General features: G+C 72.7%; 100 protein-coding genes and 3 pseudogenes (2 of these 103 running past the window's edge). 64 read left to right on the top strand and 39 right to left on the bottom strand.

Going from position 1 to position 115,343, the window contains the following annotated elements:
* Together IF09_RS0107170 and IF09_RS0107165 are read left to right on the top strand one after the other, a co-directional pair.
* Positions 1–100, top strand: partial view of an ABC transporter permease gene (locus tag IF09_RS0107170; protein ID WP_030293070.1) — the final stretch only. Its footprint begins 989 nt before the window's first position; only the last 100 of its 1,089 coding nucleotides appear in the window; its start codon lies off the left edge, out of view; the stop codon is at positions 98–100.
* Positions 97–792, top strand: a complete 696-nt coding sequence (locus IF09_RS0107165; RefSeq protein ID WP_030293068.1) for an ABC transporter ATP-binding protein — start codon at positions 97–99, stop codon at positions 790–792. The genes IF09_RS0107170 and IF09_RS0107165 overlap by 4 nt, the downstream gene beginning before the upstream one ends.
* A gap of 89 nt (positions 793–881) precedes the next feature.
* Here IF09_RS0107165 and IF09_RS0107160 read toward each other — a convergent pair whose 3' ends face one another.
* The gene (locus IF09_RS0107160) at positions 882–1,685 is read right to left on the bottom strand and encodes an IclR family transcriptional regulator (RefSeq protein ID WP_030293066.1); all 804 of its coding nucleotides are present in this window, start codon (positions 1,683–1,685) and stop codon (positions 882–884) included.
* 328 nt (positions 1,686–2,013) lie between these two features.
* Between IF09_RS0107160 and allB the strand changes: the two genes are divergently transcribed.
* Both allB and alc read left to right on the top strand, forming a co-directional pair.
* Positions 2,014–3,354 (top strand): allantoinase AllB, encoded by a 1,341-nt coding sequence (allB, locus tag IF09_RS0107155; protein WP_030293064.1) that lies wholly within the window; start codon positions 2,014–2,016, stop codon positions 3,352–3,354.
* 3 nt (positions 3,355–3,357) lie between these two features.
* Positions 3,358–4,476, top strand: a complete 1,119-nt coding sequence (gene alc / locus IF09_RS0107150; protein WP_030293061.1) for an allantoicase — start codon at positions 3,358–3,360, stop codon at positions 4,474–4,476.
* A gap of 104 nt (positions 4,477–4,580) precedes the next feature.
* On the opposite strand, the gene IF09_RS0107145 is transcribed toward alc, so the two are convergent.
* Complete coding sequence (locus tag IF09_RS0107145; protein ID WP_030293059.1) at positions 4,581–5,321, bottom strand: 3-oxoacyl-ACP reductase family protein; 741 nt, start codon at positions 5,319–5,321, stop codon at positions 4,581–4,583.
* Between the two features lie 193 nt (positions 5,322–5,514).
* Here IF09_RS0107145 and IF09_RS0107140 point away from each other — a divergent pair, with 193 nt between their 5' ends.
* From IF09_RS0107140 to IF09_RS0107130, 3 genes are all read left to right on the top strand, one after another.
* Positions 5,515–6,135, top strand: a complete 621-nt coding sequence (locus IF09_RS0107140; RefSeq protein WP_030293057.1) for a dihydrofolate reductase family protein — start codon at positions 5,515–5,517, stop codon at positions 6,133–6,135.
* A gap of 146 nt (positions 6,136–6,281) precedes the next feature.
* Positions 6,282–7,199, top strand: coding sequence for a DMT family transporter (locus tag IF09_RS0107135; protein ID WP_030293055.1), 918 nt, complete (start codon positions 6,282–6,284; stop codon positions 7,197–7,199).
* Positions 7,200–7,261: 62 nt separating this feature from the next.
* On the top strand, positions 7,262–8,455 hold the full coding sequence (locus tag IF09_RS0107130; protein WP_030293053.1) for a cytochrome P450 family protein: 1,194 nt from the start codon (positions 7,262–7,264) through the stop codon (positions 8,453–8,455).
* Positions 8,456–8,500: 45 nt separating this feature from the next.
* Here the strand turns inward: IF09_RS0107130 and IF09_RS0107125 are convergent, their stop codons facing one another.
* A complete protein-coding gene (locus IF09_RS0107125) occupies positions 8,501–9,505 on the bottom strand; it encodes a Gfo/Idh/MocA family oxidoreductase (RefSeq protein ID WP_030293052.1) in 1,005 nt (334 codons plus the stop codon).
* Between the two features lie 240 nt (positions 9,506–9,745).
* Here IF09_RS0107125 and IF09_RS0107120 point away from each other — a divergent pair, with 240 nt between their 5' ends.
* The 12 genes and pseudogenes from IF09_RS0107120 to IF09_RS0107065 all read left to right on the top strand — a co-directional run bounded on the left by IF09_RS0107120 (position 9,746) and on the right by IF09_RS0107065 (position 19,883).
* Positions 9,746–10,726 (top strand): sugar ABC transporter substrate-binding protein, encoded by a 981-nt coding sequence (locus tag IF09_RS0107120; protein ID WP_030293050.1) that lies wholly within the window; start codon positions 9,746–9,748, stop codon positions 10,724–10,726.
* Positions 10,723–11,754, top strand: a complete 1,032-nt coding sequence (locus tag IF09_RS0107115; protein WP_030293048.1) for an ABC transporter permease — start codon at positions 10,723–10,725, stop codon at positions 11,752–11,754. The genes IF09_RS0107120 and IF09_RS0107115 overlap by 4 nt, the downstream gene beginning before the upstream one ends.
* Complete coding sequence (locus tag IF09_RS0107110; protein ID WP_051832161.1) at positions 11,754–12,629, top strand: ATP-binding cassette domain-containing protein; 876 nt, start codon at positions 11,754–11,756, stop codon at positions 12,627–12,629. The genes IF09_RS0107115 and IF09_RS0107110 overlap by 1 nt, the downstream gene beginning before the upstream one ends.
* 16 nt (positions 12,630–12,645) lie before the next feature.
* A pseudogene (locus IF09_RS0107105) lies at positions 12,646–13,761 on the top strand (ROK family glucokinase); the annotation flags it as partial.
* A 194-nt stretch (positions 13,762–13,955) separates the two neighbouring features.
* Positions 13,956–14,552: a hypothetical protein gene (locus IF09_RS0107100; protein ID WP_030293043.1), complete on the top strand. Its 597-nt coding sequence runs from the start codon at positions 13,956–13,958 to the stop codon at positions 14,550–14,552.
* A gap of 18 nt (positions 14,553–14,570) precedes the next feature.
* A complete protein-coding gene (locus tag IF09_RS0107095) occupies positions 14,571–15,203 on the top strand; it encodes an MBL fold metallo-hydrolase (protein WP_030293041.1) in 633 nt (210 codons plus the stop codon).
* A gap of 30 nt (positions 15,204–15,233) precedes the next feature.
* On the top strand, positions 15,234–16,019 hold the full coding sequence (locus tag IF09_RS0107090; RefSeq protein ID WP_030293038.1) for an exodeoxyribonuclease III: 786 nt from the start codon (positions 15,234–15,236) through the stop codon (positions 16,017–16,019).
* Between the two features lie 59 nt (positions 16,020–16,078).
* A complete protein-coding gene (locus tag IF09_RS0107085) occupies positions 16,079–16,519 on the top strand; it encodes a DUF6278 family protein (protein WP_030293037.1) in 441 nt (146 codons plus the stop codon).
* 140 nt (positions 16,520–16,659) lie between these two features.
* Complete coding sequence (locus IF09_RS0107080) at positions 16,660–17,403, top strand: amino acid ABC transporter ATP-binding protein (protein WP_030293036.1); 744 nt, start codon at positions 16,660–16,662, stop codon at positions 17,401–17,403.
* A gap of 11 nt (positions 17,404–17,414) precedes the next feature.
* Positions 17,415–18,341 carry a glutamate ABC transporter substrate-binding protein gene (locus tag IF09_RS0107075; RefSeq protein WP_030293035.1) on the top strand — a complete coding sequence of 309 codons (927 nt, stop codon included), beginning with the start codon at positions 17,415–17,417 and terminating at the stop codon, positions 18,339–18,341.
* A 16-nt stretch (positions 18,342–18,357) separates the two neighbouring features.
* A complete protein-coding gene (locus tag IF09_RS0107070; RefSeq protein ID WP_030293034.1) occupies positions 18,358–19,002 on the top strand; it encodes an amino acid ABC transporter permease in 645 nt (214 codons plus the stop codon).
* Complete coding sequence (locus IF09_RS0107065; protein WP_030293032.1) at positions 18,999–19,883, top strand: amino acid ABC transporter permease; 885 nt, start codon at positions 18,999–19,001, stop codon at positions 19,881–19,883. Before IF09_RS0107070 ends, IF09_RS0107065 begins: the two co-directional genes overlap by 4 nt.
* 36 nt (positions 19,884–19,919) lie before the next feature.
* Here IF09_RS0107065 and IF09_RS0107060 read toward each other — a convergent pair whose 3' ends face one another.
* Positions 19,920–21,518: a CocE/NonD family hydrolase gene (locus tag IF09_RS0107060; protein ID WP_030293031.1), complete on the bottom strand. Its 1,599-nt coding sequence runs from the start codon at positions 21,516–21,518 to the stop codon at positions 19,920–19,922.
* Between the two features lie 120 nt (positions 21,519–21,638).
* Entirely contained in the window at positions 21,639–22,874 is a 1,236-nt protein-coding gene (locus IF09_RS0107055; protein ID WP_037634227.1) for an Ig-like domain-containing protein, read from the bottom strand.
* Positions 22,875–23,164: 290 nt separating this feature from the next.
* Between IF09_RS0107055 and IF09_RS0107050 the strand changes: the two genes are divergently transcribed.
* The 6 genes from IF09_RS0107050 (at position 23,165) to IF09_RS0107025 (ending at position 29,995) form a co-directional block, all read left to right on the top strand.
* Positions 23,165–24,274: a lipid II:glycine glycyltransferase FemX gene (locus tag IF09_RS0107050; RefSeq protein ID WP_234320903.1), complete on the top strand. Its 1,110-nt coding sequence runs from the start codon at positions 23,165–23,167 to the stop codon at positions 24,272–24,274.
* A complete protein-coding gene (gene murJ, locus IF09_RS0107045; RefSeq protein WP_051832159.1) occupies positions 24,271–25,989 on the top strand; it encodes a murein biosynthesis integral membrane protein MurJ in 1,719 nt (572 codons plus the stop codon). Before IF09_RS0107050 ends, murJ begins: the two co-directional genes overlap by 4 nt.
* A 39-nt stretch (positions 25,990–26,028) precedes the next feature.
* Positions 26,029–26,712 carry a response regulator transcription factor gene (locus IF09_RS0107040; RefSeq protein ID WP_030293023.1) on the top strand — a complete coding sequence of 228 codons (684 nt, stop codon included), beginning with the start codon at positions 26,029–26,031 and terminating at the stop codon, positions 26,710–26,712.
* Positions 26,709–28,151, top strand: coding sequence for a sensor histidine kinase (locus IF09_RS0107035; protein WP_030293021.1), 1,443 nt, complete (start codon positions 26,709–26,711; stop codon positions 28,149–28,151). Before IF09_RS0107040 ends, IF09_RS0107035 begins: the two co-directional genes overlap by 4 nt.
* Entirely contained in the window at positions 28,148–28,657 is a 510-nt protein-coding gene (locus IF09_RS0107030; protein WP_030293019.1) for a hypothetical protein, read from the top strand. Before IF09_RS0107035 ends, IF09_RS0107030 begins: the two co-directional genes overlap by 4 nt.
* A 66-nt stretch (positions 28,658–28,723) precedes the next feature.
* Positions 28,724–29,995, top strand: coding sequence for a cytochrome P450 (locus IF09_RS0107025; RefSeq protein WP_030293017.1), 1,272 nt, complete (start codon positions 28,724–28,726; stop codon positions 29,993–29,995).
* On the opposite strand, the gene IF09_RS0107020 is transcribed toward IF09_RS0107025, so the two are convergent.
* Complete coding sequence (locus tag IF09_RS0107020; RefSeq protein ID WP_030293015.1) at positions 29,955–30,680, bottom strand: hypothetical protein; 726 nt, start codon at positions 30,678–30,680, stop codon at positions 29,955–29,957. The genes IF09_RS0107025 and IF09_RS0107020 overlap by 41 nt on opposite strands.
* A 114-nt stretch (positions 30,681–30,794) precedes the next feature.
* Between IF09_RS0107020 and ggt the strand changes: the two genes are divergently transcribed.
* Positions 30,795–32,609, top strand: a complete 1,815-nt coding sequence (gene ggt / locus IF09_RS0107015; protein WP_030293013.1) for a gamma-glutamyltransferase — start codon at positions 30,795–30,797, stop codon at positions 32,607–32,609.
* A gap of 3 nt (positions 32,610–32,612) precedes the next feature.
* On the opposite strand, the gene map is transcribed toward ggt, so the two are convergent.
* On the bottom strand, positions 32,613–33,380 hold the full coding sequence (map, locus tag IF09_RS0107010) for a type I methionyl aminopeptidase (RefSeq protein WP_030293011.1): 768 nt from the start codon (positions 33,378–33,380) through the stop codon (positions 32,613–32,615).
* 78 nt (positions 33,381–33,458) lie between these two features.
* Here map and IF09_RS0107005 point away from each other — a divergent pair, with 78 nt between their 5' ends.
* The 22 genes from IF09_RS0107005 to IF09_RS0106905 all read left to right on the top strand — a co-directional run bounded on the left by IF09_RS0107005 (position 33,459) and on the right by IF09_RS0106905 (position 59,941).
* Positions 33,459–33,710 carry a helix-turn-helix domain-containing protein gene (locus tag IF09_RS0107005; protein ID WP_030293009.1) on the top strand — a complete coding sequence of 84 codons (252 nt, stop codon included), beginning with the start codon at positions 33,459–33,461 and terminating at the stop codon, positions 33,708–33,710.
* A 126-nt stretch (positions 33,711–33,836) separates the two neighbouring features.
* Positions 33,837–34,010, top strand: a complete 174-nt coding sequence (locus tag IF09_RS45490) for a hypothetical protein (protein ID WP_158709918.1) — start codon at positions 33,837–33,839, stop codon at positions 34,008–34,010.
* 9 nt (positions 34,011–34,019) lie between these two features.
* Positions 34,020–34,400 carry a PPOX class F420-dependent oxidoreductase gene (locus IF09_RS0107000; protein ID WP_030293007.1) on the top strand — a complete coding sequence of 127 codons (381 nt, stop codon included), beginning with the start codon at positions 34,020–34,022 and terminating at the stop codon, positions 34,398–34,400.
* A gap of 45 nt (positions 34,401–34,445) precedes the next feature.
* The gene (locus IF09_RS0106995) at positions 34,446–36,023 is read left to right on the top strand and encodes a hypothetical protein (RefSeq protein ID WP_030293005.1); all 1,578 of its coding nucleotides are present in this window, start codon (positions 34,446–34,448) and stop codon (positions 36,021–36,023) included.
* Positions 36,024–36,174: 151 nt separating this feature from the next.
* Positions 36,175–37,017 carry a nitrilase-related carbon-nitrogen hydrolase gene (locus IF09_RS0106990; protein WP_030293003.1) on the top strand — a complete coding sequence of 281 codons (843 nt, stop codon included), beginning with the start codon at positions 36,175–36,177 and terminating at the stop codon, positions 37,015–37,017.
* A gap of 244 nt (positions 37,018–37,261) precedes the next feature.
* Positions 37,262–38,515, top strand: coding sequence for an aspartate aminotransferase family protein (locus IF09_RS0106985; protein WP_030293001.1), 1,254 nt, complete (start codon positions 37,262–37,264; stop codon positions 38,513–38,515).
* Positions 38,516–38,531: 16 nt separating this feature from the next.
* On the top strand, positions 38,532–39,932 hold the full coding sequence (hydA, locus tag IF09_RS0106980) for a dihydropyrimidinase (protein ID WP_030292999.1): 1,401 nt from the start codon (positions 38,532–38,534) through the stop codon (positions 39,930–39,932).
* 9 nt (positions 39,933–39,941) lie between these two features.
* Positions 39,942–40,943: a TIGR03842 family LLM class F420-dependent oxidoreductase gene (locus tag IF09_RS0106975; protein WP_030292997.1), complete on the top strand. Its 1,002-nt coding sequence runs from the start codon at positions 39,942–39,944 to the stop codon at positions 40,941–40,943.
* A 185-nt stretch (positions 40,944–41,128) separates the two neighbouring features.
* A complete protein-coding gene (locus tag IF09_RS0106970) occupies positions 41,129–41,719 on the top strand; it encodes a bacilysin biosynthesis protein BacA (protein ID WP_199920409.1) in 591 nt (196 codons plus the stop codon).
* Complete coding sequence (locus IF09_RS0106965) at positions 41,716–42,996, top strand: DUF6421 family protein (RefSeq protein ID WP_051832178.1); 1,281 nt, start codon at positions 41,716–41,718, stop codon at positions 42,994–42,996. The genes IF09_RS0106970 and IF09_RS0106965 overlap by 4 nt, the downstream gene beginning before the upstream one ends.
* A gap of 9 nt (positions 42,997–43,005) precedes the next feature.
* Entirely contained in the window at positions 43,006–43,977 is a 972-nt protein-coding gene (locus tag IF09_RS0106960) for a DMT family transporter (protein ID WP_078613099.1), read from the top strand.
* Positions 43,974–45,257 (top strand): ATP-grasp domain-containing protein, encoded by a 1,284-nt coding sequence (locus IF09_RS0106955; RefSeq protein ID WP_030292991.1) that lies wholly within the window; start codon positions 43,974–43,976, stop codon positions 45,255–45,257. Before IF09_RS0106960 ends, IF09_RS0106955 begins: the two co-directional genes overlap by 4 nt.
* A complete protein-coding gene (locus IF09_RS0106950; RefSeq protein ID WP_030292990.1) occupies positions 45,254–46,150 on the top strand; it encodes a branched-chain amino acid aminotransferase in 897 nt (298 codons plus the stop codon). The genes IF09_RS0106955 and IF09_RS0106950 overlap by 4 nt, the downstream gene beginning before the upstream one ends.
* Before the next feature lie 264 nt (positions 46,151–46,414).
* Positions 46,415–47,914, top strand: coding sequence for an NCS1 family nucleobase:cation symporter-1 (locus IF09_RS0106945; RefSeq protein ID WP_030292989.1), 1,500 nt, complete (start codon positions 46,415–46,417; stop codon positions 47,912–47,914).
* Positions 47,915–48,016: 102 nt separating this feature from the next.
* Entirely contained in the window at positions 48,017–48,841 is an 825-nt protein-coding gene (locus tag IF09_RS0106940) for an inositol monophosphatase family protein (protein ID WP_030292987.1), read from the top strand.
* An 88-nt stretch (positions 48,842–48,929) separates the two neighbouring features.
* Positions 48,930–50,348, top strand: a complete 1,419-nt coding sequence (locus IF09_RS0106935; protein ID WP_030292985.1) for a phytoene desaturase family protein — start codon at positions 48,930–48,932, stop codon at positions 50,346–50,348.
* Entirely contained in the window at positions 50,348–50,860 is a 513-nt protein-coding gene (locus IF09_RS0106930; RefSeq protein ID WP_030292984.1) for an O-acetyl-ADP-ribose deacetylase, read from the top strand. The genes IF09_RS0106935 and IF09_RS0106930 overlap by 1 nt, the downstream gene beginning before the upstream one ends.
* Before the next feature lie 146 nt (positions 50,861–51,006).
* On the top strand, positions 51,007–52,191 hold the full coding sequence (locus IF09_RS0106925; protein ID WP_051832157.1) for an acyltransferase family protein: 1,185 nt from the start codon (positions 51,007–51,009) through the stop codon (positions 52,189–52,191).
* A 70-nt stretch (positions 52,192–52,261) separates the two neighbouring features.
* Positions 52,262–54,256, top strand: a complete 1,995-nt coding sequence (gene recQ, locus IF09_RS0106920; RefSeq protein WP_030292981.1) for a DNA helicase RecQ — start codon at positions 52,262–52,264, stop codon at positions 54,254–54,256.
* A 6-nt stretch (positions 54,257–54,262) separates the two neighbouring features.
* Positions 54,263–54,451 carry a BTAD domain-containing putative transcriptional regulator gene (locus IF09_RS44470; protein ID WP_106975000.1) on the top strand — a complete coding sequence of 63 codons (189 nt, stop codon included), beginning with the start codon at positions 54,263–54,265 and terminating at the stop codon, positions 54,449–54,451.
* A gap of 133 nt (positions 54,452–54,584) precedes the next feature.
* Positions 54,585–57,830: a patatin-like phospholipase family protein gene (locus IF09_RS0106910; RefSeq protein ID WP_030292979.1), complete on the top strand. Its 3,246-nt coding sequence runs from the start codon at positions 54,585–54,587 to the stop codon at positions 57,828–57,830.
* Between the two features lie 44 nt (positions 57,831–57,874).
* Complete coding sequence (locus IF09_RS0106905) at positions 57,875–59,941, top strand: SpoIIE family protein phosphatase (protein ID WP_051832156.1); 2,067 nt, start codon at positions 57,875–57,877, stop codon at positions 59,939–59,941.
* 36 nt (positions 59,942–59,977) lie between these two features.
* On the opposite strand, the gene IF09_RS0106900 is transcribed toward IF09_RS0106905, so the two are convergent.
* Positions 59,978–62,776: a SpoIIE family protein phosphatase gene (locus tag IF09_RS0106900; RefSeq protein ID WP_030292975.1), complete on the bottom strand. Its 2,799-nt coding sequence runs from the start codon at positions 62,774–62,776 to the stop codon at positions 59,978–59,980.
* Between the two features lie 18 nt (positions 62,777–62,794).
* The gene (locus IF09_RS0106895) at positions 62,795–63,775 is read right to left on the bottom strand and encodes a GlxA family transcriptional regulator (protein WP_234320901.1); all 981 of its coding nucleotides are present in this window, start codon (positions 63,773–63,775) and stop codon (positions 62,795–62,797) included.
* A gap of 81 nt (positions 63,776–63,856) precedes the next feature.
* Between IF09_RS0106895 and IF09_RS0106890 the strand changes: the two genes are divergently transcribed.
* Positions 63,857–64,468: a cysteine hydrolase family protein gene (locus IF09_RS0106890; RefSeq protein WP_030292972.1), complete on the top strand. Its 612-nt coding sequence runs from the start codon at positions 63,857–63,859 to the stop codon at positions 64,466–64,468.
* On the opposite strand, the gene IF09_RS0106885 is transcribed toward IF09_RS0106890, so the two are convergent.
* Together IF09_RS0106885 and IF09_RS0106875 are read right to left on the bottom strand one after the other, a co-directional pair.
* The gene (locus IF09_RS0106885; RefSeq protein ID WP_324606838.1) at positions 64,423–64,926 is read right to left on the bottom strand and encodes a GNAT family N-acetyltransferase; all 504 of its coding nucleotides are present in this window, start codon (positions 64,924–64,926) and stop codon (positions 64,423–64,425) included. The two genes, IF09_RS0106890 and IF09_RS0106885, sit on opposite strands and share 46 nt — an antisense overlap.
* Before the next feature lie 659 nt (positions 64,927–65,585).
* Positions 65,586–66,734, bottom strand: coding sequence for a glycerate kinase (locus tag IF09_RS0106875; protein ID WP_030292969.1), 1,149 nt, complete (start codon positions 66,732–66,734; stop codon positions 65,586–65,588).
* 143 nt (positions 66,735–66,877) lie between these two features.
* Here IF09_RS0106875 and IF09_RS39950 point away from each other — a divergent pair.
* The 3 genes and pseudogenes from IF09_RS39950 (at position 66,878) to IF09_RS0106860 (ending at position 68,931) form a co-directional block, all read left to right on the top strand.
* Positions 66,878–67,911 (top strand): annotated as a pseudogene (locus tag IF09_RS39950) (BCCT family transporter).
* Between the two features lie 55 nt (positions 67,912–67,966).
* Positions 67,967–68,467 carry an NUDIX domain-containing protein gene (locus IF09_RS0106865; protein ID WP_030292967.1) on the top strand — a complete coding sequence of 167 codons (501 nt, stop codon included), beginning with the start codon at positions 67,967–67,969 and terminating at the stop codon, positions 68,465–68,467.
* Positions 68,468–68,502: 35 nt separating this feature from the next.
* Complete coding sequence (locus tag IF09_RS0106860) at positions 68,503–68,931, top strand: hypothetical protein (RefSeq protein WP_030292965.1); 429 nt, start codon at positions 68,503–68,505, stop codon at positions 68,929–68,931.
* A 16-nt stretch (positions 68,932–68,947) separates the two neighbouring features.
* On the opposite strand, the gene IF09_RS0106855 is transcribed toward IF09_RS0106860, so the two are convergent.
* The 11 genes from IF09_RS0106855 to IF09_RS0106805 all read right to left on the bottom strand — a co-directional run bounded on the left by IF09_RS0106855 (position 68,948) and on the right by IF09_RS0106805 (position 82,225).
* Positions 68,948–69,472, bottom strand: coding sequence for a methylated-DNA--[protein]-cysteine S-methyltransferase (locus tag IF09_RS0106855; RefSeq protein WP_030292964.1), 525 nt, complete (start codon positions 69,470–69,472; stop codon positions 68,948–68,950).
* 15 nt (positions 69,473–69,487) lie between these two features.
* Positions 69,488–70,969, bottom strand: coding sequence for an AlkA N-terminal domain-containing protein (locus tag IF09_RS0106850; RefSeq protein ID WP_030292962.1), 1,482 nt, complete (start codon positions 70,967–70,969; stop codon positions 69,488–69,490).
* Between the two features lie 236 nt (positions 70,970–71,205).
* On the bottom strand, positions 71,206–72,030 hold the full coding sequence (pssA, locus tag IF09_RS0106845) for a CDP-diacylglycerol--serine O-phosphatidyltransferase (RefSeq protein ID WP_030155141.1): 825 nt from the start codon (positions 72,028–72,030) through the stop codon (positions 71,206–71,208).
* Positions 72,031–72,064: 34 nt separating this feature from the next.
* Positions 72,065–72,721, bottom strand: coding sequence for a phosphatidylserine decarboxylase (locus IF09_RS0106840; protein WP_030292960.1), 657 nt, complete (start codon positions 72,719–72,721; stop codon positions 72,065–72,067).
* 186 nt (positions 72,722–72,907) lie between these two features.
* Positions 72,908–74,113, bottom strand: a complete 1,206-nt coding sequence (locus tag IF09_RS0106835) for an acyl-CoA dehydrogenase family protein (RefSeq protein ID WP_030292958.1) — start codon at positions 74,111–74,113, stop codon at positions 72,908–72,910.
* A 2-nt stretch (positions 74,114–74,115) separates the two neighbouring features.
* The gene (locus IF09_RS0106830; protein WP_030155134.1) at positions 74,116–74,628 is read right to left on the bottom strand and encodes a MaoC family dehydratase; all 513 of its coding nucleotides are present in this window, start codon (positions 74,626–74,628) and stop codon (positions 74,116–74,118) included.
* A 5-nt stretch (positions 74,629–74,633) separates the two neighbouring features.
* Positions 74,634–75,608, bottom strand: coding sequence for an HpcH/HpaI aldolase/citrate lyase family protein (locus tag IF09_RS0106825; protein WP_030292956.1), 975 nt, complete (start codon positions 75,606–75,608; stop codon positions 74,634–74,636).
* Positions 75,605–77,656, bottom strand: coding sequence for a protein meaA (locus tag IF09_RS0106820; RefSeq protein ID WP_030292954.1), 2,052 nt, complete (start codon positions 77,654–77,656; stop codon positions 75,605–75,607). The genes IF09_RS0106825 and IF09_RS0106820 overlap by 4 nt, the downstream gene beginning before the upstream one ends.
* 31 nt (positions 77,657–77,687) lie before the next feature.
* Positions 77,688–79,025, bottom strand: coding sequence for a crotonyl-CoA carboxylase/reductase (ccrA, locus tag IF09_RS0106815; RefSeq protein WP_030292953.1), 1,338 nt, complete (start codon positions 79,023–79,025; stop codon positions 77,688–77,690).
* 400 nt (positions 79,026–79,425) lie between these two features.
* Positions 79,426–80,247 carry a TetR family transcriptional regulator gene (locus tag IF09_RS0106810; protein WP_030292951.1) on the bottom strand — a complete coding sequence of 274 codons (822 nt, stop codon included), beginning with the start codon at positions 80,245–80,247 and terminating at the stop codon, positions 79,426–79,428.
* 175 nt (positions 80,248–80,422) lie between these two features.
* A complete protein-coding gene (locus IF09_RS0106805) occupies positions 80,423–82,225 on the bottom strand; it encodes a 3-hydroxyacyl-CoA dehydrogenase family protein (RefSeq protein ID WP_030292950.1) in 1,803 nt (600 codons plus the stop codon).
* A gap of 412 nt (positions 82,226–82,637) precedes the next feature.
* Here IF09_RS0106805 and IF09_RS0106800 point away from each other — a divergent pair, with 412 nt between their 5' ends.
* The gene (locus IF09_RS0106800; protein ID WP_030292948.1) at positions 82,638–83,189 is read left to right on the top strand and encodes a HEAT repeat domain-containing protein; all 552 of its coding nucleotides are present in this window, start codon (positions 82,638–82,640) and stop codon (positions 83,187–83,189) included.
* 21 nt (positions 83,190–83,210) lie between these two features.
* Here IF09_RS0106800 and IF09_RS0106795 read toward each other — a convergent pair whose 3' ends face one another.
* From IF09_RS0106795 to IF09_RS0106770, 6 genes are all read right to left on the bottom strand, one after another.
* Positions 83,211–84,620: an acyltransferase family protein gene (locus tag IF09_RS0106795; RefSeq protein ID WP_051832153.1), complete on the bottom strand. Its 1,410-nt coding sequence runs from the start codon at positions 84,618–84,620 to the stop codon at positions 83,211–83,213.
* A gap of 191 nt (positions 84,621–84,811) precedes the next feature.
* Positions 84,812–86,413 carry an alpha/beta hydrolase gene (locus IF09_RS0106790; protein ID WP_030292944.1) on the bottom strand — a complete coding sequence of 534 codons (1,602 nt, stop codon included), beginning with the start codon at positions 86,411–86,413 and terminating at the stop codon, positions 84,812–84,814.
* 112 nt (positions 86,414–86,525) lie between these two features.
* Positions 86,526–87,566, bottom strand: a complete 1,041-nt coding sequence (locus IF09_RS0106785) for an Rv2578c family radical SAM protein (RefSeq protein ID WP_030292942.1) — start codon at positions 87,564–87,566, stop codon at positions 86,526–86,528.
* A gap of 221 nt (positions 87,567–87,787) precedes the next feature.
* Positions 87,788–89,755, bottom strand: coding sequence for a DUF5107 domain-containing protein (locus IF09_RS0106780; RefSeq protein WP_030292940.1), 1,968 nt, complete (start codon positions 89,753–89,755; stop codon positions 87,788–87,790).
* A gap of 89 nt (positions 89,756–89,844) precedes the next feature.
* A complete protein-coding gene (locus IF09_RS0106775) occupies positions 89,845–90,744 on the bottom strand; it encodes an arginase family protein (protein WP_030292938.1) in 900 nt (299 codons plus the stop codon).
* A gap of 4 nt (positions 90,745–90,748) precedes the next feature.
* Complete coding sequence (locus IF09_RS0106770; protein ID WP_030292937.1) at positions 90,749–91,327, bottom strand: GNAT family N-acetyltransferase; 579 nt, start codon at positions 91,325–91,327, stop codon at positions 90,749–90,751.
* Between the two features lie 26 nt (positions 91,328–91,353).
* Between IF09_RS0106770 and IF09_RS0106765 the strand changes: the two genes are divergently transcribed.
* A complete protein-coding gene (locus IF09_RS0106765; protein ID WP_030292935.1) occupies positions 91,354–92,085 on the top strand; it encodes a hypothetical protein in 732 nt (243 codons plus the stop codon).
* Between the two features lie 33 nt (positions 92,086–92,118).
* Here IF09_RS0106765 and IF09_RS0106760 read toward each other — a convergent pair whose 3' ends face one another.
* The 5 genes from IF09_RS0106760 to IF09_RS0106740 all read right to left on the bottom strand — a co-directional run bounded on the left by IF09_RS0106760 (position 92,119) and on the right by IF09_RS0106740 (position 97,939).
* Positions 92,119–94,113, bottom strand: coding sequence for a prolyl oligopeptidase family serine peptidase (locus tag IF09_RS0106760; protein ID WP_030292933.1), 1,995 nt, complete (start codon positions 94,111–94,113; stop codon positions 92,119–92,121).
* Between the two features lie 13 nt (positions 94,114–94,126).
* Positions 94,127–95,527, bottom strand: a complete 1,401-nt coding sequence (locus IF09_RS0106755; protein ID WP_051832152.1) for a M20/M25/M40 family metallo-hydrolase — start codon at positions 95,525–95,527, stop codon at positions 94,127–94,129.
* 1 nt (position 95,528) lies between these two features.
* Positions 95,529–96,362 (bottom strand): M55 family metallopeptidase, encoded by an 834-nt coding sequence (locus tag IF09_RS0106750; RefSeq protein WP_030292929.1) that lies wholly within the window; start codon positions 96,360–96,362, stop codon positions 95,529–95,531.
* A 227-nt stretch (positions 96,363–96,589) separates the two neighbouring features.
* Complete coding sequence (locus tag IF09_RS0106745; RefSeq protein WP_030292927.1) at positions 96,590–97,033, bottom strand: SRPBCC family protein; 444 nt, start codon at positions 97,031–97,033, stop codon at positions 96,590–96,592.
* Positions 97,034–97,120: 87 nt separating this feature from the next.
* On the bottom strand, positions 97,121–97,939 hold the full coding sequence (locus IF09_RS0106740) for a methyltransferase domain-containing protein (protein WP_030292925.1): 819 nt from the start codon (positions 97,937–97,939) through the stop codon (positions 97,121–97,123).
* A gap of 194 nt (positions 97,940–98,133) precedes the next feature.
* Here IF09_RS0106740 and IF09_RS0106735 point away from each other — a divergent pair, with 194 nt between their 5' ends.
* The 3 genes from IF09_RS0106735 (at position 98,134) to IF09_RS0106725 (ending at position 101,259) form a co-directional block, all read left to right on the top strand.
* On the top strand, positions 98,134–98,706 hold the full coding sequence (locus IF09_RS0106735) for a TIGR03086 family metal-binding protein (protein ID WP_030292923.1): 573 nt from the start codon (positions 98,134–98,136) through the stop codon (positions 98,704–98,706).
* A 154-nt stretch (positions 98,707–98,860) separates the two neighbouring features.
* The gene (locus tag IF09_RS0106730; protein ID WP_030292921.1) at positions 98,861–100,078 is read left to right on the top strand and encodes an aminotransferase class I/II-fold pyridoxal phosphate-dependent enzyme; all 1,218 of its coding nucleotides are present in this window, start codon (positions 98,861–98,863) and stop codon (positions 100,076–100,078) included.
* A gap of 56 nt (positions 100,079–100,134) precedes the next feature.
* Positions 100,135–101,259, top strand: coding sequence for an MBL fold metallo-hydrolase (locus IF09_RS0106725; RefSeq protein ID WP_078613096.1), 1,125 nt, complete (start codon positions 100,135–100,137; stop codon positions 101,257–101,259).
* 117 nt (positions 101,260–101,376) lie between these two features.
* On the opposite strand, the gene IF09_RS0106720 is transcribed toward IF09_RS0106725, so the two are convergent.
* Together IF09_RS0106720 and IF09_RS0106715 are read right to left on the bottom strand one after the other, a co-directional pair.
* Positions 101,377–102,045, bottom strand: a complete 669-nt coding sequence (locus IF09_RS0106720) for a DedA family protein (RefSeq protein ID WP_234320900.1) — start codon at positions 102,043–102,045, stop codon at positions 101,377–101,379.
* Complete coding sequence (locus IF09_RS0106715) at positions 102,042–102,818, bottom strand: MBL fold metallo-hydrolase (protein WP_030292916.1); 777 nt, start codon at positions 102,816–102,818, stop codon at positions 102,042–102,044. The genes IF09_RS0106720 and IF09_RS0106715 overlap by 4 nt, the downstream gene beginning before the upstream one ends.
* Positions 102,819–102,945: 127 nt before the next feature.
* On the opposite strand from IF09_RS0106715, the gene IF09_RS0106710 reads away from it, so the two are divergent.
* The 5 genes and pseudogenes from IF09_RS0106710 to IF09_RS46785 all read left to right on the top strand — a co-directional run.
* Positions 102,946–103,350 carry a hypothetical protein gene (locus IF09_RS0106710; RefSeq protein WP_030292914.1) on the top strand — a complete coding sequence of 135 codons (405 nt, stop codon included), beginning with the start codon at positions 102,946–102,948 and terminating at the stop codon, positions 103,348–103,350.
* Between the two features lie 146 nt (positions 103,351–103,496).
* A complete protein-coding gene (locus IF09_RS0106705) occupies positions 103,497–105,602 on the top strand; it encodes a phage holin family protein (RefSeq protein ID WP_063607320.1) in 2,106 nt (701 codons plus the stop codon).
* A gap of 74 nt (positions 105,603–105,676) precedes the next feature.
* Positions 105,677–107,092: an amino acid permease gene (locus IF09_RS0106700; RefSeq protein ID WP_030292910.1), complete on the top strand. Its 1,416-nt coding sequence runs from the start codon at positions 105,677–105,679 to the stop codon at positions 107,090–107,092.
* 65 nt (positions 107,093–107,157) lie between these two features.
* The gene (locus IF09_RS0106695; protein WP_030292908.1) at positions 107,158–107,598 is read left to right on the top strand and encodes an SRPBCC family protein; all 441 of its coding nucleotides are present in this window, start codon (positions 107,158–107,160) and stop codon (positions 107,596–107,598) included.
* Between the two features lie 169 nt (positions 107,599–107,767).
* Positions 107,768–108,589: pseudogene (locus tag IF09_RS46785) on the top strand (DUF2201 family putative metallopeptidase); the annotation flags it as partial.
* On the opposite strand, the gene IF09_RS0106690 reads toward IF09_RS46785, so the two are convergent.
* Together IF09_RS0106690 and IF09_RS0106685 are read right to left on the bottom strand one after the other, a co-directional pair.
* A complete protein-coding gene (locus IF09_RS0106690) occupies positions 108,586–110,175 on the bottom strand; it encodes an RNA polymerase sigma factor (RefSeq protein WP_030292906.1) in 1,590 nt (529 codons plus the stop codon). The pseudogene IF09_RS46785 and the gene IF09_RS0106690 overlap by 4 nt on opposite strands.
* A 226-nt stretch (positions 110,176–110,401) precedes the next feature.
* The gene (locus tag IF09_RS0106685) at positions 110,402–111,163 is read right to left on the bottom strand and encodes a class I SAM-dependent methyltransferase (protein WP_030292905.1); all 762 of its coding nucleotides are present in this window, start codon (positions 111,161–111,163) and stop codon (positions 110,402–110,404) included.
* 251 nt (positions 111,164–111,414) lie between these two features.
* Here IF09_RS0106685 and IF09_RS0106680 point away from each other — a divergent pair, with 251 nt between their 5' ends.
* Together IF09_RS0106680 and IF09_RS0106675 are read left to right on the top strand one after the other, a co-directional pair.
* Entirely contained in the window at positions 111,415–112,299 is an 885-nt protein-coding gene (locus IF09_RS0106680; protein WP_030292903.1) for a bifunctional 5,10-methylenetetrahydrofolate dehydrogenase/5,10-methenyltetrahydrofolate cyclohydrolase, read from the top strand.
* A 184-nt stretch (positions 112,300–112,483) separates the two neighbouring features.
* Complete coding sequence (locus IF09_RS0106675) at positions 112,484–113,737, top strand: NADH:flavin oxidoreductase/NADH oxidase family protein (protein WP_030292902.1); 1,254 nt, start codon at positions 112,484–112,486, stop codon at positions 113,735–113,737.
* 23 nt (positions 113,738–113,760) lie between these two features.
* Here IF09_RS0106675 and IF09_RS0106670 read toward each other — a convergent pair whose 3' ends face one another.
* Complete coding sequence (locus IF09_RS0106670) at positions 113,761–114,987, bottom strand: MAB_1171c family putative transporter (protein WP_030292901.1); 1,227 nt, start codon at positions 114,985–114,987, stop codon at positions 113,761–113,763.
* Positions 114,984–115,343, bottom strand: partial view of an NAD(P)/FAD-dependent oxidoreductase gene (locus tag IF09_RS47865; RefSeq protein WP_078613095.1) — the final stretch only. It continues 1,128 nt past the right edge of the window; only the last 360 of its 1,488 coding nucleotides appear in the window; the start codon falls outside the window, past its right edge — the gene reads right to left on this strand; the stop codon is at positions 114,984–114,986. Before IF09_RS47865 ends, IF09_RS0106670 begins: the two co-directional genes overlap by 4 nt.

The raw sequence follows: 115,343 nt of genomic DNA, 5'->3' as shown, positions 1-115,343 counted from the left end.
TGCCGCGATCATGATCGTGCTCGGTGCGCTGGGTGCGGCCCTGTCCATCCGGCGGATCACCGCCGTCGACCCCCTGACCGCCCTAGGGAGCGCCCGATGACCCTCCTCGTGCACGACGTCACGCTCACCTACCCGGACGGCGAGAGCCGGCTCACCGCCCTCGACCGGGTCCGGCTGGACGTACCCGCGGGCACGCTGACCGCGGTGATCGGACCCTCCGGTTCCGGCAAGTCCAGTCTGCTGGCGGTCGCGGCCACCCTGGTCACCCCGGACTCCGGGCAGGTGGTGGTGGCCGGCCAGGACACCGCGCGGCTGAGCGCGGCCGGGAAGTCGGCCCTGCGCCGCGAGAAGATCGGCATCGTCTTCCAGCAGCCGAACCTGCTGGCCTCGCTCACCGCCGCCGAGCAGCTGCAGGTGATGGCGCACCTGTCGGGCCGCCCGTCGCGGACGCTGCGCCGCCGTGCGCTGGAACTGCTGGACGCGGTGGGCCTGGCCGACAAGGCCGACAAGCGCCCCCACCAGCTCTCCGGCGGCCAGCGCCAGCGCATCAACATCGCCCGTGCGCTGATGAACGAGCCGGCCGTGCTCCTGGTCGACGAGCCCACGAGCGCCCTGGACCACGAGCGCGGGGCGGCCGTGCTCGACCTGCTGGTCACGCTGACCCGCGAGCGCTCCACCGCGACCGTCCTGGTCACCCACGACCACGCGCACCTGGAGCGGATGGACCGGACGGCAACGATGACGGACGGCCGCCTGAGGGAGTCCGAGTCCGAGACGGTCCCGGCCGCCTGAGCGCGCCGTACGCACGTCAAGGCCCCGGCCCCGCGCATCAGCGGGGGCCGGGGCCTCGGCGTACGTACGGGGCGCTCAGGCGGCCGAACCTACGCGGGGTTCTGGCTCTGCAGGGCCACGGACAGGTCGGCGGCGACGTTCTGCAGGATCGGCACGAACGACTCGGCCACGGCCTCGGTCACGCGGCCGGCCGGACCCGAGATGGAGATCGCGGCGGCGGTCGGCGAGTTCGGCACCGACACGGCCAGGCAGCGGACTCCTATCTCCTGCTCGTTGTCGTCGACCGCGTAGCCCACCTTGCGGACCTGCTCCAGGGCCTCCAGGAAGCCCTCCGGCGTGGTGATGGTCTTCTCGGTCGCGGCCGGCATCCCGGTGCGCGCCAGCAGCGCCCGTACCTCTTCCGCGGGGGTGTACGCGAGCAGCGCCTTGCCCACACCGGTGGAGTGCGGCAGCACGCGGCGGCCGACCTCGGTGAACATGCGCATGGAGTGCTTGGACGGCACCTGGGCGACGTAGACGATCTCGTCCCCGTCGAGCAGGGCCATGTTCGCCGTCTCGCCGGTCTCCTCGACCAGGCGGGCGAGGTACGGCCGGGCCCAGGTCCCCAGCAGGCGCGACGCGGACTCGCCGAGGCGGATCAGCCGGGGCCCGAGGGAGTACCGTCGATTGGGCTGCTGGCGGACGTAGCCGCATGCCACCAGGGTGCGCATGAGGCGGTGGATGGTCGGCAGCGGCAGACCGCTGGCGGTGGAGAGCTCGCTGAGGCCGACCTCGCCCCCGGCATCGGCCATGCGTTCGAGCAGATCGAAGGCGCGCTCAAGGGACTGAACGCCACCGCTGGCGGCGGTGGGCTTCGCGGAAGCGTCGGTGGTGCTGGCGCTGGACGTCGGCACGGCGCGGTCCTTTCGGTGCTGGCAGGCAAGGAAGCAGCCTACCGGTCGGTCGGCGTCGGCCCTAGAGCCGGGTCGAAGCCGTCCCCGCCGGTCAGAGCGGGTTTGTCCCGGTGGCGGACGTCCTCGGGAAGTTACCCGACCACCCCCGGTGGTGATAGCTACATTCTGGATAGTGAAATCTTAATTCCATCCTGTGGAAACATCCAATTGCGACACCGGTCAGTCAGTGCTCTGTCCGGGCGCTCTTGACGGGCTCCGGATCGGCGGCGAGACTCCGTCAACAGAACGTTGAATTTCGCTCTGTGGAAGTAGATGGGGAGGTTCCGGCGTGTCCGACGACGTGGAACTGGTACTGCGCTCGACTCGCGTCATCACCCCCGGGGGGACGCGCGCCGCTTCGGTCGCCGTCGCCGCCGGGAAGATCGTCGCCGTACTGCCGCACGACGCCGAGGTGCCGGCCGGTGCCCGGCTCGAGGACTTCGGCGACGACGTCCTGCTCCCCGGCCTGGTCGACACCCACGTGCACGTGAACGACCCGGGCCGCACCGAGTGGGAGGGCTTCTGGACGGCCACCCGCGCCGCCGCGGCCGGAGGCGTCACCACGATCCTCGACATGCCGCTGAACTCCCTGCCGCCGACCACCACGGTCGACCACCTCCGCGTCAAGCAGGAGGTCGCCCGCACCAAGGCGCACGTGGACGTCGGCTTCTGGGGCGGCGCCCTGCCGGACAACGTCAAGGACCTGCGCCCGCTGCACGACGCCGGCGTCTACGGCTTCAAGTGCTTCCTGTCGCCCTCCGGCGTCGACGAGTTCCCCGAGCTCGACCAGGAGCAGCTGGCCACCTCCCTCGCCGAGATCACGGGCTTCGGCGGCCTGATGATCGTGCACGCCGAGGACCCGCACCACCTCGACTCCGCGCCGGTCGTCCCCGGGCCCAGGTACGCCGACTTCCTCGCCTCCCGCCCGCGCGACGCCGAGAACACCGCGATCGGGAACCTGATCGCCCAGGCGAAGCGGCTGAACGCGCGCGTCCACGTCCTGCACCTGTCGTCCTCCGACGCGCTGCCGCTGATCGCGGCCGCCAAGGCCGAGGGCGTCCGGATCACCGTCGAGTCCTGCCCGCACTACCTCACCCTCACCGCCGAGGAAGTGCCCGACGGCGCCAGCGAGTTCAAGTGCTGCCCGCCCATCCGCGAGGCCGCCAACCAGGACCTCCTGTGGGACGCGCTCGCCGACGGCACCATCGACTGCATCGTCTCCGACCACTCGCCCTCCACGGCGGACCTGAAGACGGAAGACTTCGCCACCGCGTGGGGCGGCATCTCCTCCCTGCAGCTCGGCCTGCCGGCGATCTGGACCGAGGCCCGGCGCCGCGGACGCACCCTCGAGGACGTCGTGCGCTGGATGTCCGCCGCCCCGGCCGCCCTCGCGGGCCTCGCCGGCAAGGGCGCGATCGAGGCCGGCCGCGACGCGGACTTCGCCGTGCTGGCCCCCGAAGAGACCTTCACCGTGGATCCCGCGGAACTGCACCACCGCAACCGGGTCACGGCGTACGCGGGCAAGACCCTGCACGGCGTCGTGAAGTCCACCTGGCTGCGCGGAACGCAGATCGCCGACCACGGCACCCCGACCGAGCCCACGGGCCGACTCCTCGAAAGGCAGAACTGACCAGTGGCGATTGAATCCTTCACCGGTAACGCGAACCCGTACGGAGGCGGCGACCCGTACGCGGACTACCGCACCGCGGACTTCCCGTTCACCCAGTACGCGAACCTCGCCGCCCGTGAGCTGGGCGCCGGTGTCACCTTCGCCAACGACGAGTTCTTCGCGCAGCGCGAGAACCTGCTGATCGCCGAGGCCGCGCACTTCGACCCGGAGCACTTCGGCCACAAGGGCAAGATCATGGACGGCTGGGAGACCCGCCGCCGCCGGGGCGTCTGCGCCACCCAGCCCTGGCCGACGCCCGAGGACCACGACTACGCGCTGGTCCGTCTCGGCGCCCCCGGCGTGATCCGCGGCATCGTCGTCGACACCGCCCACTTCCGCGGCAACATGCCGCAGGCCGTCTCCATCGAGGGCGCCAACTGGGAAGGCGCCCTCGCGCCGACCCCGGAGGAGCTCCTCGGCGACGACGTCAAGTGGACGACCCTGGTCGCGCGCACCCCGGTCGGCGGCCACGCGGCCAACGGCTTCGAGGTCACCGCCGAGCAGCGCTTCACGCACCTGCGCGTCAACCAGCACCCCGACGGCGGCATCGCCCGTCTGCGCGTGTACGGCGAGGTGGTACCGGACCCGGCGTGGCTGGCCACCCTGGGCACCTTCGACGTCGTGGCCCTCGAGAACGGCGGCTCCGTGCAGGACGCCTCCAACCGCTTCTACTCCCCGCCGACCAACACCATCAACCCGGGCCGCTCCCGCAAGATGGACGACGGCTGGGAGACCGCGCGGCGCCGCGACAACGGCAACGACTGGATCCGCTACCGGCTGGTGGCCGACTCCGAGATCCGCGCCGTCGAGATCGACACCGCCTACCTCAAGGGCAACTCGGCCGGCTGGGCCTCGCTGTCCGTCAAGTCCGGCGAGGAGGGCGAGTGGACGGAGTTCCTGCCGCGCACCCGCCTGCAGCCCGACACCAACCACCGCTTCGTGCTGGACACCCCGGCGGTCGGCACCCACGTCCGGATCGACATCTTCCCGGACGGCGGCTTCTCCCGCCTGCGCCTGTACGGCTCGCTGACGGAGGCCGGCGCGGCCGCGCTGACCGCCCGCCACCAGGAGCTGCGCGGCTGACGCCGTCCCCTTGACTGCCCCGGGGGCCGACACCCCCGGGGCCCGCACGGCCCGTCGGGGCGCACCGCGGCCGCGGTGCGCCCCGACGGCGCATCCCCGAGGGCTTACGCCGCGTGGCCGCCGTCCACCGCGAACTCGGCGCCGGTCACATAGGCGGCGTCCGGGCCCGCGAGGAAGGACACCAGACCCGCCACCTCCTGCGCGGTGCCGAAGCGGCCGAGGGCCGTCAGTGCGCTCTGCGCGGCGGCGTGGGGGCCGTCCGCCGGGTTCATGTCGGTGTCCACCGGGCCCGGATGCACGAGGTTCGCGGTGATGCCGCGCCCGCCGAGCTCCCGCGCCAGCGCCCTGTTCAGGCCGGTCAGCGCGGCCTTGCTCATCGCGTACAGGGTGCCGCCCGGGCCGGGGACCCGGGCGGCCATGCAGCTGCCGATGGTGACGATCCGGCCGCCGGAGCCCATGCGTGCGGCCGCGGCCTGGGTGGTCAGGAACACGCCGCGCACGTTGACCGCCAGTACCCGGTCCACATCGGCCAGGGTCAGGGCGTCCAGCGGCCCGAGTACGCCGATGCCGGCGTTGTTGACGAGTGCGTCGATCCGCCCGAGACCCCTTACGGTCTCCTCCACCGCGGCGACCGCCTGCGCCGGGTCGCCCACGTCGGCCCGGACCGCCAGGGCGCGGCGGCCGAGCGCCTCGATCCTGCCCACGACCTCGGCCGCGGCCTCCGCGCCGCTGACGTAGGTCAGCGCGACGTCGGTGCCGTCCTCCGCCAGGCGCAGGGCGGTGGCCGCCCCGATGCCGCGGCTGCCGCCGGTCACCAGTGCCACCACAGCGTCGTTGGTGCCCATGGTCTACTCCCTCGGTCTCACTGTCCGACAAGTCGTTGCGGGTTCAATGAAATAGGGGGAGGGAGGCGGGCGCTGGCGGGAATCGGACCTCGCGTTCGCGCGCGCCGCCCCGATGAGTTCCGGGGCTGGCGGGAGTCTGAACCCGTGCAGGGGAACCCGCACAGAAGACACCGGACGCAAGGAGCGCAGAGCCATGGGCAAGCTGACCCTCACCACCTTCGTGACCCTCGACGGAGTGATGCAGGCACCCGGCGGGCCCGAGGAGGACCCCGGCGGCGGGTTCCAGTACGGCGGCTGGCTGACCCCGTTCTACGACGAGGGCGTGGGCGCGTTCACCACCGAGCTGTTCGACCGGGCAGGAGCCTTCCTGCTCGGGCGCCGGACGTACGAGATCTTCGCCGACTACTGGCCGAAGAGGACCGACCCCACCGACCCGATCGCGAGCCGGCTGAACGGCCTGCCCAAGTACGTGGCCTCGACCACGCTCAAGGAGCCGGCCTGGGCGGGGACCACCGTCATCGACGGGGAGCAGCTCCAGAGCGAGATCGTGCGGATCAAGGACGGGCTGGAGGGGCACCGGGAGCTCCAGGTCCACGGAAGCGGGCAGTTGGCCCAGTGGCTGCTGGTGCGGGACCTCGTGGACGAGCTGAACCTGGAGGTGTACCCCGTATTCCTGGGCGCCGGGCGGCGGCTGTTCCCGACGGGCGGGCTGCCGACGGCCTACGAATTGACCGCCTCGCGCACGACGCCGAACGGCGCCGCCATCCTCACGTACCGCCCGACGGGGCGGGCCACCTTCGCCGCCTTCGACTGATCCCGCCCACGCCGGCCGCGGCCCGGCCGGGGCCCGGTGAAGCCCCGTGAAACCGCTCGACCGCCATGATCGGCTCGGGTACGGTGAGCCGCGCCCGAGGGAGCCGCCGAAGTCTCCACCCGCTTCACGCCGATGGAGAGTCCCTGGTGAGCTCGTCCGCCCTCCTTGCACGCACTGCCGCCCCCCGCCGGGCCTGGCTCGCCGATCTGCCCGTCCTGGCCGTCGCCGTCGTCTGGGGCGGCAGCTATCTCGCCGCCAAGGGCATCACCACGGCCCACACCGTGATCGCCGTCCTCGTCCTGCGCTTCGCGGTCGTGCTGCCCGTGCTCGCCGTCGCCGGGTGGCAGCGGCTGCGGGCGCTCACCGCCGGGCAGCTGCGCGGCGCGGGCCTGCTGGGGCTCGTACTCGGCGGGATCTTCCTGCTGGAGACCTACGGCGTCGTCCACACCTCCGCCACCAACGCCGGGCTGATCATCAGCCTGACCATGATCTTCACCCCGCTCGCCGAGGCCGCCGTACGGCGCGAGGCCCCGTCGGGCGCCTTCCTCGCGGGCGCCGCGGCCTCCGTCGCCGGGGTCGTCCTGCTCACCCAGGGCGCCGGGTTCACCGCCCCCGGCCTCGGCGACCTGCTCATCCTCGGCGCGGCGCTCGCCCGGACCCTGCACGTCCTGCTGATGGCGCGGATCAAGGCGGTCCAGGACGCCGACTCGCTGTCGCTGACCACCGTTCAGTTCGGCGGCGCCGTCCTCGTCTTCGCCGTACTGGCCGCCGTGCCCGGCACCGGGGACGGCCCCTGGGCGGCCGCCGCCGGATTCGGGGCCGCCGAGTGGGCGGGGCTCGCCTTCCTCTCCGTCTTCTGCACGCTCTTCGCCTTCTTCGTGCAGATGTGGGCCGTACGCCGCTCCTCGCCCTCCCGGGTCAGCCTGCTCCTGGGCACCGAACCCCTGTGGGCGGCCGCGGCCGGCATCGCCATCGGCGGCGAACACCTCGGCCCGGCCGGCCTCGCAGGCGCCGCCCTCGTCCTCGGCGGCACCGCCTGGGGCCGCCGCGCCGTGGCCGGATGATCCGGCACGCATGACCGGAAAACGCCGCGTCCCGTACTGAGCAGTCACATTAATGTGACTGCATGCCACAACCGGACATCAGCGTGAGCGACGCAGACTTCCACGCGGACCCCTACTCCTTCTACGCCCGGCTGCGCGCGGCGGGACCGGTGCACCAAGTCGAGGTCACGGCCCCCGAGTACGCGCCCACCTTCCTGGTCGTCGGCTACGAAGAGGCCCGCCACGCCCTCAACCACCCGGGTCTGTCGAAGAACTGGATCAACAGCGCAGTCCTGCCGGGTGTCGCGACCACCCCCGCCAACAGCAACATGCTGGAGGCCGACCCGCCGCACCACACCCGGCTGCGCCGCCTGGTCGCCCGCGAGTTCACCGCCCGCCGCGTGCAGGCCATGCGCCCCCGCGTCCAGCAGATCACCGACGAGCTGCTCGACGCGATGGCGGACCGCCCGCAGCGCACCGCCGACCTGATCAAGGCCTTGGCCTTCCCGCTGCCCATGACCGTCATCGGTGAACTCCTCGGCGTCCCCGACCTGGACCGCGAGCGCTTCAGCTACTGGTCCAAGGAGGTCCTCGCGCCCACCTCCGCCAGCCCGAGCACCACCGCGCACCAGAAACTCGGCGACTACCTCGCGGAGCTCGTCGAGGCCAAGGCCAAGGACCCCGGCGAGGACCTGCTCAGCGCGCTCATCCGGACCCGGGACGAGGACGGCGACGCGCTGTCGCCCGACGAGCTGATCGGCATGGCCTTCCTGCTGCTCATCGCCGGCCACGAGACCACCGTCAACCTCATCTCCAACGGCACGCGCGCCCTGCTGGCCCACCCGGACCAGCTGGCCGCCCTGCGCGCCGACTACGACGGCCTCCTCGACGGCGCGATCGAGGAGATGCTCCGCTACGACGGCCCGGTGCAGAACACCACCTACCGCTACGCCCGCGAGGACATGGAGATAGGCGGCACAGCCGTCCCGGCCGGGGCCACCGTCCTCGTCTCGCTGGCCGGCGCGGACCGCGACCCCGTGCGGTACGAGGCCCCCGATACGTTCGACGTCCGCCGCGCCCCGCAGGGGCACCTCGCCTTCGGGCACGGACTGCACTTCTGCATCGGCGCCCCGCTCGCCCGGATGGAGGGCCGCATCGCGATCCGCGGCCTGCTGGAGCGCTTCCCGGACCTCGAAGAGGACCCGGCCGGGGAGGCGCCGACGTACATCGGGGGCAGTCTGATCCGGGGCGTGACCCGGCTGCCGGTGCGCTGGTAGCCGCCGTCCGTGGCCGATTCCCCACCGCACCCCTCCCCGGGGGGCCTACAGGTCCGGGAGCTCCGTCATCCGGACCGGGCGGCGCTCCCGGCGCGACAGCTCGCAGGCCTCCGCGATCCGCAGCGCGGCGAGAGCCTCCCGGCCGTCGCACGGGTTGGGGCCCTCGCCGCGCACCAGCCGGACGAACGCCGCCAGCTCCGCCTCGTACGCGGGGCCGAACCGCTCCAGGAACCCCGTCCACGGCTTGCTCGCCGGAGGCGGGCCCTGCGGTTCGGTCGAGGCGATCGGCGTACGGTCGTCCAGCCCCGAGGAGACCTGGTCGAGTTCCCCGGCCAGCTCCATCCGCACGTCGTACCCGGCGCCGTTGCACCGGGTGCCCGTACAGGTGGCCAGGGTCCCGTCGTCCAGGGTGAGGACGGCGACGGCGGTGTCCACGTCGCCGACCTCGCGGAACATCGCCGGACCTGCGTCGGAGCCGGTCGCGTAGACCTCCGCCACCTCGTGCCCGGTCACCCAGCGGACCATGTCGAAGTCGTGCACCAGGCAGTCCCGGTACAGGCCTCCGGACGTCGCCAGGTACGCGGCGGGCGGCGGCGCCGGATCGGCGGTCATCGTCCGTACGGTGTGCAGCCGGCCCAGGGCGCCGGAGCGCACCAGCTCGCGCGCGGTGCGGCAGCCCGCGTCGAAGCGGCGCATGAAGCCCAGCTGGAGCACCCCGTCCGCGGCGGTCACCTCGCGCAGCACGGCCAGCGTCCGGGCGAGGCCGGTGGCCAGGGGCTTCTCGCAGAACACGGGGAGTCCGCCGCGGATCGCCCGCAGGACCAGCTCCGCGTGCCCGTCGGTGGAGCAGGCCACGACCACGGCGTCCACACCCCACTTGAAGACCTGCTCCACGGAGGGCGCGGCGGTCGCCCCCAGCCGGTCGGCGACGCGCGCCGCCCGCGCGGGATCGGCGTCGGCGAGCAGCAGCGAGCCGGCGTCCGGGTGGCGGGCCAGTGCCGCCGCGTGGAAGGAGCCGATCCGGCCCGTTCCGATCACCCCGATGCGCATGCACTCAACCTGACCCCGTCAGGGGTGGCTGTCAATCCGCCCGGAGGGGCCGGCGATGGCAAAGTTGGCCCAGATCGCCTCGAAGGCCCCGATGACCGCACATGGTCCACTGTGGCGGATACTGAGCGGCTGGAACCGTAATGACCGCTTTGACGGCAGCTGCCCCCAGAAGGCGGCGGCAGACACAGCACGAGGGAAGGGCACGCAGACGTGGCTAGGGTTCGGACAGGGGTACGCGTCGTGGGCGCCGTGCTCGCGACGGTACTGGGAGCCTCCCTCGTGGGCTGCAGCAGTACGGGCGGCAAGCGTGCCGAGGAGCGGGCGAAGGCCGCCCAGGCGGGCCGGCCCGCCGTGTCCACCCCGCGCTGGACCTTCGCGATGGTCACCCACGCGGGCGACGGCGACACCTTCTGGGACATCGTCCAGAAGGGCGCCAAGGAAGCCGCGGCGAAGGACAACATCAACTTCGTCTACGCCCACGACGACCAGGCACAGCAGCAGGCCCAGTTCGTGCAGAACGCCATCGACCAGAAGGTCGACGGGATCGTGGTGAGCCTGGCCAAGCCCGAGGCGCTCAAGGACGTCATCGCCAAGGCCGTCAAGGCCGGCATCCCGGTGATCACGGTCAACTCCGGATCCGAGCAGTCCGCCGAGTACGGGGCCCTGACCCACATCGGCCAGGACGAGACGATCGCCGGCGAGTCGGTCGGCACCGAGCTGACCGAGCGCGGCAGGAAGAAGGCCGTCTGCGTCCTGCACGAGCAGGGCAACGTCGGCCACGAGCAGCGCTGCGCCGGGGCGAAGAAGACCTTCGGCGGGGTCATGGAGAACCTGTACGTCGAGGGCACCAACATGCCCTCCGTCCAGGCGGCCGTCCAGGCGAAGCTCCAGGCCGACCCGTCCGTCGACGCGATCGTCACCCTCGGCGCCCCCTTCGCCCCGACGGCGGTCAAGGCGAAGGACGCGGCGGGCAGCAAGGCCGAGGTCGACACCTTCGACCTCAACGCGTCCGTCGCCCGCGACCTCAAGTCCGGCGCCCTCGGCTTCGCCGTCGACCAGCAGCCCTACCTCCAGGGCTACGAGGCCATCGACCTGCTCTGGCTGTACCGCTACAACGCGAACGTGCTCGGCGGCGGCCGCCCCGTCCTCACCGGACCGCAGATCGTGACGGCCGACGAGGCCGGCAAGCTGGAGGAGTTCATCAAGCGGGGCAGCCGATGAGCACGGCAACGGCCGTCGACGAGCGGCTCGCCCCCACCTCCCTGGTCCGCAAGCTGCTCGGCCGCCCCGAGCTGGGCTCGGTCGTCGGCGCGGCCGCCGTCTTCGTCTTCTTCTCCTTCGCCGCGCCCAGCTTCCTGCAGGCCTCCAGCCTGAGCACGGTCCTGTACTCGGCCTCCACCATCGGGATCATGGCCTGCCCGGTGGCCCTCCTGATGATCGGCGGCGAGTTCGACCTCTCCGCCGGCGTCATGGTCACCACCTCGGCGCTGGTCAGCTCGATGTTCAGCTACCAGATGACCGCCAACGTGTGGGTGGGCGTCGGGGTGTCCCTGCTGGTCACCCTGGCCATCGGCTTCTTCAACGGGTTCATGCTGACCCGCACCAAGCTGCCGAGCTTCATCATCACGCTCGGCACCTTCCTGATGCTGACGGGCCTGAACCTCGGCTTCACCAAGCTGATCAGCGGCTCCGTCTCGACCAAGACCATCGCCGACATGGAGGGCTTCTCCTCCGCCCGCGCGCTCTTCGCCTCGCAGTGGAACATCGGCTCGGTCACGCTGAAAGTCACCATCCTGTGGTGGCTGGCCCTGGTCGCCGTCGCCACCTGGATCCTGCTGCGCACCCGCGCAGGAAACTGGATCTTCGCGGTCGGCGGCGGGGCGGACGCGGCCCGCGCGACCGGCGTCCCGGTCGTCAAGACCCGGATCGGCCTCTACATGGGCGTCGCCCTGTGCGCCTGGATCTCCGGGCAGCACATCCTCTTCTCGTTCGACGTGGTCCAGTCGGGCGAGGGCGTGGGCAACGAGTTCCTGTACATCATCGCGGCCGTCATCGGAGGCTGCCTGATGACCGGCGGCTACGGCTCGGCCATCGGCTCGGCCGTCGGCGCCTTCATCTTCGGCATGACCAGCAACGGCATCGTGTACGCCCAGTGGAACCCCGACTGGTTCAAGTTCTTCCTCGGCGCGATGCTCCTGCTGGCCACACTGCTCAACGCATGGGTCCGCAAGCGGGCGGAGGCGAAGTGATGACCCGGAACGTGTCCAAGACCGCGGACGGCAAGGCTCCCGCGCCGCTCGTGAAGATGACCGACGTCAGCAAGTACTACGGCAACATCCGCGCGCTCCAGGGGGTCTCCCTGGAGGTCCACGCCGGCGAGATCACCTGTGTCCTCGGCGACAACGGCGCCGGCAAGTCCACCCTCATCAAGATCATCGCTGGGCTGCACCGGCACGACGCCGGCAGCTTCGAGGTCGAGGGAGAGGACACGGCGCTCGCCAACCCGCGCGCCGCCCTCGACCACGGCATCGCCACCGTCTACCAGGACCTGGCCGTCGTACCGCTCATGCCCGTGTGGCGGAACTTCTTCCTCGGCTCCGAGCCCACCAAGGGCCGCGGCCCCTTCCGCCGCCTCGACGTGGAGTTCATGCGCGAGACCACCCGCGCCGAGCTGCTGCGCATGGGGATCGACCTGCGCGACGTCGACCAGCCGATCGGCACGCTGTCCGGCGGCGAGCGGCAGTGCGTGGCCATCGCCCGCGCCGTCTACTTCGGCGCGAAGGTCCTCGTCCTCGACGAGCCCACGGCCGCCCTCGGCGTGAAGCAGTCCGGCGTGGTCCTCAAGTACGTCGCCGCCGCCCGTGACGCAGGCCTCGGCGTGGTCCTCATCACCCACAACCCGCACCACGCCCACCTGGTCGGGGACCGTTTCGTGCTGCTCAAGCGCGGTGCCATGGCCGGCAGCCACACCCGCGACTCGATCACCCTGGACGAGCTCACCCGGCAGATGGCGGGCGGCTCCGAGCTGGACGAGCTGAGCCACGAACTGGAGCGGGTGGCAGAATCAGGACCGGACCACCCGTCCGGAGCGGCCGATCCGGCGTCCGGCACCACCGCACCCTGAGGGACGACACGACTCGATGAGCACGTACCGGGACTTCACGCTCACCCACCGGGGGTCCGCGCGAGGCACCGTCCTGCGGACCATCGGGACCCGTGAGCGCCGGTCGCACCTGACCGCCCCGCGCGTCCCGACCGTCGGCATCGACATCGGCGGCACCAAGGTGATGGCCGGCGTCGTCGACGCCGACGGGATCATCCTCGAGAAGATCCGCACCGAGACCCCCGACAAGTCCAAGAGCCCCAAGGTCGTCGAGGACACCATCGTCGAGCTGGTGCTCGACCTGTCCGACCGGCACGACGTCCACGCCGTGGGCATCGGCGCGGCCGGCTGGGTCGACGCCGACCGCTCCCGGGTGCTGTTCGCACCCCACCTGGCCTGGCGCGACGAGCCGCTGCGCGATGCGCTGCAGTCCCGGCTCGCCGTCCCGGTCATGGTGGACAACGATGCCAACACCGCCGCCTGGGCCGAGTGGCGCTTCGGGGCCGGGCGCGGCGAGGACCACCTCGTCATGATCACCCTCGGCACCGGCATCGGCGGCGCGATCCTCGAGGGCGGCCAGGTCAAGCGCGGCCGCTTCGGGGTCGCCGGCGAGTTCGGCCACATGCAGGTGGTGCCCGGCGGCCACCGCTGCCCGTGCGGCAACCGCGGCTGCTGGGAGCAGTACAGCTCCGGCAACGCCCTCGTGCGCGAGGCCCGCGAGCTGGCCGCCGCCGACTCCCCGGTCGCGCACGAGATCATCGCCAGGGTCGGCGGCAACGTCTCGGAGATCACCGGGCCGCTCATCACCGAGCTGGCCCGCGAGGGCGATGCCATGTGCGTCGAGCTCCTCGAGGACATCGGCCAGTGGCTCGGCGTCGGCATCGCCAACCTCGCCGCCGCCCTCGACCCCTCCTGCTTCGTCATCGGCGGCGGCGTCAGCGCCGCCGACGACCTGCTGATCGGCCCCGCCCGGGACGCCTTCCGGCGCCACCTCACCGGCCGCGGCTACCGGCCCGAGGCCCGGATCGCCAAGGCCCAGCTCGGCCCCGACGCCGGCATGGTCGGAGCCGCCGACCTGGCCCGGCTCGTCGCGCGCCGCTTCCGCCGCGCCACGCGCCGGCGCGTCGAGCGGTACGAGCGCTACGCGCAGTGGGGCCTGATCAACTCCCCGGCCACGGCGGAGCGCAGGGCGGCCGAGGCCGAGGCCGCCGGGGCCGAGGCCGCGGAGCGCAGGGCGGCGGACCTCGAAGCCGACGGGGCCGAAGCGGCCGGGGCGGCCGGTTCCGCGGTCGCGGATCCCAAGGCCTCGGATCCCAAGGCCGCGGACCTCCCCGAGGGGGGCACCCAGTGACCCCGCCCTCCCTGCCCCGCCAGGCGCCGGCCCCGGACGAGGGCGGTACCCCCGGCACCCCCCTGCCGGTGGAGGACCGCCGGCACGTCGTCCGGCGCCGCTGGATCACGGCGATCATCATCCTGCTGCTGGTCGGCGTGCCCGCCGGCTACCTCGCCGTGTCCGCGCAGCAGAGCCGCGAGAGCGGCCGCGACAAGGCCGCCAAGGTCGGCGCGACCAAGGTGCGCCCCGGCTGGCCGTCCAAGGTGCAGCGCAGCATCTACGAGGTGCCGATCCCGCCGAAGGCCTGGCGGGTCGGGTTCCTCGAGACCAACAACTGGCGCACCAGCCGGCTGTACGTGCAGTTCGCGGTCACCCCCGCCGACCTGGACTCCTTCCTCGCCGAGGTCGGCACCAGCCGCGCCGAGCTGACCCGCGAGGTCTCCGTCGGGGCGCACGACTCCGCGGTCGCGGGCTGGAGCTGGGGCCCGCAGAACTCCTGGTACGGCACCACCCTGGAGCAGCCGAACCCGCGCCCGACCCGGGACGTCACGGTCGACCTCACGGACCCGGAGAAGCCCCGTGTCTACGTGGTGTCCACGGCGACCCCCTAGCCTGACTAGCCTGCTCCCATGAAGCTCACCAAGCGGCTGCACTCCTGTGTCCAACTGGAGAAGGACGGGCGCGTGCTCGTCATCGACCCGGGCGCGTTCAGCGAGCCCGACGCGGGGCTCGGGGCGGACGCCCTGCTCGTCACGCACGAGCACCCCGACCACTTCGACGAGGGCCGGCTGCGGGCCGCGCTCGACGCGAACCCGGCCGCCGCGCTGTGGACGCTGCGCAGCGTCGCGGAGCGGCTGGCCCCGGCGTACCCCGGCCGCGTGCACACCGTCGGCCACGGGGACGCCTTCAGCGCCGCCGGGTTCGAGGTCCAGGTGCACGGCGAGCTGCACGCCGTGATCCACCCGGACATCCCGCAGGTCACCAATGTCGGCTACCTGGTGGAGGGTTCGCTCTTCCACCCCGGCGATGCGCTGACCGTGCCCGAAGTGCCCGTGGACACCCTGATGCTGCCCGTGCACGCGCCCTGGAACAAGGTCGCCGAGGTGATCGACTACCTGCGCGAGGTCAAGCCGCGCCGGGCCATCGACATCCACGACGCCTACCTTTCGGACATCGCCCGGCCGATCTACGACCACGCCCTGGCTGCCCTGGGCGGCACCCACCACGGGCGGCTCGCCGCCGGGGACGCCGCCGAACTGTGACTGTCGGAGCCGGGCGGTAGGTTGGACGGCATGCGTATCGCCACGTTCAACGTCAACTCGATCACCGCCCGGCTGCCGCGCCTGCTGCCCTGGCTGGAGAGCTCCGGCCCGGATGTCGTGTGCATCCAGGAGACCAAGTGCTCCGAGGCGCAGTTCCCGCACGAGCAGCTGCGCGAGCTGGGCTACGAGGCGGCCGTCAACGCCACCGGCAGGTGGAACGGGGTGGCCCTGATCTCCAAGGCCGGCCTGGACGACGTGGTCATGGGCCTGCCCGGCGGCCCCGACTACGAGGGCGTCCAGGAGCCCCGGGCGATCTCCGCCACCTGCGGCGGGGTGCGCCTGTGGTCGGTGTACGTGCCGAACGGCCGCGAGGTCGAGCACGACCACTACGGCTACAAGCTGGACTGGTTCCGCGCGCTGGCCACGGCCGTCGCCGAAGACGCGGCCGGCCCGCGCCCGTTCGCCGTGCTCGGCGACTTCAACGTGGCCCCCACCGACGAGGACGTCTACGACCCGGCGGTCTTCGCGGGCCTGACCCACGTGACCCCCGCGGAGCGCGCCGCCCTGGAGGCACTGCGTGCCGCGGGGCTCTCCGACGTGCTGCCGCGCCCGCTCAAGTACGACCGCCCGTACACGTACTGGGACTACCGCCAGCTCGCCTTCCCCAAGAACCGCGGCATGCGCATCGACCTGGTCTACGGGAACGAGCCCTTCACCAAGGCCGTCACCGATGCCTACGTCGACCGCGAGGAGCGCAAGGGCAAGGGCGCCTCGGACCACGCCCCCGTGGTCGTGGACCTGGCGCTGGACGCCTAGGCGGACGGATCCCGCGCGCCCTGTGGCCAGCCCGGGATCCTGGTGCCAGGCTGGGCGGTATGAACATCCCCTTCCTGGACAACTGGCTGAACCGGCACGAAACGGAACGGGGTGCGGGGCTCGCCGCCGCCCTCGCGGAGGACCCCGAGGGCATCAACGAGTTGTTCTCGGAATGCGAGATGCTGCGCGTCCACGCGCGGGCGGCCGGGCTGGAACTCGACGAGAGCCCGGCCTCGTTGGAGGCGCTCGACCAGCTGATGCCCCGCTGGCGCCGGGACCCGCTGGTCGTGCCCTGGCTCGGAAACGACGCGGGCCTCTACCTCGGGACGGTGATCATCCGGACCAAACTGGGCTCCGCCTGGCAGGTGTGGCCCAACGGCCAGCCGGTGATCCGCCTGGCCTCGGGGCGCGAGCTGAACGTGGTGGAGTCGGGGGTCTCCTGGGCGATGACCGGATCCCCCGAGCTCTCCCAGGCCTACGCCGAAGCCACCGAGGGCTGAGCCCTTCTGCGGGATCCGGCGGTCTGTTTCATCACCGCGCGGGCTTTATGCCCTCTTTAGGCGTGTCGAGGCGAAGTGCTCTTCCGCGGCTGGATAGTTTGCGCTGACCTCGAGATTCCGACAGGTGGGCAGGGCAGCGCATGGCTGTTGATCCGTTGATCGAGCTGCGGGACGTCAACAAGCACTACGGGGCGTTGCACGTCCTCCAGGACATCAACCTCACGGTCGGCCGCGGGGAGGTGGTGGTGATCATCGGCCCGTCCGGTTCCGGGAAGTCGACCCTGTGCCGGACCATCAACCGCCTGGAGACGATCGAGTCGGGCACGATCAGGCTCGAGGGCAAGCCGCTGCCGGACGAGGGCAAGGATCTGGCCGCGCTCCGCGCCGACGTCGGGATGGTCTTCCAGTCCTTCAACCTCTTCGCGCACAAGACCGTCCTCGCCAACGTCTCGCTCGCGCAGGTGAAGGTCAGGAAGCGCAGGAAGGACGAGGCCGACAAGCGCTCCCGGGAGCTGCTCGCCCGCGTCGGCCTCGCCGACCAGGCACCGAAGTACCCCGCCCAGCTCTCCGGCGGCCAGCAGCAGCGCGTCGCCATCGCCCGCGCCCTGGCCATGGATCCCAAGGCACTGCTCTTCGACGAGCCCACCTCCGCCCTCGACCCCGAAATGATCAACGAGGTGCTGGAGGTCATGCGGCAGCTCGCCGCCGACGGCATGACCATGGTCGTGGTCACCCACGAGATGGGCTTCGCCCGCTCCGCCGCCAACCGCGTCGTGTTCATGGCCGACGGCAGGATCGTCGAGGACCGGACACCGGAGGCCTTCTTCACCGCTCCGGAGAGCGAACGGGCCAAGGACTTCCTCTCCAAGATCCTCAAGCACTGAGGGGCGGGCCGATGAAGGGAACCCGCGGCGCGCGGCCGCGCGCCTGCCTCCTGCTCCTCGTCGCCGCCCTGCTGGCGGTCCTCGCCGGCTGCGGCAAGGAGGGCAGCCCCCCGGTGAAGGGCCCGCAGGCCGAGGACCTGCCGGTGTACAAGGTCGCGACCGGCTTCGAGCTGCCGCAGTCGCGTACCTGGGAGCGCGCCAAGCGACGCGGCCGCCTCGTGGTCGGCGTCAAGGAGGACCAGCCCTACCTGGGCGAGAAGGACCCCGCGAGCGGCCGCTACTCCGGCTTCGACATCGAGATCGCCAAGATGATGTCGGCCTCCCTCGGCTTCGATCCCAAGACGACCGAGTTCAAGACGATCGCCTCGGCCAACCGCGAAACCGCCCTCCAGAACGGCCAGATCGACTACTACGTCGGCACCTACACGATCAACGACAACCGCAAGAAGCAGGTCGGCTTCGCCGGCCCGTACTTCATGGCCGGCCAGTCCCTTCTCGTCCGCAAGGACGAGAGGGACATCAAGGGGCCCGAGGACCTCGCCGGCAAGAAGGTCTGCTCCGCCGCCGGTTCCACCCCGTACCAGCGGCTCCAGAGGGAGTACCCCCGCGCGGCCCTGGTCGCGTACGACACCTACTCGGCCTGCGTGGACAACCTGCTGACCTACCAGGTCGACGCCGTCTCCACCGACGACTCCATCCTCCTCGGCTACGCGGCCAAGGTCCCCGACGAGCTCAAGGTGGTCGGCAAGCCCTTCTCCCGGGAGCCCTACGGGATCGGCGTCCCGCGCAGTGACAACGCCCTGCGCTTCGCCCTCGACGACGCCCTGGAGGAGAACGAGAAGAACGGCAACTGGAAGAAGGCGTACGAGGCCACGCTCGGCCTCTCCGGCGTGCCCGCCCCGAAGCCGCCCGCCATCGACCGCTACCCGGCGAGCTGAGGGAGAGCGCACCACCATGCACGTACTCACGGAGAACTTCTCGGTCTACGGAGAGGGCTTCCTCGGCACCCTCGAGCTCACGGTCTACGCCTCGATCCTCGCCCTCGTCCTCGGCTTCGTGATGGCCTCCTTCCGCGTCGCGCCCGTCGGCTCCTTCCGGGTCTTCGGCACGGTCTGGGTCACCGTGCTGCGCAACACCCCGCTCACGCTCCTCTTCTTCGCCGTGCTGCTGGGCCTGCCGCGCTTCGGGATCGTGCTGCCCTTCCAGGTGTTCGCGGTCCTGGCGCTGGGCTGCTACACCTCCGCCTTCATCTGCGAGGTCCTGCGCTCGGGCATCAACACCGTGCCCAAGGGCCAGGGCGAAGCCTCCCGCAGCCTCGGCATGACCTTCGCCCAGACCCTCGGCGCCGTCGTCCTGCCGCAGGCCTTCCGCAGCGTCATCCCGCCCATCGGCTCCACCCTGATCGCACTCGCCAAGAACTCGGCGATCGCCGGCGCCTTCAGCGTCACGGAGCTGCTGGGCACGTACAAGACCCTCAACGAGCTGGGCTACGGCATCGTCTGGACCTTCGTCTGGATCGCCGTCGGCTACCTGATCATCACCTTGTCCATCAGCGCGCTGTTCAACGTGCTGGAGAAGCGCTGGGGGATCGCCCGATGACCGCACACGCGCTCCCCGGGGAGCTGGAGTCCACCGCCCTCTACGACCTGCCCGGTCCCCGCGCCCGGCGCCGGCACTTCCTCTACGGGATCGCCTCGACGGTCGTGATCGTCGGCCTGCTCGCCTGGATCCTCTACCTCCTCTTCGACACCGACCAGTTCACCGCCGCCAAGTGGGGCCCCTTCACCTACGAGGGCATCCAGGAGCTGCTGCTCAAAGGGCTGGGGAACACCCTCAAGGCCTTCCTGTACGCGTCGGTGTTCTCGCTCGTCCTCGGCGCGGTGCTCGCGACCGGGCGGCTCTCCGTACACCGGCCGCTGCGCTGGGCGGCCACGCTGTGCGTGGAGTTCTTCCGGGCCATACCGGTGCTGGTGATGATCTTCTTCATCTTCGTCGCCCTGAAGGTCCAGCCGCTGCCCGCGCTGGTGGCGGGGCTGACCCTGTACAACGGCTCGGTGCTCGCCGAGGTCTTCCGTACGGGCATCAACTCGGTCGACAAGGGCCAGCGGGAGGCGGCGTACGCGCTGGGCATGCGCAAGACCCAGGTCACGACGTACGTGCTCGGCCCGCAGGCGGTCCGGGCGATGCTGCCCACGATCATCAGCCAGCTGGTGGTGGCCCTGAAGGACACCTCGCTCGGCTATCTGATCACGTACGAGGAGTTCCTGCACGCGGGCAAGCTGATCGCCTCGAACCTCGACTACGATCTCCCGTTCATCCCGGTCGTGATGATCATCTCCCCGATCTACATCGGGATGTGCATGCTGCTCTCCTGGTTCGCCGGCTGGGTGGCGCGGTTCGAGCGGCGCAGCCTGAAGACCGAGGCGGTCGACGTCGCCGAGGCCGAACCCGGAACGGTGCTGCCGGGCGGTGCACGGTAGCTCCGAAGAGCCGCCCCGTCCGGCAGCAGCCGCAGATCACTGCTCGCGCAGAGGTACCGAGGCGTACGAGGGATCGGTGCGCGGCGAGGAGAAGGTCAGCTGTGCGCCGGTGGGGTTGTGCTCGATGTAGAGGGGGTCGACGGTGTCGATCACGAGGGCGAGCCGGTGGCCCTCGGGCACGTCGTAGGCGGTGGAGAACAGCTCCAGGTCCACGCCGAAGGCCTGGCCCCGGGGCTTGCCGTGGAAGGTGTACGGGGCGTTGCTGACGAGCTTGCCGATGCCGAGCGGGCCGACGTCGTAGAGGTACGCGACGAAGGTGCCGTCCGAGGCGGTGGGGGTGACGGTGGTGTGCAGCTTCACCGTTCCGCGGATGCGGCGCTCCGCGTCGTGGCGCGGTGACTGCCAGACGGCGGCGAAGGCGCGGGGCAGCAGCGGGATGGAGGCGGTCGGGGGCGCCTTGACGAACTGGTCGAGGATGCTGGAGAGGAAGATGACGCCGCCGTCGGCGCCCGAGTCGATGCCCGTGAAGAGGTGCTCGCTGTCGGCGAGCGCGAGCTTCTCCACGCCGCCGGAGCCGACCGACTTCCAGTCGGGGTAACCCTCGTAGCCGTCGTTGCTGCGGGACTTGATCTGCACCGGGGCCTCGGTGTCGACACCGTTGCGCTCGCCCTTGAGGTAGCGGTCGAACCAGCGGTGGGCGTTGGTCCAGGTGTCGTTGGGCAGCCCGAGCAGGCCGGTGCCCTCGGCGGTGGCGTGGTCTCCGGGCCGGAACTCCAGGCGCTTGGGGCCGGTCAGCTTCTCGTAGAAGGCCGCGTACTGGTTGGGCGGGAAGATGGTGTCGCCCCAGGCGTTGCCCAGCATGATCGCGGCGCCGTTGGCGTTGATCTCGTCGATCTGTTCCACGGCCGAGCGCTTCTTGCCCCACTCGATCATCTGCGCCTCCCGGTACAGCCGGGATCCGAGGAAGTCGCCCAGGATCTGCCGGAGTTCGGGGCCCGGGCGGCCGGTGAGGCAGCCGGCGGCGCCGAGCATCGCGGCGGCCTGGAGGTGCTGGGTGCGGCCCGAGTAGATCGACTCGATGAGGTCGGCCCAGCCGCTGAGCGCGACCACGGCCTTGATCCGGGGGTCGTGCGCCGAGGCCAGCAGGCTGATGCCCGCGCCGTACGAGACGCCGCCCAGGCCGATGTGGGCCGCGTCGGCAGGGGTGTTGGCCAGCGCCCAGTCGATGACGGCGGAGACGTCGGCGGTGTCCGGCGGGCCGGCCACCTCGATCTCGCCGCCGGAGAGCCAGAAGCCGCGGGAGGTGTAACTGACCACCACGTAGCCGTCGTCGGCGAGTTTCCTGGCCTGCGCGACGTATTCGATCTGCGGCATGCCCCAGCTGGTGGGGAGCACGATCAGCGGGTATTTCCGGCCGGGCTGGGCGCCCGCCGGGGTGAACACGTTGCCCTTGAGGGTGATCCCGCCGGAGCCGGGGATGTCGTGGAAACGCAGCTCCGCCGAGGTGTCGGCCGCAGCTGCGGCAGCAGGTGCGGGCGCCGCCTGGGCCTGGTGGGGGGCCAGGCCCAGGGCGGTCGCCGCCAGTACGGCCACCACGGCAGCCGCGGCGGGGGTGGTGCGGACGGTACGGACCATCAATCGCTCCTCGCGTGCGCCGGTGTCAAAGTGACCCGACGGTAACGGGAGGCGGTTACCGAAAGTAACCCAACGGTAAGTTACGCGCTGGTAACGATTGAATGCGTGTCAAGTGCGGGATCAGCCGTTCTGGGGAGTGCCGCCCGCGCCGCCGGCCAGGGCGCTCTTGGCCTTCCACTCGTCCCAGGACAGGTTCCACTCGCCGTAGCCGTTGCCGATCTCGGCCTTGCCCTTGGAGCCGTCGCCGGTGACCTCGACCAGGTCGCCGACCTGGGCCATGGCGAACAGTGCCTTCGCGTCGGAGTCGCTCATCCCCACGCAGCCGGAACTGGCATTGGCTCGGCCGAAGTTGCCCGTGTTCCACGGTGCGGCGTGGATGTACATGCCCGACCAGGTCACCCGCATCGAGTAGTCGACCATCTTGTCGTAGGAGTCGCCCAGGCCCACCGTCTGGGAGTCCATCCGGATGGTGCCCTCCTTGCTCATCAGCACCATCTTCCCGGACCAGGAGGCCTTCTGGCCGCCGGGCGTGCCCGCCGAGACCGGGATGGTCTTCACCGCCTGGCCGTCCTCGGTCACCGTCATCTTCTTGGTGTCGAGGTTCACCTGGAGCCGGCGGTCCTTGCCGATCTTGAACTCGGTGTTGTAGTCCTTGACGAACATTCCGCCGCCCTGGCCCGAGTCCACCCCGTTGAGGTTCATCTCGACCTTCACGTCGGTGCCGGACTTCCAGTACTCCTTCGGCCGCCAGTCCACCCGGTCGTTGCCGGTGTAGTCCTTGAACCAGCCCCAGGAGCCCTCGGTGTTGTTCGAGGTGGTGACCTTCAGGTGCTTCTCGACCTCGGCCTTGTTCTTCACCGGGTTGTCGAAGACGATCGAGACCGGCTGGGCGATGCCCACCACGGGGTTGGCCTTGCCCGGGTTGATCGTGACCTTGTTCACCTTGTCCGCGGCGGCCGTCTTGAACTGGGCGCTCGCGCTCTGGCTGTCGCTGTTCTGGGCCTCGACCTTGTAGTCCGTGCCCGGCGAGGCGTTGCGCTCGGACGTCCAGGACTTGCCGTCGTCGGCTATCTTCCCGGGCAGTTCACCGCCCTTGCCGTCGGACACCTTCACGAGGGACAGCTTCCCCTCGGCGAGGGTCACCTTCACCGGCTCGCCGGGCTTGGCCTGATCGCCCGTGAGGTTCACGGATATCGCCATGTCCGGCTTCTTCTTCATCTCCGCCGCGCCGGACCCGCTCCCGCCGTCCTTCCCGCTGCCCGAGCCGCCCCCGCAGGCGGTCAGCGCGGCGGCCATGAGTGCGGTCCCGGCCAGCATGGCGTGGCGGCTGCGTGCGATACGGCGTGTGCGGCTCAACGAAAACCCCTCCAAGTAATGATCGTCCGCAAAAGGAGATGCGAACGGCACGACTGTAGGTTGCGTAATCCGCCGAAAAGATCCGACTTTCGGTTGTGACGTGCACCGCAGCGAAACGGTCATCGTCCGGTCACAATCGCCGCGCACTTCGGTCATGGACACCTGTGAGAGTCCCGTGCATCCCGCATCCGCATCCCGGGTTCCCGGGCGTACAGGAAGGCCGATCCGTCGTGTGCGCACTGCTCGTGACCCCCGCCCAGCGACACCAGTCCCCGGACCAGGAGCTGAGCGTGCGTCCGCTGTCCGTTCCGGAATACCAGGCCTTCCTTTCCAAGAACCGGAACGCGAGCTTTCTCCAGTACCCGTCCTGGGCCGGGGTGAAGGACCTTTGGCGCTCGGAAAGGGTCGGATGGCACTACCCCGACGGGGAAATAGCCGGTGCCGGACAGGTCCTGTACCGCCAATTCCCGGGCACCCGCAAATACTTCGCCTACCTCCCCGAGGGGCCCGTCGCGGACTGGTCCGACCCCGACGTCGACCGGTGGCTGGAGCCCTTCAAGCGCCATCTGCGCGCGGCCGGCGCCTTCGCCGTCCGGATCGGGCCCACGCCCGCCTACCGCCGCTGGGACGCCGCCGCCGTCAAGTCGGGCACCGGAGCGGGCCGGCAGATCTCCGACGTGCTCGCCACCGAGGTCGACCCCGTCGGCGCCGCCCTCGCCGACCGGCTGCGCACCCGCGGCTGGAAGCGCTGCGGCGGCGAGGACGACGGCGACGCCCAGCCGCGTCACGTCTTCCGCGTGCCCCTCGCCGGCCGCTCCGTCGACGAGCTGTGGTCGGGCCTCAACCAGGAGTGGCGGCGCAACGTGCGCAAGGCCGAGAAGTGCGGCGTGGAGACGATCCTCGGCACCGCCGCCGACCTGCCCGAGTTCTACCGGCTGCTGCGCATCACCGAGGAGCGCGACGGCTTCCGGCTCGGCCGCTCACTCGCGTACTACCAGCAGCAGTACGAGGTCCTCAACGCCGAGTCGCCCGGGCGGATGCGCCTCTACCTGGGCATCCACCAGGGCGAGATCCTCGCCGCGCACACCATGATCGTGGCCGGGCGCCGGGTCTGGTACCAGACCGGCGCCTCCGCCGACCACCGCCGCGAGGTCCGCCCCAGCAACGCCCTGCAGTGGCGCATGATGCGGGACGCCCACATCCTCGGAGCGGACGAATACGACATGCGCGGGGTACCCTCCACCCTTGACCCCGACGAACGTACTTTCGGGCTGCTGCGCTGGAAGCTCGGCACCGGCGGGCAGGTCGTCGAAACGCTCGGCGAGTGGGAGACCCCGATGGACGGATACGCCAACACGGCGCTCCACAAGGCGTTCCAGGCCTACCTGGCCCGCCGGTGACGGCCACCGACACCAGACCGCCGAACGGTCCGTCCGCCGAGGGCACGTCCGCCGAACGCACGTCCGCCGAAGGCACCGCGGAGCCGGCACCGGGGAAGGCGTCCGTGCTGCGCAGCGGTGCGCTCATGGCGGCCGGCTCGATCGTCTCCCGCGCCACCGGCTTCGTCCGCTCCGCCGTCGTCGTCGCCGCGCTCGGCACCGGGCTGCTCGGGGACAGCTACGCCGTCTCCAACACCGTCCCGAACATCCTGTACATGCTGCTCATCGGCGGCGCGCTCAACGCCGTCTTCGTGCCCGAGCTGGTCCGGGCGGCCAAGGAGCACCAGGACGGCGGGGCCGCCTACACCGACCGGCTGCTGACCGCCTGCACCACCGCCCTGGTCGTGCTCACCGCCGCCGCGGTCCTCGCGGCCCCGCTCATCGTCTCGGCGTACACCGACTACACCGGGAGCCAGGCGAGCACCACCGTGGCCCTGGCCCGCTACTGCCTCCCGCAGATCCTCTTCTACGGGCTGTTCACCCTGCTCGGCCAGGTGCTGAACGCGCGCGGCAGGTTCGGCGCGATGATGTGGACCCCGGTCCTCAACAACATCGTGATCATCGGCGTCTTCGGGCTGTTCCTCGTGGTCTCCCGGGGCGGTCAAGGAGGTGCGGACGGCCTGACGGCCGGCGAGACCCGCCTCCTCGGCCTCGGCACCACCGCCGGCATCGTCATCCAGGCCCTCGCCCTGGTCCCCTCGCTGCGCGCCGCCCGCTTCCGCTGGCGCCCCCGGTTCGACTGGCGCGGCAGCGGCCTCGCCCGCCCGCTGCGCAACGCGGGCTGGCTGGTCATGCTGGTCTTCACCAACCAGATCGGCTACTGGGTCGTGACCCGGCTCTCCACCGCCACCGGCCAGCGCGCCGTGGATGCCGGCCTCGCGGGAGGCGCCGGCTACACGGCCTACAGCAACGCCTACCAGCTGTGGATCGTCCCGCAGGGCATCATCACCGTCTCCCTGGTCACCGCCCTGATGCCACGGATGAGCGGTGCCGCCTCCGACGGCGACCTCGCCTCGGTCCGCCGGGACGTCTCGTACGCGCTGCGCTCCAGCGCGGCCCTGGTCGTCCCCGCCACCTTCGTGTTCCTCGCCCTCGCCCCGTGGGTGATGGGCAGCGTCTTCGGGTACGGGCGCACCACCGCCGCCGACACCGACGCGATGGCCGGCATGCTGATGGCCTTCGCGCCCGGCCTGATCGCCTTCTCCGGCCAGTACGTCCTCTCGCGCGGGTTCTACGCCCTCTCCGACACCCGGACCCCGTTCTTCCTGAACCTGGTCATCGCCGCCCTGAACGGCGGGCTGTCGCTCACCGCGTACCTGCTGCTGCCGCCGCGCTGGGCCGTCACCGGCATGGCCTGCGCCTACTCCGTCGCACTGTTCGCGGGCCTCGCGGTCACCGCGTACACCCTCGCCCGGCGGCTCGGCCCGCGCGCGGGAACCCGTACCGAGCGACGCACCACCGCGGTCCGCACCCACCTGCGGCTGCTGGCCGCCTGCCTGCCGGCGGCCGCTGCCGCATACGCGGCCGCCCGGGCCGCCGACGGCCTCGGCGACTTCGCCGCGGTCGGCGCGGGAACCGCGGCCCTCGCGCTCGTCGTCGTCCTGCTCGCCAGGCCGCTGCGCCTCACGGAAATCACCGACCTGCTGGACTCCCTGCGGCGGAAAATCGGCCGTTAGCAGGAGAGCAAGCCCTCAACCACCTTGGACAATGACCGGATGCCACGCGTACTGCTGATCGAGGACGACCCTTCCGTCAGGGAAGGAGTGGGCCTCGGCCTGCGCCGCCGCGGTCACGAGGTGAGCGCCGCCGAGACCGGCGAGGCGGGCCTCGCGCTGATGGGCAGCTTCCTTCCGGAGCTGGTGCTCCTCGACCTCATGCTGCCCGGGATGAACGGCGTACAGGTCTGCCGCCGCATCCGCGAGACCAGCCAGCTCCCGATCATCATGCTGACCGCCCGCGGCGACGATTTCGACATAGTCGTCGGCCTCGAGGCCGGCGCCGACGACTACATCGTCAAACCCGCCCGCACCGAGGTCATCGAGGCCCGCATCAAGGCCGTGCTGCGCCGGCTCGGCGCCCCTTCGGGCAGCCGTCCCGAGGTCGAGTTCCACGGCGAGCTCGCCATCGACCGCGCCGGCCTGACCGTCGCCAAGAACGGCGAACGCGTCCCCCTCGCCCCCAGCGAGATCAAACTCCTGCTGCACCTGTCCGCCTCCCCGGAGCAGGTCTTCTCCCGCCAACAGCTCCTCGAGTACGTGTGGGACCACAGCTACCACGCCGACGCGCGGCTCGTGGACGCCTGCGTACGCCGGCTGCGCACCAAGGTCGAGGACCCCGACGCCAGCCCCCGCTACATCCAGACCGTGCGCGGCTTCGGCTACCGCTTCGGACCGCTGTGAGGCGCATCGCGCCGCTCGGGCTGCGCACCCGGCTGATCGCGGCCTTCCTGCTGGTCGCCGCGATCAGCGCGGTGACCACGGCCGCGCTGACCTACCAGCAGGCCCGCACGGCGGTCCTCAAGCAGAGCCAGGACACCGCGGTCATCACCCTGCGCGACCTCGTGGGCAGCCAGCCCCTCGACCTGCCGCTGGACCAGGCGCAGCTCCAGCGCATCGTCAACGAGGTGGGCAAAAAGGGCAAACCGAATCCGTGGAACGTCTTCGCCGAGTACGGCACCCTGCGGGCCTCCAGCACCACCGCGCCCACCTCCACCGTCGTGACCGAGCAGCTCCGCCGCCAGGTGACGGCCCATCCGCACGGCGCCTTCCAGCGCGTGACCGACGCCTCCGGCACCCCCTACCTCACCGTCGGCATGCCGGCCGTCTTCCTCCACAACGAGACCCGGGAACCCACCGGCCTGGTCATCTTCGCGACGATGCGCCTGACCACCGAGGGGAAGACGGTCGAGGCCATGGTCGAAGCCGCCAAACGCGGCGCCGTCCCCGGCCTGGCCATCGCCGTCGTCCCCGCCCTGCTCGCCGCGCGCAGCGTGCTGCGCCCCGTACGGGACATGCGGCGCGCCGCCCAGCACCTGGGCCGCGGCCGCCTCGACACCCGCATCGAGGTCCGCGGCGCCGACGAACTCGCCGGACTCGCCCGTACCTTCAACGAGACCGCCCGCGCCCTCGAACAGTCCGTGAACGAACTGCGGGAGGCCGAGATCCGGGCCCGCCGCTTCGCCTCCGACGTCTCCCACGAGCTGCGCACCCCGCTGTCGGGGATGCTCGCCGTCACCGAGGTCCTGGACGAGGACGCCGAGCGGCTGGACCCCGACACGGCCGCCGCCGTGCGCCTGGTCAGCGCCGAAACCGGCAAGCTCGCCGTCCTCGTCGAGGACCTCATGGAGATCTCCCGCTTCGACGCCCGCGCCGCCGAGCTCAACCTCGACGACGTGGACATCGCCGAGGCCGTGCGCAAGACCCTCGAGCTCCGCCACTGGGACGACGAGCGGGTGGTCACCGACCTGCCGCGGCAGGTCCGCGCCCGGCTCGACCCGCGCCGCTTCGACGTGGTCCTCGCCAACCTCGTCGGCAACGCCCTCAGGCACGGCGGCGCCCCGGTCCACGTCGGTGTGCGCACCGAACGGCGGCCCGGCGGCCCCCGGCTCCTGATCGAAGTCGCCGACAGCGGGCCCGGCATCGCCCCCGACGTGCTGCCGCACATCTTCGACCGGTTCTTCAAGGCCGACGCCGCCCGTACCCGCTCCGCGGGCAGCGGCCTCGGCCTCGCCATCAGCCTGGAGAACGTCCGGCTGCACGGCGGTACCCTGCGCGCCGCGAACGGACCCACCGGGGGAGCGGTGTTCACCCTCGACATGCCCCTCGAGGCCGGCGCATGACCCGGGTACGGACGGCCGCGGCCGCCGGCGCCGCCCTGCTGCTGGGCGGACTGCTGCTCACCGGCTGCGGGATCAAGCCCACCGGGGTCATCGAGAGCGGCGACGCCGCGAAGGTGGTCTTTCCCGACCCCCACACCAAGGGGACGGTGTACTTCGTGACGTCCGACGGGCGGCTCTTCCCCGTACCCGAGCGGGAGCAGCCCGCGGAGTCGCCGGTATCCGTCCTCATGCGGCTGCTCATCGGCCCCCTCGACAAGGAGAAGGCCGCAGGCCTGGAGACCCGGGTGCCCGCGCCGGCCGACAGGAAGCCCCCCTTCGGCCTCTCGTCGAGCATCGTGTCCGAGGAGACCATGGAGGTCCGGCTGCCGTTCGCGGTCGCGGGCCTGTCCGAGACGGCCCGCCGTCAGCTCGTCTGCACGGCGGCCTCCGTCGACCCGCGGTACGCGGTGGTCCTGCGCGGCCCGGACACCTCGGCCGCACCCGCCCACTGCAACCTCGGGAACTGACCCGCTGCCACCTCGGGAACCGATCACCCCTTGCGGGACGGCCGGTACTCCCGCCACCGTGGCCCCATGGATCCCGCCGCGTACGTGCCCGACGTCTTCGACCCCCGGATCTACGGCGCCGGGATCCCGTACGAGAGCTACCGGCTGCTGCGGGACCGGCACCCGGTCGCCTGGCAGGCCGAGCCGGAGATCCAGGGCTGGCCCGCCGGCCCCGGCTTCTGGGCCGTCACCCGGCACGCCGACGTGGTCAGGGTGCTGCGCGACCACGCCACGTACTCCTCCTGGCTCGGCGCGACGCAGATCCGCGACCCCGACCCGGCCGACCTGCCGTTCCTGCGGCGCACCATGCTCAACCAGGACCCGCGCCGCAGCGCCGGCGACCACGGGCGGCTGCGCCGGCTGGTCTCCCGCGCCTTCACCCCCGCCCGTGTCGACGCCTTCGCCGGCCGGGTCCGCGAACGGGCCCGCACCCTGCTCGCCACCGCCCGCGCGAAGGCCGAGGACGGCGCCGCCGACCTGGTCCGCACGGTCACCGACGAGTACGCGCTGCTCAACCTGACCGACCTGCTGGGCGTCCCGGCCGCCGACCGGGGCCTGCTGCTGGAGTGGACCGTACGGATCATCGGCTACCAGGACCCCGAGGACGCGCCCGCGCCCCTGCGCGGCCCCGACGGAAAGCCCCTCAACCCGCGCTCCCCGGCGCTGCTCGGCGAGATGTTCTCGTACGCCCGGGAACTGGCGGCCCACAAGCACGCGCACCCCGGCGACGACGTCATGACCGCGCTCGCCGAGGCCGGACTGGACCCGGCCGAACTGGAGATGTTCTTCTTCCTGCTCACCGTCGCCGGCAACGACACCGTTCGCAGCGCCGCCCCCGGCGGGCTGCTGGCCCTGGCCCGCGACCCGGACGCGTACCGGCTGCTCGCCGAGGGGCGGACCCCGCTGCACACCGCGGTGGACGAACTGCTGCGCGTCCAGCCGCCGGTGCTCAGCTTCCGCCGCACGGCCGCCGTCGACACCGAGCTCGCCGGGCAGCCGATCCGCGCCGGGGACAAGGTGGTGGTCTTCCACGCCTCCGCCAACCACGACGAGCGCGCCTTCACCGACCCCGGGCGCCTCGACCTCGCCCGGACGCCCAACCCGCACGTCTCCTTCGGGGACGGCCCGCACGTCTGCCTCGGCGCCCACTTCGCCCGGCTCCAGCTGCGCGTGCTCTACGAGGAGTGGCGCGCGGCCATGCCGGCCCCGGAACTCGCGGGCCCGCCGCGCCGGCTGGTGTCGAACTTCATCAACGGGATCACGCGGCTGCCGCTGCGGGTGTCCGGGCCGGCCGGGTGACGTCCGCCAGCAGTTCGACCACGTCCGGGCCGTACGCGTCGGAGTTGTTGACCTTCAGCACCACGCAGAAGGAGTCCCCGCGGTAGCGGCGCGCCAGGTCCTTGTGGTGGCGGGCCAGGTAGCGGGCGCCCGCCTGGTTGCTGATCGCGGTCTGCCCGGAGACCAGGAACACCGGCCGGCTCCCGGGTCCGGTCGTCAGCCGGGCCAGCAGCACATGGTCGATCTGGCCCTTCTGCCAGCGGTACGTCTCCTCGCCGACGCGGATCGCCCCGCGGTCCGGACCCGGCTCCGTAGACACGTCGACACGGACGCCCGGCAGCATGGAGGCCAGGTGCGCCGCCGTCCGGGCATTGGACACCGGCCCGCCCACGCAGAACTCGGCGCGCTCGCCGAAGCCTTGCCTGACCGAGTCGTGGGAGACGATCTGGAGATTGGCCCCGCAGTCCTTGATCAGGGCGGATATCTCCAGCAGCGCGAACGCGTCATTGCGGTGCACCGACCCTTCGGTGCCACCCATCTGCCGGTTGACCACGAACAGGCAGTCGGAGCCGGTGGGCAGGCCGAAGAAGGCCTGCTTGCGGCGCAGCGTACGGCGCCACAGATAGGTCCGGGTGAACCAGCCGAAGCCGCCGCTGATGGCGGTGGCCACCACGCCGAGCACGATGTTGCGCACGTCTTCGTTCATGGGCCGGATGCTAGCCCGCACCGGGTCTTCCTGACGCGGGGGGTGCGGTGAAGTTAAAGTGCCGAGTTCAGGCCTGTCCGGTGGGGTCCGACAGGCCGTCGACTGGAGGTTCGGATGCGTCGTTCCGCCACACGTCAGTTAGCGCTCGTCGCCCTCGCCGGAGCGCTGGTGTCCACCGGCGCCGCCGCCCCGCCGTCCGAGGCGGCGGCGTCCGGAGGTGGCCACCCCGCCAAGGTCCCGGTCGCCGCCGGCTACGGCGGGGCCGTCGCCAGTGTCGACGCCGACGCCTCCGCCGCCGGCATCGCGGTCCTGCGGTCCGGCGGCAACGCCGTGGACGCCGCCGTCGCGACCGCGGCCGCGCTCGGGGTGACCGAGCCGTACTCGGCCGGCATCGGCGGAGGCGGCTACTTCGTCTACTACGACGCCAAGTCCCGCCGGGTGCAGACCATCGACGGCCGCGAGACCGCCCCCGCCACGGCCACCGCCGGCCTCTTCCAGGAGAACGGCGTCCCCATCCCCTTCGAGCAGGGCCAGACCAGCGGCCGCTCCGTCGGCGTCCCCGGCACCCCGGCCACCTGGAAGAGCGCCCTCGACGCCTGGGGCACGCGCCCGCTCGGCCACCTCCTGAAGCCCGCCGAGAAGCTGGCGCGCGACGGGTTCACCGTCGACCCGACCTTCCGGGCCCAGACGGAGCTCAACCAGGACCGCTTCAAGGACTTCCCGGACACCAGGAAGCTCTTCCTGCCGGGCGGCGCCCTGCCGGTGGTCGGCTCCACTTTCAAGAACCCGGACCTGGCGGCCACGTACGCGGAACTCGCCCGCAAGGGCACGGGCGCGCTCTACCGGGGCCCGATCGCCGAGGACATCGTCCGGGCCGTCCGCAAGCCCCCCGTGGACCCGGCCGCCACCCGGATCGTCCGCTCGGGAGATCTGACCACCGGCGACCTGCGCGCGTACGAGACCAAGCGCCAGGCCCCGACCCAGGTGAGCTACCGGGGCCTCGACGTGTACAGCATGGCGCCCTCGTCCTCGGGCGGCACCACCGTCGGCGAGGCGCTCAACATCCTCGAGCGCACCGACCTGTCGAAGCTGTCCGAGACCCAGTACCTGCACCGGTTCATCGAGGCCTCGCGGATCTCGTTCGCCGACCGTGGCCGCTGGGTCGGCGACCCGGCCGCCGAGAACGTGCCCACGCGGGAGCTGCTCTCGCAGCGGTTCGCCGACTCGCGCGGCTGCCTGATCGCCCCGGACCGGACGCTGACCAGCCCGCTGGCCCCCGGCGACCCGCGTCACCCGGCGGCCTGCGGCGGCTTGGGCCAAGCCGCCCCGACCACCTACGAGGGGGAGAACACCACGCACCTGACGGTCGCCGACCGCTGGGGCAACGTCGTCTCGTACACCCTGACCATCGAGTCCACCGGCGGCAGCGCGATCACCGTCCCGGGCCGGGGGTTCCTGCTGAACAACGAGCTGACCGACTTCTCCTTCGCCCCGGCGGCCCCCGGCGTCCCGGACCCGAACCTGCCCGGCCCCGGCAAGCGGCCGCGCTCGTCCATGTCCCCGACCATCGTGCTGGAGCACGGGCGTCCGGTGCTCGCGGTGGGCTCCCCGGGCGGGGCCACCATCATCACCACCGTCCTGCAGACCCTGATCGGACACCTGGACCGGGGGCTGCCGCTGGTCGACGCCATCGCGGCGCCGCGGGCCAGCCAGCGCAACCAGACCACCACCGAGCTGGAGCCGGGCCTGTGGAACAGCCCGCTGCGGGCCGGGCTGGAGGCGCTGGGCCAGAGGTTCCGGCAGAACCCGGAGATCGGCGCGGCGACCGGGGTCCAGCGGCTCCCGGACGGGCGCTGGCTGGCCGCCGCCGAGACGAGCCGACGGGGCGGGGGCTCGGCGATGGTGGTCCACCCGCACGGCAAGCCGTAGGCGTCACAGAGTGGTGAGGATCCTCGGGCCGTCGGCGGTGATCGCGACCGTGTGCTCCGCATGCGCGGCGCGGCTGCCGTCGACGCTCCGCAGGGTCCAGCCGTCCCCGTCGCACCGGTAGTCGTCCGTACCGCCCGCGATCAGCATCGGCTCGATCGCGAGCACCATGCCGGGGCGCAGCTTCATACCGCGCCCCGGCCGGCCCTCGTTGGGCACGCCGGGGTCCTCGTGCATGCTGCGGCCGATGCCGTGGCCGCCGAACCCGTCCGGGACGCCGTAGCCGGCGGCGCGGCAGACGGTGCCGACGGCGTACGCGATGTCCCCGATCCGGTTGCCGGGCCGTGCGGCGGCCGTGCCGGCCGCGAGGGCCGCCTCGGCGGTCTCGATCAGCCGCAGGTCCGCCGGGCGCGGCCGGCCGACGGTGAAGCTGACCGCCGCGTCCCCGACCCAGCCGCCGAGCTTCGCCCCGCAGTCGATGCTGACCAGGTCCCCGTCGCGGAGCCGGTAGCCGCCGGGGATGCCGTGCACGATCGCGTCGTTGACCGAGGTGCAGATCACCCCCGGGAAGGGCACCGGCGCGAACTCCGGCCGGTAGCCGAGGAACGGCGAGCTCGCGCCGGCCCCGGCCAGTACCCCGCGGGCCACCTCGTCCAGGTGCAGCAGGGACACCCCGACCCGGGCGGCCTGCCGTACGGCGGCCAGGGCCTGGGCGACGACCCGGCCCGGGGCGCGCATTGCTTCGATCGACTCTTCCGTCTTCAGTTCCACCATGCCAATAACTATACCGGTATATCTATCCCGGTATAACTTTCACGGGATAGTTATTGGGGGAGCGGGTAGGATGCGGGCATGGTCCGCACCCCCCTCACCCCCGAAGAGCGCGAACGCGGCGAGCGCCTGGGCGCACTGCTGCGCGAGGCCCGCGGCCGCCGCAGCATGGTCGAGGTCGCGGCGAGCGCCGGGCTGTCCGCCGAGACCCTCCGCAAGATCGAGACCGGACGGGCGCCGACCCCGGCGTTCTTCACCGTGGCCGCCGTGGCCGAGGCGCTCGGGCTGTCCCTGGACGAGGTACTGCGCCGCTGCGCGTTCGTCCCCGCCTGACACCGTTCCGGGCCGGGTCGGCCCCGGACCCGGCCCGCGGACCTGCGGGTTCTTTCGGGCGGGCCCGGCGGGCCGAACGGCCCAATCGCTGGTGGGAGCGGCCGGGCGCGGGGCAGGCGTGAAGGCGTGTCAGCCTCGAACGCTTCCACACGACTCGTTTTCGGACTCCTCGGCGCCCTCCTGGCGGCGGGTCTGCTGCTCGCCGTCTGCGCGGCGCCGGAGGGCCGGGCCGATGCCAGGTTTCCGGCTGACGCGACCCTGCGCGAAGCCGGCGCCGGCCACCCCGCGGACACCCCTTAGGCTCCGCGGATGACTCTCGATGAGCTGGACCGGGGCAAGTACGTCAGCCTCACCACGTTCCGCAAGGACGGCACGCCCGTCGCGACGCCCGTGTGGGCGGTGGCGGACGGCGGTGAGCTGTACGTCTGGACGCGCACCGACTCCTGGAAGGTGAAGCGGATCCGCAACAACGGGCGGGTCACGGTCAGCCCCTGCGACGTGCGGGGGCGGGTCGCGGAGGGGGCGCCCGTGCTGGTGGGCGAGGCGCGGCTGCTGGACGAGGCCGGGCTGAAGCGGGTGCGCAAGCTGATGCTGCGGAAGTACACCTGGCAGTTCTGGGGGCTGGACGTGCCGGCGGCGGTGTTCCGGCTCGGGAAGCGCCCGCACACCGCGATCGCCGTCAAGCTTTGAGACTCCCGTAGCCCGCCCGTAACACCGGTGGGATCCAATGCCGGCATGGAGACCGCGACTTCACTGGTGATCGGTCAACTCTCGGGGTACTTGCGCGGGTTGACGCAAAGGCTCGATCCGGGGGCAGGTTGGTACGGGGAGTTCCTGCGCCGGGATCCGGAGGGTCTGCGGGCCTGTCTGGACGGGGCCGCGATGCCGCCGTGGGACGTGGTGGAATCGCTGCTCGGCGACCTCGCGGAGGCCAGGGGCGCCGAGTCCGCGCAGCGGGAGACGCAGTACGCGGCCCGGCTGCGGGCCGCGGCCGTCGCGGTGTGGGACCGGCTGCCGGGCGGCGCGGAGGAACTGCGGACCCTGCTGGCTTCGGCCGCCGACCAGCGGGCCGTCTCGGAGGCGGCGACCCGCACCCTGACGGCCCGCCTGGCGACGACGACGGACCGCACCGAGGCGGAAACGCTGACCCGGGAACTCGCCTGGACGCGCGACGACGCAGCCAGGGCGGCCGCCCGCCAGCAGGACCTGACCTCCCGCCTGACGGCCTTGTCGACGCCCGCCCCCGACCCCGCCCCGTCCGGGCAGCCCGCCTCCGGCCGGGGCGGCGGCGCCCGGTCCGTCGAAGCCGAAGCCGAAGCCGAGGCCGAAGCCACGGATCCGGCCCGGGCGCCCGGGGCGTGGGCCGGGGCCGGGGACGGCGGGCCGTTGCCCGGGGTGCCGCGGCAGCGGGAGGCGGGGGAGGGCCGGGAGGCGGAACCGCCCGTCGGGCGGGCCGAGGGGCGGTGGCTGCGCGGGGCACGGCGGGCCGGCGGCGCCCGTTACGCGGGCGCCGCGGCCCCCGCCGCCCCCACCCCGCCCGCCGCGCTCCCCGGCGCGGCCGCCGTGCCACCCCGCGGCGCCCGCTTCGGCCGCCCCGACCCAGGACCCCTCGCTCCCCGCGGCACCATCGGCCGAGCCCGGTTCGCCCCGCCGCGGCCGGATGCCCCGGCCGTCGGCGAGGACCCCTTCTCGCCTGAGGGTCCCGACGCGCAACTGCCCGACGTCGCCGACAGCCTCGCGCCGCCGGAGCGGAAGGCGCAGTCCGCCGGGCCGGAGGCGGCCCTGCAAGGCGGTGGGATTGCGGGCGTGGTCGGGCAGTTGGGGGCCTTGCGGGCCCAGGGGCGGAGTGGGGAGGCGCACGCGGTGCTCTGCGAGGCCGCCGCCGGGCCCGCCGAGTGGCTGCCCGGGTGGGCCGCCGAGCTGGTGCGCGCCGGGCTCGGTGCGGACTGGGCCACGCTGCTGTGGGAGGCGGCCTCGCTCCCGCCCGAGCGGCTCGCCGCGGCCGCCGCCGCCCTCGGCGAGGCCGGCCGGCACGCCGACTGCGAGACCCTGCTGCGCCAGGGCGCGGCCCGCCCCGCCGCCGAGATCGCCGACGCCGCCCTGGCCCTGGCCGCCGCCGGCCGGACCCACGAGGCCGACGCCCTCCTCGGCGCCTTCGTCAAGGTCCGCACCGCGGAGGAGGCGGTACGGCTCGCCCGCCGCGATCCGCAGTGGTTCACTCCCCGGCTGCTCCGGGCCGCCGAGGCCCTCTCCGGCACCCATCACCGTGACCTCGTACACGCCCTGCGGGTTGCGAAACCGCCCGTCCACTGAGCGGATTCGACCGTCCGTTGTCCTACCTTGATCGACTCACCCAACCGTGCACGGCGGTCTTGCCCCGCGGTGTGACGAGGCCTACGTTCTACTCCCTACACATACCGTCTACGTGCGTAGAACTCGGCGTTCCCGTCGCGAGGAGCAGCTCATGGCCCAAGTCGTCCGCGCCGCACTCGTCCAGGCCACCTGGACCGGAGACACCGAGTCGATGATCGCCAAACACGAGGAGCACGCCCGCCGGGCCGCCGCCCAGGGCGCGCAGATCATCGGCTTCCAGGAGGTGTTCAACGCCCCGTACTTCTGCCAGGTCCAGGATCCCGAGCACTACCGCTGGGCCGAGCCCGTCCCCGACGGCCCCACCGTCCAGCGCATGCAGGCGCTCGCCCGCGAGACCGGCATGGTCATCGTCGTACCGGTCTTCGAGCTCGAGTCCGAGGGCTTCTACTACAACACCGCCGCCGTCATCGACGCCGACGGCAGCTACCTCGGCAAGTACCGCAAACACCACATCCCCCAGGTCAAGGGCTTCTGGGAGAAGTACTACTTCCGTCCGGGCAACCTCGGCTGGCCCGTTTTCGACACCGCCGTCGGCCGCGTCGGCGTCTACATCTGCTACGACCGCCACTTCCCTGAGGGCTGGCGCGCCCTGGGCCTGGCCGGCGCGCAGCTGGTGTACAACCCCTCCGCCACCCACCGCGGCCTGTCCTCCTACCTCTGGAAGCTGGAACAGCCCGCCGCGGCCGTCGCCAACGAGTACTTCGTCGCCGCGATCAACCGCGTCGGCCAGGAGGAGTACGGCGACAACGACTTCTACGGCACCAGCTACTTCGTCGACCCCCGTGGCCAGTTCGTCGGAGAGGTCGCCAGCGGCAAGGACGAGGAACTCCTCGTCCGGGAGCTCGACTTCGACCTGATCAAGGAGGTCCGCGACCAGTGGGCCTTCTACCGCGACCGCCGCCCCGACGCCTACGGAGGGCTCGTACAGCCTTGACTCCTCCCCTGAAGGAGGGTTCCTGGCTCACGCCGCCTTGTGGACCGGCGGTCCAACAGGTCCTGCACACCGCCTGGAGTCCGAGCGTGACGCCGCTGTGGCCGACGCCGCACGCCGATGGCGACCGGTGGCTCCCTGTCCTGCCCCACACGGGCCCCATTCCTCCCCGGCCCAGCGGCCGGGGTATCCCCGGAGGTAGCCGGTGACCGACCCGATCCCCCTGCACAGCCGCCACCAGGCCGTCATGCCCGACTGGCTCGCGCTCTACTACCGCCGCCCCCTCGAGCTCACGCACGGCGAGGGCCGCCACGTCTGGGACGCCGACGGCAACCGCTACCTCGACTTCTTCGGCGGCATCCTCACCACGATGACCGCCCACGCCCTGCCCGAGGTCACCAAGGCCGTCTCCGAGCAGGCCGGCCGGCTCATCCACTCCTCCACCCTGTACCTCAACCGCCCGATGATCGAGCTGGCCGAGCGGGTCGCCGCCCTGTCCGGCATTCCCGAGGCACGGGTCTTCTTCACCACCTCCGGCACCGAGGCCAACGACACCGCCCTGCTGCTCGCGACCGCGTACCGCCGCTCCAACCAGATCCTGGCGATGCGCAACAGCTACCACGGCCGGTCCTTCTCCGCCGTCGGCATCACCGGCAACCGCGGCTGGTCCCCGACCAGCCTTTCGCCGCTCCAGACGTACTACGTCCACGGCGCCGTGCGCACCCGCGGACCCTTCGCGCACCTGAACGACGCCGAGTTCACCGCGGCCGCCGTCGCCGACCTCGAGGACGTGCTCGGCCAGGCCCGCGGAGGCGTCGCCGCCCTCATCGCGGAGCCCATCCAGGGCGTCGGCGGGTTCACCGCCCCGCCGGACGGGCTGTACGGGGCCTTCCGCCGGGTCCTCGACCGGCACGGCATCCTCTGGATCAGCGACGAGGTGCAGACCGGCTGGGGCCGCACGGGCGAGCACTTCTGGGGCTGGCAGGCCCACGCCCAGAACGGGCCGCCGGACATCCTCACCTTCGCCAAGGGCATCGGCAACGGCATGTCCATCGGCGGGGTCGTGGCCCGCGCCGAGGTGATGAACTGCATCGACACCAACTCCATCTCCACCTTCGGCGGTTCCCCGGTCACGATGGCGGCCGGCGTGGCCAACCTCGCCTACCTGCTGGAGCACGACCTGCAGGGCAACGCCCGCCGCGTCGGCGGCCTGCTCCTGGAGCGGCTGCGCGCCATCGCCGCCACCGTGCCCGCCGTACGGGAGGTCCGCGGCCGGGGCCTGATGGCCGGGCTGGAGCTGACGAAACCCGGCACCGGCGAGGCCGACCCGGACGCGGCCGCCGCCGTCCTGGAGGCCGCCCGCGAAGGCGGCCTGCTGCTCGGCAAGGGCGGCGGGTACAACACCAGCGTGCTGCGCATCGCGCCGCCGCTGTCCCTCACCGTCGCCGAGGCGGAAGAGGGCGCCGAGATCCTCGAACGGGCCCTGCACAGCATCGTGTGACCGGGAGGCGCCGCACATGTCCATCCGCACCCTCATCCGCGGCGGCCTCGTCATCACGGCCGCCGACGAGCTCCATGCCGACGTCCTGGTCGAGGACGGCCGGGTGGCCGCCCTCGCGGCCCACGGCTCGGCGGCTGCCGAGGCCTGGACCGCCGAACGTACGATCGACGCGAGCGGGAAGTACGTCATCCCCGGCGGGGTCGACGCCCACACCCACATGGAGCTGCCCTTCGGCGGGACCGCCGCCTCGGACACCTTCGAGACCGGCACCCGGGCCGCCGCCTGGGGCGGCACCACCACCATCGTCGACTTCGCCGTGCAGAGCATGGGCCAGGCCCTGCGCCAGGGGCTCGACACCTGGTACGACAAGGCCGACGGCAAGTGCTCCATCGACTACGCCTTCCACATGATCCTCTCGGACGTCAACGAGGGGACCCTGAAGGAGATGGACCACCTGATCGGGGAGGGCGTCACCTCCTTCAAGCTGTTCATGGCCTACCCCGGCGTCTTCTACAGCGACGACGGGCAGATCCTGCGCGCCATGCAGCGGGCCTCCGGCAACGGCGGGCTGATCATGATGCACGCCGAGAACGGCATCGCGATCGACGTCCTGGTCGAACAGGCCCTGGCCCGCGGGGAGACCGATCCCCGCCACCACGGCGAGGTCCGCAAGGTCCTCCTCGAAGCCGAGGCCACGCACCGGGCGATCCAGCTCGCGCGCGTGGCGGGCTCCCCGCTGTACGTGGTCCACGTCTCGGCGCAGGAGGCGGTCGCCGAGCTCGCCGCCGCCCGCGACAAGGGCCTGCCGGTGTTCGGGGAAACCTGCCCGCAGTACCTGTTCCTGTCCACCGACAACCTCGAAGAGCCCGATTTCCAGGGCGCCAAGTACGTCTGCTCCACCCCGCTGCGGCCGCGCGAGCACCAGGCCGCCCTCTGGCGGGGCCTGCGGACCGACGACCTCCAGGTGGTCTCCACCGACCACTGCCCGTTCTGCTTCCGCGGCCAGAAGGAGCTCGGCCGCGGCGACTTCTCGAAGATCCCGAACGGGCTGCCGGGCGTGGAGAACCGCATGGATCTCCTCCACCAGGCCGTCCTGGACGGGCACATCAGCCGCCGCCGCTGGATCGAGATCGCCTGCGCGAGCCCGGCCCGGATGTTCGGCCTCTACCCCCAGAAGGGCACCATCGCGCCGGGTTCCGACGCCGACATCGTCCTCTACGATCCGCACGCCGAGCAGGTCATCTCCGCCGAGACGCACCACATGAACGTGGACTACTCGGCGTACGAGGGCAAGCGGATCACCGGGCGCGTCGACACCGTGCTCTCGCGCGGCGAACTCGTCATCGACCGGCGCGAGTACACCGGCCGGGCCGGCCACGGGGTGTACATCCCCCGCTCCACCTGCCAGTACCTCTAAGGAACCGTGATGGACTTCGGCCTCGTCCTCCAGACCGACCCGCCCGCCTCCCAGGTGATCAGCCTCATGAAGCGGGCCGAGCGCAACGGCTTCCGCTACGGCTGGACCTTCGACTCCGCCGTGCTGTGGCAGGAGCCGTTCGTCATCTACAGCCAGATCCTCGCGAACACGCAGAAGCTGCACATCGGTCCGATGGTCACCAACCCGGGCACCCGCACCTGGGAGGTGACCGCCTCCACCTTCGCCACCCTCAACGACATGTACGGCAACCGCACGGTGTGCGGGATCGGCCGCGGCGACTCCGCGATGCGGGTCGCCGGGCGCAGACCGAACACCCTGGCCCGGCTCGGGGAGGCCATCGACGTCATCCGGGACCTCGCGGAGGGCCGGGAGGCCGAGGTCGACGGCAACCCGCTGCGGCTCCCCTGGATCCGGGACGGGAAGCTCCCCGTCTGGATGGCCGCGTACGGGCCGAAGGCGCTGGCCCTGGCCGGCGAAAAGGCCGACGGGTTCATCCTCCAGCTCGCCGACCCCTACCTCACCGAGTGGATGGTCGGCGCGGTCCGGGAGGCCGCCGAACGGGCCGGCCGCGACCCGGACGCGGTCACCGTCTGCGTGGCGGCGCCGGCGTACGTGGGGGAGGACCTGGCCCACGCCCGCGACCAGTGCCGCTGGTTCGGCGGGATGGTCGGCAACCACGTCGCCGACCTGGTCGGCCGCTACGGCGAGCACTCCGGCATGGTGCCGGACGCCCTGACCGAGTACATCAAGGCCCGCCAGGGCTACGACTACAGCCACCACGGCCGCGCCGGGAACCCGTCCGCCGACTTCGTGCCGGACGAGATCGTGGACCGCTTCTGCCTGCTCGGCCCGCCCGAGGCCCACATCGAGAAGCTGCGGACCCTGCGCGACCTGGGCGTCGACCAGTTCGCCGTGTACGACATGCACGACGCGAAGGAGGCCACCATCGACGCGTACGGGCAGCACGTGATCCCGGCGATCAACGGCTGACGGCTTTCCGGCCCGCGCCGGGGGAGCCACCCGCAAACGCCCCCTGCACCGCTGACGGTGCAGGGGGCGCCGTCATGTGTGAAGCGCACGACAATTGCTTTGTACTCGAGAGCGCCTGGATGTTTGATCACTCAGACGAGTGATCCGTTCCCGGGTGGTTGCCCGGGACGCTTCCGGGAGGAAACTTGAGTACAGCCACCGAGCCCCGCCACCGCACGGGCTTAGGCACGGACGGCATCCGCTACGTCCACACGCTCGGCCCGCAGGGGACGAACCTCGAAGCCGCCGCCCATGAATGGCTGCGCCGCCGGGGGGTCGCGGGGGAGGTAGCACTCCACGCGTCGCTCGAGGAAGCCCTCGAAGCGGTGCCCGACGACGGAGAGCACGCGCTCGCGGCCTGCGCCGTCTATCCGGCGTTGCACACCCTGACCTTCGGCAACCTGCACCGGCTGCACATGGTCGACAGCTTCATCATGCCGACGCACAACATGGTCCTGGCCAGCACGGGAACGGACGCTCCGCTGACCGTCTCCACGCACCCCGCCCCGGTGGGACTGGTCCCGCCGCAGGCCGAGTCCCGGCTGGTGCTCAGCAATTCCCAGGCGGCCATCGACTGCGCCGCCGGCCTGAGCGAGGGCTGCATCACCACGATCGTCGCGGCCGAGCGGCACGGGATGCGCGTCCTCAGGGACTTCGGCCCGGTGCCCATGGTCTTCACCATCCACCAGGTGCTCGCAGCGTGCGCGCGGCCGGACACCGCGGGAGCAGCGCTGTGACGACCAGTGCCCCGACGAGTGCCCCGATCGGTGCCGCCTCGCGCAACGAGGCGAAGGACCTCACCGGATCCCTCATCCCCAAGGTCAACCGGTTCCGCCTCCGCCAGGCCGACGACGGCACGGTGACGGCCCCTCAGGCAGCCGATCGTGAACTGCTCGCCGAGATCCGCGACGAGGCAACCGCCTGGTACGCCCGTAACGGGCGGGCCCGCCAGGCCGAAGCCCTCGTGGCGGACGTGGACGGCTGGATCGCCGCGGGCCTGGACTCCGCGCCCGACTTCGCCCGCTCCCGGGACGCGCTCGAGCCGCCCGTGGACGGTGAGCACGTGTTCTTCCTGGCTCCCGCGCAGACCACCAACAGCGTGCCGCCCGTCGGCAAGCGCCTGGACTGCTTCTTCGCACTGCGCAAGGAACCCGACGCGCTGCCGCAGCTGGCCACGTCCTTCCCGCACCCCAAGAACAACTGCCAGTCCCTGGTGCTCGTCGCGGGCAGCCACGGGTTCGCGCACGGCAACTGCATCGTGTTCTTCCCCGAGAACGTGGCCGCCTCCGACAAGGTCGGAGAGCAGCCGTACGCGATGTTCTTCTACAACAAGATGCGGAAGATCCACGAGACCTACGCCCTGCCGGGAGCCGAGGCGGTCCTCACCGCCGAATCCGTACCGCGGGCCTCGTCCGGCCTGGCTCCGGAGGTCTGCTTCGAGGCCCGTGCGATCTGGGGATATCTGCACGACTCCATGCACTACCAGGGCCGCTGGCCGTTCGACCAGCACATCACTCTGAAGATGAACTGGTTCGTCGGGCTCCTGGAGGAGACCAAGGTCGACGCCAAGACCGTCCTCGCCTGCGCGGACGGCGGGGTCCCGTTCGCGCGGGAACAGATCGCCATGATCCTGCTGGAGCGCGTCTTCCGGTACCCGCAGGCCGACGACGCGACGCGCAACTTCGACTCGGGCACCGGGGTCTTCCTCTACTCCTGGCTGCGCGCCCACGACGCGCTGACCGGGTCGCCCGAGGCCGGCGGCCTGCTCCACCTGGACTGGGACAAGACCCTCCACGCCCTGCGTGAGTACGTCGCCACCGTCGAGCGGCTCGAGGACCACGTACGCACCGACGACGAGTACCGGGCCGAGGCCAGGGAACTCGTCCGCGCGTACCTGCCCGCGGGCGAGGCGAAGCAGCGGTTCCGCTTCACCGAGGACCAGAGCGTCCTGCTGCGGGCCAAGCAGACGCTGGCCGGGCTGCCGCCGCTGCGGTTCGCGGACGCGGAGTGGTGAGTCTGCGCCATGAGCGGTGAGCGTCGTGGGAGGGGCGTCCTCGGCACCCCTGCCCTGTCCTGCCTGATGGTGCTGCTGCTGGCGACGGGATGGGTGGTCTCCGGCAAGCTGGTCAGCGACACCCCGCCGCTCGCGGTGGCGGCCGGCCGCACCGGGGCGAGCTTCGTCGTCATCAGCGCGATCTCCGCGCTGCGGCCCCGGACATGGACGGCGATCCGGGTCACCGGCGGCCGCCGCGGGGCCGTGGTGCTGCTCGCGTTCCTGGGCTTCTTCGCCTACTACACGGGCACCCTGCTGGGCATCGACCGGATGGGTGCCTCCCGCGTCGGCCTCGTGGTGTCCCTCCTCCCCTGCATCACCTTCGTGATCGGCATCGTGGCCTTCCGGGAACGGGCGGGCACCCGCCGGGTCCTGGGAACGCTGCTCGCCGTCGCGGCGGCCCTCGGCTACGCGCTGGAAGACGGCCCGGCGCGGGCCGGCGCCGGAACCGGAGTACTCGTCGCCGGGGGCCTCTTCGCCCTCGCCGGCACGTTCGCGTACGCCCTGTACGGCTACGTCTACCGCAAGCACATGGCCGACGTCCCGCCGCTGGCCGCCCTTCCGGCGGTCACCGGCGCGGGCACGGTCATGCTCGGGGCGGCCGCGGCCGTATGGGTCTCGCTGGGCGACATCAGCGCCGCCCAGTGGGCCGGGGTCGCCGTGCTGGGCGCGGTACTGACGGCGCCCGTCTTCGTCATCTCCCATGAACTGATCCTTCGCAAGGGCCCCCTGTTCACCTCCTCCGTCGCACTGGTGGTGCCGTTCCTGGTGCGCCTGGGGGAGTGGGCGTGGGGTGAGGCGGAGGCTCCCGGCCCCGCCTCGGTCCTCTTCCTCGCACTCTGCTCGGCGGGCGTGTGGATGACCGTCGCCCCGGTCCGCGTGCCGGCCACGGAGGAAGACCGGCCCCTGAGCCCGCCCCAGACCGAAAGAAGCACATCGTGACAGAGCCACACCCCCCACGCCCCACCGTCGTCCTCGTCTACCAGCGCACGTCGCTGCCCTGGATCTTCGAGGGCGCGCAACGGGCCGGGATCGACATCGTCCTGGTCCCGCGCCCCGACGAGTCCCTCTCCCCGGACCGTCTGCCGCCCGCCGTGGTGGAACTGCTCCCCCTGGACGTGGAGGGGGATCCGGCCAAGGCCCTCAGCGTCCTGAAGCAACGCCACGAGAGCGCCCCGTTCGACGGCATCACGACGCTCTACGACCCCGCGGTGCCCTTCGTCGCCGACGTGGCAGAGGCCCTCGGCCTTCCGGGTCTGGGCCGCGAGACGGCCCGGGCCGTGCAGGACAAGCGGATCATGCGCCGCCGGCTGGCCGAAGCGGGCCTGAACGTACCCGGCTTCCTCACCGTGGACGACCCGGGCGCGCGGACCGACGCCACCCGCCTCACGTTCCCGGTGGTGGTCAAGCCGGCCAACGGCTTCTCCAGCCTCGGCGTGACCAGGGCCGACAGCCCGGAGCAGCTCGCCGCCGTGGTGGACGAGGTGTGGGAGGTCTGCCGGAACGGTCTGAACCACGTCGCGGGGCTCGTCGTCGAGGAGTACCTGGACGGCCCGGAATTCGCCGTGGAGTCCCTCGCACACCGCGGCGGGGTCCAGGTGCTGTCCATCGGCTACAAGGGCGAGCCGGCCGGCCCGCACTTCGAAGAGGGCGTCTACCGGGCCCCGGCCGCGCTCCCGCCCCACGTCCAGGAGGCCGTGGTGCGCGAGGTCGTCGCCGCCCACCGCGCCCTCGGGGTGACCGACGGGCCGACCCACACCGAACTGCGGCTGCGCGGCGGCGAGCGTCCCTACCTGCTGGAACTCGGCGCCCGCATCGGCGGCTCCGGCGTCTCCCACTACATCGCCGAACACGTCACCGGAGCCGATCTGGCCGCGGACGCCCTGCGCGTCGCCGCCGGGCTCGGCCCCGCCCCCCTGCCCGGACCGCCGGCGCAGCCGGCCCGGGCGACCGGTGCGGCCGCCAACTACATCGTGCCCTGCGGCGGCTCCGGACGGATCACCGCCCTCCACGGCCTGGACGAACTGGCCGCGGACCCCCGGGTGGACCACATCGTCCAGATGCTGCATCCGGGTGACGTCGTACGGCCCTACCCCGAGTTCACCGGCTATCCGGCGTTCGTCCTCTCCCACCACCCTTCCACCGAGGACGCCGAGGCGTTCCACCGCACCATCGAGGAGATCGTCCGCATCGAATACACACCGGTGGAGGGCGCCCAGTGACCGCACCGGCTCTCGACGACCGTGACGGTCACATCTGGCTGGACGGCCGGTTCGTCCCCTGGCGGGACGCCCGCCTGCACGTGCTCAGCCACGGTCTCCACTACGGCGGCGGCGTCTTCGAAGGAGAACGCGTCTACGACGGTCACGTCTTCAAACTGACCGAGCACTCGCAGCGGCTGCACGCGTCGGCGCGTGAACTGGGCTTCGGCATCCCCTTCTCCGTCGCCGAGCTGGACGAGGCGACGCTCGGACTCGTCGCCCGGCAGGGCATCGGCGACGGCTACGTCCGGCCGGTGGCGTGGCGGGGCAGCGAGCAGATCAGCGTGGCCGGTGCGGGCACCTCCGTCCATGTCGCGATCGCCACCTGGGAGTGGCCGCACGTCTTCTCGGCCGAGGCCAGGAACAGCGGCATCCGGCTGGGGACCTCGCGCTGGCGGCGCCCGGCGCCGGACACCGCGCCCGTCCGGGCCAAAGCGGCCAGCCTGTACAACATCTGCACCCTGGCACGGGACGCCGCCGACGCCGCCGGCTTCGACGACGCGCTGCTCCTGGACTACCGGGGACTCGTTGCGGAGGCCACGGGAGCCAACCTCTTCCTCGTGGCGGGGGACGAACTGCACACCCCCACCGCGGACTGCTTCCTCGCGGGCATCACCCGGGCGACCGTGCTCGATCTCGCGCGCGAGGCCGGAATCCGCGTCGTCGAACGTCATGTCCGGCCCGAGGAGCTGGGCGGGTTCGACGAGTGCTTCCTCACGGGCACCGCCTACGAGGTGCAGCCCGTCCGGTCGATCGACGCGCACGAGTACCGGGTGGGCAGGACGACGACCGCCCTGATGGAGGCGTACACCGAGCTGGTCCACTCGGCGAACCGGGCCACCGCCCTCCGCTGAGTGCTGCCGGGGCCGGCCGGGCAACGTCCGGCCCCGGCGAACCCGCCGCCGAGCGGCGCGCGCCGCGTCCCCGTCCGGTCACGATCACCTTCGTGCGGTGCGTCCTCGACGAGAGCGGCGTGCCAAAACGCGGCGCGCGGACCTGCATGGGCCACACTCGAGGGCGCACGGGCCCGGATACACCAAGCCCCGCCGGGGGTATGACTACCGCCACCGCGGGGGCGCGTGACCCGGATCCCCACCGACCCGAAGGGGCGTGCGCACATGCCGGACCACACGATCGGTGACACCGCGGACCGCGTCGAGCTCGCTCCCGGCGAGGTCCCCTCCGACGGCCGCTTCGCCAATCCCGACCTGCTGCCCGTACCCGTCGAGGCCAGGCGCTGGACGACGTACAACTTCACGGCCCTGTGGGTCGGCATGGCGCACAACATCCCCTCCTGGCTGCTCGCCTCCGGGCTGGTGGCCCTGGGGATGGACTGGAAGCAGGCCGTCTTCACCATCGCGCTGGCCAACCTCATCGTGCTGGTGCCGATGCTGCTGACCGGGCACGCCGGCCCCAAGTACGGGATCCCGTTCCCGGTGCTGGCCCGGGCCTCGTTCGGGGTGCGCGGGGCCAATCTGGCCGCGCTGATCCGGGCCGCCGTGGCCTGCGCCTGGTTCGGGATCCAGACCTGGATCGGCGGGTCCGGGATCTACGTCCTGCTCGGCGAGATCTTCGGGGGCTGGGCGGGGGCGGAGAAGATCGCCGGGCAGCCCTGGCCGCTGTGGTTGTGCTTCGTCCTCTTCTGGGCCCTCGAACTCGCCATCATCTACCGCGGTATGGAGACCCTGCGGCGCTTCGAGAACTGGGCCGCGCCCTTCGTCATCGTCGGCGCGCTCGTGCTGCTGGTGTGGATCGGGGTGAAGGCGGGCGGGTTCGGCGAGCTGCTCGACCAGCCGTCCAAGCTCGGCTGGGGCGAGGACTTCTGGCCGGTCTTCTTCCCGTCGCTGATGGGAATGATCGCCTTCTGGTCCACGCTCTCGCTCAACATCCCGGACTTCACCCGCTTCGGTGCCGGCCAGCGCTCCCAGATCCTCGGACAGACGCTGGGGCTGCCGACGACGATGACCCTCTTCGCACTGCTGTCGGTATTCGTCACCTCCGGCTCGGAGGCGGTGTACGGGACCCCGATCTGGGACCCGGTGGAGCTGGCCGCCAAGGCGGACAGCGCCTTCGGCCTGCTGTACGCCCTGGTCACGGTGCTCGTGGCGACGATCTCGGTGAACATCGCGGCCAACGTCGTCTCCCCGGCGTACGACCTGGCCAACCTGGCCCCCCGCCTGATCAACTTCCGCAGGGGTGCGCTGATCACGGGCGTGGTCGGCGTACTGATCATGCCGTGGAAGCTGACCTCCACCCCCGAGCTGTACATCTTCACCTGGCTCGGCCTGGTCGGCGGCCTGCTCGGCACGGTCGCCGGCATCCTCATCGCGGACTACTGGATCGTGCGGCGCACCCGGCTCGCGCTGCCCGACCTGTACCGGGAGGGCGGGCCGTACTGGTACACGGGCGGCTGGAACTTCCGGGCGCTGGCGGCCTTCGCGGTCGGCGGGGTGCTGGCCATCGGCGGCTCCCACTCCGCCCCCGGCAAGGGACCCTTCCCCGAGGAAGGCCTGATCCCTCTCCTGAAGCCGCTCGCGGACTACGGCTGGGCGGTGGGCGTGGCCTCGTCCTTCCTCCTGTACACGGCCCTCACACCCAGGGAACACCCCGACCACTGACGCCCCGGCCCTTGGCCGGGGCACCCGGAGTCCACCCGGAGTCCAGCCGGCGGACGCCGATTGTCGGTGGGGTTTGTCAGCCGGGCGTGGTGTGATGGGGGCATGATCGAAGAGTTCCTGGCCCAAGACCTGTCCGCAGTGGAAGAAGCGGTCCGCAAGGCGGCGGCGGTCGAGATCATGCCGAGATTCCGGCAGCTCGCCGAGCACGAGGTGGACCAGAAGAGCGGTCCGCACGACCTGGTGACCGTCGCCGACCGCAAGGCCGAGGAGCACCTCACGGCGTCGCTGACGCACCTGCTGCCGGGCTCCGCCGTGGTCGGCGAGGAGGCCGTGCACGCCGACCCGACCGTGTACGGGGCGCTGCGCGCCGACGCGCCCGTCTGGATCGTCGACCCCGTCGACGGCACCCGGCAGTTCGTCGCCGGCGACCCGGCCTTCTGCACCCTGGTGGCCCTGGCCCACCGCGGGGAGATCCTCGCCTCCTGGACCTTCGCCCCGGCGCTGGACGAGCTGGCGACCGCCGTGCGCGGGCAGGGTGCCTACGTCAACGGCGAGCGGATCCACAGCGGTTCGCCGGAGCCGGGCGCCGCGCTGCGCGTCGCCATGGCCCACCCGCTGTACACCTCCGACCAGGACAAGCGGACCCTGGCCCGCCTCGACGTGCCCGGGGTCGCCGCCCGGCCCTGCGGCTCCGCCGGCCTGGAGTACCTGAAGGTGGCCCGCGGCGAGATGGACGGCCTCGCCTTCACCTGGCCCTCGGCGTGGGACCACGCGGCCGGCCTGCTGCTGGTCGCCGAGGCGGGCGGCGCGCAGAGCACCGTCGCTGGGGTCCCCTTCCGGGTGGACCGGGACAACGAGCTGCCGTTCGCCGTGGGGCGCGACGAGGCCACGACCGCACGGATCCGCGACCTGCTGCGCGGGGCGTAACACGGTCCGACCGGGCCGAGGCCGGGGCCCTGCTGGACGGGCCGAATATCCTGGAGGCGCAGCCGCCGCCGGACGAAGGAGTCTCAAGGTGCCGTCGATTCTCGATGTGGTCGTGGTGGGGGCGGGGCCCAACGGGCTGACGGCCGCCGTCGAGCTGGCCCGGCGCGGCTTCTCGGTGGCCGTGTTCGAGGCCGCGGAGACGGTCGGCGGCGGGGCCCGTACCGAGGAGCTCACCCTCCCGGGCTTCCGGCACGACCCCTGCTCGGCCGTGCACCCGCTCGGCATCGGCTCGCCGGTGTTCGCCACCATGCCGCTGAAGCGGTACGGCCTGGAGTGGCTGCACGCCCCGCTGCCCATGGCGCACCCGTTCGACGACGGCACGGCAGCCGTGCTCTCCCGCTCCGTCTCCGAGACGGCGGCCTCCCTCGGGCCGCGCGATGCGGGCACTTACCGGCGGCTGGTGCAGCCGTTCCTCGGCAAGTGGGACACCCTCGCCCGGGACTTCATGTCCCTGCCGTCGACCGCCCTGCCCCGGGACCCCGTCACCCTGGCCCGCTTCGGACTCGCCGGACTGCCGCCCTCCACCTGGCTGCTGAACCGCTTCCAGGACGAGCCGGCGCGGGCGCTGCTCGCCGGGCTCGTCGCGCACGTCATCGCCCCGCTGGGCGGGATCGCCACGAGCGCCGTCGGCCTGGTCTTCGCCCTGGCCGCACACGCCAACGGCTGGCCGATGCCGCGCGGCGGCGCACAGGCGGTCCCGGACGCCCTCGCCGGATACCTGCGCGACCTCGGCGGCACGATCCACACCGGCTTCGAGGTCAAACGCCTCGACGACCTGCCGCCGGCCCGGGCGTACGTCTTCGACACCTCGCCGACCGCGCTGGCCCGGATCGCCCGGCTGGGGCGCGTGTACGACGGGTACAAGTACGGCGCCGGCGTGTTCAAGATCGACTACGCCCTGTCCGGCCCCGTGCCCTGGACCGCCGAGGCGCCGCGCCGGGCCGGCACCGTCCAGATCGGCCCGCGCGCCCGCGACATCGACGCCGCCCTCCAGCTCGCCACGGGCGGGCGCGCCCCCCGCAACCCCTTCCTGATCACCGCCCAGCCCAGCCTGGCCGACCCCGGCCGGGCGCCCGAGGGCAAGCACGTGTTCTGGGCGTACGGGCACGTCCCCGCCGGCTGGGGCGGCAACCTCACCGACGCCGTGGAGCGCCAGATCGAGCGCTTCGCCCCCGGCTTCCGTGACCTGGTGCTGGCCCGCGCCACCGCCGGCCCGCCGGAACTGGCCGCCCGCAACCCCAACTACATCGGCGGCGACATCGCCTGCGGCGCAGCCTCCGGGATCCAGCTGCTGCTGCGGCCCAAGCTGTCCCTGTTCCCGTACACGACGGCCCACCCGGCCGTCTTCCTCTGCTCCTCGGCAACCCCTCCCGGCCCCGGCGTGCACGGCATGTCCGGGCACAACGCGGCCAAGGCGGTGTGGCGCCACCTGCGAAAGGCCTCCTGATGGTGCGCATCACCCTCGTCCAGGGCGACATCACCGCCGAGCAGGCGGACGCGATCGTCAACGCGGCGAACTCCTCGCTGCTCGGCGGCGGGGGCGTGGACGGCGCCGTCCACCGGCGTGGCGGCCCCGAGATCCTGGACGCCTGCCGGGCGCTGCGCGCCTCCCGGTACGGCAAGGGCCTCCCGACGGGCCGGGCCGTGGCCACGACGGCGGGCCGGCTCCCGGCCGACTGGGTGATCCACACGGTGGGCCCGGTCTGGTCCCGGGAGGAGGACCGCTCGGAGCTGCTGGCCTCCTGCTACCGCGAGTCCCTGCGGGTCGCGGCCGAGCTGGGGGCCCGTACGGTCGCCTTCCCGGCGATCTCGACCGGCATCTTCGGCTGGCCGATGGACGACGGCGCCCGGATCGCAGTGGAAACGGCCCGCGCAGCCGCGGCGCCGCCCGTGGAGGAGGTCCGCTTCGTCCTCTTCGACGAGTCCGCCTACGAGGCGTTCGCCCGCCGCCTCCCCTGACCGCACACGGTTGCGACGTACCGCGCCCGGCAGGCCTGCCGGGCGGACCCCGGGTGCCCAAGGGCGCAGCGTCGATACCATCACCGGGGCTCCATGGCCCGAACCGGATCGGTGTTCGCGGACACCGCAGGACTTCCCGAGGTGTCATGTACGACAGGCCCGTCCTCACCGAGGACCGCGTCCCGGCGCCCACCCAGGCTCCGGACGCAGCGCCCGAGCCCGTCCGGCTCCGCCGGACGCAGTGGTCGAGGGGTGGCGGAGCAGGGCGGGCCACCGGTGAGGCCGGGTCCGCGCGGGCGCCGCGCATAGCCGTGCTGGACGGCCTGCGGCTGCTCGCGGCACTGTCGGTCGTCCTGTTCCACTACCTCGCCGGGTCGGGAAAGATTCCCTGGCAGCGGACGGCGGTCGAGCTCTTTCCCACGCTGCACAAGGCCGCAGAATTCGGCTGGCTGGGCGTGGTCTTCTTCTTCATGATCAGCGGGTTCGTCATCTGCATGTCCGCCTGGGGCAAGTCGCTCCAGCAGTTCTGGCAGGGCCGCATCCTGCGGCTTTTCCCGCTCTACTGGGCGGCGGTCGTGCTTTCCTCCGCGGTCGCCCGTCTGGGCCCGCACACCCCCGGTGAGCAGAGGGTGACCGTCGGCCGGATGCTCACCAACCTGACGATGCTGCAGGAACCCCTCGGCGTGGACGGCATCGACAACGTCTACTGGACGCTCTGGGTCGAGCTGCGTTTCTACCTGATCTTCTCGCTGGTCGTCCTGGTGGGCACCAGCCACCGCCGGGTCGCGAACTTCTGCTGGCTCTGGGCGCTGGGCTCGGTCCTGGCGCCGGCGTCCGGCATCAAGCTGCTGGACCAGCTCCTGGTGCCCGAGTGGGCGCCCTTCTTCATCGCCGGCACGGCCTTCTACCTGATCCGCCGGGCCGGCCGGCTCGAGGGCGAGACCCTGGGCATCCTGGCGCTGTCCTGGCTGCTGATGCAGAACCGGCTCCCGGCGATCATGGAGGGGGAGGGGCACGGCATCAACTGGAAGGTCTGCCTCGCCGCGATCACCGCGATGTACCTGCTGATGGGCCTGATCGCCCTCGGCAAGCTCGACGGGATCCAGTGGCGCTGGCTTCCGGTCGCGGGTGCCATCTCCTACCCGCTCTACCTCGTGCACCAGTCGCTGGGCGTACGGGTGATCTGGCGCTGGAACGAGCAGTGGGGCGCCTGGCCGACCCTGCTCGGGGTGGTCGCGGGCGCGATGCTGATCGCCGGGCTGCTGTACCGCCTGGTGGAACGGCCCCTCCTCCCCCTGCTGCGGCGCCTGATCGCCCCGGCGCCCCGGTAATCCCCGTCGGACCTCGGGGCTTCCGGCGGAAGTGGCCGGGGGTGTCGGTGGAGGTCGCTAGGCTTCTGGGATGAGCCTTGTCGACGCGCCCACCGAGACCCCCGATGCCCTGCAGGTGCTGCACCGCGTCTTCGGATACGACTCCTTCCGCGGTGAGCAGCAGCAGATCATCGAGCACGTGGCCGGTGGTGGCGACGCGCTGGTGCTGATGCCGACCGGCGGCGGCAAATCGCTCTGCTACCAGATTCCGGCGCTGGTCAGAGACGGTACGGGCGTGGTGATCTCGCCGCTGATCGCGCTCATGCAGGACCAGGTGGACGCCCTGACCGCCCTCGGGGTGCGGGCAGGGTTCCTCAACTCGACGCAGGACCCGTACGAGCGGCAGGCCGTCGAGCAGGCCTTCCTCGCCGGCGAGCTGGACCTCCTCTACCTGGCCCCCGAGAGGCTGCGCACCGAGGGCACGCAGCGGCTGCTCGACCGGGGCACGGTGTCCCTCTTCGCGATCGACGAGGCGCACTGCGTCGCCCAGTGGGGCCACGACTTCCGGCCCGACTACCTCGCGCTGTCCATGCTGCACGAGCGCTGGCCCAAGGTGCCGCGGATCGCGCTGACCGCGACGGCGACCGAGGCCACGCACGCCGAGATCGCGGCCCGGCTGGGCCTGGCGGAGGGGGACGCCCGGCACTTCGTCGCCAGCTTCGACCGGCCGAACATCCAGTACCGGATCGCTCCCAAGAACAACCCGACGCGGCAGCTGCTGGAGCTGATCCGCTCCGAGCACGACGGGGACGCCGGGGTCGTCTACTGCCTCTCGCGCGCCTCCGTGGAAAAGACGGCCGCGTTCCTGGTGGAGAACGGCATCGACGCGGTCGCGTACCACGCGGGCATGGACGCCCGTACGCGCGCGGCGAACCAGGCGCGCTTCCTGCGGGAGGACGGCGTCGTGGTGGTGGCCACGATCGCGTTCGGCATGGGCATCGACAAGCCGGACGTGCGCTTCGTGGCGCACTTGGACCTGCCCAAGTCGGTCGAGGGCTACTACCAGGAGACCGGTCGCGCCGGCCGTGACGGCGAGCCGGCCACGGCCTGGCTCGCGTACGGCCTCCAGGACGTGGTGCAGCAGCGCAAGATGATCGACGGCTCCGAGGGCGACGAGACGCACCGCCGCTCGCTGGCCGCGCACCTCGATGCGATGCTCGCGCTGTGCGAGACGGTCGAGTGCCGCCGGGTGCGGCTGCTGGCGTACTTCGGGCAGGCGGCCGCCGGGCCGTGCGGCAACTGCGACACGTGCCTGACGCCGGCCGAGTCCTGGGACGGCACGGTCGCGGCGCAGAAGCTGCTGTCCACGGTGTGGCGGCTGGCCAAGGAGCGCCGGCAGAAGTTCGGCGCCGGCCAGATCATCGACATCCTCCAGGGCAAGAAGACGGCCAAGGTCATCCAGTTCGACCACGACGCCCTGTCGGTCTTCGGGGTCGGGGCGGATCTGAGCACCGCGGAATGGCGCGGGGTCGTACGCCAGCTGCTGGCCTCGGGGCTGCTGGCGGTCGAGGGGGACTACGGGACGCTGGTGCTCACGGACGCCAGCGGCGAGGTGCTGGGCGGCCGCCGCAGCGTGCCGATGCGCAAGGAGGCGGCGCCGGCCCCGGCGTCCCGCAAGTCCTCCGGCTCGGGCTCCGGCTCCGGGAAGGCCGGGCGGGTCCCGGCCGACCTGCCGGCGGCGGCCGTGCCGGTCTTCGAGGCCCTGCGCGCCTGGCGGGGCGCGACGGCGAAGGAGCAGGGCGTGCCGGCGTACGTGGTCTTCCACGACGCGACGCTGCGGGAGATCGCGACCCGGCTGCCCGCCACCGCCGAGGAGCTGGGCACGATCACCGGCGTCGGCGAGGCGAAGCTCGCCAAGTACGCCGAGGGGATCCTCGAAACCCTGGCCCAGACCGGTGCCACCGCGGCCCCGTCGTCCCCGCCCCCGCCCCGGGCGGCGGCGCCGGAGCCCGCAGCCCCGCACGCCGACGAGGAACCGCCTTTCGACTTCGACGAGACGGACCCGCCCTGGGACGACTGGGAGTAGCCCGGGCTGGAGGCGCTGAGCCGTGAACCGGCCCGCGTCGGCCGCCACGCCGGAGCAGTGGAGTCCGCGCTGGTCGCGGTGAGCGCCGAACCGCTGCGCGAAAGCGCCCAGCGGGCCCTGATCGAGGCCCACTTGGCGCAGGGCAACCTGATCGGGGCGATGCGCGCACCTACGACACGTACCGCGACCTCGTGAAACGCGAACCCGGCGTGGAGGCGGGGCATGAACTCTCCGGCGTGACACGCAACTTGTGCCGCTCCGCCACCCGCACCCGCGAGGTGGTGGCCGCCCGCGTGCGCCGCGCCTGATCCAGGGCCAAGCTGGTGGCATGAGCGACGACCGGCCCGGCCGGCGCAGTACGGAACTGCGGCTGGCCCTCGCGATGCGCGGCGGGGTCAGTTGCGCCGTATGGACGGGCGGGGCCTGTTGCGAGACGGCGGCGCTCCGGGCGGCGGCCGGGCGGCAGCCCGCCCCGGAAGCGGGCGTCTACGCAGGGCTGCTGGACTCGTGCGGATACGAGGACGTCGACATCGACGTCCTCGTCGGAACCGGCGCCGGGGGGATCAACGGCGTCCTGCTGGCCTGCCACCTCGTGTACGGGATGCCCTTCGGCCGGGGCGTACGGGACCTGTGGCTGCGCCTGGGCGACCTCGAAGGACTGCTGCGCCGCTCCACACCCTTCCACGTGCCGGCCTCGCTGATGCGGGGCGACGAGGTCCTCTACAGGGAGCTGCGCGGTGCGCTGGGCCGGCTCGTCGACGAGGCCCCGCAGGACCGGCGGGCGCCCGCCTCGCTGCAGCTCGTCCTGACGGCCACCCGGCTGCGGCCGCGCCGGGACCTGGTCCGGCCCGCCCTCGGACGGCCGCTTCCGGTCGGGCGCTCCCAGGCCTGGTTCCGCTTCCGGCACCGCGGCGCCCTGACGGACTTCCCCGACGACGTCACGGGCGCGGCCCGGGAGACGGCGCTGGACCGGCTGGCGTACGCGGCGCGGACCTCCGCCTCGTTCCCGGGAGCCGTCGAACCGGGCCGGGTGTACGTCGGGAACGGCGCCCAGCCCTTCGAGGACCCGCCCCGGGTGGACATGCGCGGTGTCAGCAGCGAGAGCGGCCACCCCGACGAGGACCTGAACGGCTGCGCCGAACTCGTGGACGGCGGGCTGCTGGAGAACATTCCCGTCGCCTGGGCCGTACGGGCGGCCGCCGGGGCCCCGGTGGCCCGCAAGGCCGACCGCCGGCTGCTGTTCCTCCGGCCGGTGCCCCCGTTCCCGCCGCCTCCCGAGCCGGGCGGCAGCCGGGGCGTCACCCGGCTGGTGCGGACGGCCGCGAAGTCCCTGGCCGTGAAGGCCGGCTCGGAGTCCCTGCGCGAGGACGCCCTGGGACTGCGGGCCGCCGAGGCCGAGGCCGAGCAGCAGCGGGCCGTCCTCGCCGTGCTGCCCCCGACCCTCACCGAGCTGTACCACGCGGCGATGGCCCGGCTTGACCCGTACGCCCGCGCGGTCGGCCGGGCGGAGGCGCAGCGCCTGATCCGGCTGCTGGCGGACCCGGCGGAGGCGACCGGCCCGGACGAGCTGCCGCTGCCCGCGGGCCCGGGGCCGCTGCAGGCGCTGGACGGGAGCGCCGCGGAGGGCTCGGCGGCCCTCTTCGCCCGGCTGCGCCGGGCGGCGGACGGCCTGGCGGTGGGGCCCGGCACACTGCCCGGCCCGGGGTACTCGCCGCTGGCCTTCGCGCGTACCGTACGGCTGCTCATGGACTGGCTGACGGCCTACGAGTCCGGTGCCGGTCCGGTGTACGAAGAGCTGGTGGAGGCGTACCGGACACGGCTCCTCGCCTGCCGCTCCGCCGTCGCCGCCCTGACCGCCGCCCGGGACCGGCTGCTGCTCGGCCGCTACCGGGCCGCCCTGTCCCCGGGGCTGATGCCCACCGATCCCACCGCCCCGTACGGCGAGGCGACCCGCCTGCTGGGCGCCCTCATGCCGCCCGTGCCCTCGCCCGGGGCCGCGCCCGCGCACTGGGAGACCTGGACGGCGAACCTGGCGACGGCGGTCTGCGCCGGCTCCCTGCCCGAGGTCCCCGCGACCGGTCCTGCGGCGGTCCCGGAGGGCTTCGGCCACCTGTGGGAGCGGCTGGCGGACCTGGGCCAGGAGATCGGCCTGGACCTGAGCCCCGACGTCGACGGCTACGAGGCGCTCCACGCGGCCGCCCGCGGCGCCGGCCCGCCGATGGGCGAGGCGCTGGCGTACGCCGAGGTGCTGCTCGGCCCGCTGCGCCCCGATCCGCTCGCCGACGGCGCCGACATCGGCTTCCACACCGTCTCGGCGGCCGAGCCCAGTTGGGCCACGCGCACGGTGCTGCCGCACGTGGCCCCGGACTCCCCGCAGGACCTCGTCGGCGCCAAGCTCAGCGGCAATCGGCCGAACGGCCTCACCACGCTCCTCAGCGCCCGTCGGCGGATGAGCGACTGGACCTGGGGCCGGCTCGACGGGGCCGCCGCCCTCGTGTCGGTCGTCGCCACCGACGAGCGCCTCCACGACGCCTTCGGGGACCCCGCGGACCTCACGGCCCTCGGCGAGGAGATCGCCGGGGAGATGGCACTCGGCCCGCCGTTCACGGAGCTCTGGGCGCAGGACGTCACCGCCCGGCCGGACGTGGCCCCCTGGGACCGGGTACGGGACGTGCTCACCGCGGTCCGCCAGCACGAGGTCCTGCACGAGGAACTGCCGCTCCTCGCCGAACTGCACCGCAAGGGCTTCCGCGGCGGCAACCTGCCCCCGGAGTCCCCGCCGAACCCGCCGGGCCTGCCCACACGGGCCGCGTTCGACGCAGCCCTGACGTCCTTCCGCGAGATCGGCGCCGAGGACGCGGGCCGGCTGCTCCGGGCACGGGATCCGCGGCGGGCGGCCCTGCGCACCGGGCTCGTCGCCTGGCAGGCCCTCCAGCCCACGGGCCGGGCCGGGGCCCGCCTGGTACAGGGCCTCCTCGGCGTGCTGAAACCCCTGGTCTGCCTCCCGGTGCTGGTCGGGGTGCTGGCACCCGTACCGGCCCTGTGCGCGGCCGTGCTGCTGTGGACGGGCATCGCCTTCTCCACCGGCCACTGGTCCTCGCTCCTGGGCCACGTCCCGGTCTGTCTGTACGCCATGGTCGCCCTGGCGGCACTCGTCCGCCAGCGGATCCGGCCCGCCCCGCTGCGCGTCCCCGCCCTCCTGGTCGCGCTGGCGGGACCGCCCGTCGCCCTGTGGCAGCTGCGCGGCCTGCACACCCCGGACGTGGGCGACGGCGCCCGCACCCTGATCGTCGGGGCCGCGTTCGCCCTCGCCGCCGCGGCCGTGCTGTACGTCGGCACGGACCGGTGGGCGCTGCTGCCCGGGGCCGCCGCGGCCGCGGGAGTGATCGCCGGCCTCGTCCAGTTCGGCCGCCCCGGGCTCGGCGGCTGGTGGGCCGCCCTCATCCTCTACGCCGTCCTCTCCTGGATCACCTTCGTCCTTCCGTGGCTGTACCCGCGGGAGCCCCTGGCCCGGTCCGGGGCCGCGGGCCTCTACACCGGCCGACGCAGCGCCCCGCGCCGATCGCTCGGATAGGGTGAATCGGTAGGAATCAGGCCCCCCGGGGTGAGGTCGGTGCGGTGGACACATACCAGTCGACGAGCGAGGTCCCGGATCAGCCGGCCGCGGCTGTCGGGTACGCCGGTGTGCTCCGAGAGCTGCTGCCGATCGCCCTGTGGCGGGAGGACGCCGACGGATTCATCGTCGAATGGTCGCTCGCCGCCCAGGACCTGCTCGGCCACCGCCCCGAGGACATCCTCGGCCTCCCCGGCACCTCCGTACTCGTCCCCGAGACCAACCACGAGCTCGCCGACGACCTGACCCGGCGCGTCCAGGCGGGTGAGACGGTGGTCGGCACCCTCCCCGTGCGCCACCGCGACGGACACCGCGTCACGATGGAGATGTGGATCGTCCCCGCCATCGACCCGCAGGGCCGGACGGGGGCCATGCTGATCGCCGTGGAGACCTCCGAGGTCCTGCGCATGCGGGACTCGCTCGCCGCCCTCCAGAGCCTCTTCACCCAGTCGCCCATCGGCCTCGCCACCCTCGGCCCCGACCTGCGCTTCCTGCGCGTCAACGACGCACTGGCCCGGATGAACGGCGTCTCCGCCGCCGGTCACCTCGGCAAACGGCTCACCGAGGTCGTGCCCGGCGTCAACGCCGTCGCGCTCGAAGCGACGATGCAGCAGGTCATGGACCGGCGCACCGCCGTCGTCGACGTCCGCCGCACCGGCCGCACCCCGGCCGACCCCGAGCACGACCACACCTGGTCCTGTTCCTACGCGCCGCTCCTCGACGGGTCCGGCCGCCCGCTCGGCGTGATCGCCTCCCTCATCGACATCACCGACAGCCAGCAGGCCCAGGTCGACGCCGAGCGGGCCCGCCGCCGCTTCGCCGTCCTCGCCGAGGCCGGCACCCGCATCGGCACCACCCTCGACCTGGACCAGACCGCCCGGGAGATCGTGCAGGTCCTCGTACCCCAGCTGGCCGACTCGGCCGACGTACAGCTGCTGGAGGCCGTCCTCGCGCCCGATGACGCCGCGGCCACCCACCAGGGCGTGCTGCGCCGCATCGCGGTCGAGTTCCCCGACCCGGCCGCCCCCACCGCCCGGCTGGCGCCCGGCCAGACCTTCCAGATCCCCGCGGAATCCGTCTACGAGCAAGTCATCGCCGACGGGCGGCCCATGAACCTGTACGTGTCCGACGTGCACGCGCTGCTCCCCGACCCGCGCGCCACGGAACTGCGCGACTACCTCTCCACCCTCGGCTCCGCCCGGCTGATCCCGCTCGTCGCCCGCGGCACCGTGCTCGGCGCGGTCACCGTGACACGGGTGCGCGGCCGCGAGCCCTTCGACGAGCAGGACTGCGTACTCCTCGACGAGGTGGTCGCCCGCGCGGCCCTCAACATCGACAACGCCCGCATGTACACCAACCAGCGGCGGGCCGCCCTGACCCTCCAGCGCAGCCTCAGCAACAGCGCCCTGCCCGAGGTCACCGGCCTCGAACTCACCGGCCGCTACCTGCCGGCCAGCGACCACGACGTCGGCGGCGACTGGTTCGACGTGATCCAGCTGCCCGGCGGCCGCACCGGCCTGGTCATCGGGGACGTCATGGGCCACGGGATCCACGCCGCCGCCGTCATGGGGCAGCTGCGCACGGCCGTACGCACCCTCGCCCGCCACGACGTCTCCCCGACCCGGCTGCTGCGCTCGCTCGACGCCGCGGTCGCCGACCTCGGCGAGGACGAGATGGCGACGTGCGTCTACGCCGTCCACGACCCGGCCACCGGCGGCTGCACCATCGCCCGCGCCGGCCACCCGCCGCCCGCCGTGGCCACGGCCGCCGGGGAGGTCACCTTCCTCGACGGCCCTCCCGGCACCCCGCTGGGCACGGGCGGGCAGGAGTTCCGCACCGAGGAGGTCGCCCTGCCGCCCGGGAGCCTGCTCGTCCTGTACACCGACGGGCTCATCGAGGCCCGCGACCGCGACCTCGACCAGGGCATGGCCCAGCTGGGACGGGCGCTGCGCGACGCCGGGCAGCCGCTGGACCGGCTGTGCGACGGGATCCTGGCGCGCCTGCTGCAGGGGGCCCCGCAGGACGACGTGGCGGTCCTGCTCGCCCGTACGGCGGCCTCCCGGCCCCGCTGACCGGCTGCCGGCCCGGCCGGAGCGCCCGCGCCCGGATCACCAGGCCAGGTCCTCCAGCGACTCCAGGTCCATCACCGGCGCCGCCGGCTCCGGACCGCCGGTCATCGGCAGCTCGGCCCAGATGACCTTGCCGCGCTCGGTGTACCGGGTGCCCCAGCGCTCGGCGTACTGCGCGACCAGGAACAGGCCGCGGCCGCCCTCGTCGGTGGTGGCCGCGTACCGCAGGTGCGGGGAGGTGCTGCTGCCGTCGGAGACCTCGCAGATGAGGTTGCGGTCGCGCAGCAGCCGCACCCGGATGGGCGCGGTCCCGTACCGGATGGCGTTGGTGATGAGTTCGCTGAGGATCAGCTCGGCCGTGAACGCGATGTCTCCCAGCCCCCAGGCGGCCAGCTGCGCCGAGCCCGCATTGCGCACCCGGGAGACCGCAGCCGGGTCGGCGGGAACGTCCCACTCCGCGATCCGGTCCGCCTCCAGCCGCCGGGTGTCGGCGATCAGCAGGGCGATGTCGTCACTCGGGGACGGGAACAGCAGCGCGGCCAGCACGTCCGCACAGACCTGCTCGGGGCTGCGGCCGGGCTGGGCGAGCGTCTGGGCCAGCAGGTCGAGGCCGGTGTCGAAATCCCGGTCGCGGTCCTCCAGGAGGCCGTCCGTGAACAGCACGAGCCGGCTCGACTCCGGCAGCAGCAGGTCGGTGGCCTCGAAGGGCATGCCGCCCACGCCGAGCGGCAGCCCGGCGGGCAGCTCCGGGAACTCCACGCCCCCGTCGGGCCGGACCAGGGCCGGTCCGGGGTGCCCCGCGCTCGCCATCGTGCAGAGCCCGGACACCGGGTCGTAGACCGCGTACAGGCAGGTGGCGCCCGTGACGCCGGCCGCCTCGCCCGTCCCGTCCCCGGCGTCCCCGGCGTCCCCGGACTCGTTCTGGTCGATCCGGTGGATCAGCTCGTCCAGGTGCCCCAGCAGCTCGTCGGGCGGCATGTCCAGGGTGGAGAAGTTGTGCACGGCGGTCCGCAGCCGGCCCATCGTGGCCGCCGCGTGCACCCCGTGCCCGACGACGTCGCCGACGATCAGCGCCACGCGGGCGCCGGCGAGCGGGATCACGTCGAACCAGTCCCCGCCCACCCCCGCCTTCGCCGGCAGGTACCGGAAGGCCACCTCCACCGCGCTCTGGTCCGGCAGCACCCGGGGCAGCAGGCTCCGCTGGAGGGCCACGGCCGTCGCGTGCTCCCGGGTGAAGCGGCGGGCGTTGTCGATGGAGACGGCCGCCCGCGTCCCCAGCTCCTCCGCGAACGACAGGTCCTCCTCGTCGAAGGGCTCCGGGGTGTCGGCGGCCCGCCAGAAGTTGGCCATGCCGAGGACCACGCCGCGGGCCTGGAGCGGCACCGAGATCAGCGAGTGCAGCCCGTACCCCAGCGCCTGGCGGGTTCCGGCCTCGTCCTGCGCCCGCCAGCCCATCGCCGCGTTCAGATCGGCCGCGAGGACCGCGTGCCCGGCGTCCAGGGCCGCCGCCATCGGAGCCGTGGGCACCTCGAAGCGGATGATGTCGCCGACCGGCTGCAGGGGCTGGTCCGTGCGGACCCCGCTCATCGCCGCCCTGCGCATCTGCGAGTACATGCCGGTGGCCGGTGAGGGCTCCTCGCCCTTCAGCACCGGCTCCAGCAGCTCCACCGTGACGAAGTCGGCGAACCGGGGGACGGCCACCTCCGACAGCTCCTCGGCGGTCCGCACCACGTCCAGCGTGGTCCCGATCCGCACCCCCGCGTCGTAGAGCAGCTGGAGCCGCTCGCGGGCCACTTCAGCGCGGCCGGAGAGCGCGGCGAGCTCGGTGGTGTCGCGCAGGGTCATGACGCTGCCGGACGGGTGCCCTCCGTACGGCTTGGTCGGGCGGACGTTCACGGCGAGGAGCCGGTCGCCCGCCAGGTGCACCTCGTCCGTCGCGACCCGCCCCGACACCAGCAGCGAGGTGGTGCGCGGGTCGAGGCCCAGTTCCCCCACATGGCGCCCCTCGGCGTCGTGCGGCAGGTTCAGCAGCCGCCGGGCCTCGTCGTTGGCGAGCAGCAGCCGCTGGTCGGCGCCGATGATCAGGACGCCCTCGCGCACCGCGTGCAGCACCGCCTCGTGGTGCTCGTTCATCCGGGCCATCTCGAGCTCGCCCAGCCCCCGGGTCTGGCGCCGCAGCCGCCGGCTGACCAGGGCGGCGCCGCCCGTGCCGAGCAGCAGCGCGCCCACCGCGGCGCCCAGCAGCAGCGGCAGCTGGCCCTCGACCACCTCGGCGACGTTGGCGACCTCGATGCCGGTGCCGACCAGGCCCACGACGGCCCCGCTCGCGTCCCGAACGGGGACCACGGCGCGAACCGCGTCGCTCGGGGAACCCTTGAACATCTCGGTGAAGGAACGCCCGCCGACGGCCCGCGAGAGGTCGCCGGTGGCCCGTTTGCCGATCAGTTCCGGCCGGGAGTCGGTGTAGCGGACCCCGTCGGGTGTCATCACGGCGATGAAGTCGACGCCCGCGGCCTGCCGGGCGGCATCCGCCAGGGGCTGCAGCTCGGCCGTCGGGTTCGTGCTCTTCAGGGCCTCGGGAAGGCCCGGGGCGTGTGCGAAGGCCTCCGCCGCCGCGAGGGAGCGGTGGCGCGCATCGCGCTCGGTGTCGTACCGCTCCTGGAACACGAGGGCCAGCGCGGCGGCGGCGATCAGCAGCACCACGATGACCGCCTGGAGCGCGAAGACCTGACCGGCGACACTGCGGGCACCCAGGGAGAGGCGCGGCGGCAGGCCCGGGTCCCGCCCGGTCGGCTGCCGGGGCGGGGATCCCCTGGGTCGACCCAAACGTCCGGTCATGAGCCATTTCTAACACTGTCACCGGGATTTGGGCGGGGCTGCTGCTGCCGTGGCGCTCGCCGCACCGCGGTACGCACGGGGGCTGAGGCCCACGTACGAGCTGAAGTGCTGGCGGAACGTGACCTCGCTGGCGAAGCCCGCGCGCCGGGCCACTTCCGGAACCGGATGGTCCGTGCGCTCCAGGAGCTTGCGGGCCTCGTCCAGGCGGTGGCCGAGGAGCCAGCGGTGCGGGGTGGTGCCCGTGGCGGCGACGAAATGGCGGGCGAAGGACCGCGGCGACATCCCCGCCCAGCCCGCGAGCGTGGCCACGGACAGCGGCTCGTGCAGATGGCGCAGGGCCCGCTCCCGTACGGCCGCCAGGGCCTCGGCGGTCCGGTCCGCCGCCGGGGTGGGCCGGTCCAGGTACTGGGCGTGGCCGCCGGTGCGGAACGGGCCCGTCACCATGGACCGGGCGACGGCGGCGGCGGCCTCCGCGCCGTGGGCCTCCCGTACGAGGTGCAGGCAGAGGTCGATCCCGGAGGCCACCCCGGCGGAGGTCCACAGCCCGCCGTCCTCCACGTACAGCGGGGCGTCCTCGACCAGCACGGAGGGATGGCGCGCGGCGAGCTGCGGAGCCAGCCACCAGTGCGTCACGGCCCGGCGGCCCGCCAGCAGGCCCGCCTCCGCCAGGATGAACGCCCCGGCGCACAGTGCGGCGACCGGCACGCCCCGGGCGTGCGCGTCCCGCAGGGCGGCGAGGACCGGCTCGGGCGTCGGGGCGGCGGGCTCGTCCAGTGCCGGGACGACGACGAGATCGGCCTCGGCGAGCCAGTCGAGCCGCCGGTCCGGGGCCAGGGTGAGCCCGCCGGGCAGCGCGATCGGCCCGGTGTCCTCGGCGCACCGGCGCAGCTCGAAGCGGGGGACGCCGAGATGGCTGCGGTCGGGGCCCCAGACCTCGGTGATGACGGCGAGGTCGAAGCTGCGGATCCCGGGCTGGACGACGACGGCGACACGATGCATGCTGCCATTCTGGCAGGATCCCATCGGTTCGGGTCCCTGTTGCCGCTGTCGGCGCGACGGCGGGCCGAAGATCATGGAGTCATGACGAAGAACGAGACCGTACTCGCCCCGAACGCCGCCCTCCTGGTCATCGACGTACAGAAGGGCTTCGACGACGCCTCCTTCTGGGGCCCGCGCAACAACCCGGCCGCCGAGGCCAACATCGCCGGCCTGATGGACGCCTGGCAGGAATCCGGCCGCCCGGTGGTGCTCGTCCAGCACGCCTCGCGGGCGGCCGGCTCGGTCCTGGCCGCCGACCGGCCCGGCCACGCCTTCAAGGACTTCGTGGCCGACCGGGCGGGCCGGGCGTCCCTGCTGGTCACCAAGACCGTGAACTCCTCCTTCTACGGCACCCCGGACCTGGCCGCGTGGCTCACCGCCCAGGGCATCGGCCAGCTCGTTGTCTCCGGGATCCAGACCAACATGTGCGTCGAGACCACCGCGCGGATGGCCGGGAACCTGGGCTACGACGTGCTCGTCCCGCTCGACGCCACCCACACCTTCGACCTCGAGGGCCCGGACGGCCTGCGGCTGACGGCCGACGAGCTGGCGACCGCCACCGCCGTCAACCTCCAGGGCGGCGGCTTCGCCCGCGTGGTGACCACCGCTCAGCTGCTCGCCGCCTCCGGGGCGCCGGCCCACGTCACGGCGTAGTACCGCAGCCGCTCGTCCTCGGCGACGAGCCGCATCCCGGCCGCGGCCATGACCCGGTGCGAGGCGGAGTTCTCCCGGTCGGCATCGCCCGCCGCCCCGGCGGCCCCGTGGGCGCGGGCATGCTCCAGCAGCGTCCGCAGAGCCTCGGCGGCGTACCCGCGACCGCGGGCGCCCGGAACCAGCCCGTACCCGACGGTCACCACTCCGGCCGCGTCGGCGGGGCCGTGGAACCCGGCGCCGCCGATGATCAGCCCGTCGCCACGCCGCCGGATCTCGTACGCACCGAACGGCGCCGGATCCCCGCTCTCCGCCAGCACCCGCAGATACCGCCGGGCCCCGGCCCGGTCCCCGTCACCGGGATACCCCTGCGCCCACGGGCACCCACGCTCCGGCACTCCGGCCAACACCCCCAGGGCCCGTGCCGCATCCAGAGCCACCAGCACGAGCCGCTCACTCACCAGCTGATCCATCCCCCACGGACTACCATCCCGGCCACCCGCCCCGCACGCGGGTTTCCGGTCCTCACCCCCCGGACTCGCGCAGGCGGACCGGCTGGGTGCGGGCGTGTTCCGGGCGTCGGCGGCGCGCATGTCCAGCACCTCCTGGGCCGGGGCGGGCAGGAAGAACCGCTCGGCGCCTCCCGGCCCAGCGCCTGGTCTCGGCGACGTACGGGCGCATCCGGTCCTCGTACGCGGCGAAAGCCGCCCGGTGGTCGCCGCCGGCCTCGGCCGGCTCGCCCGCCAGGAGGTGCGCGCCGATCAGCGCCTGCGAGATGCCGCGGCCCCGAGGCCGGCCCGGCGCAGTGGCCCGTATCGCCGAGCAGCACGACCCGGCCGGCCGCCCACGTGTCCGTCTCCACCTGGGCATGGGCGTCGAAGAAGAACTCCTCCGCCGCATCGGGCACCTTCCTGAACGGCCTGTCGACCAAAACCGGCAGCGACACCTGAGCCCCGCACCGGCGCAATTCCCAGCCCCGCCGGCGTTTCAGGCGCGGGGTCAGGGGCCTGGAGCCCCGCCGACGGCGCCGCACCGGCACCCCTGCACCGGCGCAGGCCGAAAACGCCGAGGCCCGGCACCCCCACTCGGGGGCGCCGGGCCTGGCACGGCCGACCGCAGGTCAGAGAACCTCGGCGGCGATATCGGCCGCGACCCGCTCCAGCAGCGGACCCGCGTTCGGGATGGACTTGGCCGGATCGGGCTCCAGGTCCGTCAGCGGGTACGCCTTGCGGATGCCGGCCGCCTCCAGGGCCTCCTGGCCCAGCAGCAGCCGCCCGCACACCGCCACGACCGGCTTCCCCGCGGCCCGGGCCGCCGCCGCGACACCGGCCGGGGCCTTGCCGTGCAGGGTCTGCTCGTCCAGCGAGCCCTCACCGGTGATCACCAGCGTCGCCCGCTCCAGCGCCGGAGCGAACCCCAGCACCTCCAGCATCAGCTCGATACCGGGCCGGAACGACGCGCCGATCAGCAGCGCCCCGTACCCGATGCCGCCCGCACCACCCGCCCCCGGGGCGGCGGCCAGCCGGCCGGCCTTCTCACCGATCGACTTCTCCAGCACCACCGCGAAGTGCGCCAGCGCCGCGTCCAGCGTCGCCACGTCCTGCGGCGACGCCCCCTTCTGCGGGCCGTAGACCGCGGGCGCGCCCTTCGGTCCCGTCAGCGGGTTGTCCACGTCGCTCGCCAGGACGAGGTCGACCTCCGCGAAGCGCGGGTCGATCCCGGACAGGTCGGCGGACGCCAGCTCCGCGAGCGCGCCGCCGCCCGGACCGACCGGTTCACCGTTCGCGTCCAGGAACACCGCACCCAGTGCGGCCAGCATCCCCGCACCGCCGTCGGTGGTGGCGCTGCCTCCCACACCGAACACGATCGAGCGCGCCCCCGCGTCCAGCGCGGCCTTCAGCAGCTCGCCCGAGCCGTACGTGGTCGCCGTCAGCGGGGCGAACACACCCGCCGGCAGCAGCTGCAGCCCGGAGGCCTCCGCCATCTCGACCACGGCGGTGCCGTCGCGCAGCGCGAAAGCGGCCGTGACCTGCTCGCCGAGCGGTCCGGTGACCCGTACCTCCCGGCGCTCGAACCCGGCCGCCACGGCGGCCGCGACCGTGCCGTCGCCGCCGTCCGCGACGGGGAGGGTCTCGATCTCCACGCCCGGTACGGCCTTGCGGAGGCCCGCCGTCACCCGCTCCGCGACCTGAACGGCCGTGAGCGAGCCCTTGAATTTGTCCGCGGCGATGAGCACGCGCGCGGTCTCAGTTACTGCTCCGTCCGTCACCTTGCTAATCCCTTGCTATCGAACAGTGCAGTCGCGCCCCCATGAGCGTATCCGGAGGATCCTCCTATGCCCATGGGTGGCCTGGGTCACGCCCGGCACGTCATGCCCCTAAATACGGATATACACCTGCATAGTGGGGCCAGATGAGCGCGGATTCACTGGAAGACGCATCTCCGGAGGGTCAGGACCCCGAACCGGACCGCGCCGTCGTCACCATCGGGTTGATCGCCGTGCTGGCCGTCGCCGCCTGGGCAGCGCTGGGCAAGAACTCCTTCGACACGGCGTCGAGCACCGCGCTGGCCTGGGTGCCGGCCAATTTCGCCTGGCTGTTCGTGATCGCCGCCGACGTCTTCCCCGTCATATGCGTCGTCCTCGCGATCAGCCGGTTCGGCCGGATCCGGCTCGGCGCCGCCGACTCCGAGCCTGAGCCCACGAACCTCGCGTGGATCGCGATGATGTACAGCGCCGACGTGGGTATCGGTCTGATGTTCTACGGAGTGGGGGAGCCGCTCACCCCCTACCTGAACCCGCCGCCGGCCCCCGGGGCGCCCCCCGGCAGCGCGACGCTGCCCGTGCGGCCCTGGGCCACTCCTTCTGGCACCGCGATCCGCCTCGGCTCCACCGGCGCCGCCGACCTCGCGGTCAAGGTCAAGGACGGGGCGGAGGCCTCGCTGTTCGCCATGCTGGACGCGCTCCCGCTGGGCACGGTCACCTCGCACGTGGCCATGGCGCTGGCCATGACGTACTTCGTCACCAGCGCCGACTCGGCCTCCCTGCTGAGGGGCTCCCTCCCCAGCCTCGGCTCGCTGAACCCGCCCACCTGGCACGTGGTCACCTGGGGCGTGCTGATCGAGGCGGTGGCGGCCGTGCTCCTGGTCGCGGACGGCCTCAATTCCCTGCAGACCCCGCCACCATTCCGGTCGCGCTGCCCCTCGTCCTCGTCATGCTGCTGCTCTGCTGGGCCCTGGTGAAGGAGGTCCGCGAGGGCCCCGGCGCGGGCCCCGCCCGCCACCACGCCCTGCACGGGATGCGGGACGCGGTGAAGGCCATGGTCGGCGACGCCGTCACCGAACAGGGCCCGTCCCGCCACCCCCGCCTCCGCCGCGTCGCCGACTCCGCCCGCCGCACCCGCCGCACCCGCGACGACCCGCCGCCCCCGCCCACCACGGAGGCGTGAGTGACCGGCCCGGCCCCGCTCAACCGGCGTCGGCAGCAGGACTTAGGGTGGCGTCGTGACCACCACGGATGACTACGCCACGTACATCGCGAGCCTGCCCCGGGTGCTGGCCGGGGCCGCCGCGCTCTACCGGGACGCCGAGGGGCGGGTGCTGCTCGTCGAGCCGAACTACCGTGAGGGCTGGGCCCTGCCGGGCGGCACCATCGAGTCGGACCTCGGCGAGTCCCCGCGGGCGGCCGCGCGGCGCGAGAGTGCCGAGGAGATCGGCCTCGACCTGCCGCTCGGCCGGCTGCTCGCCGTCGACTGGACGCTCGGCGAGGGCCGCCCGCCGCTGGTCGCGTACCTGTACGACGGCGGAGTGCTGGACGAGGCGCAGCTCGCCTCGATCAAGCTCCAGGAGGAGGAACTGCTCTCCTGGCGGCTGGTCGAGCCCGCCGAACTCACCACGTACCTCCTCGGATCGCTCGGCCGGCGCACTCAAGAGGCCTACCGGGTCCTCGAGTCCGGCGAGGGCGCCGCGGAGCTGGAGAACGGCACGCGCCCGGTCTCCTCGTGACACCGGGTTTACTTCGAGCAGGACAGAATCATCTGATGATCACGATGTACGCCTGGCCCAGTACCGCCGACGGGCCCGACGCCCTGCCCATGGTCCACTTCACCACCGAACAGCAGGAGAGCGGCGAGGTCACCGCCGAGGGGACGCCGGTGTGGCTGTTCGACACCGCGATACGTGAGGGCGGCTGGGCCCAGTTCACCGATTTCGAGGGCTGGTCCGTCCCCGCCGCCGGCTGGCAGGCCTTCTACCGCCGCGAGGACGACCTCCTCGCCGTGACCGGCCCCGGCGCCTGCGAGGGCTGGTACCAGGGCAACCTCGGTGCCGACGCCGACTGGGTGGCGGCGGCCACCGCCCAGCAGAGCGTGGTCCTGCTCGCCGCCCCCGTCCAGCACCCCTCGCTCTACGGCTACGCGGTGGAGGCGGGCGCCGCGTTCGCCCTGCTCGTCCCGCTCGCGCTGGTCTGATCCACGCTGGTCCGAGCTACGGCGTCGTCGCGCCCGCCTCGAAGGCCAGCAGCTGCACCTTGCGCTCGACGCCGCCGCCGTAGCCGGTCATGCTGCCCGACGCGCCGATCACCCGGTGGCACGGCACGATGATGCTGACCGGGTTCTTCCCGTTGGCCAGGCCCACAGCGCGCGAGGCGTTCGGCTTGCCGAGCCTGGCCGCCAGCTCCCCGTACGACCAGGTCTCGCCGTACGGGATCCGTACGAGCTGGTCCCACACGCTGCGCTGGAACGCGGTGCCCTCCAGGCGGACGGGCACGTCGAACTCGGTGAGCGCCCCGGCGAAGTAAGCGGTCAGCTGCCGCGCCACCTCCGGGAACGGCTCCTCGGTCGCGGCGACCCGCTCCCCGAAGGACTCCTCGGCGGGCCGGTGCCGCTGCCCGGTCATGTACAGACCGCTGAGGACACCGTCGGTGGCGACCAGGGTCAGCGGGCCGTAGGGGCTCTCGACGACGGCGTGCTGCTTGGTGCTCAGGGCCTTCATGGTGTTCGTGGTGCTCATGACGGGGTGCACTCCTCAGACGGGCAGGTGGTTGACGGGGTGGGCGTCGGTGGCCCACAGGTACTGCACGGCGTACGCGCGCCAGGGCCGCCAGCCGGCCGCCCGGGCGGTGAGCGCCACGGGCGTGGACGGCAGCCCGAGCTCCTTCGCGGCCCGCCGGACCCCGAGGTCGGACGGCAGGAAGGCGTCGGGGTCGCCCAGCGCCCGCATCGCGATCACCTCGGTGGTCCAGGGGCCGAACCCGGGCATCGCGTTCAGCTGGGCGCGGGCCGCCTCCCAGTCGCTGTCGATGCCGAGCGGGAGGGAACCGTCGGCCAGTGCTGCGACGAGGTTGGTGAGGGTGGCGCGCCGGCTCGCCGGCAGGGCCAGGGACTGCGGATCCAGGGCGGCCAGGGCCTGCGGTGAAGGGAAGAGGCGGGTCAGCCCGCCCTCGGGATCGGGGTCGGCCACCGGTTCCCCGTACGAGGTGACCAGCCGGGCGGCGTGCGTCCGCGCCGCCGCCGTGGACACCTGCTGGCCGAGGACCGCCCGTACGGCGAACTCCGCCGCGTCGACCGTACGGGGCACCCGGCGCCCGGGGGCCTTGTCGACGAGCGGGGCCAGCAGCGGGTCGGAGCGCAGCTGGCCGTCGACGGCCTCGGGGTCGGCGTCGAGGTCGAGCATCCAGCGGCAGCGGCTGATGGCGATGGTGAGGTCGCGCAGGTCGGTGAGGGCGAGCTGGCAGCCGATGTGGTCGGGCTGCGGGGTCAGTGCGACGACCCCGGTGCCGTACGGGAGCCGCAGCGTCCGGCGGTACGCGCCGCAGCGCCACTCCTCGACGCCGGGGACGGCGGTCGCGGCGAGGTGGCCGAAGAGGTTGTCGGGGTTGAGCGGGGCCCGGAACGGCAGACGCAGGCTGATGGTCCCGGGGACCCGGGGGACGTGCCGGTTCGCTTTCTCTGCCCGCAGGCGCAGCTCGCCGGGGGCGAGGGCGAAGACCTCGCGGACGGTCTCGTTGAAGGTCCGGATGGAGGAGAACCCGGCGGCGAAGGCGACGTCGCCCATGGGCAGCTCGGAGGTCTCGATGAGCAGCCGGGCGGTCTGGGCGCGCTGCGCCCGGGCCAGGGCGAGGGGCCCGGCGCCGAGCTCGGCGCCCAGCTGCCGCTCGACCTGGCGGGTGGAATACCCCAGCCGCGCCGCCAGCCCGGGTACGCCCTCGCGGTCCACGACGCCGTCCTGGATGAGCCGCATGGCCCGGGCGACGGCGTCGGCGCGGGCGTTCCATTCGGGGGAGCCGGGCGAGGTGTCGGGCCGGCACCGCTTGCAGGCCCGGAACCCGGCCTGCTGGCAGGCGGCGGCGCTGGGCAGGAAGGTCATGTTCTCGACCTTGGGCGGCACGGCGGGGCAGCTGGGGCGGCAGTAGATCCCGGTGGTCCGCACGGCGGTGAAGAACCACCCGTCGAAGCGGGCGTCCTTCGACTGCACGGCCCTGACGCAGCGCTCGGTGTCGGTGTACATGGCTCCAGGATCCCGGCCCGGTCCCCGCGGGGCTGGCGATTTTCCGACATCAAGCGTATCCGCCACCGCTGCATCCCACTCCCGTCCCCCGTCCCCGCGGGCCCTGGGCCCGGCTGGGCGGGACAGGCGGGGCGGGACAGGCGCCGCGCCCCGTGCAGGCGGCCGGCGGCCTCCGGAGATGCCGAAGGCCCCCGGGGTGTGTACCCCGGGGGCCCTCCGAAAAGCAGCGGTCGGCGCTACGGCAGTTGCGATGCCGCCCGCGCCTCGCGGCGGTTGTGGCGGAACGTGTTCGCCCGCCGAGTCGTCGCGAACAGCGGGATCGTGGCCGCCAGAGCGATCTGCAGCGCGCAGCCCGCCTGGAGCAGCAGCTGCCCGCCCGGGGCGTCGAACGCCCAGGCCGCCAGCAGGCCCATGGCCCCGATGATCCAGCTCAGCATCGCCACCGCGAGGACACCCCGCGGCTTCGGGTACTCGACCCGGCTCACCATCAGCCACGCCACCCCGATGATCGCCAGCAGCGTCGGGACGAACGGCAGCTCCAGCAGCACGATCGAGACGACCGTCAGCGCGCCGAAGGGGCTCGGCATGCCCTGGAACATGCCGTCCTTCATCGTCACGCAGCTGAATCTCGCGAGTCTGAGCACCACGGCCAGCAGCACCACGATCGCCGCCAGCGCCGACATCTTCTGCACCGCGTCGTCGGCGACCATGCCGTACACCAGCACGAAGTACGCCGGCGCCAGCCCGAAGCTGATCAGGTCGGACAGGTTGTCCAGCTCCGCGCCCATCGGCGAGCTGCGCAGCTTGCGGGCCACGATGCCGTCGAAGAGGTCGAAGACCGCGGCGAGCAGCATCAGTATCACTGCCGTCGCGGCGCTGTTACGGGCCATGCCCGACTCGCCGCTGCCGGTGAGGTGCGGGATGAGGATCCCGGTGGTGGTGAAGTACACCGCCATGAATCCGCAGGTCGCGTTGCCGAGGGTGAGCGTGTCCGCTATCGACAGCCGCAGCGAGAGCGGCATGTCGTCCTCGGCGGACTCCTCCTCAGCGGCCTCGGGCACCCACCCGCCCGACGGTGTGGTGGGAGTCTCAGGGTCAGTCACGGTCAATTCGGGTCACCCCCGCGGTGGTGGCCTGCCCGACCTCGACCGCGACCTCGACACCCTCGGGGAGGTAGATGTCGACGCGGGAGCCGAAGCGGATCAGACCGATGCGTTCGCCCTGCTCCACCTTGGTACCGGCCGGCAGGTACGGGACGATGCGGCGTGCGACGGCGCCGGCGATCTGCACCATCTCGATGTCGCCGAGCTCGGTGTCGAAGTGCCAGACAACGCGCTCGTTGTTCTCGCTCTCCTTGTTGAACGCCGGGACGAACCCGCCGGGGACGTGCTCCACGGACGTCACCGTGCCCGCGAGGGGCGCGCGGTTGACGTGGACGTTCAGCGGGCTCATGAAGATCGCGACCCGGGTCCGTCCGTCCTTCCACGGCATGATGCTCTGCACCACACCGTCGGCGGGGGAGATGACACGGCCCTGAGCGATCTCGCGCTCGGGGTCGCGGAAGAACCACAGCATGCCCGCCGCGAGAGCGGTGGTGGGCACGGCCACTGCCGCCCAGCGCCCGGACTTGCGGGCCCGGGTGAGGCTGAGCGCAGCGGTGGCGACGGTCGGCAGAAGCCACGGCGATGCTCCGCGTGCGAGACGTCCACCGAGGATGCCGACGCGAGGTGCAGAGGTTTGGCTGTGGGGCATGGATGACCTTCGTAGCGGGTGATTGCCGCGCCGCAAACAGGGGGACGGGACGGCGGCTTTACTGGAATGCTATCGGTTGCACGCAACAACTGGGCAAGCCAGAAGCCGAGTCGATGGCCGCAGGCCAGTGACTGCCAGTGATTCTTTTGCGACGAACCCATGGAGGATCCGCCGCAAAAGGGACTTTCAGCCCTGGAGTCGGTACTCCTCGAGAAGACGCCGACCGATGATCATTTTCTGGATCTCGGCCGTCCCTTCACCGATCAGCAGCATCGGTGCCTCGCGGTAGAGGCGCTCGATCTCGTACTCCTTCGAGAACCCGTAGCCGCCATGGATACGGAAGGCGTCCTCCACCACCTCTTTGCAGTATTCGGAGGCGAGGTACTTCGCCATCCCTGCTTCGAGGTCGTTTCGTTCCCCGGAGTCCTTTTTGCGTGCCGCGTTCACCATCATCGCATGGGCGGCCTCGACCTTGGTAGCCATCTCGGCCAGCTTGAACTGGATGGCCTGGTGCTCGGCGATCGCCTTGCCGAAAGTGTGACGTTGCTGGGCATACGAGACACCCAGCTCGAACGCACGCTGAGCGACGCCGCAGCCACGCGCCGCCACGTTGACGCGGCCGACCTCGACCCCGTCCATCATTTGGTAAAACCCTCGGCCGGTCTGGCCTCCGAGGACCCGATTGGCCGGAATGCGCAGTCCGTCCATGATGAGCTCGGTCGTGTCGACGCCCTTGTAGCCCATCTTGTCGATCTTGCCCGGGATGGTCAGGCCCGGACGGACCTCACCGAAGCCCGGCTCCTTCTCGACGAGGAAGGTCGTCATCGACTTGTGCGGGGCCGTGCCCTCGGGGTGGCCTTCGTCACTTCGCACCAGAACGGCCACCAGGGTGGAGCTGCCGCCGTTCGTCAGCCACATCTTCTGGCCGTTCAGGACGTAGTCGTCCCCGTCCTTCACCGCCTTGGACGAGATGGCCGACACATCGGAGCCCAGCGCCGGCTCGGACATCGAGAACGCGCCGCGCACCTCGCCCAGGGCCATCCGCGGAAGGAAGTAGTCCTTCTGCTCCTGCGTGCCGTGCTGCTTGAGCATGTACGCCACGATGAAGTGCGTGTTGATGATGCCCGAGACGGACATCCAGCCCCGCGCGATCTCCTCGACGCACAGCGCGTACGTGAGAAGGGACTCGCCCAGGCCGCCGTACTCCTCCGGGATCATCAGGCCGAAGAGGCCGAGCTCCTTGAGGCCGTCGACGATCTGCTGCGGGTACTCGTCACGGTGTTCGAGCTCCGTCGCGACCGGGATGATCTCCTTGTCGACGAACTCCCGGACGGTCTTGAGGATCTCCCGCTGGACGTCGGTGAGCCCGGCGGTCTGGGCGAGTCGGGCCATGGCTACTTCCCCTGTTCCTTCAGCTGCGGGCGGCCGGGCTGCTCGCCGCCGCGCTCCTTGATGTACGTCTCGGTCGGGACCATCACCTTGCGCCGGAAGACGCAGACGAGGGTGCCGTCCTGCTTGTAGCCCTTGGTCTCCACGTAGACGATGCCGCGGTCGTTCTTCGACTTCGACGGGGTCTTGTCGAGGACCGTGGTCTCGCCGTAGATGGTGTCGCCGTGGAAGGTCGGCGCCACGTGCCGCAGGGACTCGATCTCGAGGTTGGCGATGGCCTTCCCGGAGACGTCCGGCACGGACATGCCGAGCAGCAGCGAGTAGATGTAGTTGCCCACGACCACGTTCTTGCCGAAGTCGGTGGTGTTCTCGGCGTAATTGCTGTCCATGTGGAGCGGGTGGTGGTTCATGGTCAGCAGACAGAAGAGGTGGTCGTCGTACTCGGTGACCGTCTTTCCGGGCCAGTGCTTGTAGACCGCCCCGACCTCGAACTCTTCGTACGTGCGTCCGAACTGCATCGGGATCAGGCCTCCGGAATCTCGAACTTGGTGGTGCGCTGCATGCCCGCCGCGCGGCCCTTGCCCGCGATGACCAGGGCCATCTTGCGGCTGGCCTCGTCGATCATCTCGTCGCCGAGCATCGCCGAGCCCTTCTTGCCGCCGGCCTCGGAGGTGCACCAGTCGTACGCGTCGAGGATCAGCTCGGAGTGGTCGTAGTCCTCCTGGGAGGGGGAGAAGACCTCGTTCGCCGCGTCGACCTGGCCCGGGTGCAGCACCCACTTGCCGTCGAAGCCCAGCGCCGCCGCCCGGCCCGCGACCTCGCGGTACGCGTCCACGTCGCGGATCTGGAGGAAGGGGCCGTCGATCGCCTGGAGGTTGTGCATGCGGGCCGCCATCAGGATCCGCATCAGGATGTAGTGGTACGCGTCCGCCGGGTAGCCGGGCGGCTGCATGCCCACGACCAGGGACTTCATGTTGATCGAGGCCATGAAGTCGGCCGGGCCGAAGATGATGGTCTCCAGCCGCGGCGAGGCGGCGGCGATCTCGTCGACGTTGACCAGGCCCTTGGCGTTCTCGATCTGCGCCTCGATGCCGATCTTGCCGACCTCGAAGCCCATGGTCTTCTCGATCTGGGTCAGCAGCAGGTCCAGCGCCACGACCTGCTGGGCGTCCTGGACCTTCGGCAGCATGATGCAGTCGAGGTTCTGGCCCGCGCCCTCCACGACCGTGATGACGTCGCGGTACGTCCAGTGCGTGGTCCAGTCGTTGACACGCACGACCCGGGTCTTGCCGGTCCAGTCGCCGTTGTTCAGCGCGTCCACGATCGTGTGGCGGGCGCCCTCCTTGGCCAGCGGGGCGCAGGCGTCCTCGAGGTCGAGGAAGACCTGGTCGGCCGGCAGGCCCTGGGCCTTCTCCAGGAACCGCGGGTTCGAGCCCGGAACCGCAAGGCAGGAGCGGCGCGGCCGCAGCCGGTTCACGGGAGACGTGGGCGTGGTCATGCGGGGACCTCCAGAGGGTCGAGCTTGTTCGCTTTCCGGATCTCGTCGACGATACGGCCGATGATCTCCGTGATACCGAAGTCCTTGGGTGTGAAGACGGCGGCGACTCCGGCCGCCTTGAGGGCGATGGCATCGGCGTTCGGAATGATGCCGCCGAGCACAACGGGGATGTCACCCGCCCCCGCCGTACGGAGGCGTTCCAGCACGTCCGGCACGAGCGCGCTGTGCGAACCGGACAGGATGGACAGTCCCACGCAGTGCACGTCCTCGGCCAGCGCCGCCGAGGAGATCTCCTCGGGCGTCAGCCGGATGCCCTGGTAGACCACCTCGAACCCGGCGTCGCGGGCCCGTACGGCGATCTGCTCGGCGCCGTTCGAGTGCCCGTCCAGGCCGGGCTTGCCGACCAGCAGGCGCAGCCGGCCGGAGCCCAGGTCCTCGGCGGTACGGGCGACCTTCTCGCGGACGAGGGCCATCGGCGTCCCCTCCTCGGCGGTCACGGCCACCGGGGCCGAGGAGACCCCGGTCGGGGCGCGGAACTCGCCGAACACCTCGCGCAGCGCATTCGCCCACTCGCCGGTGGTGACACCGGCACGGGCGCACTCCAGCGTGGCCTCCATCAGGTTCTCGGTCCCGGCCGCGGCCTCCTTCAGCCGGTCCAGGGCCTGCATCACCGTCGGGAAGGCGAACGGGTCGCCGTTCCCCTGCCGGTCCGAGGACTCCTGCCGCTCCTCGCGCCAGCGGACGATCCGCTCCACGGTCAGCGCCTCGACGGCCGGGTCGACCGTCATGATGGCGCCGTCCAGATCGGCCGTGAGCGGGTTCGGCTCGGTCTGCTCGTAGCAGTTGACACCGACGATCTTGTCCTCGCCGGCCTCGATCCGGGCCCGCCGCTCGGCATGCGAGGAGACGAGCTGGGACTTCAGGTACCCGGACTCGACGGCGGCCATCGCGCCGCCCATCTCCTGGATCCGGTCGATCTCGGCCAGGCAGTCGGCGACCAGGGAGTCGACTTTGGCCTCGATGACGTGGGATCCGGCGAAGATGTCCTCGTACTCCAGCAGGTCGCTCTCGTGCGCCAGGACCTGCTGGATGCGCAGCGACCACTGCTGGTCCCAGGGCCGGGGCAGGCCCAGCGCCTCGTTCCAGGCCGGCAGCTGCACCGCGCGGGCCCGGGCGTCCTTGGAGAGGGTGACCGCGAGCATCTCCAGCACGATGCGCTGGACGTTGTTCTCCGGCTGCGCCTCGGTCAGTCCCAGGGAGTTGACCTGGACGCCGTAACGGAAGCGACGCTGCTTCGCGTTCTCGATGCCGTAGCGCTCCTGGGTGACCTTGTCCCAGATGCGGCCGAAGGCGCGCATCTTGCACATCTCCTCGATGAAGCGGACGCCCGCGTTCACGAAGAAGGAGATGCGGGCGACGACCTCGCCGAAGCGCTCCTCGGGCACCTGGCCCGAGTCGCGCACCGAGTCCAGCACGGCGATCGCGGTCGACATCGCGTACGAGATCTCCTGGACCGGGGTGGCCCCGGCCTCCTGGAGGTGGTACGAGCAGATGTTGATCGGGTTCCACTTCGGAATGTGGTTGACCGTGTACGCGATCATGTCCGTCGTCAGGCGGAGCGAGGGCCCGGGCGGGAAGACGTGCGTCCCGCGCGAAAGGTACTCCTTGACGATGTCGTTCTGGGTGGTGCCCTGGAGCAGGGCGATGTCCGCGCCCTGCTCCTCGGCGGCCACCTGGTAGAGCGCCAGCAGCCACATGGCGGTGGCGTTGATCGTCATCGAGGTGTTCATCTGCTCCAGGGGGATGTCCTGGAACAGCCGCCGCATGTCGCCCAGATGGGAGACCGGGACCCCGACCCGGCCCACCTCGCCGCGGGCGAGGATGTGGTCGGGGTCGTAGCCGGTCTGCGTCGGAAGGTCGAACGCGACCGACAGGCCGGTCTGGCCCTTGGCGAGGTTGCGGCGGTACAGCTCGTTGGACGCCTCGGCCGTGGAGTGGCCGGCGTACGTCCGCATGAGCCACGGACGGTCTTTCTGGCGCTCTGTCATCTCAGGCGATCCTTAGGGCCTTTGAGCCGACTCAGATGTTCCGGAAGCGGTTGATCGCGTCGAGGTGCGTGGCGCGCATCTCGTGGTCGCGGACGCCCAGGCCCTCCTCGGGGGCCAGCGCCAGGACGCCGACCTTGCCCTGGTGGAGGTTGCGGTGGACGTCGTAAGCCGCCTGGCCGGTCTCCTCCAGGGAGTAGACCTTCGACAGCGTGGGGTGGATCTTGCCCTTGGCGATCAGGCGGTTCGCCTCCCACGCCTCGCGGTAGTTGGCGAAGTGCGAGCCGATGATCCGCTTCAGCGACATCCACAGGTAGCGGTTGTCGTACTCGTGCATGTAGCCCGAGGTCGAGGCGCAGGTGGTGATGGTGCCGCCCTTGCGGGTGACGTAGACGCTGGCGCCGAAGGTCTCCCGGCCGGGGTGCTCGAAGACGATGTCGATGTCCTCGCCGCCGGTCAGCTCGCGGATGCGCTTGCCGAAGCGCTTCCACTCCTTGGGGTCCTGGGTGTGCTCGTCCTTCCAGAACTTGTAGCCCTCGGCGCTGCGGTCGATGATCGCGGTCGCGCCCATCGCGCGGCAGATGTCCGCCTTCTGCGCGCTGGAGACGACGCAGATCGGGTTGGCGCCGCCGGCCAGCGCGAACTGGGTGGCGTACGAGCCGAGCCCGCCGCTGGCGCCCCAGATCAGGACGTTGTCGCCCTGCTTCATGCCGGCGCCGTTGCGGGAGACCAGCTGGCGGTAGGCGGTGGAGTTGACCAGGCCGGGCGAGGCGGCCTCCTCCCAGCTCAGGTGGCCGGGCTTGGGCATCAGCTGGTTGGACTTGACGAGTGCGATCTCGGCGAGGCCGCCGAAGTTCGTCTCGAAGCCCCAGATGCGCTGCTCGGGGTCGAGCATCGTGTCGTTGTGGCCGTCCGAGGACTCCAGCTCGACCGAGAGGCAGTGCGCGACGACCTCGTCGCCGGGGTTCCAGGCGTTGACGCCGGGGCCGGTGCGCAGCACGACGCCCGCGAGGTCCGAACCGATGATGTGGTACGGGAGGTCGTGGCGCTTGGTGAGCTCCGAGAGGCGCCCGTAGCGCTCCAGGAAGCTGAAGGTGGACACCGGCTCGAAGATCGAGGTCCACACGGAGTTGTAGTTGACCGACGAGGCCATGACGGCCACCAGGGCCTCGCCCGGACCGAGTTCCGGCACGGGCACCTGGTCGAGGTGCAGGGACTTGCGCGGGTCCTTCTCACGGGTGGTGAGCCCCGCGAACATCTCCGCCTCGTCCTTGTGCACGGTGATCGCGCGGTACGAGTCGGGGAGCGGCAGGGCCGCGAAGTCGGCGGCCGTAGCGGCCTGGGACTGGATCGCGTCCAGGATGTCCTTCACGGTGTTGCCTCCGGCGAAGCGCTGATGAGGGTGCGCTGAGGGATACGCAGGTGCGTGGTACGGGTGGTGTTGGGGTGCTGCGGTACTGCGGGATGCCGTCGGTCCGGCGGAGCTGTGGTGCTGGCGACGCCCGTGGTGAGGCGTGCGGTGCCTGGTGACGCAGGCATCCGGGGCGCGGTTCGTGCCGAGTGGGCGTGGACCGCGGGGACATCCGGACGAGATTCAACGTATGGCACCCCGTGTCACTCAGCAAGGCACCGCGTGCCAAAACTTTCTCTCATTTGCCTATTGACCTGCGCAGATGAGCGATGATCGATCAGAGTTACCGATGAGTAGGGGCAAGTCGGACAAACAAAAGCGGCCGCCCCCGGGACGGGAGCGGCCGCTGTGATGTGTGTGACTACTGCTTGTTTCTCAGTGCTTCCTCGATGGTCCGCATGACCTCGTCGAGCGGGGCGTCCGTACGGGCCACCGCCACCAGCACCTCGCCCTGCGTACGGACCTCCGCCGGCGCGGCCGGAGCCGGCGTCGTGCTCAGGGTCCGGCCCGCGCCGATCCCCGTGCCGAAGGTCTTCCTCACGATCGAGAAGGCGTGGTCCAGCTGCGCCTCCACGTCTCCCTGGCCGCCGGCCCGCAGCCAGCGCCGCAGCACGTGGTTGTGGGCCGTGACGACCGCCGAGGCGGCCACCTCGGCCAGCAGCGGGTCGTCGTTCCCGTCGTGGTGGTCGGTCTCGTCGAAGTGGGCCAGCAGGTAGCGGGTGAAGAGCCGCTCGTAGCGGGCCACCGAGGCGATCTCCCGCTCCCGCAGCGCCGGCACCTCGCGGGTCAGCCGGTAGCGCTCCACCGACACCGCCGGCGAGGCGGCGTACATCTTCATGACTTCCTTGATCCCGCGGCACACCGTGTCGAGCGGGTGCTCGTGCGCCGGGGCCACGTCCAGTACCGCCTCGGCCCTGGTCAGGGTGTCGTCGTGGTCCGGGAAGATCGCCTCTTCCTTGGACCGGAAGTGCCGGAAGAAGGTCCGGCGCGCCACCCCCGCGGTCGCGGCGATCTCGTCGACCGTCGTCGCCTCGTACCCCTTGGTCGCGAACAGCTCCATCGCGGCGGCGGCGAGCTCACGGCGCATCTTGAGCCGCTGCGCGGCCGCCTTGGTGCCGGCCGTGCTCTCCGGGCTGTCGGAGGCCGTGGCGGCGCGGGGCGAGGTCTTGGCGGGCTGGGACATGGATCGAAAGTACTTCATTTGCGCAGGGGAGCGCGCCTGAGGGGGGTGGGACAGGGATGGATGCGGGGGAGAGCCCGCACTGGGCTCGGAAGGTACGGCCTGCCGTGAGGGTCCGGCAGACCCGAGCAGCCCTCCCCACGCATCCGGCTCTTGGGGCACCTGGCCAGGGCGCTGCTTACCGGCGGGCGTACTCACGGAATCCGCGGCCGGTCTTCCGGCCCAGGCAGCCCGCCGCCACCAGGTGCTCCAGCAGCGGGGACGGGGCCAGTCCCGGGTCGCGGAACTCCTTGTGCAGGACCTTCTCGATCGCGAGCGAGACGTCCAGGCCGACGACGTCGAGGAGCTCGAACGGCCCCATCGGGTAGCCGCCGCCCAGCTTCATGGCGGCGTCGATGTCGTCGAGGCTGGCGTAGTGCTGCTCGACCATCTTCACGGCGTTGTTCAGGTACGGGAACAGCAGCGCGTTCACGATGAAGCCGGCCCGGTCCCCGCAGTCCACCGGGTGCTTGCGCACCTTCGTGCAGATCTCGCGGACCGTTGCGTGCACGTCGTCCGAGGTCAGGACGGTCCGGACCACCTCGACCAGCTTCATCGCCGGCGCCGGGTTGAAGAAGTGCATGCCGATCACGTCCTGCGGACGCGAGGTCACGCGGGCGACCGCGATCACCGGCAGCGAGGAGGTGGTGGTGGCCAGCACCGCGCCCGGCTTGCACACCTTGTCCAGGGCTGCGAACAGCTCCTGCTTGACCGCCAGGTCCTCCGCGACGGCCTCGACGGCCAGGTCCACGTCGGCGAACGCGTCCAGCGAGCCCGCCGGGGTGATCAGGGCCAGCGTCTGCGCGGCGCCCTCCTCGGTCAGCCGGCCCTTGGACACCGCACGGCCCAAGGACTTGCCGATCGCGGCCTTCGCGGCGTCCGCCTTCTCCTGGCTGCGGGCGGCGAGCACCACCGCGAAGCCGGCCTGCGCGAAGACCTGCGCGATACCGCTCGCCATGGTGCCGGAGCCGGCCACGCCGACCGAGCTGACGGGACGCCCCTCGCCGAGCCGGGCCCCGTCCAGCGGGGTCTGCGCGTCGCGGACGATCGTGGAGCTGCCCGGCTCCTCGTACGTGTAGAACCCGCGCCCGGACTTCTGCCCGGTCAGACCGGCCTCGGCGAGGTGGCCCAGGATCGGGGCCGGGGCGTGCAGCCGGTCGCCGGAGGAGGAGTACATGGCCTCCAGGACGGTCCGGGCGGTGTCCACGCCGATCAGGTCGAGCAGCGCGAGCGGGCCCATGGGCAGGCCGCAGCCGAGCCGCATCGCCGCATCGATGTCCTCGCGGGAGGCGTACTTCGACTCGTACATCGCGGCGGCCTGGTTGAGGTAGCCGAAGAGCAGGCCGTCCGCGACGAAGCCGGGGCGGTCGCCGACCGAGACGGGCTCCTTGCCGAGCTCGCGGGCCAGCACGGTGACCGCCTCGACGGCCGTCGGGGCGGTGAGGACGCTGGAGACGACCTCGACCAGCTTCATCGCCGGCGCCGGGTTGAAGAAGTGCAGACCGAGGACGCGCTCGGGACGCTGCGACTCGGCCGCGAGCCGGGTCACCGACAGGGCGTTGGTGCCGGTCGCCAGGATCGTGTCGGGCCGGACGATCGCGTCGAGCTCGCGGAAGAGGCGCTGCTTGAGCGCGTAGTCCTCCGGGACGACCTCGATGACGAGATCGGCGTCGGCCGCGGCGGTCAGCTCGGTGAAGGTGCGGAAACGGGCCAGCACGCCCTCCCGCTCCTGCTCGGTGATGCGCTCACGGGTCACCGAACGGGCCGTGGCCGCCGCGAGGGAGGCGGTGGCCCGGCGGGTGGCGGTGTCGCTGACGTCGATGCCGATGACCTCGCGGCCGGCCCGGGCCAGGACCTCGGCGATGCCGGTGCCCATCGTGCCGAGGCCGACGACGGCGATGGTCTGGAGGGGGGACTGACTGGACGTGGACGGAAGGTCCATCGCGGGACTCCAGTGGAAGAGGGTGACGACTGAGGGCGGCGCGCGGCGCACGACGCGCGGCAGGGATCCCGGCCCCGAGGAAGCGCGGGGCGCAGGGAGCGGCGGACCCTGTCCCGGGGCCACGCCGTACACGAGAAGCACTGGAGGCGACCGGGGTGCACGAGGTAGGTGCTGTGCCCGGAATGCCCGAGGTGCCTGAAGTACCGAACTGGGGGTACTGAACCGACTGGTACGGGGCGGCTGCGTCACCAGGCCGGCCTCGTACGTTGAAAGGAGCGTAACCCGCCGGTAACTGGCGCGCCAGAGCGCGGAGATGTGACCTGTACCGCCCAAATGTACCGATCATCGATCATCGATCACCCATCTCCGGAAAGCCGCCGCGGCGGCGCCCCCGCCGCCCTAGGGTGGCCTGGTGAACGACGTGCTGGAGCGCCTGCGAACGGAATCCGGGCAGTCGCCTCCGTACGAGGAACTGCTCGCGGCGGACCCCGACGCGCTGGCGGCCTCCCTGACCTCCGCCGGGCTGCCCCTGTGGGCCCGCGAGCTGGCTGCCTACCGCCTCGGCCTGGCCGGGGACCGGCGGGCCTTCGAGCCGCTGGTGCTGCTCCTCAACCACCGGGACCCGCCACGCTGCGCGGCCGCCGCCGAGGCCCTCGCCGTACTGGGGGACCCGCGCACCGCCCGCGCGGCGGCCGCACTCGCCACCAACACCCTGCGCACGGCCTACGCCCTCCAGCCCGTACGGCTGCTCACGGCGCTGCGCGCCCCCGAGTCGGCGCCCGTCTTGATGGCCACCCTGGCCCGGCTGCTGTCCCCGCACGACCCCTACTGGCGGGTGGCCCTGGCCTGTGTCGAGGGGCTCGGCGCCCTCGCCGACCCCCGGTCCCGCGAGGTGCTGACCCGGGCCCAGTCCCATCCGCGCCTCGCCGTGGCGGCGACGGCCGCGCTGCGCATGCTCGGCTGACCGGCCCGGCCGCCGGCCGGGTCAGCGGGCTGAGGACGGTTCGCCGTGTGCGCGGACGGCGGCCTCGGGGCCCGCGCGGTCCGGCTGCCGGGGCACCAGGATCACCTCGGGCCCGGCCGGGGCCGTGGCGGGCGCCGCCGGGGTGGCCGGCGCGGACGGCCGGCGTCGCTCCGCCGCCTGCTGGACCCGCCGGCCGAGGCGCTGCGCCGGCAGTTCCACCAGGCGGTACATCAGATGGCTCGCGGCCAGCAGCACGGCGAGGAAGATCCCCGTCCAGGCGAACTTCCCGAGCGTCGACGAGGGCATCGGGGGAACCCCGAGCAGCGGCCCGAGGGTACGCAGCAGCGGGAAGTGCAGCAGGTACAGCGAGAAGCTGATCGCGCCCAGCCAGGTCAGCACCCTCGGGAAGCGCCGGCTTCGCAGGAGGAAGCCGAGGCCGAACAGGACCCAGGCCGCCAGGTACGAGAGCGAGAAGGCCTTCCAGCCCGAGGTCCAGGTGTGCTCCTGGATCCCGTTCCGGTTGTACAGCCATCCGGCGAGCACGCCCGCGGCGACCACGAACCCGCAGGCGATCAGGGCCGGGGCCCGGCGGAGCTGGCCGTGCTGCGCCCGGTAGACCGCGGTGCCGGCGAACATCGTTGCGGGGATCAGCAGGGTCTCGAACGTCACCGCCCGGCTGTTCACAGTGAGCAGCACCAGGCCTAGCCCCCCGAGCAGCAGCGCGCCCGCCCCGGTCAGCTGCCGGTTGCCGCTGAGCACACCCCAGAGGCCCAGGAGGAAGACCGGGGTGACGATCAGCAGGAGCAGCCGGACCGAGCCGAGCTCCGTCAGCAGCAGCTGCGGGGCCAGGGCCGTGCCGATCGCCAGCGCGGCACCGGCGAAGGCCACCGCGATCACGCCGCTGTGCCGGTGCAGGCCGCGGGTGAACAGCATGGTGACGAGGAAGTAGAAGACCATCTCGTAGCAGAGCGTCCAGGTGACGTTCATGCCGTTGCGGACGCCGAGCAGGTCCTGCAGCATCATGCCGTTCGCGACCAGTGAGGCCGGGTCGTCACCGGTGCGCAGCAGCGAGGTCGAGCCGTCTGCGGCCGGCAGCATCACGATCGAGGCCGCCAGGGCGACGATGAGGGCCGGGTAGATCCGGAAGATCCGGCCGATCCAGAAGGCCCGGACGTCGCCCCGGCGCTCCAGCGAGGCCGGGATGATGTAGCCGCTGACGATGAAGAAGAGCATGACCCCGAACACACCGAGGTCGAAGTTCCGCCGGATCAGCCCGCCGAACGGCAGCATCCGCAGCACGTCGAAGTGGTGCATGGCCACGACCAGGGCGGCGAAGCCGCGCAGCGCGTCGAGCCAGCCGAGCCGCGCACCGGTGGCGGCCGGGGCCTGGGTGGCCTTCCGCCGGGCGAGGAGGGGTATGTGCTGCTTCACCGCAGGGACCCTAGCTCATACCCGGCCGGTCCGTCCCCGTTCACCTCGGCGTCGCGGACGGGCCGGGCGGACCCGGGGCGAATGGCGTTGATTCATGACCAACTCGGGCGAATCGGCGCCCTGGTGCCCGGCGGACCCGGCCGGCCCGCGACCCGCCCGGCCCGCGGCCCGGCCGGGCCCGTATGCCGCCCCTAGCCGCGGAAACCCAGCAGGCCGTGCAGCGCCGTGCCGCCCGCCGACGGGGGCACCGCGCGGGTGGCCGCGGTCGGCTTCGGGGCCGGCTGGGCGGGGCAGGTCGCGTCCGCGACCCCGCCCGTCCGCAGGTATGCCGCCACCTTCTCGTCCAGGCACTTGTTGCCGCTGAGCGCGACCCCGTGGTTGCCGCCGCCCTCCTCGACCACCAGCGCCGAGCCCTTCAGCTTCCCCTTCATGCTCAGCGCGCCCCCGAACGGGGTCGCCGCGTCGTCCGTCGCCTGGAGGAGCAAGGCCGGCGGGAGGTCGGCGTTGGTCACGTCCGGTGCCACCAGGGGCTCCGTCTGCCAGAACGCGCACGGGGCGTTGTACCAGGCGTTGTTCCATGTCATGAACGGCGCCTTCGCATGCGTGCGCCACATGTCCGTGCGCCACTGGTTCCAGTTCTTCGGCCAGGCCGAGTCGCGGCACTGCACCGCCGTGTACACGCTGTAGCTGTTGCCCGCGGACGGCTCCACCGCCCCGAACCGCTCGTACGCCGCCACCAGCGGCTTCGGGTCCCCGGCCACCGCGTACGCCGAGAAGGCCTCGGCGAGGACCGGCCAGTAGCCGTTGTAGTAGCCACCCGGCATGAAGGTGTCCTCCAGCTCCGACGGGCCCACCTTGGCGCCCGCCGGTGTCGTACGCAGGGCGTCCCGCATCGCGTACCAGCGCTCCTCGACCCCCGCCGGGTCGCTGCCGAGCTTGTACTTCTCGTCGTACTGGGCCACCCAGGCCAGGAAGGCCTTGTGGCGGGCGTCGAAGGCCTGGTCCTGCGCGAGGTTGTCCTCGTACCAGACCCCGCCCGGGTCGACCACGGAGTCCAGGACGAGGCGGTGCACCCGGTCCGGGTGGAGTTTGGCGTACACCGCGCCCAGGTAGGTCCCGTACGAGTAGCCGAAGTAGCTGACCTTCGCCGCGGCGAGGGCGGTGCGCAGCACCTCGATGTCGCGGGCGGCCGAGACGGTGCCGATGTACGGGAGCACGTCCGCGTGCTTGGTCTGGCAGGACTCGGCGAAGGACTTCACCCGCTCCAGGTTGGCCCGCTCGGTCTGCAGGTCGCGCGGGACGGAGTCCGGGCGTACGGGGGTGAAGTGGCCGGGCCCGCAGTCGAGGGTGGGCTCGCTCTTGCCGACGCCCCGGGGGTCGAAGCCGATCACGTCGTACTGCGCGGCCACGTCCTTGGGCAGCGCGGAAGCGATGAACCCGGCCAGGGCCCGGCCGCTGCCGCCGGGGCCGCCGGGGTTGACCAGCAGCGGGCCCTGGGACTTGGCGGCGGTGTGCGGGACCCGGGTCAGGGCCAGGGAGATCTGGCGGCCCGCGGGGTGCTCGTGGTCCAGCGGGACCTTGAGGGAGGCGCACTGCAGCGTGGGGTAGCGCTGGGTCGCACAGCCGGTCCAGCGCAGCGCGGTGGGTACGGCGGCGGCGCGGGCCGGTGCCGCGGCCGTCGGCGCGGCGCCGGCCGGGCTCGTGACGACGGCGGCCACGGTCGCGGTGGCGATCGAGAGCAGGACGGCGGCGCGCTTCGTGAAGGGGCCGCGCTTCTTCGCGGGGTGCAGCATGGGGCCTCCCAGCCGAGGGTTCTGGGCGGAATCGTCCCGGAAACCGTGCCTGGAAGGCGGGATTGGGCTGCTGATTGGCCCGATGTGATGAGCTTTCAGCGGCCGTACGAGGTCACAACAGGCTGAGCTGCGTGGGAACGGCGGGCGCGGGCTCGGCCGGGCGTTCGGGAACGGTGATCCTGCGGGCCGCGGCCGGCCGGGAGGGTCCGATGCCGAATTCCGCCGCGAGCTCGTGGACTTGCCGGGTGATCTGCCGCTGGTACCAGGTGGGCGCGTACGAACCGCCGACGTACATCCGCTCGTACCGTTCGACCAGGTGGGGATGGTGGGCCCGGAGCCATGCCGTGAACCACTCGCGGGCGCCCGGCCGCAGATGGAGTACCAGGGGTGTCACGGAGGTCGCCCCGGACCCGGCGACGGCCCGCACGGTGGCCCGCAGCTGCTCGGGGGAGTCCCCGAGGAAGGGAATCACCGGGGCCATCAGCACCCCGCACTCGATCCCGGCGTCGGTGAGGGCCCGTACGGCGGCCAGCCGGGCGGCGGGGGAGGGCGTGCCGGGTTCGACGGTCCGCCACAGGGCGGTGTCGGTGAAGCCGACGGATACGGAGATGCCGATGTCGGTGATCTCGGCGGCCCGCTGCAGGAGGGGGAGGTCGCGCAGGATCAGCGTCCCCTTGGTCAGGATGGAGAAGGGGTTGGCCCGCTCGGTCAGGGCCTCGATGATCCCGGGCATCAGCCGGTAGCGTCCCTCGGCGCGCTGGTAACAGTCGACGTTGGTGCCCATGGCGATGTGCGCACCGCTCCACCGGCTCGAGCCGAGTTCGCGGCGCAGCACCTCGGGGGCGTTGGTCTTGACGACTATCTGGGAGTCGAAGCCGAGGCCGGTGTCGAGGTCGAGGTAGCTGTGGGTCTTGCGGGCGAAGCAGTACACGCAGGCGTGGCTGCACCCGCGGTACGGGTTGACCGTCCACTCGAACGGCATCCGCGAGGCCCCGGGCACCCGGTTGAGCACCGAGCGGGCGCGGACCTCGTGGAAGGTGATCCCGCGGAACTCGGGGGTGTCGAAGGTCCGCGTGACGACGGAGCCGGCCCCGAAGAGCGCCCCTGCGTTCGCCGTGGTCCCGGATCCGTCGGTCAGATTGTCCCAGCGCATGAGCGCCTCCCTCGGTAGCTCGGCCCGAGAATAGAACAAACGTTCCCATGATCGTGCGAGCCGGTACGCCGCTTCGCGCTCGGCGGGCCGTGTGCACCGGCCGGCCGAGCGCGACCACGGGGAGCAGACCGTGGACCGTCGCCGTGAGGGGCGGCGCAGCCCCCTGACACCCAGAGGATCGCCGCAGAGCAGGCCCGGCCGGGCGGCCTCACGCCTCGCCGCTACGTCGGCGGGCGCATGCGGAAGTTGTACGACGGGGGGAGCGGGCGGTCTGTCACGCGGGTCCAGACCTCCGCGAGGATCTCGTCGCCCTCGCGCAGGTCGGGCAGTTCGAAGCCCTCCTCGAACACCCGGCGGGCCGCGCCCGCATGGCCCTCGGCCGCCAGCAGGCGGGCGGCCAGCAGGCGGAACCGGCCCTCCTCGCGGAGCGCCGGCCGCAGCCGGTCCCACACCGCCCGCGCCGCCGGCAGGCGGCCGGCGGCCAGCAGGGCCGTCATCGCCTCCCGCCCCAGCGCGGACTCCGCGGCCGTCCACGGCTCGCCGCCCCGGCTCTCCTCGGCCAGGTCCGCGAAGGCCTCGGCGAACCGCTGCGCCGCCCGCGCCGGGTCGCCGGCCAGCGAGTCCGCCACCGCCAGGCAGCGCAGCAGCGGCCACCGCGAGGGCGCCAGCGCCAGCCCGCGTTCCCAGCTGCGCACCGCCTGGGCCACATCGCCCGCATGCCACTGCGCCACGCCCAGGTGGTACTCGGTGAGCGGATCCGCCGGGGCGGTCTCCAGCATGTCCCGCCAGTGCGGGGCGACCAGGCTGGGCCCCGGCGGCGCCACCCGCCGCGAGGCGGGGAAGACCCCGGTGCGCCACAGCTCCAGCCAGGGCGCCTGCGCCTCGCCGAGCCCCGCCTCCTCGAACGGGGTGCCGGGCAGCTTGTGCCCGCCGCACAGCACCTCCAGCGCGCCCCACCCCGAGCCGGCGGCCAGCCGCTCCCCCGGTTCGGTGTCGGCCGCCCGCCGCCACGCCTCGTACGCCTCCTCGACCCGCTCCCGCGGGAGGGCCGTCGCCAGGGCCTTCTCCCCGGCGGACCGGGCCGCCGCCCAGTCGGGGCCGTGCACCGACGCCGGGTCCGCGGCCAGCGGCCCGTACGCCTCCAGCCAGCTGAACTCCGCTCCGGCCTCGAGCCGTACGTGCTCCAGCTGGGTCCGGGCGAGGCCTGCCTGGATCTCGGCGTAGCCGCCGGTCCCGGGCTCGGTCAGCCACTCCTGCCAGCGCCGGCCGCCCTCCCCGGCGCCCCAGACGAACAGCTTGCGTCCGCGCAGCCGGGCCGTGGACGTCTGGACGAGCCCGTGCCCCTCCGCGTCCAGCGAGGCGATCCAGGGCCGGGCCCCGTCCGGGACCTCGTAGAAGAAGTCGGCCGGATACGTGCTGCGCAGCGGGTACGTGCGGTCCTCGCCCTCCCACTGCGGCACGGGGATCCGCCGCAGGGCCCGCTCGTACCCGAAGTGCCAGGCTTCGTCGGCGGGGGCGAGCACCCGTGTGCCGGGGTCCTCCGGGACGGCGATGTTGGACCACCAGTACACGGGCGCGGGCCGCTCGTGCGGATTGCGGACGCGGACGCCGACGTACAGGAACTCCGAGTCCTCCGGCAGCCACAGGTCCACCTGGAACGGCAGGTCGCGCAGCCGCTCCCACTCCCACAGCCGGACCATCACGCCCCCGTCGGGGGCCGGTACGAGCGCGGCGTGCAGCGGGGCGCAGGCGAGGGTGGTGTGGCCGGTCGCGCCGATGTTCCACTCGATGCCGCCCGAGAACCAGGCGCCGTTGAGGGCGAAGTTCGCGGGCTGGAACACCGGATTGCGGTACAGCAGTTCACGGCCGGTGGGCACGTGCACGAGGGAGTGGACGCGGCCGCCGAGTCCGGGCAGCACGGTGACCCGCAGGTGGGCGTTCTCGATGACGACGGCCTCGAACTCGCGTTCCTGCCTGCGCCGTTGGTACCCGTCCAGCAGACGCACGGGCAGCAGCGAGCGCAGCGGCTCGTAGCCGATCTGCCGGGCCATGTCGCGCGGCAGTCCGTCGCGCGAACGCTCGTCCAACGTGTGCGCGTCGGCGGGGGCGCGCAGGACGGGCAGCGGGTTCTCGGGCCCCAAGGGGGCTGCGGGCAGGGTCAGTACGGCGCGGCGGACGGTGGTGGCCATGCAGGAAATGGAACACGCCACGGCGGCCGGTGCACAGGGGTTCCGCGGATCACCACCGGTCAGGATTACGCAAAGCCCTGGCCGGAGCGCTACCCGAACGCCCCCACGACGAGGTCGGCGAGCAGCGCCCCCGCCCGCAGGTCCGGATCCAGGTCCGGGTCGTAGATCGTGACGTTGAGCCCGACGCACCGCGGGGACCCCACCAACACGGCGAGCAGCCCGGCCAGTTCGCCGGGGACCAGTCCGCCGGGATCGGGGCTGTCGACGGCCGGCATCACGTCAGGATCCAGTACGTCGGCGTCGAGGTGGACCCAGAACCCGGCGGTGTCCGGCGGGTGCAGCCCGTCCAGCGCGGCGCGCGCCACCGGGGCGGCGCCGCGAGCCCGGATGTCCCCCACAGTGGCCGCGGAGATGCCCGCCGCGCGCAGCTCCGGCAGGTCCTGGTCGCCGTCGCGCAGCCCGAAGAGCCGTACGTCCTCGTCCCGGAGGTAGGGGCCGAGCCCCTCCAGGTCGGCGAGACCGGCCTGGCCGCGGCCGGTGGCGAGGGCGAGCTCCTCCCCGGCGGCCGCCCCGACGGGCCCGTTGACGGCCTCGTTGCCGGGGTGGCGGAAGTCGGCGGAGCCGTCGATCGCGGCCAGCCCGTACCGGCCGAGGCGGCGCATGGCGAGAGACGCGCCGAGCTGGATCGAGCAGTCCCCGCCGAGGACGACGGGGAACTCCCCGTCGCGCAGATGCGTTTCGATCCGGTCGGCGAGGGCGACGGTGTAGGCGGCGAGGGGGCCGGCGTGGAAGACCCCGTCGCCCTCCTTCCAGCTGCCGCGGTCGTAGCGCGGCGGCACCACGACCCCGCCCTCGCGGGCGCCGAGCCGGCTCAGCAGGCCCTGGTCGCGCAGGGCGCCCGCCAGTTTGTAGACACCGGGGACGGTGCCGGGCGCGGACGGGCGCAGACCCAGGTTGGACGGGGCGTCGAGGAGCACCAGGCTTCGCATGCCTTCATCCTGCGCGATCGGCGTCCGTGGGACCACACATCTCGGCGGTGATCGCCCAGCGCTCGTGGTCGCGCCAGGCCCCTTCGACGAAGAGGAAGTCCGGCGAGAACCCCTCCAGCCGGAACCCGGCCCCGCGCACCAGCGCGAGGGAGGCGGCGTTGCCCGGCTGGATGTTGGCCTCCAGCCGGTGCAGTCCCAGGCCGCCCTCGTCCTCGGGGGTGAAGGCGTACCCGACGACCAGCCCCAGCGCCTCCCGGAACAGCCCGCGCCCGGCGGCGTGCGCGAAGGCGCCGTAGCCGAGCGCCCCGCAGTCGAAGGCGCCGCGGACGATGTTGTTGACGTTGACGAACCCGGCGATGGCCCCGGTCCCGCGCTCGCAGACCAGGAACCCCGCCCGGCTCCCGCCCTCGGTCAGGCGCGCCGCGTACGGCTCGTACTCCTCGATCGTCGCGGGCGGGGACAGCCACGGGCGGTGGAGGTGCCGGCTCTCGTGCACGCGGGCGGTGAACTCGGGGCCGTCGGCGAGCCGGAACGGCCGCAGGCCGACGTGCTCGCCCTCGCGGAGGTACGTGGAATATGACATCCGCCCAGGCTATGAGGTGTGGCACGATGCACGGCGTGATCATCGACACGGACACCGAAGAACTGCTGCGCGCGGCGGTACACAACAACGCCGAGTGGTGCGCCGCGGTCAGCGGCGGCGGCTCCTTCGCGGCCGGCGCATGGACCAGTGCGCGCCGCACCCCGCCGTACTACCCCGACGGCGTGACCCTGACCCGGGCGGCCTCTGCGGACGCGCTGCTGGCCGGGATGGACACCGACTCCCCCGGCTGCTCGGTCAAGGACAGCTTCGCCGATCTCGACCTGGCCCCGGCGGGCTTCGAGGTCCTGTTCGGAGCCGAGTGGATCCACCGTCCGCCAGCCGCCCCGGCTCCGCCGGCCTCCGCCCTGACCTGGTCCCGCGTCGCCGACGCCGGGGAGCTGGCCGCCTGGGAGGCGGCCTGGGACGGCGGGGAGAGCACCGGCCTGTTCCACCCGGGCCTGCTCACCGAGGAGATCGCCTTCTTCGCCGGCTGGTCCGCCGAGGGCCGCATCGCCGCCGGCGCCGCGGCCAACCGGACGGGCGCCGACAGGACGGGCACGGTCGTCGGCCTCTCCAACGTGTTCACCGCGGACGGCACCCCGGACGACGAGGCCTGGGCGGGCGCCCTCACTGCCGTCGCGGACCTCTGGCCCGGCCTCCCGGTCGTCGGCTACGAGGCCGGTGAGGACCTGGCCACCGCCGTCCGCCACGGCTTCACCCCGCTCGGCCCGCTCCGCGTCTGGCTGCACACCCCCTAAGCGCTGTCCCGCAGCGTTGTTCACGCGCCGAACCTAGGCGGGCCGCGGTGCCAGCACCACCTTCGGTACGTCCGTCCGGTCGATGCCGAACACCTGGACGTACAGGGAGAGTTCCGCTTCCAGTGCACGGATCATGGTGTCCGCCCGCCGGAAGCCGTGACCCTCGCCCTCGAAGGCGACGTACGCGTGCGGGACCGGGCGCCCCCGGAGGGCGGCCAGGAAACGCTCCGCCTGGGCCGGCGGGCAGACCGGGTCCTCCAGTCCCTGGAGCAGCAGGAAGGGCGCGGTGATCCGCCCGGCGCGGGCCACCGGTGAGCGCTCGCGGCAGCGTACGGCCAGGGTCTGCGAGGGGCCGGCCAGGCCGTCGATGTAGCGGGACTCCAGGTCGTGGGTCTCCTCGGCGAAGCCCAGCAGGTCCAGTACGGGGTAGATGATCGTCCCGCAGGCGTACAGGTCGGTGGCGGCCAGCGAGGCCGCCGCCGTCCAGCCGCCCGCGCTGGCGCCCCGGATGGCGAGCCGGTCCGGGTCGGCGGTGCCCTCGACGGCCAGCGCCCGGGCCACCGCCGCACAGTCCTCCACGTCGACGACGCCCCACTGCTCGCGCAGCCGCTCGCGGTAGGCGCGCCCGTAGCCGCTGGAGCCGCCGTAGTTCACCTCGGCCACGCCGATGCCGCGCGAGGTGAAGTAGGCGATGTGCAGGTCGAGTACGGGCGGCACGTGGTCGGTGGGGCCGCCGTGCGCCCACACCACGTACGGGGGCAGTTCGTCGGCCGGGGCCCGGCGCGCGGGGTGGTGCGGCGGGTAGACGTGGGCGTGGATCTCCCGGCCGCCCGGGCCGAGGAAGGTGCGGCTCTGCGGTTCCGGGTAGTACGAGGGGTCCACCGGGTCCACCCCGGCCGCGCCGACCACCCGGGCGTGCCCGTCCCCCGTGTCGAGCTCCACCACCTCGTAGGCGCTGCGCGGGCTGGCGGCGACCCCGTAGACGCGGCTGCCGTGCGCGGCGAGCGTCGGCTGCCAGGCCGTCCACGGCCCGGCGGCGTCCACCAGGTCGCCGCTCTCCGGGTCGAGGATGCCGAGCACCGAGGAGCCCTGGCCGTGCAGGACGGCGAGGAGCCCTCCGGGAAGCGGGGCCAGCCAGCTCAGCCCGGGCTTCCACAGCGGGCCGCCGAACTCCTCCTCCCGCGGGCACAGGTTGACGGCCTCGCCGGTCGCCGGATCCACCCGGTACGGGTTCCACCAGCCGCTGCGGTCGCTCACGGCGAGGAGGTCCCCGCCGGGGGTCCACTCCACCTGGGCCACGGACTCCTCGGGACCGCCGAGCACGGTACGGGCCCCGGTCAGCGTCCGGTCGGCCGCGATGTCGGCGAGGCGCACCTCGGTGCCGTCCCACGGCATCCGGGGGTGGTCCCACACCAGCCAGGCGGCGTGCAGCCCGTCGGGAGACAGCCGGGGACCGGTGGTGAACCGGTGCCGGTCGTCGGTGAGTTCGCGCACGAGGGACCGGTCCTCGGCGGCCGAGCCGTCGAGCGGTACGGCGGCCAGCACCCGGCGGACGTCGGTCGGCGCCGGGCCGGTGAACTCTTCGAGCACGCACCAGACTTCACCGCCCCGCAGCACGGGGTCGGCCCAGCGCATCCCACCGCCGACGGCGGAGACGGGAGTGAGGGGCCGCGGGGCGGGGCCGCCGGGCGCGTCGGGCTCGTACGCGTACATCCGCTGGTCGGCGAAATGGACGAACACCACCAAGGGCCCGCCCGCGGGCCGTTCGGCGCCCGCCCAGGGCCGGCCGCCGTACTCGGTGACGCGGCTGCGGACGTTCCAGGGGGCGGGCAGCACCGAGGCCTCGGGGCCGCCGTCGGCGGGCCGGCGCACCAGGGTGCGGCGGCCTCCCTCGGCCGGCCGGGGCTCGGTCCACCACACCTCGGGGCCGACGGTTCCGAGGTACTCGGGCCGCCCGTCGAGCGAGGCGGCGACCGCCGCGTCGAGGGGCGAGGGCCAGCTGCCGTAGGGCCCGGTCGGGACCGCCATCACCGGCTCCCCCTCACAGGGTCCGCAGGGCGTGGTCGAGGACGCGCACGCCGAAGTGCAGGGCATCGACGGGGACCCGCTCGTCCACGCCGTGGAAGAGGGCCCAGTAGTCGAAGCCGGGCGGCAGCTTCAGCGGGGAGAAGCCGTACCCGGTGATCCCGAGGCGGGAGAACTGCTTGGCGTCGGTGCCGCCCGCCATGCAGAACGGCACCACGTGGCCTTCGGGGTCGAAGCGCTCCACGGACTCGCGCAGGACGGCGAAGGTCCTTCCGTCCACGGGGGCTTCGAGGGCCGCCTCGCGGTGGTGGAACTCCCAGGTGACGTCGGGGCCGGTGAGTTCGTCGAGGGTGGCGATGAACTCGGCCTCGCTGCCGGGCAGCATCCGGCCGTCCACGTAGGCGGTGGCCGTTCCCGGGATGACGTTGAGCTTGTAACCGGCGCTGAGCATGGTCGGGTTGGCGCTGTTGCGCACGGTCGCCTCGACGAGGAGGCCGGCCGGGCCGAGCTTGCCGAGGACGGCGTCGAGGTCGAAGTCGCGGGCGCGGGGGTCGACCGACAGGCCCTGGAGGGCGGCGAGCTGGGTGATGCAGGCGGCGACCGTGGCGGTGAGCCGGACGGGCCAGCGGTATTCGCCGATCCGGCCCACGGCGGCGGCGAGCCGGCTGACGGCATTGGCCCGGTTGGGCTTGGAGCCGTGGCCGGTCGTGCCATGGGCGGTCAACTTCAGCCAGGCGGTGCCGCGTTCGCCGGCGGCGATCGGGTAGAGGGCCTGGCCGGGGCCGTTGTGCACGGTGAAGGCGCCGGACTCGCTCAGGCCCTCCGTGCAGCCCTCGAAGAGGTGCGGGTGCTGGTCGGCGAGGAATCCCGAGCCGTCGACCGCGCTGTCCTCCTCGTCCGCGGTGTAGGCGATCACGATGTCGCGGCGCGGCCGGCAGGGTTGCCCTCTCTTGGCCGCCCGCGCCCAGGCCCGTACGACGGCCAGCACCATCGCGTCCATGTTCTTCATGTCGACGGCGCCGCGTCCCCAGACCACCCCGTCGCGGATCTCGCCGGAGAAGGGGTCCACGCTCCAGTCGGCGGCCTCGGCGGGGACCACGTCGAGGTGGCCGTGGACGAGCAGGGCTTCGGCACCGGGGTCGGTGCCCTCGATCCGGGCCACCACGTTGGTGCGGCCGGGGGTGCGTTCGAGCAGGACCGGCTCGAGGCCCGCTGCGGCGAGCCGCTCGGCGACGTACTCGGCGGCGGGGCGTTCGCGGCAGTCGCCGCCGCCCCGGTTCGTGGTGTCGATGCGGATCAGGGCGGAGGTGAACTCGACGGCTTCGTCGAGCGCCACCCGGTCGACGGGGGACTCGTCGGCTGAGGGCTCCCCGGTGGGGCTCTCTTCGGCCGGGCGCTGGGGGGTGACTGCGGGCATGTCAGCCATACTGCTCCTCCACGGCTGCCGAGACGACCGTCGTGACCGCCTTGAAGGTCCGGATCCCCTCGTACATCGTCTCGCTGGTGTACGCGACCCTGCGTTCCCCGGAGCGTTCGACGCCCGGGACGACGGTGGCGGCCATCGCCAGGTGCTCGGCGTCGAACTCCAGCTCCACGGTGTACGGCCCGCCGGGCATGGGTTCCCGGCGTACGGCGAGGGCCGCGGCCTCCTTGGCGGCGGCCCGGATGTCGGCGGCGGTACGGGCCGGGGTGCGGCACACGGCGGCATAGCGGGAGACGTGGTCCTTGACGGCGACCTTCACCGCGTCCGGGGCGTAGCCGTCGGCGTCGACGCAGGTCAGGTCGTCGCCGGTGACGAGGACGACCGGTACTCCGTACTCGGCGACGACGTGGGCGTTCAGCAGTCCCTCGCTGGCGCGGGTCCCGTTCAGCCAGACCCCGGTGATGGAGTTGGCGAGGTAGGTGTGGGCGAGGACGCCCGGCGTTCCGGCGCCGGTGTGGTAGCCGACGAACGCGATGCCGTCGACGTCGCCGTGCTGGACGCCCTCGACCATGGTGAGGGACTTGTGGCGGCCGGTGAGCACCTCGGCCCGCTCGTCGAGCTGTTCGAGCAGCAGGTTGCGCATGGTCCAGTGGGCCTCGTTGACGAGGACCCGGTCGGCGCCGCCGTCGAGGAAGCCGAGTACGGCCGCGTTCACGTCGGAGGTGAACAGGTGGCGGCAGCGCTCCCACTCGGGCGTGCCGGGCAGGACGTCGGCGGGCCAGGTGACGCCCGTGGCGCCTTCCATGTCGGCGGAGACGAGGATCTTCATCGGGCCCCCCGGGCGGTCGGTCGGCTGCCACGGCGCGGCCGACACGGACGGAGCCGTCCACGCAGGCTTCCACCCTAGCCGCCCGGGCCCGCTCCGGCCGGGGGCCACGCCCGGAGGGCCCCCGGCGGCGCCCGCCGGGAGGTCGTGCCGGGCCGGGGCTCACCTCCGCCGGGAAATCCACCCGATCCGGTGAGCCGCCCGGCGCCGCCGGCGGGCAACGGCCTTGCTCAGCCCTCGACTTCGGCGGCCAGGTTGGCCAGCAGGGAGTCGTAGATCCGGCCGAGGCCCTTGGGGGCGAAGGTGCGCTCGAAGAAGCCTCCGATGCCGCCGGCGCCGTTCCAGACGGTGGTGACCACGGCCTTGGACCTGCCCTCGCCTGCCGGCGTGACGACCCAGGTGGTGACCATGGTGGAGTTGCGGTCCTTCTCCACGAGCTGGCCGTCGGTGGGCTCGGTGACCTCCAGCAGGCAGTCGCGTACGCGCTTGCTGGTTGCCTGGAGCTTCCAGTGGACGAGGGTGCCCTCGCCGTCGCCGCCCTCGCGCACCTCGTACTCGCTGAAGTGCTCGGGCAGCAGCTTCCCCCGGGTCCCGGTGTAGTCCGCCAGCGCGTCGAACACGGTCTCCGCGTCGGCCGCGATGATCCGCTCCGTGGTGGCCTCGACCTGCGCCATAGCTGTTCCTCCAGCAGTTGTGTCCGCTCGTCGCGGCAAGCCAACCACCTCCGGGGCAACGGCCCAAATCCGGGTCGGAGGCGACGATCAGGCCCGGGCCAGGATTTCGCCGTTCAGGACCGAGAACCAGGCGTCCGGAGCCGTGCCCCAGCGCTGCCAGGCCTCGGAGACGGCGGACAGTTCGGCCGCGGTCGCGTGGCCGCCGCCCGTCGCGCGGGAGGCGTACGCCGAGGCCGTCGTACGGTCCGCCCACAGGGAGGACCACCACGCGGTCTCCTCGGGAGTGGCGTAGCACCAGGCCGTCGCCGACGAGGACACCTCCGTGAAGCCCGCCGCCCTGGCCCAGGACAGCAGGCGGCGCCCGGCGTCCGGTTCGCCGCCGTTCGCGCGGGCCACCCGGCGGTACAGGGCCTGCCACTCGTCCAGGCCCGGCTCCGCCGGGTACCAGGTCATCGCCGCGTAGTCCGCGTCGCGGGCGGCCACGATGCCGCCCGGCCGGCACACCCGCCGCATCTCGCGCAGCGCCTGCACCGGGTCGCCGACGTGCTGCAGCACCTGGTGGGCGTGGACCACGTCGAACGAATCGTCCGGGAAGTCCAGCGCGTGGACGTCCGCGACGGCGAAGGCGACCGCCCCGGCCAGGCCGCGCTCCGCCACGTACTCCGCGGCCTGCTCCAGGACGTCCTGCGCGGCGTCGACCGCCGTCACCCGGCCGCCCGGCGCGACCAGTTCCGCCAGGTCCGCCGTGATCGTGCCCGGGCCGCAGCCCACGTCCAGGACCGACATCCCCGGCCGCAGTTCGCCGATCAGGTACGCCGCCGAGTTCGCGGCGGTGCGCCAGCGGTGCGAACGCAGAACGGATTCGTGGTGCCCGTGCGTGTAGACGGCCGTTTCCTTGGCGCTCATGACCCGACTCCTCCTCGTCGTTGAAGCGTTGTGATCACCGTAGGGGATGGGTTCGGGATGTGAGACATGTGTTTTGACATGTGGACAAGCTGCTTGCGCCGCAAGGGATTCGGGCGGGACAGTGGCAGGGACATGCAGGTGCGAGGACAGTGGGCTCCAGGGACGGGACCCTCTGGCCGAGGACGGTGGGAGCCATGCCGGGCACGCTGCTCGAACACCACGCCGAGGCCCTCCGGCTCTTCGGCGAGCGGGTGCGCGCCGTCGCGGACGGTCAATGGGACGCCCCGACCCCCTGCACGGAATGGACCGTGCGCGACCTGGTCAACCACGTCACCGGCGAGCAGCTCTGGATCCCGCCGATGGTCACCGACGGGCGCACGGTCGAGGAGATCGGCGACGCGTTCTCCGGCGACGTGCTCGGCGAGGACCCGGCCGGCGCATGGGAGCGGGCGGCGGCCGCCGCGCACGCCGCATTCACCGCGCCCGGGGCGCTGGACCGCACGGTCAGGCTGTCGTACGGGCCCGCGCTGGGCCGGGCCTACTGCGCGGAGCTGACCGCCGACTGCATCGTGCACGCCTGGGACCTGGCGCGGGGCATCGGTGCCGACGACCGGCTCCCGGACGGCCTGGTCGAGTTCGCCCTCAAGGAGGTCATGCCGTACGCCGACGGGCTCGCGGCCGGCGGGATGTTCGCCGCGCCGCTGGACGTACCGGCGGGCGCGGACGCCCAGACCCGCCTGCTGGCCCTGGTGGGCCGACGGGGCTGAGTCACCGCGTCGCCCGCCCGGGCCCTGCGGCCCCGGCGGGCGACAACAGGCGTAGCCCCGTAAATAACCGTATAAAGGGCATGGTCGGTCGGCGGGACGTACGGAGTCGGCAGCACGTACGGAACGGGGAAGGCAGGGCGGCGAGGTGTCGGGGATGCAGCGCACGGCGGAGGGCCGGGGTCCGGTCCGGTACGGGCCGCCCGCGCCCCAGCCCGGCCTGCCCGTGCTGCCCGAGCTGACCGCCGTGATCGCCGCGGCCGCCGAACGGTCCGCCCCCGAACCCCCGGGCGGCGGCGAGCCCGTACGCGAGGCCGCGTGCCGGCACTGGGGAAGGCGCGGGCTGCCCACCGAGCCGGAGAACGTGGCCGCCGGGCCCGGCGCACCCGCCCTGCTGCTGGCGCTGCTCGGCGCGTACGGGGGCGACGTCATGCTCCCCCGGCCCTGTCCCGCCTGGTGGACACCACAGGTCCGGCTGCTGGGACAGCGGGCCTACCACGTGCCGACCCCGGCCGAGTGCGGGGGCATCCCGGACCCGTACGCCCTGCTGGAAACCGTACGGCGGGTGCGCGTCGAGGGAGGCGACCCGCGGGTGCTGCTGCTGTCCGTGGCCGACGACCCGACGGCGACCGTGCCCCCGCCCGAAATGCTGCGCGAGGCCTGCGAGGCCGCCGGGGACGCCGGGCTGTTCGTCGTCAGCGACGAGAGCTGGCGCGACACCGTCCACCGGCCGCACGACACCCTCGTCCTGAGCCCGGCCGAGATGCTGCCCGACTCGGCCGCCGTACTCCTCGACCTGTCCGGTGCGCTGCTGCCCGCAGGGTGGCCCGCCGCCGTGGCCCGCTTCCCCGGCACCCCGCGCGGCACCTGGCTGCGGGCGCGCACCCTCGACATCCTCACCGCGACCGGAGCCCTGGTCGCGGGCCCGGTCGCCGGGGCCGCGGCGCACGCGCTCGACGAGCCCGACGCGGTCGCCGGGCGCGCCCGTGCCGCGGCCACGCTGCACGGGGTGGTCGCCGCCGCGGCCCACCGGGAACTGCTGGCCGTCGGCGCCCTCGCGCGGCCGCCGCAGGCCGGGCGGCACCTGTACGCCGACCTGACCCCGCTGCGCGCCGGGCTGGCGCGGCACGGGGTCCGCGACGCCATGGAACTGGAGGACTACCTGGGAGGCCGGCTCGGCGCACCCACCCCCGGCGGACAGCGCTTCGCGGACGACCTGGGCGCGCTGCGGGTCCGCCTGTCGACCGGTCCGCTGCTCGGCGCCACCCCGGAGGAGCGGCTCGCCGCACTCACCGCGCGCGACCCCCTCGCGCTCCCGCACGTACGGCGCTCCCTGGACCTCCTCGGATCGGTCCTGGCCGGGCTGACTTCCTGACCGACTTTCGCCGACCGACGCGACGAGCCCGCTGTGCGGTGAACGGAGAGCTCTTGATGAGGGACGAGACGCACAGCCCGACGGCCCCCGGCCGGGCAGACCCCGCGGCGACCGCTCGGGCTGCCGCGGTACGGCCCGGCACCGCCGCCCCGCGGCCGGCGTTGCGGCCCGCGTCCCAGGGGAGCTCCGCCCCTGGCTCCGGTTCCGGAGGTCGCGGTGTGCCGCGGGCGTTGGGGGAGGTCCGGAACTGGCCACGGTCCTTTGCCGATCGGCTCACCACCCCGCTGCCCGGCGTGCGGGCGTTCGCGCGGCTTGCCCGCGAGGGTGCGTTCCGGCCCGGCCCCGACGGGCTGCGCGGCATTCCCGACCTCCCGTACGCCCCGGCCCCGCTGCCCGCGGCCGGCGCCGGCACGCTCTGCGTCACCTGGGCGGGACATGCCAGTTGGGTGCTGCGGGTCGGCGGGCTGACCGTACTGACCGACCCCGTCTGGTCCCGGCGCATCCTCGGCACGCCGGCGCGGATGACCCCGGTCGGGGTCCGCTGGGAGGAACTGCCACCGGTGGACGCGGTGGTGATCAGCCACAACCACTACGACCACCTCGACGCCCCCACCCTCAAGCGGCTGCCCCGGCACACCCCCCTCTTCGTTCCGGCCGGCCTGGCCCGCTGGTGCCGGCGGCGCGGCTTCACCCGGGTCACGGAGCTCGACTGGTGGGAGTGCGCGGAAGTGGGCGGCGTACGTTTCGACTTCGTCCCGGCGCACCACTGGTCGAAGCGGTCGCTGCTCGACACCTGCCGGACGCTGTGGGGCGGCTGGGTGCTGACCGACGCGCGGGCCGCGACGCCGAGGAGCGTGTACTTCGCGGGTGACACGGGGTACGGGCACTGGTTCGGGGAGATCGGGCGGCGGCATCCTGGGATCGACCTGGCCCTGTTGCCGATCGGCGCGTACGCGCCGAGGTGGTGGCTGAGTGATGTCCATGCGGATCCGGAGGAGGCGGTTCAGGCTTGCCTGGACGTGGGGGCGCGGCGGATGGCGCCGATGCACTGGGGGACGTTCGTGCTTTCTGCGGAGCCGGTGATGGAGCCGTTGCAGCGGGTGCGGGAGGCGTGGGGCCGGGCCGGGCTGGCTCGGGCGGACCTGTGGGATCTGCCGATCGGGGGCTCCCGGGCCCTCTAGCCCTCCGGGTCCGGGGCCGGGCTTCCACCGTCCCCGGGCTCTGCCCGGACCCGGGAGACCCGGGGCTCCGCCCGCGTACCCCCGCGCCTCAAACGCCGACGGGGCGGCAAAGGGGGGTCAATGGCTGCGCAACCGGCGCCCATGGCTGCGCAACCGGCGCCAGAGAGCGGGAGCCGTGCTGATCAGGAGCGTGAGGGTCACCGCCAGGGCCACGCCCTTCCAGGGTTCCGAGAACAGGGAGCCGCCCAGGATGCCGATCAGGCCGTACGTCGCCGCCCAGGCCAGGCACGCCGGGGCGTCGCCACGGGCGAACCGGCGGAGGGGGAGGCGGGCCAGCAGGCAGGCCAGCATCACAGGGATGCGGCCCGCCGGCACCAGCCGGGAGACCACCAGGACCAGGGCCCCGTGTTCCTCCAGCTTGCGCTGCGCCTGCGCAAGGCGCTCGGGCGTCGCCCGCCCGCGCAGCGTCTGCAGCCGGCGCGAGCCGTTGCGGGACGCCACCCCCCGCTGCCCCAGCCAGTACAGGGCCACGTCCCCGGTGAACGCGGCCACCGCCGCCACCGCGAACACCAGCAACAGCCCGAAAGGCAGCGACTGGTGATGGAACGCCACCACCGCCGCTGTGCTCACCAGCGCCCCCGTCGGAATCACCGGCACCAGCGCCCCCAGTGCCACCAGTACGAACAGCGCCGGGTAGCCCACCGCCTGCTGCGTCGTCTCCGGCGGTACCTGGCCGGCCCCGACCCCGGCCCCCACCCCTGCCGCCACCAGTTCGCGCCACGTCACGGCAGCCGCACCCGCTCGCCGTGGTCCGGCACCCGTACCGTCACCTTCGGCGCCAGCTGCCGGGCCCGCCGTACGAACTCCTCGCCCGGCGCATGGAATTCGTGCGGCCGCACCGCGTCCAGTCCGATCGGCCAGTACGTCCCGTAGTGCACCGGCACCGCCGCCGCCGGGGCCAGCGCGGCCAGTGCCTGCGCCGCCCGGCCCGCGTCCAGGTGCCCCGGCCCCAGGTACGGGCCCCAGCCGCCGACCGGCAGCAGCGCCAGGTCCACCGGCCCGACCTCCTCGGCCATCGCGTCGAACAACCCGGTGTCCCCGGCGAAGTACGTCCGCGCCGCGCCCTGGACCACGTACCCGAGCGCCGGCGCGAGATGCGGCCCGAACGGCAGCCGCCGCCCGTCGTGCCGCGCACTGACCGCCCGTACCCGTACGCCTGCCCGGACGCCGACCTCGTCGCCCGGAGCCATTTCCGTGACCGCCAGCCCGCGCACCCCCGCGACCCGCGCCAGCCCCGGCACGGCCCGGGGCGCCCCGCACGGCACCAGCAGCCTGGTCCCGGGCGCCAGCCGGGCCAGCGACGGCAGGTGCAGATGGTCGGCATGCAGGTGGGACACCAGCACCGCATCCGCCTCGGCCGCCTCCGGCGGGGGCAGCGCCCCGCGCCGTCGCCGCAGATGCGCCAGCCGCCGGGCGAACAGCGGATCCGTCAGCAGCCGCACCCCGGAGTCCTCGACCGTGCACGTGGCATGCCCCCACCAGGTGATCTCCACCGACACCCGGCCTCCCCGTCGCTCGCGCCTCCCCCGGCCCCTTGAAGCCTAGATCCTGCCCCGCCCCCGCGCCCGGAACCGAAGGACGCCGCCCCCTCCTCCCGGGCGGCGGATCGGAGTAGGGTCGGGCGGCATGGATGAGCTGCGCGTGGCCGCGATCGCCAGCCTGGCCCCGCTCGAGGATCTGGACACCGACCCCTTCGCCGTCGACACCCGGAGCCAGCACGCCATGTGCGCCCGCTGGGCCGCCGGCCAGGGCTACGTCGTGACGAGGGAGCTGCTCTTCTACGGGCTGCGCGCCGACCACTGCGGGCTCTGGTGCGACGTCGAAGCCGGGCAGGTCGACCTGTTCGTCGCCCCCAACCGCCGGGTACTGGCCCGCGCGCTGCGCTCCGTCGAGGAGTTCACCGCCGAGTGCGAGCGGCGCGGCGTACGGCTCGAGACCGCCGGGCTCGCCGAGCCGCAGTACACCTCCGCCATGAAGGCCGAGGTGCACCGCCGGCTGTCCATGCCGACCGCCGGCTACGACGGTACGTAGGCTCCCGCCCGACGGCCGCGCCCCCGGCTCCCGGCTCCGTACGTCCGTACGCCACCCCCCGTCACCCGGCCTCCGCCGCCGCCCTGTGCGACGCTGGAGGGCGCGGCGCGGACCGCGGGTCCGGGGGAGACACGAGGCGGTACGGCGTGTGGCGAGGACGGTGGCGGACCACGGGCAGCGCCCTGGCACGGGTGATCATCGTCTGGGCGGTGTCCACCCTCACGATGCTCGCGCTGGCCGGCATCCTCCCCGACTTCCGGCTGCAGTCCGGCGACGGCGACAGCGTCACCGAGATCGGGCTGACCGCCGCCTGGGGCGCCGGGGCCTTCGGCCTGCTCAGCGCGCTCGTCTGGCCGGTGCTCGTCCGGGCCCTGCTGCTGGTGCCCGCGCTGGTGCTCGGCCTGCTCGTCTTCTTCCTCAACGGCTCACTGCTGCTGCTCGCCCTCAGCCTGATCCCGTCCGGCCGCGGCGAAGTGGCCCCGGAGACGGCCGTGGTGGTGGCCGCGGTGATGTCCGCCGTCGCCTCGGCGACCTCGACCGCGCTCGCCGTACGCGACGACGAGGCGTACCGGCGCAGGCTCCACCGGCTCGCCGACCGCCGCCGTCGGCGTACGCGGCACGACGGCGCGCCCGGCGCCGGCGCGGCCGCCCCCGGACTGGTCTTCCTCCAGCTCGACGGCGTCGGGTACGAGGCCCTGCGCCGCGCCGTGGGCAGCGCCCTGATGCCCACGGTGGCCGGCTGGCTGGAGGGCAGCCACCGACTCACGTCCTGGCGCACCGACTGGTCCAGCCAGACCGGCGCCAGCCAGCTCGGCATCCTGCACGGCTCCAACTTCGATGTCCCCGCCTTCCGCTGGTACGAGAAGGACACCGGCGAGGTGGTGGTCTGCAACCGGCCCACCAGCGCCGCCGAACTCCAGCGCCGGGCCGTCGCCCGCACCGGGGACGGCGGGCTGCTGACCCTCGACGGGGCGAGCCGGGGCAACCTGTTCAGCGGCGGCGCCGACCAGCTGGCCCTCGTCCTGTCGGTCTCGGCGCGGCGGGGCCGGGCGAACCGTTCCCGCGCGGGCTACTTCGCGTACTTCTCCGACCCGGCCAATGCCGTCCGCACCGCGCTCTCCTTCGTCGCCGAGGTCGTCCGGGAGATCGGCCAGTCGCTGCGGGCCCGGCTGCGGGGGGAGCGGCCGAGGGTGGCCCGGAGCGGCCTGTACCCGCTGATCCGGGCCTTCGCGACGGTGGTCGAACGGGACGTCGTCGTGGCGGCGGTGATCGGCGACATGCTCGCGGGGCGCGCCGCGATCTACGCGGACCTGGTCGCCTACGACGAGGTCGCGCACCATTCGGGGCCGCACGGCCGGGACACCGACCGGGTGCTGGCCCGGCTCGACCGGAGCCTCGCGCTGATCGCCCGGGTCGCCGAGCACGCACCCCGGGAGTACCGGATCGTGCTGCTGTCGGACCACGGCCAGAGCCCGGGGGAGACCTTCCTGGGCCGGTACGGGCTGACGCTGAAGGACCTGGTCCGCGCGGGCTGCGGGCTGCCGGTCTCCCGCCGGGCCGGCCGCACCCGCAGCGGCGCCGAGGCCCGCGCAGCGGTGCTCGCGGCCCTGCACCGGCCGGTGGAGGAGGGCGCAGAGGCCCACCCCGAGCGGGGCCCGGACCCGGTGGTGCTGGCCTCCGGCAACCTCGGGCTGATCTCCTTCCCGGACGTACCGGGCCGCGCTTCGCGGGAGCGGATCGAGCGCTCGCACCCCGCCCTGCTGGCGACCCTGGCCAGCCACCCGGGCATCGGGTTCCTGCTGGTGGACGGGCAGGTGCTGGGCCCGGGCGGGGCCGTGGCCCGCCTCGACGAGCCCGGCGCGGCGGAGGAGCTGCTGGCCCGGTTCGGACCGGGCGCGGCGCAGGCGGTCCGCCGAACCGACGCCTTCCCGCACGCGGCCGACGTGATGGTGAACTCGGCGTACGACGCGCGGACCGGGTCGGTGCACGCCTTCGAGGAGCAGATCGGCTCGCACGGAGGCCTGGGCGGGGAGCAGGGCCACCCGTTCCTGATGTGGCCGACGCAGCTGTCGGAGCCGGACCCCGACCTGGTGGGTGCGGAGGCGGTGCACGAGGTACTGCGGCGCTGGCTGCGGGAGGCGGACGGGCCCCAGGTGCCGCTGACCGCCTTCGCGGAGGATCCACGGCCGGAGGCCGGTTCGAGTGGAACCTTTCCTTCCGCAGGGGTGTCCGTGCAGGACGAAAACCGTTGATTTGGTGCGGCTTTGGGCTTGCCCGACGATATGTCGACCTGTCCAGCATATGAAACACCCGAGGCGTACCACCCGTGAGCTCCACCCTGCCCGCCCCCGCCCCTGCCCCTGCCGCGACACCCGCGCCGGCCGAGGAGGCGGCGAGCCCCCACGCCCGGCGCTTCGGCCTCCCGGTCGCGACCTGCCTGGTCATGGGCAACATCGTCGGCGGCGGGATCTTCCTGCTGCCCGCCTCCGTGGCGCCGTTCGGCACGATCAGCCTGGTCGCCTTCGGCGTGCTCACCGCCGGTGCGATCGCCCTCGCCCTCGTCTTCGGCCGGCTCGCGCAGCGGCTCCCGCAGACCGGCGGCCCGTACGTCTACGCCCGCGCCGCGTTCGGTGACTTCGCCGGCTTCCTCGCGGCCTGGAGCTACTGGATCACCGCCTGGGTCTCGAACGCGGCCCTCGCCGTGGCGGCCGTCGGCTACCTCGCCGTGCTCTTCCCGGCCATCGGGGACCACAAGGCGGCGATGTGCCTGGCCGCCCTCGTCGTGCAGTGGCTCCCGGCGCTCGCCAACCTGGCCGGCACCCGGTACGTCGGCGCCGTCCAAATGGTCGCCACCGTACTGAAGTTCGCCCCGCTGCTGCTGGTCGCGGTGGGCGGGCTGTTCTTCTTCGACCCGGCGAACCTCGGGCCCTTCCAGGCCACCGGCCAGAGCCCCGTCGGCGCGGTCTCCGCCGCCGCGGCGATCCTCCTCTTCAGCTACCTCGGCGTGGAGTCGGCCGCCGTCAGCGCGGGCGAGGTCCGCGACCCGGCCCGCAACGTCGGCCGGGCCACCATCCTGGGCACCGCCGGAGCTGCCGTCGTCTACCTGCTGGGCACCCTCTCCGTCTTCGGCCTGGTCTCCCACGAGAAGCTGGTCTCCTCCGAGGCCCCCTTCACCGACGCCGTCAATGCGATGTTTTCCGCAGACGGAGGGGCCGGGAGTACGTGGGGCGGCACCCTCGTCGCCTGCGCGGCCGTGATCTCGATGCTCGGCGCCCTCAACGGCTGGACCCTGCTCAGCGCCCAGACCCCGTACGCCGCCGCCCGCGACGGGCTCTTCCCGAAGGTCTTCGAGACGAAGAAGCGGGGCGTCCCGGTGGCCGGCGTGCTCGTCACCGCCGTCCTCGCCTCCGGCCTGACGATCTACAACTACACGCTGGGCTCGGACGGGGTCTTCGAGGTCCTCGTCCTGGTCACCACCTTCACGGCGACGGTCCCGTACCTGCTCGCCACCGCCGCGCAGATCTACTTCCTGCTCTCCGGGCAGTCCGAGCGCGTCCACCGCGGCCGCCTCGTCCGCGACGGCGTCCTCGCCGGCCTGGCCTTCGCCTTCTCGATGTGGCTGGTCGCCGGCTCCGGCTACGCGGCCGTCTACCAGGGCGTCCTGTTCCTCTTCGCGGGTGTCCTCGTCTACGCGGCGATGTCCGCGCGAAACCACCGAGCCGGGCACCGGGTCACCGCCTGACCTGCGCGGTAGTTTGGAACGAGAGGAAAAGACGAGGACAAGCAGGGGGCAGTGAAGGGGTCGCCATGTCCGCGATCAGAGAAAGCATCGACATCTCCCGCAGTCCCGATGACGTCTTCGACTACATGACGGATCCCACGCACCTGCCGGAGTGGCAGAGCAGCGCCGTCTCCGCCCGCCCGCTCGACGGCGCTCCGCTCCACGTCGGTTCCAAGGTCAGGGTCACCCGGCGCATGGGCAAGCGGAGGTTCCCCATGACCATGGAGGTCAAGGAGCTCGACCCGCCGCGCAGCTGGCGCCTCCGAGGGCTCGACGGACCCGTACGCGGCGATGTGCGCGGGACCATCGAACCCCTTGACGGCGGAAGGCGCTCGCGCGTGACCCTCGACCTCGACTTCGAGGGCCACGGCATCGGCAGGGTCATCGCGCCGCTCGTGGTCAAGCCGTACGCCCGCAAGGAGATGCCGCGCAACGAGGAGAAACTGAAGCACCTGCTGGAGCACTGACACACCCGGCCACCGCCCGCGGCGGAAAACCGGATGCTTCGGGGGTGCGCGGTGCGCCCACACCGGGCCCGTTGGAGCCTGAGAAACGGTCCTCAGGGGTGGGGTACGTGGCGCGGGGGGACGAGGAGCAGCTCGCCGCACGCCGGGCGTCCCCGCCACATACGCGGATTTCGTGCTGGCGCACGAGATGCTGCACGCCACTGCGCCCCGGGGAGCGCTGCGGAGCCCGCGAACCGTACCTGCACCACGTGGCCGCCCGACCACGTGGTCAACGGCTGGCTCGTGGAGACGGGTGCCGGCGATATGCCCGAGGGGGCGCTGTACGACCCGGAGCTGAAGGACCTCTCCGTCGAGGAGGTCTACGACCGCATCACGACCGGCCTGCGCCGACTGCGCCGGCTGTCGACCCTGCGCGGCGAGCGCCTCGGGGACGTGCCGGGCGAGGCGCTGCCCCACGCGGGCAGCCTCCCGTACACCGATCTGGACGATTTCTACCGGCGCGGCCTCGTCCAGGGCTTCGACCTGCACACCTACGCGGAGCGCGGCCTGCTGCCCGCCGGGCTGGTCCGGGAGATCCGGGCGCTGGCCCGTCCGCCCGTCCGTGGGGCGCGCAGCTCGCCCGCTGGTTCGACGCGTACGTGCCGAGGCCCGGGCCCGTACGGACCTGCGCGCCCACCTCGTACACGGAAGCCCGCGACGTACCGGCGGCACGCGTCGTGTTCTGCGACGCGGCGCCGTACGACGCGGGCTGGTCTGCCCCCGACCGAAATCGCGGGCCGGATGAAGGTGCGCGGGCGGGGCGGAACCGTGCTCCGGCCCGCGATCGACCTGCTCCAGCGCGCGGAGGACTTCCCTCCGCGGGCCCCGGTGCTGGTGATCACGGACGGGTGGTGCGACACCCTGCGGATCCGGCGCGAGCACGCCTGTCTGGTTCCGCAGGGCGCCTCCCTGCCGTTCACGCCCAAGGGGGCCGGTCTTCCGACTGGTCTAGTCGAGGTAGTCGCGCAGCACCTGCGAACGCGACGGGTGGCGCAGCTTCGACATGGTCTTGGACTCGATCTGGCGGATGCGCTCACGGGTGACCCCGTACACGCGGCCGATCTCGTCCAGGGTCTTCGGCTGGCCGTCGTTCAGGCCGTAACGCATCGAGACGACGCCCGCCTCACGCTCGGAGAGCGTGCCCAGGATCGACTGCAGCTGCTCCTGGAGGAAGGTGAAGCTCACCGCGTCGGCCGGGACGACCGCCTCGGAGTCCTCGATGAGGTCACCGAACTCGCTGTCGCCCTCCTCACCCAGGGGGGTGTGCAGGGAGATCGGCTCGCGGCCGTACTTCTGGACCTCGATGACCTTCTCGGGGGTCATGTCGAGTTCCTTGCCCAGCTCCTCCGGAGTGGGCTCCCGGCCGAGGTCCTGGAGCATCTGGCGCTGGACGCGCGCCAGCTTGTTGATGATCTCGACCATGTGGACGGGGATGCGGATGGTGCGCGACTGGTCGGCCATGGCACGCGTGATCGCCTGCCGGATCCACCAGGTCGCGTACGTGGAGAACTTGAAGCCCTTGGTGTAGTCGAACTTCTCCACGGCGCGGATCAGGCCGACGTTGCCCTCCTGGATCAGGTCCAGGAAGAGCATGCCGCGGCCGGTGTAGCGCTTGGCCAGCGAGACCACGAGGCGGAGGTTGGCCTCCAGCAGGTGGTTCTTGGCGCGGCGGCCGTCCTCGACCAGGATCTCCAGCTCGCGCTTGAAGGCGGGCTTGTGGTCCTCCTCCTCTTCGAGCTTGTACTCGGAGAAGAGGCCCGCCTCGATGCGCTTGGCGAGCTCGACCTCCTGCTCGGCGTTGAGGAGCGGCACCTTGCCGATGAGCTTGAGGTAGTCCTTGACGGGGTCGGCGGTGGCGCCGGCCACCATGACCGTCTGCGCCGGGGCGTCGTCCTCGTCGTCGTCGGACAGGACGAAGCCCTGAGCGCCACCGGCCTTGGGGGCCTCCTCCTCGACGTCGTCGACGAGGTCCTCGGCGGCCCAGTCCTCGCCCTCGGCGGCCGGGGTCTCGCCCTCGTCGGCATCCTTGGCGCTGGTCTTCTTGGCCGCGGCGGTCTTCTTCACCGCGGTCTTCTTCGCGGCGGTCTTCTTGACCGTCCGCTTCTTCGGCTCGGCGGCGGCGTCGGCCGTCACCTCGTCCTCGGCGGCCGCGGCCGGCGAAGCGGATATCGCCGCCGCGGTGGCGGTGGCCGGGCTGGTGGCCGAGGCCTTGCGCGCACCGATGGGGCGCGGCGCGGCGGCCGCCTTCTTGGTCACGGTGCGGGCGGGCGCGGCGGCCGCCTTGCGGGGCTTCTTCGCGGCAGCCTTCGTGGCGGGGGCGGCGCTGACGTGCAGCGCGACGCCCTCCTCGTCCAGGACCTGGTTCAGGCTGCGCAGGACCCGCTTCCACTGGTCCACCGGGATGCGGCCGGCCTCGAAGGCCTGGCGCACGTCGTCACCGTTGATGTGACCCTGCTCGCGGCCGCGCTCGACGAGCGCGACGAGGGCCTCCGATTCGGCGATCTCCGGAGGGAACGTACGGGACGGGCTGAGCGACACAAGGAGCCTCTCGTTGCGAACAGATAAGGAGTGGGCGGGACATCATCGCGCGGACTCGGGAAACAGACCCGAGGGGGGTCTGTATTCCGGGGCCGCGCGAGGACACCTGTCGGTTCATCGCATGCCCGAGTCGATTCGTTACGCGCTGAATTGAGTGACCTGCGCCACGCTGTGGGCGCGCAACCATTCGGCCTTGGATCCGTCCGCGTCCGCGCACCCCCTCCCGTCAGCCCGTTTTGCGGGCTTCGATGAGGAAACGGGCGGTGTGCGCCACGAACGGACCGTCACGTTCGATCTGTTCGTGGAGCTCGCGCAGCCGGTCCCGGTACTGCCCGACCGTGAAGCCGGGCACCATCCAGATCACCTTCCGGAGAAAGTAGATCACGGCTCCGATGTCGTGGAACTCCGTACGCAGTCTTTCTGAGCGCAGATCGACGACCTCGAGGCCGGCCTTGCCGGCGTCCGAGACGGCATCGTCGGGGTGCCGGCCGCGCCGGACCTCCTCCGGCTGGGGCCCGAGGAAGTACTCGACGAGCTCGAAGACGCTCGCCGGCCCGACCTGCTGCGAGAGGTACGTCCCGCCCGGACGCAGGACCCGGGCGATCTCCTCCCACCAGATGGTCACCGGGTGCCGGCTGGTGACCAGCTCGAAGGCCTCGTCGCCGAACGGCAGCGGCGGCTCGTCGGCGTCCGCGACCACCACCGCGCCGAGCGGGTGCAGCAGCCGGGTCGCCTTCGTGATGTTCGGCGGCCAGGACTCGGTGGCGACCATCAGCCGGGGCAGGGTCCCCGCCCCGGCGAGCACCTCCCCGCCGCCGGTCTGGATGTCGAGGGCGGAGCCGGCGCGGGCCAGACGCTCGCCCATGAGTCTCTGGTAGCCCCAGGAGGGGCGCTGCTCGGTGGCCCGGCCGTCGAGCCAGGAAAAGTCCCAGCCGTCGACGGAGACGGACTCGGCCTCGGCGACGAGATGGTCGAAGGTGCGCGTCATGTGTCGATCGTCCCAGGCCGGGCGCCGGTGATCCACCGGTTTGACCGGATCTCAGGCCCCCGGGGCCGCCGTGCACTCCGGACACGCCGACGAGGTCCATTAGAGTGGGGGCGGGCCGTGACTGGCGTTCGGGTGGATCACCACCGGGGAGCGGCCCGGCGCACCTCCCGTGCGCCCGGCGTACCGCGGGTACGCCGACGTGCCGCGCGCCTGGGCGAACCGCGATTCCGCAGCGACGCTCAGGAGACCCCATGACGACCGCCCAGACCGCCACCGCCCCTGCCCGGCTCATGGACGGCACCGCCCTCGCCCGCCGCATCTCGGAGCGGACCGCCGTCCTCGCGGCGAAGATCACCGAGCGCACCGGTACCGCTCCCTGCCTCGCGACCGTCCTGGTCGGTGAGGACCCGGCGTCCGTCACGTACGTACGGATGAAGCAGAACCGCTGCGCCAAGGCCGGGATCACCTCCCGCCACGTGGAGCTGCCGGCCGCGACCACCACCGAGGAGCTCGTCGCCGCCCTCACCGCCCTGTCCGAGGACCCGGAGATCAGCGGCATCCTGCTGCAGCACCCGGTCCCGCACCACATCGACGAGCGCGCCGCCTTCGAGGCCATCGCCCCCGGCAAGGACGTCGACGGTGTCACCATGCACTCCTTCGCCGCGATGGGCTTCGGACTGCCGGGCTTCGTCTCCTGCACCCCCGGCGGGATCATGCGGCTCCTCGCCGAGTACGACGTGGACCTGACCGGCAAGCACGCCGTCGTCGTCGGCCGCAGCGCGATCCTGGGCAAGCCGGCCGGCATGCTGCTGCTGGAGCAGAACGCCACCGTCACCTACTGCCACTCCCGCACCGTCGACCTGCCCTCGATCGTGCGCCAGGCCGACGTGCTGGTCGCCGCCGTCGGCAAGGCCGAGTTCATCCGCGGCGAGGACATCAAGCCGGGCGCCGTGGTCCTGGACGCCGGCTACAACGAGGGCAACGTCGGCGACGTCCACTTCGAGTCGGCCGCAGCCCGCGCCTCGCTGATCACCCCGGTCCCCGGCGGCGTCGGCCCGATGACGATCGCCGTCCTGCTCGAGCAGACCGTCCAGGCGGCCGCGGCCCAGGCCGGGCTGGCGCTCGCGGAGCTCTGACCACCGGGTACGGGAACGCTCCGTACGGGACACGCCCCGGGCCCTTCGGCCCGGGGCGTTCCGCGTCCCGGCGGTGTCCGGATTCTTGCGGCCGGAGCCTGCCGGGCTCCGGGGAGCGGGCGGTATCTTTTGCGCCGGGGCGCGCGATGACACGTGCAACACGTTTCCTGGGGGGGAACTGCTGATGGACCTGTTCACGCCACTGGAGCTGCCCAACGGCACCGCCCTGCCGAACCGCCTGGCGAAGGCGGCCATGGAGGAAAGCCTCGCCGGGTCCGGCCAGCTGCCGGACGAGCGCATCGAACGGCTCTACCGCCGCTGGGCCCGGGGCGGCGCCGGACTGCTGATCACCGGGAACGTGATGGTCGACCGCCGGGCGCTGACCGCGCCGGGGACGATCGTCCTCGACGCCCGCTCCCCGCTCGAGCCCTTCCGGCGCTGGGCCGAGGCCGCGTCCTGCGGTGGGGGCCGGGTCTGGATGCAGATCAACCACCCCGGCCGGCAGGTCGGCTCGGAGATGCCCGGCACGGCCTGGGCGCCCTCCGACATAGGGGTGAGCCTCGGCAAGCACACCAAGCGCTTCGCCCGGCCCACCGCGATGACCGAGGCCGGCATCGAGGGCACCGTCGCCCGGTTCGCGGTCACGGCCCGGCGGGCCGAGGAGGCCGGCTTCCACGGGGTGCAGATCCACGCCGCGCACGGCTACCTCCTCAGCCAGTTCCTCTCCCCGCTCGTCAACCGGCGCACCGACCGCTGGGGCGGCAGCCTGGAGAACCGGGTCCGGCTGCTCACCGAGGTCGTCGGCGCCGTCCGCGCGCAGGTGAGCCCCGGCTTCGCGGTCGGGGTCAAGCTCAACACCGCCGACTTCCAGCGCGGCGGCTTCGACACCGAGGAGGCGGCCCAGGTCCTCGCGGTCCTCGGCGGCCTCGGCGTCGACCTGGTCGAACTGTCCGGCGGCAGCGTCGAGAGCCCCGCGACCCTGGGCCGCACCGCCGATCTGCGGACCCTCGAACGGGAGGCGTACTTCCTCTCCTTCGCCGAGCAGTTCCTGGGCTCGGCCACGATGCCGCTGATGCTGACCGGCGGGATAGGCCGCCGGGAGACCGCGCAGAAGGTCCTGCAGCGCGGTGTGTCCGTCGTGGGGCTCGCCTCGGCCCTGGCGTTCCGCCCCGACCTGCCGGCCCGCTGGCGCGCCGGGGAGGACGTACGGGTGACGGTGGAGCGGCTGCGCTGGAAGGACCGGGACCTGGCCGGCGCCGGGCTGCTGGCCTTCGTACGCTTCCAGATGCACCGGCTGGCCCGCGGTCTTGAACCGCGCCCGGAGGCCTCCCCGCGGGCGGCGTTCGCCCTCGACCAGCTCCAGCACTGGCGCCGGGTGCGGGTGTACGGGGCCTGGCTCGCCCGCAACCCCGAGCCCGAGGACGCCCTCGCCGGCTGACGCCGGCCGCCCGCGCCGACCGCTCACAGGCGCGCCGGGTCCCGTCGTACGGCCGCCACGATGGGGGAGGCGCGGAACTCCCGGGCCAGCGCCGCGAGCGGCCGGGAGTCCAGCCGGTACGGCTCGGGCAGTCCCTGGTCCGCCCCCGCCGGGTGCTCCCCGGCGCCGTCCGCGACCGCCGGGCCGAGAGCCTCCGCGGCTTCGGCGGCCTCGGCCGCCTCCCGGCGCCGGCAGGCCGCCGCGAGCATGGCCGCGTCGGCCACGACCGAAGCCTGCGACGCGCACATCCCCTGGCCGAGCGCCTCCTCGTACGCGGCGCCCCGTACGGCCGGGTCGAACCAGCGGCCCAGCGCCAGGATGCCGTCGTCGATCACCGACTCGCGGTGGATCAGCCGGATCCCGATCGGCGACCACCAGGTCAGCGGCACGGTCGTCACGCTCGACGCGGCGAAGCCGCGCAGCGCCTTCCACAGCGGGTGCAGCCGCCGGTACCGGCTGAAGTCCCGCCAGGCCGCCGAGCCGCCGACCAGCGGCACGATGAACCCCGACCCCACCATCAGGGCCGCCGCGGAGGCGAACGGCGGGGCCACGTACGTGGACAGGCCGTCCCAGTCGCGGCCCGACCAGCGGGCGCCCACCGCCGCCCACTTCGTGACCAGGTAGCCCAGGTCCAGCACCCCGCCGAGCACGATCAGGGCCAGTCCGGTGCGCAGCGGACGCAGCGAGGGGCGCACGCGCAGCAGCCACTTCCAGCACAGCACGGTGAGCGTCGAACTGCCCACGGTGTGCGCGAGCAGGTAGCAGACGATCATCTCGCGCAGCCACGGCGTGTTGGCGTAGTACGTGTCCAGGTCGCGCAGCCGCTCCACCGGCGCGTCGCCGAGGGCGAAGAGGACGACGATGAGCAGCGTGACGGCCCCGAACGCGGCCACCGTCAGCCGGGTCGCCCGCCGCACGACCGCCGGCGGGCCGCCGCCCCACTGCAGGACCAGGACGATGCACGACCCCGAGAACGCGGTCAGCACGCTGTACACCAGCGGGGCCGAGAAGTTGACGATTCCGGTGAGCCGGTTGACCGCGGCGATGGTCGGCGGAGCCGCCAGGAACATGACCATGCAGCCGACCACGAGCAGGGTGCACACGGCCCGCATGAGCGGCTGGTCCCATCCCCGGCGCAGGGTGGGCGCCTTGATCAGCAGCGCCAGGATCATCACCGACCCCGGTACGTACAAGATGAGACCGTCGGTCATCGCGCCTGGCCGACGGGACCGACCGGGCCGACCGGGCCGACCGGGCCCACGGGGTCGACCGGGCCCACGGGGTCGACCGGGCCGGACCCCTGGTCGAGCCCCGCGACGGCCCGCTCGGCCGCGGTCAGCGGCGGTGCCTTCAGCGCGTCCCGGTCCGAGGCGCGCAGCACGTGCCAGACCACCGAGGGCCGCAGCCAGTACGTGGGCGGGCTGCTCATGGTGATGACCTGGAGGAACGCGGCGGTCAGCGCCTCGCGCGTGGTGGCCCCGGTCATCAGCCGGCTCACGTATGCGTTGAGCAGCCCGGCGCCGGCCCGCGGTTTCATGCCGGTGGCCCCGGGATACAGGATGTCCTG

Source organism: Streptomyces katrae (genome assembly GCF_000717655.1).
In the GTDB taxonomy this organism is placed as follows: domain Bacteria; phylum Actinomycetota; class Actinomycetes; order Streptomycetales; family Streptomycetaceae; genus Streptomyces; species Streptomyces katrae_B.
This window is presented reverse-complemented; position numbering and strand designations above follow the sequence as displayed.

Coding starts and splice junctions, on each gene's coding strand:
- IF09_RS0107165 (WP_030293068.1), top strand. CDS start 97: ATGACCCTCCTCGTGCACGACGTCACGCTCACCTACCCGGACGGCGAG.
- IF09_RS0107145 (WP_030293059.1), bottom strand. CDS start 5,321: ATGGGCACCAACGACGCTGTGGTGGCACTGGTGACCGGCGGCAGCCGC.
- IF09_RS0107140 (WP_030293057.1), top strand. CDS start 5,515: ATGGGCAAGCTGACCCTCACCACCTTCGTGACCCTCGACGGAGTGATG.
- IF09_RS0107130 (WP_030293053.1), top strand. CDS start 7,262: ATGCCACAACCGGACATCAGCGTGAGCGACGCAGACTTCCACGCGGAC.
- IF09_RS0107125 (WP_030293052.1), bottom strand. CDS start 9,505: ATGCGCATCGGGGTGATCGGAACGGGCCGGATCGGCTCCTTCCACGCG.
- IF09_RS0107115 (WP_030293048.1), top strand. CDS start 10,723: ATGAGCACGGCAACGGCCGTCGACGAGCGGCTCGCCCCCACCTCCCTG.
- IF09_RS0107110 (WP_051832161.1), top strand. CDS start 11,754: ATGACCCGGAACGTGTCCAAGACCGCGGACGGCAAGGCTCCCGCGCCG.
- IF09_RS0107095 (WP_030293041.1), top strand. CDS start 14,571: ATGAAGCTCACCAAGCGGCTGCACTCCTGTGTCCAACTGGAGAAGGAC.
- IF09_RS0107090 (WP_030293038.1), top strand. CDS start 15,234: ATGCGTATCGCCACGTTCAACGTCAACTCGATCACCGCCCGGCTGCCG.
- IF09_RS0107085 (WP_030293037.1), top strand. CDS start 16,079: ATGAACATCCCCTTCCTGGACAACTGGCTGAACCGGCACGAAACGGAA.
- IF09_RS0107080 (WP_030293036.1), top strand. CDS start 16,660: ATGGCTGTTGATCCGTTGATCGAGCTGCGGGACGTCAACAAGCACTAC.
- IF09_RS0107075 (WP_030293035.1), top strand. CDS start 17,415: ATGAAGGGAACCCGCGGCGCGCGGCCGCGCGCCTGCCTCCTGCTCCTC.
- IF09_RS0107070 (WP_030293034.1), top strand. CDS start 18,358: ATGCACGTACTCACGGAGAACTTCTCGGTCTACGGAGAGGGCTTCCTC.
- IF09_RS0107065 (WP_030293032.1), top strand. CDS start 18,999: ATGACCGCACACGCGCTCCCCGGGGAGCTGGAGTCCACCGCCCTCTAC.
- IF09_RS0107060 (WP_030293031.1), bottom strand. CDS start 21,518: ATGGTCCGTACCGTCCGCACCACCCCCGCCGCGGCTGCCGTGGTGGCC.
- IF09_RS0107040 (WP_030293023.1), top strand. CDS start 26,029: ATGCCACGCGTACTGCTGATCGAGGACGACCCTTCCGTCAGGGAAGGA.
- IF09_RS0107030 (WP_030293019.1), top strand. CDS start 28,148: ATGACCCGGGTACGGACGGCCGCGGCCGCCGGCGCCGCCCTGCTGCTG.
- IF09_RS0107025 (WP_030293017.1), top strand. CDS start 28,724: ATGGATCCCGCCGCGTACGTGCCCGACGTCTTCGACCCCCGGATCTAC.
- IF09_RS0107020 (WP_030293015.1), bottom strand. CDS start 30,680: ATGAACGAAGACGTGCGCAACATCGTGCTCGGCGTGGTGGCCACCGCC.
- ggt (WP_030293013.1), top strand. CDS start 30,795: ATGCGTCGTTCCGCCACACGTCAGTTAGCGCTCGTCGCCCTCGCCGGA.
- map (WP_030293011.1), bottom strand. CDS start 33,380: ATGGTGGAACTGAAGACGGAAGAGTCGATCGAAGCAATGCGCGCCCCG.
- IF09_RS0107005 (WP_030293009.1), top strand. CDS start 33,459: ATGGTCCGCACCCCCCTCACCCCCGAAGAGCGCGAACGCGGCGAGCGC.
- IF09_RS0107000 (WP_030293007.1), top strand. CDS start 34,020: ATGACTCTCGATGAGCTGGACCGGGGCAAGTACGTCAGCCTCACCACG.
- IF09_RS0106995 (WP_030293005.1), top strand. CDS start 34,446: ATGGAGACCGCGACTTCACTGGTGATCGGTCAACTCTCGGGGTACTTG.
- IF09_RS0106990 (WP_030293003.1), top strand. CDS start 36,175: ATGGCCCAAGTCGTCCGCGCCGCACTCGTCCAGGCCACCTGGACCGGA.
- IF09_RS0106985 (WP_030293001.1), top strand. CDS start 37,262: ATGCCCGACTGGCTCGCGCTCTACTACCGCCGCCCCCTCGAGCTCACG.
- hydA (WP_030292999.1), top strand. CDS start 38,532: ATGTCCATCCGCACCCTCATCCGCGGCGGCCTCGTCATCACGGCCGCC.
- IF09_RS0106975 (WP_030292997.1), top strand. CDS start 39,942: ATGGACTTCGGCCTCGTCCTCCAGACCGACCCGCCCGCCTCCCAGGTG.
- IF09_RS0106960 (WP_078613099.1), top strand. CDS start 43,006: ATGAGCGGTGAGCGTCGTGGGAGGGGCGTCCTCGGCACCCCTGCCCTG.
- IF09_RS0106945 (WP_030292989.1), top strand. CDS start 46,415: ATGCCGGACCACACGATCGGTGACACCGCGGACCGCGTCGAGCTCGCT.
- IF09_RS0106940 (WP_030292987.1), top strand. CDS start 48,017: ATGATCGAAGAGTTCCTGGCCCAAGACCTGTCCGCAGTGGAAGAAGCG.
- IF09_RS0106930 (WP_030292984.1), top strand. CDS start 50,348: ATGGTGCGCATCACCCTCGTCCAGGGCGACATCACCGCCGAGCAGGCG.
- IF09_RS0106925 (WP_051832157.1), top strand. CDS start 51,007: ATGTACGACAGGCCCGTCCTCACCGAGGACCGCGTCCCGGCGCCCACC.
- recQ (WP_030292981.1), top strand. CDS start 52,262: ATGAGCCTTGTCGACGCGCCCACCGAGACCCCCGATGCCCTGCAGGTG.
- IF09_RS0106910 (WP_030292979.1), top strand. CDS start 54,585: ATGAGCGACGACCGGCCCGGCCGGCGCAGTACGGAACTGCGGCTGGCC.
- IF09_RS0106900 (WP_030292975.1), bottom strand. CDS start 62,776: ATGACCGGACGTTTGGGTCGACCCAGGGGATCCCCGCCCCGGCAGCCG.
- IF09_RS0106895 (WP_234320901.1), bottom strand. CDS start 63,775: ATGCATCGTGTCGCCGTCGTCGTCCAGCCCGGGATCCGCAGCTTCGAC.
- IF09_RS0106890 (WP_030292972.1), top strand. CDS start 63,857: ATGACGAAGAACGAGACCGTACTCGCCCCGAACGCCGCCCTCCTGGTC.
- IF09_RS0106860 (WP_030292965.1), top strand. CDS start 68,503: ATGATCACGATGTACGCCTGGCCCAGTACCGCCGACGGGCCCGACGCC.
- IF09_RS0106855 (WP_030292964.1), bottom strand. CDS start 69,472: ATGAGCACCACGAACACCATGAAGGCCCTGAGCACCAAGCAGCACGCC.
- IF09_RS0106850 (WP_030292962.1), bottom strand. CDS start 70,969: ATGTACACCGACACCGAGCGCTGCGTCAGGGCCGTGCAGTCGAAGGAC.
- IF09_RS0106840 (WP_030292960.1), bottom strand. CDS start 72,721: ATGCCCCACAGCCAAACCTCTGCACCTCGCGTCGGCATCCTCGGTGGA.
- IF09_RS0106835 (WP_030292958.1), bottom strand. CDS start 74,113: ATGGCCCGACTCGCCCAGACCGCCGGGCTCACCGACGTCCAGCGGGAG.
- IF09_RS0106830 (WP_030155134.1), bottom strand. CDS start 74,628: ATGCAGTTCGGACGCACGTACGAAGAGTTCGAGGTCGGGGCGGTCTAC.
- IF09_RS0106825 (WP_030292956.1), bottom strand. CDS start 75,608: ATGACCACGCCCACGTCTCCCGTGAACCGGCTGCGGCCGCGCCGCTCC.
- IF09_RS0106820 (WP_030292954.1), bottom strand. CDS start 77,656: ATGACAGAGCGCCAGAAAGACCGTCCGTGGCTCATGCGGACGTACGCC.
- IF09_RS0106810 (WP_030292951.1), bottom strand. CDS start 80,247: ATGTCCCAGCCCGCCAAGACCTCGCCCCGCGCCGCCACGGCCTCCGAC.
- IF09_RS0106805 (WP_030292950.1), bottom strand. CDS start 82,225: ATGGACCTTCCGTCCACGTCCAGTCAGTCCCCCCTCCAGACCATCGCC.
- IF09_RS0106790 (WP_030292944.1), bottom strand. CDS start 86,413: ATGCTGCACCCCGCGAAGAAGCGCGGCCCCTTCACGAAGCGCGCCGCC.
- IF09_RS0106785 (WP_030292942.1), bottom strand. CDS start 87,566: ATGCGCTGGGACAATCTGACCGACGGATCCGGGACCACGGCGAACGCA.
- IF09_RS0106780 (WP_030292940.1), bottom strand. CDS start 89,755: ATGGCCACCACCGTCCGCCGCGCCGTACTGACCCTGCCCGCAGCCCCC.
- IF09_RS0106775 (WP_030292938.1), bottom strand. CDS start 90,744: ATGCGAAGCCTGGTGCTCCTCGACGCCCCGTCCAACCTGGGTCTGCGC.
- IF09_RS0106770 (WP_030292937.1), bottom strand. CDS start 91,327: ATGTCATATTCCACGTACCTCCGCGAGGGCGAGCACGTCGGCCTGCGG.
- IF09_RS0106765 (WP_030292935.1), top strand. CDS start 91,354: ATGCACGGCGTGATCATCGACACGGACACCGAAGAACTGCTGCGCGCG.
- IF09_RS0106760 (WP_030292933.1), bottom strand. CDS start 94,113: ATGGCGGTCCCGACCGGGCCCTACGGCAGCTGGCCCTCGCCCCTCGAC.
- IF09_RS0106755 (WP_051832152.1), bottom strand. CDS start 95,527: ATGCCCGCAGTCACCCCCCAGCGCCCGGCCGAAGAGAGCCCCACCGGG.
- IF09_RS0106750 (WP_030292929.1), bottom strand. CDS start 96,362: ATGAAGATCCTCGTCTCCGCCGACATGGAAGGCGCCACGGGCGTCACC.
- IF09_RS0106745 (WP_030292927.1), bottom strand. CDS start 97,033: ATGGCGCAGGTCGAGGCCACCACGGAGCGGATCATCGCGGCCGACGCG.
- IF09_RS0106740 (WP_030292925.1), bottom strand. CDS start 97,939: ATGAGCGCCAAGGAAACGGCCGTCTACACGCACGGGCACCACGAATCC.
- IF09_RS0106735 (WP_030292923.1), top strand. CDS start 98,134: ATGCCGGGCACGCTGCTCGAACACCACGCCGAGGCCCTCCGGCTCTTC.
- IF09_RS0106730 (WP_030292921.1), top strand. CDS start 98,861: ATGCAGCGCACGGCGGAGGGCCGGGGTCCGGTCCGGTACGGGCCGCCC.
- IF09_RS0106725 (WP_078613096.1), top strand. CDS start 100,135: ATGAGGGACGAGACGCACAGCCCGACGGCCCCCGGCCGGGCAGACCCC.
- IF09_RS0106710 (WP_030292914.1), top strand. CDS start 102,946: ATGGATGAGCTGCGCGTGGCCGCGATCGCCAGCCTGGCCCCGCTCGAG.
- IF09_RS0106695 (WP_030292908.1), top strand. CDS start 107,158: ATGTCCGCGATCAGAGAAAGCATCGACATCTCCCGCAGTCCCGATGAC.
- IF09_RS0106685 (WP_030292905.1), bottom strand. CDS start 111,163: ATGACGCGCACCTTCGACCATCTCGTCGCCGAGGCCGAGTCCGTCTCC.
- IF09_RS0106680 (WP_030292903.1), top strand. CDS start 111,415: ATGACGACCGCCCAGACCGCCACCGCCCCTGCCCGGCTCATGGACGGC.
- IF09_RS0106675 (WP_030292902.1), top strand. CDS start 112,484: ATGGACCTGTTCACGCCACTGGAGCTGCCCAACGGCACCGCCCTGCCG.
- IF09_RS0106670 (WP_030292901.1), bottom strand. CDS start 114,987: ATGACCGACGGTCTCATCTTGTACGTACCGGGGTCGGTGATGATCCTG.